The following is a 115,343-nucleotide window of genomic DNA, read 5'->3' on the forward strand; positions in this document are numbered from 1 at the left end:
TGTCCCGCCGCCGCATCACCGAGCGCCACCAACTTGCCGTAGCTGTCGGTAACCATGCGCACATCCGAGAAATCGCGTGCCACATTCAGGTTGCCCAGTTCAATGTCGCGCGCGCCGCTGCGGAAATGCGACACAATCTTAGGCAGCAGGAAATTCTCGTGCTGCCCCAGCCCCGTATAGTTGAATGGCCGCACCAGCATGACAGGCAGGCGGTCCATCCACAGGCGGGCCATGTATTCCATCGCCAGCTTGCTTACCGCGTAATCATTGGCTGGCGCCGGCATGACATCCTCGGTAATCGGCTCGACGTCCGTATTGCCATAAATATTCGCGCTGGAAGCGAGCAATACGGCAGACGGCTTTTTGGCAAGGCTGGCCAGCGCAGTGAGCAGATTGCGCGTACCGACAATATTCACGCGATAAATCGCCTCGACGTCCGCATGGGCGACAAAGGCGATAGCAGCCAGGTGCACGACCACATCGGGCTGCACCGCCTCGACCATGCGCGCCACCGCGTCGAGGTCGGCCAGGTCAACAGCGACAAGGTCGCCGCCGCTGTCCTTGGCCGACAGTACCGTGCCGAAAACACGGTAGCCCGCATCGGCAAGTACCTGCGCCATATAGCGTCCGGTAAAGCCATGTATGCCCGTAATCAACGCGCGTTTTTCTGCCCCATCGGCGGGCAGCGCGGTAGTCTTCCCGCTCATGGCATTCACCTTAGAAAGAAAAACCAGCTGTATTACGGCGCAGGTCGGCATCGACCATCATCTGGCACAGCTCTTCGAGCGTGGTCTTGGGTGCCCAGCCAAGTTCGCGGGTTGCCTTGGCCGGATCGCCAATGAGCAGTTCCACCTCGGCAGGACGATAGAATTTCGGACTCACGCGCACCAGCGTCTTGCCGCTGCTGCTGCAACGTCCGGTTTCATTCTCGGCCGTACCCTGCCATTCGATCTGTACACCGACCGCCTTGAAAGCCATCGTGACAAAATCACGTACGGTCTCTGTCCGGTTGGTAGCCAAGACGAAAGTATCAGGCTGGTCCGCCTGCAGGATGCGCCACATGCCTTCCACATACTCCTTGGCATAACCCCAGTCGCGCTTGGCATCCATATTGCCCAGTTCCAGCACATCAAGCTGGCCCAGCTTGATCTTCGCCACGGAATCGGTGATCTTGCGCGTGACAAATTCACGTCCGCGCAGAGGCGACTCATGATTGAAGAGAATGCCGCTGGCGCCGAAAATACCATACGATTCACGGTAATTGACCGTCATCCAGTGCGCGTACAGCTTGGCAACGCCGTATGGGCTACGCGGATAAAACGGCGTGTCTTCCACTTGCGGTATCGCTTGCACCTTGCCAAACATCTCCGATGTCGACGCCTGGTAGAAACGGATCTTCGGATTCACGATGCGGATCGCTTCGAGCAGGAAAACGGGACCGATGCCCGTGATACCTGCCGTTGTCACTGGCTGGTCGAACGACACGCCGACAAAGCTCTGCGCCGCCAGATTATAGATTTCGTCGAAATCGCCGGCTTGCAACAGGCGGATGCTCGAACCGAGGTCAGTCAAGTCATATTCGACCAGCGACAGCTTCGGATGATTTTGAATGCCCAGTTCCTCGATGCGCCAAAAATTGACCGAACTGGTACGACGATACGTACCGGTTACCGCATACCCCTTCTCCAGCAGAAGTTGCGCAAGATAGGCGCCATCCTGGCCGGTGATACCTGTAATTAAGGCCTTCTTACTATTGTTTAGCGCAGTCATATCTTCCTCACAAATACCATTAAATAATACTAAAAAATGAAAATAGCTTCAATTTCAAAATTTCACAGCTCAACCATGAAATTAATCAGCCTGATGAAACATATAATTCAAAACGAAAGAATTCAATCTGCAAATATTTTTTTCTCTATCTTTTTTACAAAATATTCAGAACTGCTTTTCGTCAGATGACCGGAGTCTACAGCCGTTAAATCACTGGATTTCGGCCCGACACGAGTCAGACACCCATCTTCGCGGCACATGGCATCCAGCGCAGATATATAAGTCACACCGATTTTCGGCATCTCGACCTTAAATTTACTATCCCATTTTTCTGTCTCAGGCCTTAATCCATATTTCATGTACGTCGGAGCAGGAGGATGCATCGGTGTATTTTTCCAATACCCTATCATACTGTGCACCAAGGTTTTATCCCACTCAGGAACTGGCCCGACAACAACAATACGGGAATTGGCAGAAACACTGCGTATTTTCTTTACTGTTTCCGCCAATCCATGCATTGATTTCTCAGGCGTATCATATGCATTCATCCCACCATTCATCCAGCTGATAATAATTATCTCTGGCTGAAGAATCTTTGCCGCCTCCAAGGACTCTGAATTGATCAGATTTAAATTCTTGTTATTGGCAGCAATTTTATCCTGCTCAAAAAAAGGAGGGGCATTTCCCACGGTAAATTGAGCAATCCCGAAATTACGTTCCTTTGAAATTTTCTCAAGACCTGAGTAGAGCACCGCAGCATAAGAATCGCCCCAAAGAAATACCATGGAATTACGTCGTTGGGCGCAAGTATCAATACGCGATTCCAAAGAGACACTTACATTCGTGCTGTGGCACTTACCATCCCGGATATTCTCACCAAGCTTAAAATATTCGTAGACATTGCCTATCTTTATTAATTCTGATATTTGCGCTGGATACCTTGCAATGAAGCCATTATTTTTAAAAGTAACAAAACCAACTCCACCAAGAATCGCCATGAAAAACAACAGCCCATAGAATTTCAACAACTCTTTTTTGTACAACCTCAAATTCTTTTCCACAAAATTATAGCTCAGCCAAGCCATAAAAATACTGACAAAAAGAATTGCAAACCTGATGCCGCAGTCGACACTGGCAGATACTGTGGGCTGAGAAATATTATAGTAGGCAATAATGGGCCAATGCCACAAATACAGCGGATAGCTAATCAATCCCAAAAATACAAATAAACGACTAGATAGAATCTTCCTATTGATGAATGTATTTTCCCCGGCAACGATAATCAAGGACGCACCAAGCGTCGGCAACAATGCCCAATATCCAGGGAATTTCTTCTCTGGCGTCAATAAAATTATCGCCAACAAAATAAAAATCAATCCGACAACTGAGCAGCATTCCAACACAACCGCCTTGTGTGTATTCAACGTTCTATATAAACCCACCTTATCCGCATCTGGGACATTATTTTTTTCCCTGATGGAAAGCAATGCAATCAGGCTCCCTAGGCACAATTCCCAAAAACGAGGAAATGGCAAGAAAAATGAGGACGTAGGGTTATGCGTTGTCAAATACAGATTCGATAAAAAAGACAGTGATATCAAAATTGCGATCAAAACCAAAACGACGTTCTTTTTCCGCCAAAAAATCCAGAGCAATAATGGCCAAACGAGATAGAATTGCTCCTCGATCCCCAATGACCAGAGGTGCAACAAGGGTTTGAGTTCAGATGCGGTACTGAAATAACCTGCTTCCGACCACAAAACCAGATTCGATGAAAACAATGCGCCGGCGGCGATATGCTTACCAAGTTCAGCAAACTCAACCGGCAATAAGGTAAACCAACCGACTACATAGGTGAATATTAATACAATGATCAATACTGGAAAAATTCGGCGAACGCGCCTTGAGTAAAAATCAAAAAAACTGAAATTATTACTTTCCAATCTTTCCAAAATTATCTTGCCGATTAAAAATCCCGAAATGATGAAAAAAACATCAACACCGACAAAACCACCCGGCAAAACCTTTGGAAAAATATGGGAGATAAGCACGGATATTACTGCTATCGCACGCAGGCCATCTATGGACGGCCGATAAATCAAATGCGCAGTTTCTAAAGCTAAATTATTCTTCATCTTCTAAAAAATTTAAAATACTCTCATGATAATTTTAAAAATCGGAAATTTAAGCAGCCACACAAGAAATATCAAAATTTTTAAAACAATGGAAACCTGAAAAAATTATTTATTCACCAGGTCATTCATTTCTTCCCACGTGAAAAATTTCCTCTTTTCATAATACAAATCGCCAGCATGCGGCCGTTCTTTAATACGTTCGACATTTACTGACTGCAGTTCCTGACAACCTCTAGTCAAATAATGAAGAAAAACAAAAGGCAACAGACCGAGCCAAGTGATTCGCTGAGACGGATATGCGAAACAATGATAAAAAAACTTAATTCGATTGCGAAGGGTTATGCGAGACGCTATGACAGAACCATTCTCCGATAATGGCTTGAGTACTGAAAAAAATGGACCCGGGCAATTGAATGCATTATATAAAGAATACTGCAATACCTTGTCACTACATCCCATATCATGAGCACACTTCACCGCTACGGCATGCAGTGCATCATGATCATGATGCCCCCCTTCCCATGCAGGAACGTATATTTTTTCAACCGAATTTTTATCTAAAAAATTGCGCAGCCAAGAATCCACCTTGTTGATATTTTTAGGCAAATAGGCATCACCAATACCCAAATGCTCCCCAACAAACATGACGTTTTCCTGATCAACACCGAGTGATTTCAGAACACCAAGCGATTCGGTATTACGCTGTGAAGCGGTCACATTGCCAGTGACACCATCAGTCAAGTAAGCACACAGCACTAGTCGTTGCGCGGCGCCTTCCACCAATAGCTGCTGAAAAACGCCGAATTCATCATCTTGGTGGGCAAATAGAAATAAAGCTACTGGTTGAGAAACCAAATTAGTATGCATCAAAATCCAGGAAAGAAAAACCGACGCTGCCAGCTTCGAGCTTGTCCATCCGGCCGCTCAGAGAGCGGTAAATGAAATTCAGCGGTGACGGTTTGAAACGATCAGGAATGGCGACATAGGTAGCGCTGCGGGAGATGGCCGCCGGAACCAGGCCGACAAACAGGCGCAATGGCGACATCATCGGCGGCGGACTCAGTATCAACTCGCTGCCATCGACAGGCGGCAGTTCCGCATAAGCGGGCAGCCAGGGCTTGACCGACGGGGCAAAGAACTCCAGCATGCCATGCGAGCGGCGCGCGTGGACGCGGTTCTGCGGATTGGCGCAACGCCAGTTCAGGCTGGCCGCCGAGTGCACGCGCTCGAACTGGCCCAGGGCCTGGCCTGCCACCGCACGCCGCACGGCGCCGATGCCGACCTGTGCCTGCAAGGGTTCCACCAGCTGGAAGCCCAGCTTGCGAATGAAGCCCGGGGTACTGTTGGCATTGGCAACGCCATAGATGGCATCGATGCCCTGGCTTTGCGCCGCTTCGTAGGTCATCTCCGCGAGCTTGGTAAACAGGCCCTTGCCTTGGTAGGTAGGATGCGTCGCGGTATTCAGCGACAGCGCTACCCGCACAAGCTGGCCACCAACGCTGGCCATCGCGGGGATGGTGACATAATGGGCAGCAAGCACATCGCCATCCCAGGCATCGAAGCCAATGACGGAACCATCCGGATTATCGTGATAGAGCCAAGTAAGATAGGCATTGCTGAATTTGTCCACACCAGGAAAACAGGCATTGAACAGCGATACATATTTTTCGATGGCGGCAGTATCGTGCTGAACGGGGGCGAAGGTGATCATTTAAAGACCCAATATTTACTAAGAAGAAAACCGTTCGCAGCAACGAACGGTAGCGAACAAATCTTGCCGAGAATAACGCCCAACCCCATGACATTATCCGACAGATAGACAAACCCCAGCGTAATCACATAATTAATGCCGACGACGACGAGAAAACGGCAGGCTTTCTGCACCGATGCCCTGGATTTGAACGTCAGATTCTGATGAAACAGATAATTCACAATCAAGCCGGCCAGGAAGCCACCAGCAACGGCCAGCGGCGGCGTGAGACCCGCCACCAGCAAGGCTTTCAGGATACCGATATCCACCACGGCGGACAGCACCCCGCCGCCGACGAAAATAGAAAAATGACGCAGCCGCGCTAGCGAAATACTCATTTTTCCTCGCCGATTACTGCTGCGGCACGGCGGCCGCGGCGATGCCATGGCGTTTTGGGTACGGAGTTGATATCAAAGGCAAGGAAGGCCAGAATCAGCTGCAGTCCCATCAGTATCGGCAGGGCCGACAGCATGACGGTACCGGCGGGCGTTGCGGTGCCTTCGCGGGCGGCGGACAGCCAATGGCTCAGGCCATACACCGTGCCAAATCCCGTCAGCAACAAGCCTAGTGGCAATTCGACCGAGGCAATCGAAAGGTCGCGCAAATAATAATTGTAAAAAATTCGCTTCGTGAAATTACGACAATGCTTGATGATAAACTCGCCGACAATCTTCGAGATCTTCAGGTTGCTCACCTCGTCGCCATAGCTGGCGTCCATGGGCACGTCCTGCACGACCGCGCGCAGGGTGTTCAATCGGAACAAGATATCGGTTTCAAAAAAGTAGCGCTTGCTGATTTTATCGAAGGGCAAACGTTTCGCCACGTCGACATGGATAGCCGTATAGCCATTGGTGGGATCGAACAGATCCCAGTAGCCGGAAGAAATTTTCGTCATGAAGGACAGCACGGCGTTGCCGAACAGGCGGATCGCTGGCATCGAGCGGATTTCTTCAAGATCATAGAACCTGTTTCCCTTGGTATAGTCGGCTTCGCCGCGCAAAACAGGGCCGGCAAAATCCGGCACCAGGGCCGGGTCCATCTGGCCATCGCCGTCGATCTTGACGATGACGCCAGCGCCATCGGCAATCGCCGCGCGATAACCGGCCATCACCGCGCCACCGACACCTTGGTTCACTTCATTGCGTAGCACCACTACGCGTGGATCCACATTATGCTTTTCGATGAAGTCGCCGGAACCATCGGGACATTTGTCATCGATGGCGTAAATGCGCCACACTTCTGGCCCGATCGCCGCGATGACTCCCAGTACGTGATTGGTGACGCGGTAGCAGGGAATGACCACGGCAATATGACGGGAATCGCTAAACATATATTTCATAAAATTATCCGAAAAAACTTACACTACAGGCAGGCGATACCGAAGGTTGCAAATCACTTCGGCAAACGCTCGACGCTGATCCTGGAAATCGCAACACCGAGAATGCGGGCGGAATCGGCAGGCTTGAAAACGCCAGACTCGAAGACCAATCGGTCTGTCGGTTTGGATACATTCACCACCAGTTCAATTTCCTTGCCGGCATTGGAAAACGACAATACCTGGACCTGATCGCCAATTTTCAGCCGCAGCGGCGCCTTCAGGTTTTCATCCAGGCTCCAGCCAAACAGCTTGATGCGCAAGTGGCCTTGCAGCAAGCGCGGCAACAGGACTTCGGCGACAGTTTCGCTGCTCCAGGCACCCCACTCTTCCGGCGCATTAAAGCCCGTCAGCAGCAGGCCATTGCCCGGCGCCTGCGCCAAGGCCCATGGTGAAACTTCACCGACACTCAACACGGTTTTAGGCCCGGCCTGGCGCTGGACGGCCGGTACAGCTGCCGCCACTGGCGCACTGGCAACGCGATTTGCAATGGCGATGGCAGCACTTCCGGACTGCAGCGGAATCAGGCGCATCTTGCCCACTGTCAGCGATGCGGCATAGTCAAAGTCCAGTTGATACTCACCATCGAGCACCACCCAGTCGGCACCAGCGATATCCTGTGCCGAGATACGCGCTCCAGCCGCCTGCGTGATCACCTTGGGCGCGTTGCCCAGGCCAAAGAGCAGATACGATGCGCGGCCATAACGCTCTTCCGAGACGACAACGCCCCTGCCTATCTGCTTATCGCCCAACAGCAGGCCCAGCGCACGTCCACTGCGGCTGATCTCGGCAGTGCCATGCAAATGGGAAGCGAGCCATGCGTAGCTCTGTAAACATCCGACGCCCAGGATCAGAAACAGCTGCACAGCCAATATCCGTGGCAGCCATTGACGCCGATAGATGGAGGCGCCCAGGCCGCCGATCAGCACGACAAACAGCAGCATGCCGATGTAGGGAAGCGCCCCCCCAAACGACCATTGGAACCAGTTTTGAGGATTGAAGAACGCGAAAAACAGCGGATTATCCCAAGGGAAGATCTTAAATTTTGGAATAACGACAAACATGCCCAACAAGAGCGCGGCCCCCAGCAGCAGCAAGGTGGCCTTCTTCGCCCGCTCGGACAGCTCGGCAAGGGCAAAAAAATACAAGGCCGGCAACCAGATCAAGGCAGCGCTCAAGTAGCGGCCGTGCAGACGCATGGCCTCGCCCTCGCTCAGTGCCGCTGCGCCGGCCGTAAACCACGCCGTCATGGCCAGGTGCGAAGCGACCATGGTGATGACAAAAATGGCCAGCGCGGTCTTCTCGGGCGTGCTGCTGCTGCGTCGCCGTAAACAGATGACCAGATGACTGGCGCTCCAGACCAGCACCGGGGAAAAAATCAGGGCAATGACAGTCGCATTTCCCAACAGATAATACAAGGCACTGAAAAGCCGACTGAACACAGAGACCTGGGCGACCGGGTTATCCAGATACCGGCCATAAAACTTCAAACCGAGCGCAACGGTAGGATCGAAAGACCAGTTCCCGGTGCTCGCGAAGGCCAGTGAGATCAACACGACATAAGCGGTAAACAGCATCAGTACGCCATTACGCAGCACCTTGGCCAGGCGGCGCGGACCGGCACCCGCTGCCCACAGCAATGGCAAGGTGGCCAGGGCCGCCAGGAGCATGGCCACCGCATGCGGTTTGATTAATATCGCGGTGCCCAATGCCCCGCCAGCCAACACGCTGCCACGCAGGCAGTGCTGCGGATAAACCCGCGCCAATGCAAAGCCGAGAATGGCAGCCAGCAGCATCAGGTCGACTTCCGGCATCACGGCGTACAGATAGATATGCGCCGGAAACAACAGGCAGGCAATAATGCCCGGCAACATGCGCTGTGCGCCAGCCACGGGCAGCACCGTGCGCGCGATCAGCCAGACGGCGGCCAGGTACTCGATGGCATGCAACACGCGATAGGCAGCAAGAAAATGCTCGCCAAACAGGCGTGTGCTGATATGCACCAAGGAAAAATACACAAAATTGGAAACCCGTTGCAAGCCTGGGTCAAGGCTGTACAGCGCGGCTAATTGATTGTTGAACTTACCGCTGATGTAAAAGGCGTATTCATCGGAGGCAAAAATCGGCCCCCCCACGCTGACGGAAAAAATCACGTAGCAGGCAAAAGCGAAGAGCAAGACGGCGGGTATCGATAGTCTCAATCGATTGTTACTGATCATTCTGATTTCATTTTCTGGTCCGCCGCGGTCGACCAGGGCAGGATGTTATTCTTTTCAGCAGTCTGGCGACCGCTGGTAACTGGACGTGCTTAGCTGCCGACAGCCACCATCGGCCGTCGGCACAGCTGTTTAGCCAGCAATAACGAGGATGCTATTCGGATTGCAGGTGGTGGCGGCAGTACCATTGACTTCCAGGACATTGACTTTATATTCGCCTGGTACGGCAGCAGACATATCGATATTCGCTTCCCAACCAGCATCTTGCAGCACAGGATTGTTATGTGCACCGGCAACATCTGGACGTTTCAGGCCACGCTGGGCAGCGGCGTACAGTTTCACTGGACCATCCAGTTCAATAAACACCGGACCCGGGGCTACCGTGGCCTTGACGTCGGCCGCCCAGCCGTTCAAGGAAACTTTGGTCTTGTCTGCGATTTTATTCGACAGGCCGTGTTCGTTACCATTCAGGCGATCAAACGAACATGTTGTCACCGCAGCCAATTCAGCTGGCAGCGATGCGGGACGGGTTACGTCAGCCTTGGTAAAGACTGGCGCGACAGCGGCAGGTGCCGCAGGAGCACCCGCAGCCGGCGCGGCCGGCTCTGTTTTTTCAGAGCAAGCAGACAAGGCCAGAACAACTGCAGTAGTTAAAAGCAAAGATTTCATGAGATTCTCAAATAAAGTTAGGGCCTGAATCCAGGCGGGAGTTTTCTTGTATCGGTCAACAGACAGAAAGGGAGACAGCCTCCCTTTCATTACATCAGCTATTACCTCAAGGCACTACGAATAGTATCCAAACGGTCAATGTAATTCAATCCTATTGGTCGGTAAGCGAATCGGTTTTGCATATGTAGACGCGCCAGGTTACCCATGGCACGGCCTTTTGCGGGCGAATCAACCAATTCAGTCATCAACGCCACCGCCTGGTCGTAGTTCGGGTCGGCCCAAACTTGGTCCTCGTGGTGTGGATACTCATCTTTTTGTACGGGAATGAGCTTGTAATCCACGCTGAACGATACTTCCGGCAACATGAAGTCCATATTGCCCGAATACGCCGTGGCGATGACGGGACGACCCAGCACCATCGCTTCGGCAATGCCGAAACCATAGCCTTCCGATCGATGCAACGACAGGAAACAGTCGCAGCAACGCACGAGATTCTTCACCTCGTTGCTCGACATCACTTGCTGGATCAAGGTGACATTGGCATGCAGGTCAAGGACGTTTTGCTGCAGCGCCGTGAAGGCGGCAGGATTGGTTTCCACGCCGTTGACCTTGATGACCAGATGCGCCTTCGAATATGGACGCTTGGCGAGCAAGGCGCGGAAGGCACGCAACACTCCCTCAGGGTTCTTGCGCGACGAGTAGGAGCGCAGATCATAAAAGAAGAGGAACGTATAGTCGGTCTCCGGAATGGAGAAATAGCGGCGTCCAAGATAAGCGCTCAGGGACACTTCACACGACAGCGGCATGTGGTAAATCGGCTTGCGGCAGACCTTTTTCAGGCCCTCCAGGATAAATTCCGATGGTGCCCATATTTCGTCAAAGCGGTCCAGTTGCGCTGCCCACTCCTTGGGATAGCGCGGCAGTTCCCACAAGGGATAAATGATGTTATAGCCGGACCATGGCTCGTGATAGTTCAGCTGCTTCCACACCTGCTCGACCTCGTTGCCATTGATATGGAACACATTGATCTTCGCGGCGCCATCGCGGAACGACGGCGCCAATTCGGCCTGATCGTCCGCATTGGGCTGTTCCAGCTTGTAGATATCGAGTAATTGCGGCGCCTGTCCAACCTTGCGCAACGAACGGAATGTCGCGCGCACGTGTTCGCCCATGCCAATCGGGGCGTAGGGGTGGCCTACCAGGCAGACGTCGTTGTCGTTTTTCTTATGCATGCTCATTACTTATTTACCATCGTTGTTTTTGCCCAGCAGACGCCCCGCCTCGCGGGCATTGCGCACAGCTTCCAGATACGTATGTCCGAAGCGGCGGTCCGGCTCCAGATAAGCACCCTCGGCCCATTCGTTCCATGCATTGACGAAGACCAGGCGTTCATCACCAAAGTGCTGCTTGCGCGTCTCGTCGATCGTTTCCTCCAGCCAGCCCTGGAACGCGCCCGGTGTCGCATGTTCAAAGCAGAAACTGTTGCCTTGACGGCGAGCCGTATTGTCCCAGCCCGGCATCACCCCTTTGAAACGGGTATAGGCAGGCGCTTCACGGGTGGCATAACGAACGGCCAGGTCGCGATAATCGGCCACGCTGCCGGCAAAGTTCGGATTGAGAATCTCTCCGCTCGGCGCCTTTTGCTCCGCCAGCCCTTGCGGTGGGAACTCGACCGCTGCATCGCAGCCAAAGGTCGATGGATGCGTATTCGAATGCACCAAGTCGAAGGACTCTACCATCGCGATATAAATCTCGCCGATGCCCTGCTCGCGGCAAATGGTACGCCAGCGCGCCGCCGTTTCAGCAAAGTTAGGGAACAGCGTTACGCGATAGATCAGCAATAAAGGCCGGCCATCGATCTTGATATAGCGCGCATCCTTGAAGAAACGGATCAGGTCATTAATTACCGCCTTGTCATCGTCGACCGTGTGCGACTGCGCCATCAACACTTCATGTTCCTGGCCATCCCAGCGACGTGTCCAGTTCTCGTTCGCCCAGCACAGGCAGAAAGGCAGCTTCGGCTCATCGGATAAAAGCAACTGCTCGACCGGACGCTCGAGCAGGCGATGACCATCGAACCAGTAATAGTAGTAGCAGAAGCCGTGCACGCCATAACGCTGAGCAAGCTCGGCCTGTTGCTGCATGACCTCGATCAGGCGCAAATCGTAATAGCCCAGATCGGCGGGAACGCGCGGCTGGTAATGGCCGACGAAATTGGGCTGCGCCTTGCTGACATTGGTCCACTCCGTGAAGCCCTTGCCCCACCATTGATCATTTTCCACAATCGGGTGATATTGCGGCAAGAAGAAGGCGATCAGACGAGGAATCATGGCGCTATCGAGTGGCGCGGACCATTTCTGCTTCAGCGTCGACAGATTTTTGTTGATGCAGCGCATCTTGAAGGCATTATCGCCATCGGCCGTCGTTTTCGACAGATGATGAATAATGGTGGCAGCCGGATTGTAGTAAATATCATAGCCGGCATCGCGCACGCTCAGGCACATGTCCGCGTCTTCACAATAGCAGGGCAGGAACTCCTCGGAGAAACCGCCGATCTTGCGCGCCAACTCGGTCGGCAGCAGCAGGCAGGCGCCGGACACGTAGTCGACACGACGCAGGTAAGAGTAGCGCGGCAGTTGCGGATCGTCATTCAGCCCGATCATCGTCGCTGCACCATCGGGCGTAAATGCCACGCCAGCCTCTTGCAAATGGCCACTTGGATAGACGAAACGTGGGCCTACTGCCCCCACGTTCGGTTTGTTCTTGAAAGTTGCCAGCAAGGTAGCGAGCCAGCCAGCCGTCACTTGCACGTCATTATTCAGATACAGTACGTAACGTCCTTTGACATCGCCCAACACGCGATTGCAATTACGCAAGAAACCCAGATTGCTGTCGCTGCGGCTGTAGCGGATATTCGCCACCAAAGACATCAGCTCCTCAGTCTCGTCCGTCGACGCATCATCGGCCAGAAGCACTTCGAATGTCACATCGTTTTCCACATGCTGCGCAATCGACGCCAGACATTCCAGGGTCAGTTTGACATTATTAAAAACTGGAATAATGATCGAGACATCCGGCATCGATACCACGGCAGGCAATGCGAGGGACTTGGCGGTGCGGCGCAAATCGGCATGCTTGATGTCGATCATGTCGAATGGTGTCGGAGCAACATTTCCAAGACGGTTAGCCTTGACTTGCGCAATATTGGCCTTCACGGCAGCATAGTCCTGCCATTCCCATACGCCGTCGGCAACCGGCAGCGCAGGGTTGCTTACGGCGCTTTTCTGATCGCCGTGCTGCACTGGCGCCGCTGGCTGTGCAGGTACGGCCGGCGCGGCCCAGTTGCGCTGGATCTGCTGGAACTCCAGCCAGCGCTGATAGGCCTCCGAACGCTTCAAGGCAAAGCCGAAGTGACGGAAAACGCCGTTCTTCAAGCGCTGCTTGTTCATTGGCGTCAAAGGCAATGCACGATACGATGCAACGGCCATGCCGAACAATGCCCGGCGCGCTTTGCGCGGAGCTGCCGAGACCTTGCGCAGGGGCGCAGTGATACGCCAGCTACGCGAAGCATGGGTTTGCTCAATTTGTTGCTGCAGCGACAAATTAACGTTGCGTAAGTGATCGTAGTCAGACTTCAGGGAATGATGGTGCGACGCGATCGCATCATGCTCTCCAGACAGGGTAGCGACGCGGTGATCGGCGCTGCCGACGGCCAGTTCCAGCTCCTGGATATGGCACTGATGACAGAATACCTGATGCTTCAACGCATCGACGGCCTGCTCGAGCTCCAGCATGCGGTGCTGCTGTGCCAGTTGCTCCTGCGTGGTCACGGTATGGTGATGCGCCGCGGCCTCTGCCAGCTCGGCCTCGACCATGGACGCGCGTTCGCGCTGTATGGCAGCTAATTCGGCCTCGTGATGCCGCAATTCCTCGCGCAGCGTCGCCAGGATATTTTCGCGTTCATGTAAAGTTTCACTCAAAGTCGTTGCATCCATTTGCAATTGCGCATTCTTCTTTTCAAATTCTTCGACCAACATTTGCCGCTCGACCAGTATCCCGTCACGTTCCTGCAATTCGTGGCCAAGCTCCATTACCCGCTGGATGTGCACGTCCAACTGGTGCTCCCTGCTTCGAAGCTGATTATCATGCTCGCTCATGAGCTGCTGCAATTCCGCCAGATGACGATCGCGCTGTTCCACTTTCTGATGCAAGGCACCGATCTCGCCCTCGCGGTCTTTCGCCAGGAACGCGGCGGCATGCTCACGCTGGGACAGGCGGTCAGCCAGGCGCAGGGCAACCAGCATACGATCAAACTCCTGACCCCAGCGAACAATCTCCGCCTCCACCTCTGGCTCGCCGAACGCTCGCTTGCCCATGGCCAAGTCCCTGAGCATGGAATAAATTTCATACACCAATGGCGGGCAACGACCATCAAGCAACAGGTCTTCCGGCGCATAAACGGTATGGCGCAGCTCCTGATCGAGGAACTCATTGCGGTAGTCTTCAAGCGCCCCGGCATCCATCTGCAAATTGAAGGAACTTGCCAGGCGCATCAGCTCCGTATCAGGAGACTGCATGACCTGGTCATAGTCGATCACGACCCTCGGTTTGCCTGCGCTGTATGTCAAGCTTGGAATGACATGACCCAGCCATAGCAGATAGCTCTGTTCGAGTTCCATGGCGTCGCGCTTGGCGAGTGACTGCGCGACACTCAGGGGGTGTCGCAACGCAATAATATAGGAGACATCGATACCGCAATAGGCAAAAACCTCGCGCCAGAATGGCAGCAATTTGGCAATGCGCGGGTCTTTAAAACCAAATAATGGCGCATCGGCCAGCTTGCTGCGCAAGAGTTCAACGGCACGCAAAAAATAACCCTGCTTTTTCAAGGTATCGACATCGGCGGCATTAATGGCTGCCAGGCTACTCCAGGCCCCGCCCAATTCCGCGAGCACTTCATTGTCAAAGGTATTGAGGTCGATATCTTCCCAAAATCCCTTGGCGTTATTCCCTTCGATCGCGGGAATTAATCGTGTTCCTAGATCGATACCCATAACGCGCAAGCCACGAGTGATCGTGCTCGTACCGCTACGATGCATACCCAGGACAATAAACAGCCTGTTTTTTTTAACTTCTACCATTTCTGCTTTCTTTATACTGTTTATTTATTGCAGTTCTATTTCTGGATAGCAACCAAAATCCACAATTCCCGTAGCCAGATCAGCAGCATTTGATTGCACCCGGAACATGGCAATATCAATCAAGCGATGCAAATAGGTATCGTCCCCACCCAGCTCTCCCGTGACACCGGCATTGAGGAAATAGACGCCAGGATTCAGGGAGCAAGTAAATCGGAATTCCACTTTATACACGGCGCCTGCTGCCACCTTCGCCAGCGCGCCATCGAAAGAGCGGGCGGATGCGGCACCACCGAGTTCGATCCCGTTCAAGGTTTTGATCAGCATGCCAAAACGCATGTTGCGAATCGCTTCCTCGACGCGGACAAAATAGACATAACGATATGTCCTGCCGCGGATCAGGTTATTCACCTGCTTGTCGCCAAGCGTCCTGATCTCCACCTTTTCGATATAAGCGCCGCGCGATTCATATTCGATAGTGCTGGTCGGCTTCAGTCCACTATCGAAGCTTTCCTGTTCTTCCACCTGCTGCTCCAGCGCCATGGCATGTTCGTTAGGCGCAGCATCCGTAGCCGAATTGGAACGGACTTCCTCGGCCCGCCGGATTTGTTCGCGGATGAGGTCTTGCTTGTCGGCCGGCGCATATAATAACTTCTGGTAACGCCCGACGATCTGCTTCGGTGCCCCCTCCAGTAATTTATCACCCGCATCCATCAGGATGGCGGTATCGCACAGGTCAACAATCGTGCTCCCCGAATGGGACACAAAGAGAATCGTCGCCCCCTTTGCGCGGATCGCTTCGATACGCGCAAAACATTTACGCTGAAACAGCTCGTCGCCAACGGACAGCGCTTCGTCGACGATCAGGATCTCAGGATCCACGTTGATGGCCACGGCAAAGGCCAGGCGCACCATCATGCCGCTGGAATAAGTCTTGACTGGCTGTGAAATGAAGTCGCCAATATCGGCAAACGCCACGATTTCATCAAATCTGGCATCAATCTCGGCCTCCGTCAATCCAAGCACGGTAGCGTTCAGGTAAACGTTTTCCTTACCGGTGAACTCGGGATTAAAACCGGATCCCAGTTCCAGCAATGCCGCGATGCGGCCTCGCGTGGTCACGCTGCCGCCCGTCGGATTGAGAGTACCGCATATGATCTGCAGCAAGGTCGACTTGCCACTGCCGTTGCGGCCCACAATACCCACGGTCTCGCCGCGCCGAATATCAAACGAGACGTCTTTCAAGGCCCAGAATTCGCGATAATACTTCTTGCGGCTGCGCATGAACATTTGCATCAGGCGGTCGCGCGGCTTGTCGTAAATCTGGAAACACTTGCTCAGATTCTTGACTGAAATTGCAATATCATCACAAGACATCGGCAAATCCTTTCCGTGTCTTTTGAAACCATGCAAAACCCAGCATGGCGATTATCGCGGAAGCGACCAGGTACATCATCAAGAATCCCATGTCCGGCAAACGCCCCCAGAACAGCACTTCGCGTACCTGCTCTATCACCGGTGTCATCGGATTCAGTTGCAACAAGGGACGGTATTGCTCGGGCAAGCTGCTGGTGCTGTAAAAGATAGGCGAAAGGAACATCAGCACGGTCGTGACAATGCCGATTACCTGAGAAACATCACGCAAATACACACCCAACGATGCAAGCGCCCAGCTCAACCCCAGCACAAACAAAATCAGCGGCAGTATCACCAACGGCAATAACAATACCGTGGCATACGGCATGCCGAAAAGGACCAGATAGGCCACCATCCATACTATCAGGCTGATAATGGTATGAAACAGTGCCGAGCCCAACGCGACTAAAGGCAGCACTTCCAAAGGAAACACCACCTTCTTGACATAGTTGACATTATTCAAAATCAAACCCGGGGCACGGTTGATGCATTCCGCGAAAAGATTAAAAACGATCAGTCCGGAAAAAAGCACTAGGGCAAATTCGGTTTTTGAATCGCTGCCCCCGGCCCAGCGCGACTTGAACACGACGCTGAAGACAAACGTATATACGGCCAGCATCAGAATCGGATTAAAGAAAGACCACAGGATGCCCATCATGGAACCACGGTAGCGTCCGACCACTTCTCTGCGCACCAGTGCCGAAATCAACGCACGGTTTTTCCATGCGCTTCCCACCAGATGGATGGGCGACGTCGAGAAATTCTGCATCAGGCAAAAACCTGCGCCTGGGCGAACAAGCTGCCTTGCGCATCCTTGGCAGACAGCGATGGCACGGCATCGCCGATTGTCCAGTCGATCTGCAGCGTCGGATCATTCCACGCGATACAACGCTCATGCGCGGGCGCCCAGTAATCGGTTGTCTTGTACAGAAATTCTGCCGTATCGCTCAACACTACAAAACCATGGCCGAAGCCTTCTGGCACCCACAACTGCCTTTTATTTTCGGCACTCAACACTTCCCCCACCCATTTACCAAAGGTAGGCGAGCTTTGACGCAGATCGACAGCGACGTCGAATACGGAGCCACTGACCACCCGTACCAGCTTGCCTTGCGGCTGCTGGATCTGGTAATGGAGGCCACGCAAGACATGCTTGACCGAACGGCTGTGGTTATCCTGCACAAACGTGACAGGACGCCCTACCGCAGCATCAAACTGGGCTTGATTGAAGCTTTCAAAAAAAAATCCCCTGTCGTCGCCAAAGACCTTGGGTTCGAACAGGACAACCTCGGGGATTGCTAAGTGCGTGGCGTTCATTAGTAAACCGTTTCTTTCAATATGCGCTGCAGGTACTTGCCATAATTATTTTTTGCCAGCGGCTGGGCCAATTTCTCCAACTGCTCACCATCAATCCATTGGCGCCGGAATGCAATTTCTTCCGGGCAGGCAACCTTCAGGCCCTGACGGTGCTCGATGGTTTGAATGAAGTTGCTCGCTTCGATCAGGCTCTCATGCGTGCCCGTGTCAAGCCAGGCATAGCCACGGCCCATGATCTCGACATCGAGTTCACCACGCTCCAGATAGATGCGATTGACGTCGGTAATTTCCAACTCGCCGCGCGGTGATGGCTTCAGGCTGGTGGCGATGTCAATGACTTGCGCATCATAGAAATACAGGCCCGTCACCGCATAATTGCTTTTTGGCACAAGCGGTTTTTCTTCCAGACTGGTTGCCCGCCCTGCAGCATCAAAATCAACGACGCCGTAGCGCTCGGGATCCTGGACATGGTAGGCAAACACCGTCGCGCCGGAAGTGCGCGCAGAAGCATGTTCGAGCTGGCCCTGCAAATCATGTCCATAAAAAATGTTATCACCCAAGACCAACGCGCTGGGCGATCCACCAAGGAACTCCTTGCCGATGATGAAAGCCTGTGCCAGGCCATCAGGGCTGGCCTGCACGGCATAACTGAGGTTGAGACCCCAGCTACTGCCATCACCCAGCAATTGCTGAAAACGCGGCGTATCCTGCGGCGTCGAGATGATCAGAATTTCCCTTATTCCGGCGAGCATCAAGGTGCTCAAGGGATAGTAAATCATCGGCTTGTCATAGATAGGCAGAAGTTGCTTTGAAACAACCTGCGTAACTGGATAAAGGCGGGTGCCTGATCCGCCTGCCAGAATAATACCCTTACGTTGACTCATGATTATTTCTCGAAAAGTTCAGTTAGCATACGAGTAACGCCATCTTCCCACTGCGGCATCGTCAAGCCAAATGCGGCTTGCAGCTTGTCTATCGCGAGGCGCGAATTCTTGGGGCGCGGCGCTGGCGTGGGAAATGCGTCGCTGGCGACAGCCGAGATGGCATCCTGTGCTACCTTGATGGCAACCCCGTTGCGCCGGGCGAACGAGATGACAAAATCGGCATAGCCGTGCCAGGAGGTGCTGCCGGATGCCACCAAGTGATACAAGCCACCCAGCGCGGGCTGCGTTTGCGCGGCACGAATCGCATGGCTGGTGACATCGGCAATCAAATCGGCGCCGGTCGGCGCACCAAGCTGATCGTTGACCACAGCCAGCGCATCGCGCTCGGCAGCGAGACGCAGCATGGTCTTGGCAAAATTGCCGCCGCGGGCAGCATACACCCAGCTGGTTCGAAAAATCAGGTGCCGGCAGCCGGACGCCTGAATCTCGCGCTCACCGGCCAGCTTCGTCTTGCCATAAACACTCAGTGGATGTACCGCATCCGACTCGCACCAGGGCTGGATACCACTGCCGTCAAAGACATAATCAGTAGAATAATGAACCAATAAGGCATTGGTACGTGCGGCTTCACGGGCCAGCACACCTGGCGCTGCCGCATTGATTGCATGACAAGCACCCTGATCGCTCTCGGCCTTGTCGACAGCCGTATACGCTGCGGCATTGACGATCACATCGGCTTGCACCGCGCGCACCGTGGCGGCAAGGCCCTCCAGATCCAGGAAGTTACCGCACATATTGGTACTTCCAGTGCCCAGAGCAACAACTTCACCGAGCGGTGCGAGACTGCGCTGCAACTCCCAACCTACCTGGCCGCCTTTGCCAAACAACAGAATTTTCATGCTTGACGCCCGGAGTAGTTCTTGTCGAGCCAATCGCGATAGTTTCCGGACTGCACGTTAGCAACCCATGCCTGATTTTCCAGATACCACTGGACAGTCTTGCGGATGCCCGTATCAAACGTCTCGGCCGGCTTCCAGTTCAATTCACGTTCGAGCTTGCCAGCATCGATGGCATAGCGGCGGTCGTGGCCCGGACGGTCCGTGACATAACTGATCTGTTCGCGATAGCTGCTGCCGTCGGCACGCGGACGCAACTCGTCGAGCAAAGCGCATACGGTGTGCACAATCTCCAGGTTCGGCTTTTCATTCCAGCCGCCGACGTTATAGACTTCGCCGCTCACGCCTGCCGCAAGTACGCGGCGAATGGCGCTGCAATGGTCCTTGACGTACAGCCAATCGCGTATCTGCTGGCCATCACCATAGATAGGCAACGGCTTTCCGGCCAGCGCATTGACGATCATTAACGGGATCAGTTTCTCGGGGAAGTGATACGGACCATAGTTATTCGAACAATTCGTCGTCAGGACCGGCAGGCCATACGTATGATGGTAGGCGCGCACCAAGTGATCACTGGCCGCCTTGCTGGCAGAGTATGGGCTGTTTGGTTCGTAACGATGCGTTTCCGTGAATGCTGGCGCGTCGTTGGACAAGGAACCGTAGACTTCATCGGTCGACACATGCAAGAAACGGAAAGCCGCCTGCAATTCGGCAGACAAACCTTTCCAATAGGAACGAGTTGCCTCAAGCAAATTAAATGTGCCGACAATATTGGTCTGTACAAATTCACCAGGACCAAGAATCGAACGATCCACATGGCTTTCCGCCGCAAAATTCAAGATCGCGCGGGGCTGGTGTTCGTTTAGCAAACGCGTCAGGAGTTCACCATCCGCAATATCACCTTGCACAAATACATGGTTTTTGTTATCTAGCACAGAGGCAAGATTCTCCATGTTACCGGCATAACTCAGTTTATCAAGATTAATAACCATCTCATCGGATTGAGCCAGCCAATCCAATACAAAGTTACTACCAATAAAACCTGCTCCGCCTGTTACGAGTATGCTCATTTTTAAATCTTTTTAAATAGTGCCGCAACGATTAAACCCATATTGCCCAGCATAGTTTGACGATAAATACCTGCACGCTTGAGTCCAATCAGGCGCGGCAAAAACCATCGATCACGTGATTGAGCCAAACGGTCCAAAATAATACGATTCTCGGGAGTCAACATATGGCGCATTTTTTGCAATGCTTCGATATGCTGATCATTCCATTCACGAAAGTTCCCCTGGAGCAGCATTCTTATCCGTGAAAAACGAGCCAGCCAGTTCGAATTCATGCCGACGATATTGCCTTCGTGCTGGCGATAGCGCAACGACGGGTACGCATCATAAAATACGCGCCCCCCACATCCGCTGATCACCATATAGATCCACCAGTCATGCGTCAGCACGGACACCTCACTACAAGCCTGACGCAATAAAGTGCGCGCTGCGGAGTTGAATACCATGGTATTTCCCCCGCCGATATTCTGCATCAGCGCATTCGAAAATCCTGGTTTTTTTTGAAACAGCGGCGACAGACCAATATCTTGGTTCTCGGAATTAACCAGCCGAGTACGGCTACAATATAAAGCCGGTATGTCCGCTGGCACGGAATTCAACCAGTCCACAGCCCGCTGAAGTTTATCCTCTTCCCAAATATCGTCCTGATCAGAATAGGAAAAATAATCGGCCTCGATATCAGCTTTACAAGTCAAGGACAAAAAGTTGGCAGAAAAACCCTCTGCCGGCCCGAAATGCACCGACAGACGCTCTTCACCCCACTTCTGTTGATAACTGGCGAGAATATCGTGGGTGGCATCGCGCGAGCCGTCGTCAGATGCCCATACTTCCCAGTTGGAATGACTCTGCGCCTCGAACGAATCGAGCTGCTCCGCGAGAAAATTCTGCCCATGATAAGTACACAGCAAAATAGCAATTTTTGGCGCAGCGCTCACCGTTATAGGCGCACCCTTGAACACGTCGCTCTTCACTACCATATTCGGTGCGGTCACGCCGTGCTGCTCATGATGGTCAACGATGTAATGCCTGTCGTTTGAGATCATTCTATTGACTTGATTCACTTACCGCCTCCACCAGTGACCTTCCAGATATCCTATGCGGGCCACGCTTGGCGCACCCGTCCAACGGAAGTATCGCAGATGTCGGAATTTTTTTAAAAGGCTGTAACATCATGTAACAATGCAAACACCTTCAGAATTCTAACAGCATCAATAAATAGTGGCAAATTAATTTGCTATAATTGCAACAAAATTGAAATGGAGAACAAACAAATTTATTAAATACAACACAAGTTGCCAGCCAATACATATGGAAGGCATGGGTATAAATTAATAAAAATTTCGAATGGGGAATTCCCATTAGAAAAATGGCAAATGGCTTTTAAATAATACACGAGTGCGCAGGCGAGTGGCGCAGGGGAGAAAAGCATGCGCGCCGTCACGGCGCGCATGAATTTTTTATTACTTCGTCAAGCCTCCGAGCAGAGCAGCAAGCTTCTGCTTCGCTTTTGGCGCAGGATGGTTGTCACTCACCGCCTGCGCAAGCGCTTTGGTAGGTTCATACGGTTTGAGGAACCACGGATCGACCTTATCGCGCCGCGCACCGGGACCAAACGAAGGACGGCTGGCGCGGTCGCCCGGACGGCTCACCGAACGCGTGTCGGCATCACCCGCGTAGCGACTCTCAGGTGAACGTGCAGGACGCGCATCGCCACCTTCGCTGCGGCGCGGTGGACGGCGCTCGCTGTCGCTGCTGCGGGACGGAGCAGGATTGAAGCCCGCCAATTCGCCGCGCTTGATGCTTTGCTTGATGAGTTTTTCGATATCGGCCAGCAAGCGCTCGTCTTTATCGGAATAGATCGAAATGGCGTCGCCCGAGGCGCCGGCGCGTCCAGTGCGGCCGATTCGGTGCACATAGTCTTCCGCGTTGTACGGCAAGTCGAAGTTGATGACGCAAGGCAGGTCGGAAATATCCAGGCCGCGCGCCGCCACGTCGGTGGCCACCAGCACGTCGATCTCGCCCTTCTTGAACGCTTCCAGCGCCGCCATGCGTTCCTGCTGGCTCTTGTCGCCATGAATCGCCGTGGCGCTCATGCCCTCCTGTTCCAGCACGCGGGCCAGGCGCGAGGCGCCGATCTTGGTGTTCGAGAAGACGATGACCTGCTTCAGGTCGCGCTGGCGCAACAAATGGGCTACCAGGGCATGCTTCTGGTCTTCCGTGACCTTGTAGACCACTTGCGTGACCTTGTCGGCCGTCTGGTTGCTGCGCGCCACTTCGATCGTCAGCGGATCGTTGAGGAAGGTGGCGGCCAGCTTCTTGATTTCTGGCGAGAAGGTAGCCGAGAACATCAGATTCTGGCGCTGCTTCGGCAGCAAGTTGATGATGCGTTGCAAGTCCGGCAGGAAGCCCATGTCCAGCATGCGGTCCGCTTCATCCATGACCAGCATCTGCACCTGGCTCAGGCTGATGTTCTTTTGCTCGATATGGTCGAGCAAGCGGCCAGGCGTGGCGATGACGATTTCCACGCCGCCGCGCAGGATGACGGTTTGCGGCTTCATGTCCATGCCGCCGAAGACGACGGTCGAGCGCAGCGGCGTGTGCTTGGCATAAGCCTTGACGTTTTCGGCCACCTGCACCGCCAGTTCACGCGTCGGCGTGAGGATCAGCGCGCGCACCGGGTGGCGTGCCGGCGACATGCTGCTGCTGGCATGTGCCATCAGCAACTGGATGATCGGCAAGGAAAAACCAGCCGTCTTGCCGGTGCCCGTTTGCGCGGCACCCATCACATCGCGGCCTTGCAGCACGACGGGGATCGCTTGTTCCTGGATCGGTGTCGGATGGGTGTAGCCTTGGTCGGTCAGTGCGCGCTGGATTTCAGGCGCGAGGCCGAAGTCGGCAAAAGTCAGACTGGGAGCAGCGGATGCGGCAGGTGCTGGTACAGGCGCAGCGGCGGCGGGCGCCGCTTCAGGGGCAATCGCCGGGCTGGGCGTAGGAGTCGATTCGGTTTCAGACATAAATTTTCTGGTGTGCCTCCGCACTGCGGAAGCCATGCTTTCTCAATAAACAACATTTCGGGGCACAGGCAGCTCCGTCTTGCAAGCCATGGATCATTGTTCTTGCGGCACCTCCGTGCTCCGGGACATGCTGGAAGGCGTATGCGGGAGCGTCGAAGAGATGTGCGGCGATGGCGGCGGAGATCGCGCCGGCGGAACATCGCGCGCAGAAGATACAATATCAGTGCTGTAAACGATACCCTAATTCACCGCAACTGTACACGGAAACCGTGATTTTTGAGCAAAAAGCGTTCCAGCAATGGCACGCCAGGATGCCGTATGATGCCTGATTCTATTCCTGCTCCGATGCCTGCTGCTCCACTCCCTGCCCTCACCATGCCCACCCCGCCCTTAGCCCACGATCCGCAACCGCAACCACCCAGCAAACCGGGCAATGACGAGTGCTGCCACAGCGGTTGCACCTTTTGCGTGCTGGAAATGTACCAGGAAGACCTGGCCGCCTACGAAGAGGCCCTGAAGGCATGGCAGCAGCGCCAGCAAGCCGCTGCCGCGCCCGCCACCCGGGGCGTCAGAAAACCGCGCAAGCGCGCCTGACTTCATTACATCAAAAGCTTTCCCACTCATCCACTGGCGCCGCGCGACGCGCCGTGCTGGCCAATTGACGCGGCGCCGCTGCCGGCGTCACGGCTGCCGACGCCTTGACGGTGACGGGTGCGCGCGGCCGGCTCGCGGCGGCGCTGGCCACGTCGAGCTTGAAGACGCTGACCACGGCGCTCAGGCTGGCGGCTTGTTCCTGCATCGATTCGGCCGCTGCGGCCGCCTCCTCCACCAGGGCCGCATTTTGCTGCGTCACCTGGTCCATCTGGGCGATGGCCTGGTTGACTTGCTCGATACCGGCGCTCTGCTCGCTGCTGGCGGCCGTGATCTCGCTCATGATGTCCGTCACGCGGGTGATGCTGGCAACGATGTCATCCATCGTGCGGCCCGCCTGGTCCACCAGTTTCGATCCCGCCTCGACTTTCTCGACCGAATCGCCGATCAGGACCTTGATATCCTTGGCCGCCGCGGCCGAGCGTTGCGCCAGGTTGCGCACTTCCGTGGCCACGACGGCAAAGCCGCGACCCTGTTCGCCCGCACGCGCGGCCTCGACGGCGGCATTCAGGGCCAGGATATTGGTCTGGAAAGCGATGCCATCGATGACGGCGATGATGTCGACGATCTTGCGTGACGATTCATTGATCGACGCCATCGTGCCCACCACTTCGCTGACGACCTTGCCGCCTTCGATGGCGATGCTCGACGACGTCTGCGCCATGGTATTGGCCTGGCGCGCATTGTCCGCATTCTGTTTCACGGTCGACGTCAGCTCTTCCATCGACGAGGCCGTTTCTTCCAGCGAACTGGCCTGCTCTTCCGTGCGTGACGACAAATCCTGGTTGCCGGCGGCAATCTGGCTCGACGCCGTGGCGATGGTATCGGTGCCGCTGCGCACCTGACCCACCAGATTCTGCAGACTGGCGTTCATGTCTTTCAGGGCCTGCATCAATTGCCCCGTTTCGTCTTGCGATTGCACAACGATATGCGCAGTCAGATCGCCGGCCGCCACCTGGCGCGCCACACCGACGGCCTCGGTCAGCGGACGCGCCACGCTGCGCGCCACCCACAATGCCAGCAGCATGCCGATGACGACAATGCCCACCAGCAAGCCGATCAGGCTGGCGCGCGTGGCCGCATAGGTTGCATCGGCGCTGGCGCTCGAGCGCACGCCGCCATCCGTATTAATCGACACCAGTTTATCCAGGGCCGCCATCATGTCCGTCATGACCTTGGCGGACGGTCCCACGGCCAGCGCGCGCGCCTCTTCCTTTTTCATGTCGCGCGACAGGCTCAACATGCTTGCATGCAGGCGCATGAATTCATCGTTGAGCGCCAGGAAGCGTTCGAACACTTCCTTCTCGCCTGCTGAGGAAATCAAGCCGCGGTATTTATCGCTATCGGCCTTCAGCTTGGCCTGCGTTTCCGTCATGCGCGTTTCGTTCTGCGCCATGTCGGCATCCTGCGCGGCCAGCATGTGCGCCAGTTCCCAACGGCGGAAATCGCTGACATCGCTGCGCATATTCATGGCCGTCAGCACGCTGGGCATCCAGTTGTCGGACAGGTCGGTCGACGCCTCATTAATACGCGCCATGGAAAAGATCGCCGACACGCCCAAGGCCGCCGTCAACAGCAGCACGGCGCCAAACGACAAGATCAGCTTGGTGGCAATTTTCAAATCAAAAAACCATTTCATGCGTTGCTTTCCTCATTAAACAAACGGGACAAAAGTGAGCAGTGATGGAGAGCAAGCTCATCCCGACAAACACGTTAAATTTCCGAAATGCAACATTTTATCACCGTCGTACTACAACGCAGAGTAGTTTGACTGCTGCAGACGGCCAAAGTTCGCGCGTCGCGCGCAAGGTGGCATTTTTCAAAATACCGTTATTTCCGCAGGGAAAATACAGCAACAGGCGTAGGAGTCGGATGACAAGAGGCAATGTTCCTAGCCTACATAAGCACGTCGGCTCATCCGATGCCCACCGGCGCCCCCTAGTTCTATAGTGGATACAAGATTCAGCACAACGCTAGCAAGCCAGAAAAGCAGCGCCATCCAACAAAATCAGAAGACGAGGCCCTAACATGTACAAAGCTTATAGCAACCTGACCCCAGCAACGAATAGCCACGCAGTCGCCCAGCACAACTGGCAAGCCGCTCCCGCCACACCGATGATCAGCATCACGGGCGCCCAACAGAACGAATTGCTGCGCGCCTTGTCGCGCACCGATCTGGAGCGTTTGTTTTGCCAGTTGGAACTGGTCGCTCTGCCTGCCGGCAAGCACCTGTTCGATTGCGGCGGCAAGATTGAATACACGTACTTCCCCACCAACGCCATCGTTTCCCTGCTGTACGTGATGGAAGACGGCGCCACCACCGAGATCGCCGTCGTCGGCCGCGAAGGCGTCGCCGGCGTGGTGCTGTACGAAGCCGAACGCGCCACCTGCACGGCCATCGTGCAAACGGCCGGCTACGGCTACCGCCTGAAAACGGCCTTCCTGCGCGAAGTGTTCAACGAAGGCGGCGCGCTGGCACAATTGCTGATGCGCTACACCAGCGCCATGTTTGCGCAAATGGCACAGAACGTGGTGGGCGGCCGCCATTGCAGCATCGAACAGAAACTGTGCCGCTGGCTGCTGGACCGCCTCGACCGTTCGCTGTCGAACGAGCTGAAGGTCACGCAAGACACCATGGCCAACATGCTGGGCGTGCGCCGCGAAAGCATCACCGTGACGGCCCGCAAGTTGCAGGATGAAGGCTTGATCCAGTACCGCCGCGGCACCGTCGAAGTGCTGGACCGCGAAGGCCTGGAAGCGGCCGCCGGCAATTGCTACAAGGCCGCCCGCGCCGGTTTCGAACAATTCCGCAGCGGCATCAGCGCACACAATTAAGCCACATCGCAAGGTGGTGCGACAGGAAAGCAACACCTTGCACCACCATTCGCCACTTCATCTTGCCTTGTAAGAATCCAGCCTCTATTATTCTTGCTGAAATTACCCAATGGAAACTTTAGTTTCCATTGGGTATATTTATCGCGTGATTAGACCAACAACTGGAGTCAACAAGCATGAAACAGCATCACCTGATCGCCGCCCTGCTGACAGGCATGTTCTGCGCAAGCCAAGCCCAGGCAGAAATGGCGATCGCCGCCGACCTGGGCACGACCGGCATCGGCGCGCACCTGAGCGTGCCGCTGCAATCGAATCTGAATGCCCGTTTTGGCGTCGGCTTCCTGAATTACTCCTACGACTCCAGCACCGACGATGTGGACTACAAGCTGAAACTCAAACTGCGCACCTTCGACGCTCTGCTCGACTACTTCCCCATGGATGGCGCCTTCCGCGTGAGCGCCGGCGTCGTGTACAACGGCAATAAAATCGATGCCAAAGGCAAGCCGAACAAAAGCGGAAGCTACACGCTGAACGGCCACACCTATACGGCAGCCAGCGCTGGCCAGCTGGACGGCACCATCGATTTCCGCAAGGTCGCCCCCTACATCGGCATCGGCTGGGGCAACTCGGTGAAAGAAGCCGGCTGGGGTATTTCCAGCGACATCGGCGTATTGCTCCAAGGTTCGCCTAAAACCTCGCTGCGCAATACCGGCTGCGACCCGCTGGTGTGCGCCGCCCTGAAAACGGACGTTGCCGCTGAAAACGACAAATTGGCCGACAAGGTCAAGGATTTCAAGGCGTATCCGGTGCTGCGCATCAGCGCCAGCTACCGCTTCTAAGCTGGCGCCAACCCCGCCTGGCACGATATCGAGGCACGCTACAGCGTGCCTTTTGCATCTCCCGGGCTCCTGAAACGCCGCAGGCCTGGCATTGCGGCGGGGCGCCTGGTCCGCGCCTGGAACCACACAGCACCACATAACCAGCCACCAGCCGGCATCAACTGTTCATTGCGTCTCCCCGTCCGCACTGTTGAATACCCTGCCAGCAGACGCCTTGCCGGTACAATATTGCCATCCCCAACCTGGCGCGACCCGCAGCACATCACATGGCGCCGGCACCATGAAAGAATCAATGGAAGACATCAATTGCGAAGGCTTGCCACACATCCGCGTACTGGCGGGCGAAAACTCCAGCGGTCCCGTGTATGAAACCCTGCCCGCGCGCCAGATCGACGAGCACGTCTACGAACTGCTGGCCTCGCCCGGCCTGACCCTGAACCTGGCACGCGGCGACATCATCAGCATCGCCGACCCGCTCGCTCCCGCCGAAGTGCTTAAGCGCGGCGGTAACTTCTGCATCCAGATCTATGCCGACGACGTGTCGCAAGAGGCAGTGGACCAGCTCGAACGCGATGTGCAAGAGCAGCTGGGCGGCACCATGGACGGCCAGTACAAGGGCAACCTCACCTTCAGCGTGCCGGGGCACCACGGCATCTACAGCGTCAACGGTCCCTTCGACGCCTTCCGCGAAGCGACAGGCGTGGAGTGGTACTTCGCCAACATCTACGTCAACCTCGATGACGACGATGATGAAACCTTGCTCAACTGGTGGGTGGATATGTAAGGTTGCCCGTGCGCCAGGCAGGGCCATGACACGCGTCAATGCTCCGTATTGCCCTGGCGCACATCAAGGTGCCTGTCCGCATCTTGCGTACGCTCTCTCTACCTTTAGCCACAGAGAGAAACGCCATGCCCTACATTGCGCGTGCCGACTATGCAAAGCAAAAAGAAATCGTGGGAAATGGCGAGTGCGTCACCTTGGTCAGAAACCTCACAGGCGCCCGTGCCTCATCGCTTTGGCGTGAAGGCGACAAAGTGACTGATCTGCTGGAAAAAGGTAGCATCGCAAAAGGGACGCTGATTGCCACCTTCGTCAATGGTCGCTATCAGAATCTGCGGCATGGCAACCATGCGGCGCTCTTCATTCGCCAGGTGCCTGGCGGTATTGAAATTTTCGACCAGTGGCGCAACCACAAACCCAGCGCCCGCGTGATCCACTTTGGCCGTTCTGCTGCGGGAGCATCGAATCGCCCCGAGCGCTATTCGGTGGTCGAATGAAACCGCTCGCACTGCTGGCATTTTCCATCGCGGGCATGGCGATGCAGTACGCTGCCGCAGCCCCCGTTGTCTCCGTTTCTTGCCCGCAAGCGGCGCCCTCTACCTGGAACCGGCCCACCGCCAGGCTCGACAGCGTGCGCGTGCTGTCCTATCCGGCGAATCAGCCGCCGGTGGACGGCGGAGCCTTGCCCATCCTGGCCCCGATCAGGGAGTGGACAAGTGCTGGCACCTTATATCAACGCTGGGATATCAATTTCGATGCCCCACGCTATCTGTTTCAAGTGGACTGCCTGTATGCCGGTACCGAACGGTACCTGCGCTTGGATTTGCCCGGAATCAAACAGTGCATTGCAGCCATTCAACAGCGAACGAAAATGGTCAGATTTCAGTGTAAATAGTGCGCTGGACCGAATTTCTCATGCATGCTCATGGGAAAAACGGAGTGCGTGTGACAAGTCTGGCAGCGGTTGCAGCGGATCGCCCGCACAGGGCACGGCCAACCGAACTCATCGCTACGTGCTACGATGCAAGACAAGTTCCTTTCAATGACACGCCATGAAATACAAGCTATTCCTGTTCGACCTCGACGATACCCTGCTCGACTTCCGGGCGTCCGAAAAACGTTCATTCCTGCACACCATGCACGAACTGGGCTTGCGCGATGGCATCGACGCGCTGTTTTCCCAGTACCAGGCGATCAACGTCGACCTGTGGAGACGTTTCGAAACGGGTGACGTGACCAAGGATTTCCTGAAAGTGGAACGCTTCCGCAAGACGTTTGCGCTGAACGGCATCGCCATCGATCCGGAACTGGCCAGCCGTCTGTATCTGGACTCCCTGCCGGACACGGTCGTGCTCATCGATGGCGCCAAGGAAGTGTGCGAGACGCTGTCGCGTATCGGCGAAGTGGGCATCATCACCAACGGCGTCGAGTCTATCCAGAACCGCCGCATCGCCGCATCCGGCCTGAGCGACTTCATCTCCTTTGTCGCGACCTCGGAAGCGTGCGGCCACGCCAAGCCGGACGTGCGCTTCTTCGAATACGCCGCCAACATGGCGCGCGCATTCAGCAAGGATACGACCATCATCGTCGGCGACCGCCTGGACGCCGACATCCTCGGCGCCAACCGCTACGGCATAGCCAGTTGCTGGTTCAACCCGGACAGCATGGCCAATACCTCGGCCGCCATCCCCACCTATGAAGTGGCCAGCCTGCACGACATCGTGCCGGCGCTGGACGCGCTAACGGTCAACTTGAAACAGGCTTGATATCAACAAGCGCACCACCTGAAATACGCAGGGAGAATACGGAAACGATTAAACTGATGCCGCTGTCTGGCATCAATCGCGCGTCAGCACTTCCAGCAATTCAATCTCGAAGATCAAATTGGAATGCGGCGGAATCAACCCCACCTGCCGCTCGCCATACGCCAGCGCCGCCGGCACCCACAGCTTGCGCTTGCCGCCCACCTGCATGCCGTGCAAACCCAAAATCCAGCCCTGAATGACCTTGTTATTGCTCAACACAGTGCGGAAAGGCTCACCCCGCTTGTGCGACGAGTCAAACTCCGTCCCATCTTCCAGCCAGCCCCGGTAGTGGGCCGTGATCAGCGCGCCACGCACCGCCGTCTTGCCATCACCCACCACGATATCTTCAATCTTCACTTCAGCCGTCATCTCGTTTCATCCTTCATCAATCGCTATGCCGCGATTGTACGACAGCACGAAAAAAGCCCCGGCAGTCACCTGTCGGGGCTCGTTCTATTCTTGCTAAATTCTGGTGGGCCTCCCGTGAGTCGAACACGGCACCAACGGATTATGAGTCGCTAACACAGACCTGCTATAGATACGCATTGTCCGTACAATCAATGACTTACCGAATCACCCTCCTGCTTTGGCTCTGCATAACACCACTATGCCGTTGACACTTTGTTGACGACATTCTTACGGACTGCCTGACGCCCTAGAGGGGCGTCATGAGGCATCAAGTGATCCCCTGAACGGGGATCAGGCCGCTAAAGCGAAAGACCGGCCCGCTACCGCGCTTTCTTCGTATAAGCAACTTTTCACTGCGGTCTTGCAACATTAAACCCTAGAATGTAGATTTGCAGCGAAATCCGACCCACTTTGCCGCATAATTTGCAAACGAATCTGACCCACGTTTAAGACACAATCCTGCTCATGACAATGAGTGGGGAATTGGAGTGATCGACGTGGCATTACTAGGCATTATTCGACGCTGGCACATTCGCGAGCAGATCCCATTGAGAGAGATAGCCAGACGTTTGGGCATCTCCAGAAACACCGTCCGACGCTACCTGCGCTCGGAAACCATCGAGCCAGCCTACGCTGAGCGGCGCTCCACCCGCGCCATCGACAAATACGCGTTCCAACTTTCGGCGCTCCTCAAGTCCGAGGCAGCCAAGTCACGTAAGCAGCGGCGCACGCTGAAACAGATCCACGAGGACTTGAAGGAATTGGGGTTCGAGGGGTCTTACGACAGAGTCGCGGCGTTCGCGAGGGTATGGAGGGCGGGTCAATCTGACCGGGTCAATCCTGCCAGCAAACGAACACCTTCAAAGCTTCCTGACGGATGAAGCCCAAAATATGTACGCATAAACACTCAGAAGTCGAGTGCGCGTCGTGATTGAGCCGAGTTGCCATCCTCAATTAGTTGAGCCTTTACCCCGTCCAACCATCCAATGATAATCCCTGAATCGCAACAACATACGGCGATGAAACGTTCGCTCATCAGTCTGGTCGCAGCTGTTGCAAATAGCAATACAATTTACCCTAGTCCTCTAGTACCTTTGCAGATACCACGAGCACTAGATCGGTCTGAGGACACGCAAGTCTTACAATGACAATGCGCTATGCGCACCTGGCCCCAGAGCATTTGCAAGAGGCAAAACACCTCAACCCATTGGCCAGCCTTAAAGCAGCTTGAGTCTCAACCTGACCTCCCAAGAGCACCGAAATGAAGTCCAAATATGGCATTGCTACACCATTAGGCACAAGGGCAAAAATTACACCTAAACTAATGGACTTGAAGAGTCCTGATGGACAACAGAAATTTCGTCAAGCATTGGAAAGGGTACTTCGAATTCATGAGGACGTGCTCAAAGCTCTAGCTAAACGATAAAACTCGGTTGACACTTTGTTGACAGTAGAAATGCAAAAGGACTTAGGTTTTCACCTAAGTCCTTGATTTAATTGGTGGGCCTCCCGTGAGTCGAACACGGCACCAACGGATTATGAGACACATGCTCTACGTTGCTCACTCAACAACAAAACGACACTCCGTAGAAATTTACAAACTTCATTGATACTCAACCAAACTTGCGCTACCTTGCCCCATACCAAATGAACCAAACTTTCCTAAATACTCATCGCTATCTAGCTTTCTAAGAGCCTCGTGTATCGTCTCCAGAAACCCACCAACCTCTAGCTGTACTTGCCCAATGTAGGCAGCATTGCAGTACTGGTGCGTATTCGGACGGAGCCTATCTGATAGGTAATCGGTCATTTCAGCCCTGAGAGGCACCAACTCCTGCTTGACTACCTTTTCTTGCTTTCCATGTGCCATGGTATTTCGAAACTGCACAAGCTCCTCAAGAAGTTTCCAAGAAGTACTACTCTCAATAATCAGAATTCCCAAATTATCACAGATAAGACGATATTTTCGAAGAATCGAGTATCCTTCATACGGTTTTTTTTCCCTCAACCATTCGACAGGAAACAAGCGCGGTCCGACAAAATTTGTGTATGCCTCAGCTGCAAATGCAAACATACACAACGATGCCATAAATACAAAAGTTGAACCCTCTTTATTCCGAGCCGCTTTTCCCTTCAAAATTTTTGCACCATGCCACAGGTCGGCATAAGTATTCACCACTAGTTCTTGACGAACATCTACCATTTTTATCTTCTCGTCGGCCATTGTTGCCTCCTATTTTTCGTCAAGTGAATGTCGGCAACCTATCGGCATAAGCCGCTAGATGAGATGCTGAAAAGTGTGCATACCTACGTACCATTTGTGCGCTCTCCCAACCACCAAGCTCCTGCAATACATTCAATGGTGTTCCGCTCTGGACATGCCAACTTGCCCAGGTGTGACGCAAGTCGTGCCACCGGAAATCCTCGATGCCACATCGCTTTAAAGCCTTATACCATGCAGCGGTTGTAACTTGAGAAACAGGCTCCCCGTTATAGCTAAACACTCGAAGAGGATGTCTACCTCGTTGGAGAACAATAATTCGCACCGCATCGGTGTTCAACGGAACAGCAATAGCTTTCCGCGTCTTGGACTGATCGGGGTGTATCCATGCGAGACGTCGGGACAGATCAACCTGCGTCCAACAAAGTCCTGTCACATTGCTCTTGCGGAGACCTGTTGCAAGAGAAAAAGCGGTCATTTCCGCTAAGTGTGAAGGTAGCTGCACCAACAACGATTCAGCTTGAGCCTTTGTAAGATAACGAACACGGCGGACGGGCTCCCGCAGTAATCGCACTTTCGGTACAACTGGCAACCACTCCCAGTCCACAGATGCACGAATCAAGATTGAACGCAGCAAGGCGAGCATCCTATTAACTGTCCCGTTTGCAACCCCACTAGCAATTTTTTTGTGTGCCAATGAGTCAACTACAGGACGCGTAATATCGGAAATAGCTAGGCCACTCAAGTAGCGATCTAGCCACCGAATAATGCACTGATCAGATTTCAAGGAAGCCTTGTCAGCCTTCTCGATCAACCACCTAGCTACGGCATCATCCCAAGTTTTTTGCATGACACCATCCACCGGAAACACCAGCTGCGACGACTCCGAAAATCCCATATACAGATAACCCAAAATGTTGCAGTAAATAAACTATACAACACTCAAAACGGACATTCATGCACGATATCGGGTAGACCCGGTGCAGTCGCAAGATAGACAACTCCCAATCCGTTGTTACACCACGTCTGCAACCCATCCATACTATGCCCTTCAATCGCACGGAAAGCAGCTTGTACGGCGCCGAGCATGGACGTGCAGCCCAATAGGCGCCAAGAGTGGACTTCGGGCACCACGATGCCCTTGGACCGGAAATAACGCTTTTGATCAAGCGCCCTGCATTGCATTTCCTTGCCACAGTATTTGGCAATGTAGCTGGCGATCTTGTGCGCGCCAGTGACGCCAAAACCGAAGCGATGCGGATCGCGAACGTTGACTTGCCCCATTTGCTCACCGTTCGGCCCACGACCCAGGACGCTTTGCCAGATCGAGCGCAAGAGCGCGTACATTTGCCGACCGGCCACCGCCACATGAAAGTGCAGCGCGCCGCGCTCCTGTTCCTCGATAACGGCGACATAGTGAAATTGCTTGTGCTTGCCGAGCTTGCGGCAAAATGCTTTCCAGTGCTTGAGTGCTGTCTCACGATCCACCATATTTTCTCGATACGTCAGCGTGACCATGCGATCAGCGCCGATCTGTTTGCAGCAGTGTTTGACGTTCTTTTTCGCACGGCGACCAGCATCATCATCGTTTGCTTCGCGGTTCTCGGACTCGCCGCGCTTGGCCTTCGTTTTGAGCAGCCTAGCCGGACCTACAAAGTGCCGTTCCTTGGTTACTGTCACTTCGCACTGCCCATCCGGAAAAACGCGCTTACGGGCCGTATAGTTGTCGTTCCATGTGTTCTTGATGCCTTCATCGTCCCACCACTCCGGGCGATGTTGCGCAGATGGTTCTGCGGGCGAGAAATCAATTGACGCTAAAGCGTTTTCATAATCTAATTCGGTCATTCGGTAGTCCTGTAACGGCAGGTTTATCGAAGGCCCCGGGCATTTAGTAGATGCCTGGGGCTTTTTTTTGTCCATCAAAAAACTGGTTTGAAATCCTGTACTGCACGTGCCCGTAACTGCGATTTCTACTGCTGTGTTCTTAAGTGTCCCTAATACAAGTTTAGCGGCGCTTCGCGCCGCCACCCGCGCTGCGCGCAGATAGCGGCACCAAGCTTTCCGCTACCGTTTGCGCAGCAATTGCTGACGCAATAATTTCTCTATCACCTGATCCGGCGTAATGTCCTTGAAGCGGATGTACGCTTTCAATCCTTCCAGCACTGTGGCATCTACATGCACGGTTAAAAAAGCCTTGCCGTCATCACGCAAGCGCCCTCTACGCTCTTTCTGACGTTGCGCACTGGACTTAGCAGCACCGGTGGCAGGACGCCCCCTACCTCGTCTAATCGGACCAAACAGGTCATGCTCTTGCTTAAGCTTTGGATGCTTCATATGAATTCAACTCTGCGATAGTTCTATTTATTTCCACCAGCTGTAGCGCCTGCTGCACACGTTTCTCTAACCACGGCGAGAGCTTTTCATCACCACTAGGAATGCGCTCCAGCATTTCATCGGCAACATGCATGGCGTCGAACAGGCTTTTGCGCTGATACTCCAACGCAAACTTACATACTGCGATGCAATGAAATGAAAGTTCTGGCATTTGAGCCTCCGAAAAATTCTAAGTTTCCCCAGGATGCAACCGGCAACATCAAAACAAGCGAACTCTAGTATTGAGCAACATCAAAGAAAATTCAAAAACAGTCTTTTCAGGTGGGCGGCAACAGCCAACGTGTGACGGTAAGGTACTAAACGAGACAGCGGACTGCCCGCTAAAACTTTGAAAACGTGTCGCTCCTCGCTCCGATGCGCACGGGCCGTCTGATACCGTCACTTCAAAATCCACCGCCGACTTCGATATGCCCTCAAAGATTTTGCCCTCCGGGCCGCTTGTGCCGTCACCCCGGAATTAACGTGACAAGTCACCGTTTTTCTGAGGTATGCGGAACTTGCGCGCTCAAGATCAGCACCAGATCGGTATGCAGCTTCGTCCCCGATCGAGCAGCCCACGATGACGGCAGAAACGAGAAGCCAGAGGAGCTATCGACGGTTTGTGCATCGTTCAGACCGCCAATCAACAGCACCTCACCATCGTTGACCGTCACCGCCGTTTTCACCTGGCGCTTAATCAGCGTGGGCGAACCCGTCACGCCACTAGCAGTCGGTTTGAAACTGGATATCTGCCCATCGATGGCCAGATTGATTTTGCCGTTACCGAGCACCTTCGGCAGTACGTCGACAATGACGCCGGAAGGCCGATAGACGATGTTTTGAACACTGTTGCCGGAATTGTCTTTGCCTGTGCTGGCAATCGTCGGCGTTTCATCGCCCACAGTCAGCACCATTTTTTGATAGTCGTCGCCCACAATGCGGCTGTTCGATACTTGCTTGAAACGTCCGTCGGTATTGAGCGCATCAATCACCAACTGGAAATTAGTGTTGCGCAAGCTGATCGCAGAAGCCGAATTGACACTGCCAAGCGAGGCGCCAAACTTCGCGCCCAATACATTGGCCATGATGGAAATGCCGCGGCCCGTGCTGGCGTTATCCGTGACCTCGACCCAGGACGCAGACACATCGACCATGCGCGGCAACTGATCGAGCGCACCGAGCAAGATACGCATCTTGTTTAACTCCGATGGGCTACCGGTCAACACAATTTGATTGCCAGCCGCAACCGCACTACGTGGACCAAACGCAGCCGCCACGACCTGCACCAAGAAATCAGCCGAACGGCCAGCCGGCGCATATACCTCAGACTCATGGTCACGGCGCCGGCCAGCAACAACCGCACCTGGATCGAAAGCCCCATCCTCGATATCCGCACGCATAGGACGCGGAGCCGACTTATCAAAAACCGGCAAAGCGGAACCGCTCCCCGGCACGTCAACAGCCGCTGGACGGATAGCTGATGGAGCAGCAGCCGAAGACTGTGCAGCACGCAGATAGTAGACGCCATCACGCAATTCTGAAGCTATCCCCTGATCGCGCAAAATGCCCTCGACAAACGTCGGCAACCGATCAGCATCGAGGGAACTCACCGACACTGTGAGCTTGCGATCCAACGCCAGCGCGTCAGGCGCGATTACAAAATCACGTGCAAGCATGTTCTTGAAAGTGGCCTGCGCGAAAGCGACAAGCGACACGGAAGAAAGCTGTATCGAAACTGGCTGGACTGCGCCAAACGCAACACACGGCAACCAGATAAACAGTATAAATAGTTTTCTCATGACACACCCTTAACCCAGGTATCAGCATCGACCAGCGCAAGCCAGCCGCCATCAATGAAACGAAAGCGCAACGCCGTAACACTGCGGCCATCCGACAAAGTGACAACGTACACACTCCCCCGCGCGATATAACCAATGCCAGTAAGATTTTTTGATGGAACTATTTCAGGCTGTTTTTGAACAATTGCAGGCGCGAGAACTGGCCTGCCAAAGTGATAGCCGAACACGCCCAGGGCGCCGCCAAGGCACAGCGCAGCAAAGAGAAATTTAGTCATATGTTTGTGAGGTGGCTTAGGAGGAAGAGCGCGATAGCTCAACATCGACAGAGCGGCAGGCGTCGCCTGCAATGGCCCGATGAAATCGGGAGGAACACCAGCAACGGCGGACAAGTGCCAAGACGAAAGCAGCGAGTGAGTACCATGCGGATAGGTATCCGAAAAAACTTGCGTCGTGTTGTATGCCTTGTTCAGATCATCGCCACGGAAATACCAACGGTCCGCCACCAACGCATCAGGGGACGCCCCCAATCGCACCACACCGATATGCAAGCGCGGCATACTACCATTAGAGGCCCCGGCAGTCATCAACGCAATGGCGGGGCTCAAAACAGGCACACGCATACGGTCCAAACGGTTCAGCCTGACCACATATTCAAGCAGGGAATCACGCAACTGTTTATCAACCTGGCTGATGTTTTGCATGATGAAAAAAACGTCCCAGCCATACTTGCGCGCATGGATAGCCCATTCCAGCATTTCAGCACGGCCCTTATCTTGAAAATTGCGAGTATTCAACCAAGAACCGCACTCATCGAGCAGAAGCGCACCATTGTGCGATTCATCAAACCCCGGCAACAACTTAGGCGATGGCGCAGACGCCGTGATACCCGAACGCCCATGTTGCAAAATCGGCTCAAAATCGATAAAACGATTGCCACTACCAATCATGTACAAATCGACAGCAGATGGCTTATCAGGAACCCGTATGACGACACTGCGATCCCGAGCTGGCATCAAGTGTTCTAAGAACACATCGCAATTAGTAGCGACGCGCTTGCCATCGCGCAGATAACGCCTAATTTGATCAATAGCAGCCTTACCCTTGCCACTACCCAATTTACCTGTAATTGCATAAACAGCCATATCACCCGCCTATTTCACAACAAGATTGATGCCTTTTTTCTGAAAAACGTACAACTGGCAACCAAGCCAAACGGTGACGTAACAGGTAGCAGCGGAAAGAGTGGTGGAATTAAATACAATTCCAAGCCCAACAGCAAAATTAGGATGCGACGAGGACATACCCGCGATACCCTGGGCACAAACACCTTTAGCGCACGAAGACATAAGGGCAATCATGGTTACAGTGAGCGACAAAAGCAGAGTCAAAGCAGCAAGACGGAATGCTTTCTCCAATACCATATATTTAGCAAATATATTAATCAGAAAAGCCAACATATTGACTAGTAAAGTACCAAGTAAAGGCATGATTATGCTTTCATTGCAGATTGAACCTGTTGGACCGCACCAATAAGCGCGAAAAAGCAAATCACGCCACTTATAAACCTTGCAAAGACATTTACGTAATAACAAATGTCCACTTGAACGCTAGCACCTGTAACAGGATTATTCACAGATGGATTAGTACAAGCAGCAGTAGGAACGGACGGGAACCAATCACCCAATCCAAGCCGTTCTTTTGTCAAATCCTCAATAGCACCCATGTTGTCTTTATTAGCCGCTTTTATAGCATCCTCACCTACGCGCCCAATATCCTCATCAATCTGCGGCATACCTTTTTCATCAATCCGGCAAGCAGGCTGACCGGGCGCACCGCATCGATTACCGTCATCCTTACCACCAGGATCACCACCAGGGGTCCCACCAGGGGTGCCGCCAGGGGTGCCGCCAGGAGTACCACCAGGGGTTCCGCCAGGGGTTCCGCCAGGAGTGCCACCAGGGGTGCCACCAGGAGTACCGCCAGGAGTACCGCCAGGGGTTCCGCCAGGGGTTCCGCCAGGGGTTCCGCCAGGAGTGCCACCAGGAGTGCCGGGATCAGTAGGATTTGTTGGATCAGTAGGATTTGTTGGATCAGTGGGATTAGTTGGATCAGTTGGATCAGTTGGAAGATTTGTATCACTTCCGTTATATGGAGGAATATCAGAATCCGGAGATTTAGGTACGCTACAAGTTTGAGCGCTTTCAGTTAACTTTACGTCCCAAACATAAAGGAAAATCCCTGGCTTTGGCGAAGACTTTTGATATAGCTTCCCCACATCAGACTCCCTAGCAACTACAGCCTTGCAGGAACTAATACAAAATATCTGCTGAAACTGACTACCATCAGCGGCAATTTTTTGAACATAATCGATACTGGTTCCAGACTTACTAGGGCGACCATAGCCACTTGCATATTCAAATTGGCCGAGACTATCACCTAGATTACATTTCCCTCTTTTCTCGACCTGAACTGTACCCTTACCACCATTCCACGCCGTATACTTACAATACCAAATATCAGGGACAGTTGGATGAGCCTCACAAGTACCATCTTTATTTGGCAATTGCTCAGAGGTAGCGAATAAGCGCCATGCATCAGTTAAACTATCTCTTGGCGTTGATCCATTCGGCACATACTTAATAGCAGCGACGGAACTATTAGCAACGAAAAACAGCAACAACAAAATAACGTTTCTCATATTTACACCCGAAAAAAAAGGCGACCGGAGCCGCCCTGGTGATGCTGAAGAACTTTAGCCAGCCTTCGAGAAAGCTTTTTTCATCATCTTGATACCCCAGAAGCCACCGGCTACCAGGACGGCGACAGCGAAGGCCGCAGTGATGTAGGTAGTGGCCTGACCGGACAACGCCGTGATCGCGGCAACACCCGGATCGTCAGCCGCCGCAGCAACGCCCGAAACAGCAACCGCGCCCACCAGAGCCAAACCACGCATGATATTTTTGTTCATTTGCACATCCTTAAAAAATGACGGTCTACATACGATTGACGACGACCCTGCGCCAAAAGACTACTAATCCAGAATTTCAATCGAACGCCGGATAACTCGCTGTATCGCACCAGCGGCATACCCAATGCCAAACGCACTCAAGGCGTAACCGACAGCGGCCGCAATAGTCATTATTTGTGCTCCAGAAACCGGGAAATAATGTACTTCGCCAGATGCACAGCACAGAAGAACAGGCCAGCTAAAAACAAGATGGGCCAAAGACTTTTTAGCAAACTCATCGTTGCGCCCCTGCGATCCAGCCCAACGCGAACAGCACCACCACCGCCGCCACAAAAAAAATATCAACAGCCTTCTCCTGCGCCACCACAGCAGCCACGTACTCAGGGCCTGACTCAACCACATAGGCACATGCAGCCAACTCAGTAGGAGCACTAGACACCGTGTACAGCACGGCACCGGACGGAGCATCCGGCCCGGTCATTCGTGTGGAATCGACGCAGGAAGGCATGGGAAATTACGACGCGGTTTGTTGACCTGGGTTCACCTTGACGGCAGGAGCCGCTGCAGTGGGTTTTGCTTGAGAAGCAGCGGAAATTGGAGTGATAGAAAAGACCTGTGCGCCGACACGCTTGTCTTGCGAGATCGATACTTCGAATTCAACCTCATACATGCCCGGTTGAGTGTCTTTGAAGCGCTCCGGCAACACCAGTTCACCGATTAACGGCTCGATGACGCCGGTATCGCGGTTTGGCTTGTGGACGATGCATTGCGCCATGCGCATATCGTAGTCATTGCCGGTTTTTTTCGAACGGCCAGCCACTTGGGTGACGTGCAGAATTTGAATGGTATTTTTCATGATCTTTTCCTTAAAGTGAGTCGCCCGCTAGAGCGATTAAGTACGACTGTGATATGTTTATTGCCATCTAGAACTAATGGCAATTTTATGAACACATTTATGTTGTTACTTTCAGTGGCAATTACTGCACTAATATTTTCGAAGCTTTTTAATCCGGGGATGTTTAGGCTTGTTTCAGCCAAATCACCGGAGTCACTACAGATAAAACGGAGACCAATACTTACAAACCGTGAGCAACAAATGTTCGCGCTCCTAACAACTGCATTGCCTGAATGCATCGTGCTGACACAAGTAGCGTTTTCCGCACTCATCACCGCAGATGGCTGGCAGTCCCGAAATCGATTCAATCGCAAGGTGATCGACTTCGTTTTATGCAGCAACCACATGAACGTCATCGCAGTGATCGAGCTAGACGACCGCAGCCACATAGGCCGCGAACAGAACGACCATGAGCGTGACGCCATGCTCAAACAAGCCGGATACCACACGATTCGTTACCCGAGCATTCCAACAGCAGAAAAAGTAAGAACCGATATCGAATCCCTACTAATGAACATGCACACTTTTTGATACGACTACCGTCAAACACTTTTCGCTTTGCACAGATCGGCAACCGAAAAAAACCTCCCAAGGCGTACCAGTGGGCAAACAGGCGGCCCGTGGGCCGGAGACTGAGCGGTTTACATTCAACCTAGATGTGCTATCGTTTACTTACCCAAACGGACAAGCATTTGCGCGTTTGGACAAACACATATTATTGTCCAAACGTGTAAATTGCAAACAGGAAATAACTATGAACTATGCAGAATTGATAGAAAATGCAATGAAGGGACGCCCAACGCTGGCGATGTCCAAGCTGTGGGGACTGCCAAACTCAACGCTGGTGAAGTATGTGAAGGGGGAGCGTATGCCAGACTTCAATACGGCCCTGAAGATCGTAAAAGAAGCTGGCGTAGACCCTGCCGTGGCCTTTGAGGCGCTGGCAGAAGAAGAACGCAACCACAAATCGAAAAATTTCAAATTGCAGTTGCAAGATAATGGTGGGCCTCCCGTGAGTCGAACACGGCACCAACGGATTATGAGTCCGCTGCTCTAACCAAGCATGAGCTAGAGGCCCGGGGACTGCGGCGTGGCGGCGCTGTTGATGCCCGCCTCGCGCGGCCGTTTTGGAAACGGACACGCGAGGATAGGGGTATCAGGGGCGTACGTCAAGCCCTATTGGCTTCTAGTTGCCCTCCAAGAAGCTTTTCAGCTTGTCGGAGCGCGATGGGTGGCGCAGCTTGCGCAGCGCCTTGGCTTCGATCTGGCGGATGCGCTCGCGCGTCACGTCAAATTGCTTGCCCACTTCTTCCAGGGTATGGTCGGTGGACATCTCGATGCCGAAACGCATGCGCAGCACTTTCGCTTCGCGTGGCGTCAGGGAATCGAGCACGTCCTTGACCACGCCTCGCATGGACGCGTGCAGGGCCGCGTCGGCCGGCGCCAGGGTGTTGTTGTCCTCGATGAAGTCGCCCAGGTGGGAATCGTCGTCGTCGCCGATCGGCGTTTCCATCGAGATCGGTTCCTTGGCGATTTTCATGATCTTGCGGATCTTGTCCTCGGGCATCTCCATCTTGATCGCCAGGGTGGCCGGATCGGGTTCCGCGCCCGTTTCCTGCAGGATCTGGCGGGAAATCCGGTTCATCTTGTTGATCGTCTCGATCATGTGTACGGGAATGCGGATCGTGCGCGCCTGGTCGGCGATCGAGCGCGTGATGGCCTGGCGGATCCACCAGGTCGCATAGGTCGAGAACTTGTAGCCGCGGCGGTACTCGAACTTGTCGACCGCCTTCATCAGGCCGATATTGCCTTCCTGGATCAGGTCGAGGAATTGCAGGCCGCGGTTCGTGTATTTCTTGGCGATCGAAATGACCAGACGCAAGTTGGCCTCCGTCATTTCGCGCTTGGCCTTGCGCGCCTTCATTTCACCGGCCGCCATCTGGCGGTTGATGTTACGCAAGTCCGGCAACGGCAAGACGACGCGCGCTTGCAGGTCGATCAGGCGCTGCTGCAGTTCCTTGACGGTCGGAATGTTGCGGCCCAGGATGGCGCTGTACGCGTGTCCTGCGTTGACTTCGCCATCGACCCAGTCGAGGTTGGTTTCATTGCCAGGGAAGACCTTGATGAAGTGGGCGCGCGGCATGCCGCAGCGGTTCACGGCCACGTCGAGGATCTGTTTCTCGATATGGCGCACTTCGTCGACCTGGCCGCGCAGGGTGTCGCACAGCTTTTCCACGACCTTGGCCGTGAAGCGGATGCCCAGCAACTCTTGCGAAATGGCTTCCTGCGCCTTGGCGTAGGGCTTGGAGTTGTAGCCTTCTTTTTCGAAGGCGCGGCGCATCTTGTCGAACTGCTGCGAAATGACGGCGAATTTTTCCAGCGCCGTGCGTTTCAGGGTTTCCAGCTGTTCGGCGGAGAAGCCGGCGGCGCCCGAAGCGCTCGCTTCTTCTTCCTCTTCTTCTTCCTCTTCTTCCGCTTCGCCTTCTTCCTCGTCTTCTTCGACGGGGGCGGCTACGACAGGGGCGGCGGCAACCGGCTCGTTTTCATCGACGAGGCCGTCAACGATTTCGTCGATCTTGATCTCTTCGTTGGCGATGCGGTCGGCGGCGGCGATGATCTCGGCGATCGTCACGGGGCAGGCGGAAATGGCCTGGATCATGTCTTTCAAGCCATCTTCGATGCGCTTGGCAATCTCGATCTCGCCTTCGCGCGTCAGCAGCTCGACCGAGCCCATCTCGCGCATGTACATGCGCACGGGGTCGGTGGTGCGGCCGAAGTCGGAGTCGACGGTGGACAATGCGGCCTCGGCCGCCGCTTCCGCCTCGTCGTCGCTGGTGACGACGGCAACGTTATCGGACAGCAACAACGTTTCCGCATCGGGCGCGTGCTCGTAGACGGCGATACCCATGTCATTGAAGGTACCGATGATGCCTTCGATGGCTTCCGGATCGACGATGTTTTCGGGCAAGTGATCGTTGATTTCCGCATAGGTCAGGAAACCGCGCTCCTTGCCGAACTTGATCAGGGTCTTGAGTTTCTGGCGCCGGCGCTCGAGTTCTTCCTCGCTCGCTTCCGTGTCGGACGAGAACGCGTCTTTGAGCAGTGCGCGCTCCTTCGCCTTGCGGTCCTTGGCCTTGGCCTTGTCGACGGCCTTCAGTTCGGCCCGTTCGACGGCGTTCAGCGCGGCGACTTCATCATTTTCTGGCTGGAATTCTTTTGGCTTGCGGCCGCGGCGGCCTGGCACTTTTACCGACGGCAAGACATAACCGGACGTATCGATCGCGGCCAGGGTGGCGGCGTCGGTGGTCTGGCTGACCACAGGTGGCGCGCTGGCGACGCGCGCTTCTGGCCGGTCGAGCGCCTTTTCGGCTTTCGTGGTAACTTTAGTGGGCTTTGCAGCCGCTTTGGATTCGGGTTTCTTGATTGGCACAGGCGCTTTCGATTACACAACGACTTGCTTTACGGTGGATTAGGATAAAGTTTGCTGCCAGTTCCCTGTCTACCTGCGGGAACCACCATCTTCGAACCTGCCGACTGCGCAAATTCGACACTGTTACGTTACTTACACCTCATCGGCCACGATCCGCGGGAAGCGCAGCAATTCCTGTCCACCGGCTGTTGCCAGCCGCCTCGGCAAAAATTCCTGCATCGACCGCGTTGGGAGCGAGAGCCTGGCGCGGCTTGCCAGCGTCTGCGAGCTTTGCCCGCAACGCCGAAAGCGCCTGTTGGCCCTGGCTGCCGACACGATCCACCGCGCCGATCAAGAGCCTAACTTACTGAAAACAAATACTATTTACGAAACAGAACTAGCTTGCCAAAGCACACAATACTTAGCATTTAATTATAGCACGCGAAAAATGTTTTTCCAGTGCGCGCCATACCCTCAGGACAAGGTTATCGATTCACCAACTCGGCATCGCGCTCGCGTTCCAGCGCCCCCTGCTCCTGCATGATTTCGCGGTAGCGTACACCAATTTTCTCGGATGGCAAACCCGAGGCAAACAATTGCTGCAATTCCGCCTTCAAGGCATTCAATTTGATCTCGCGGATGGTGCTTACCAGCCACGACAATTCGCTGTCGTAATCGGATTCCGTGCCGGCCGCGATCTCGCCGATGATCTCGTCGTATTCGCTGCCCAGCTCCTTCAACTGCTGCGCCAGCGCGGCAAAACTGCCGTGCTCGCCCAACGCCTGCCCCACGGCCACCAGTTGCCCCAGGCTGTGCGCCGCGTCCGGCCCCAAGTGCTGGAAGGCGGCCAGGGCGGCCTCGTCGATGCGCATCGTCAGCGGCGGATGCGCCACCAGCATGCGCATGATCTTCAATTCCAGCCCGACAGGCACGGGGCGGCCCGATTTCGGCGGCGCACGGTGCGCCACGGCAACGGGCTTGGCCAGCTCGAACAGGGCTTCGATCTCGGCCGGCGTGGACTGCGTCAGCTGGGCCAGGCCGCGCACGATCTGCAGGCGCAGGGACGACGGCGCCATCAGCTGCAGCAGCGGCTTGGCGTCGAACTGCACGCGGGCGCGCCCTTCCGGTTCCGACAAATCATGCTCGCCCGACACTTCTTTCAGCAGAAATTGCGACAGCGGCATGGCTTCATGCACTTGCTGCTCAAACCCCTCGGCGCCAAATTCGCGGATATAGCTGTCCGGATCATGCTCCGAGGGCAAGAACAGGAATTTGATGGTCTTGTTGTCCGACACGTGGGCCAGGCTCGCTTCGAGCGCGCGGCGGGCGGCGCGGCGGCCGGCCTTGTCGCCATCGAAGCTGAAAATCACGTTATCGGTCTGGCGCAGCAGTTTTTGCACATGGGTCGGCGTGCACGCCGTGCCCAGGGTCGCCACCGCCTGCGGGAAACCCATTTGCGCCAAGGCAACCACATCCATATAGCCTTCCGTCACCAGCACGTAGCCGGCGTCGCGGATGGCCTGGCGCGCCTCGAACAAGCCATATAGTTCGAAACCCTTGGAAAACAAGGGGGTTTCCGGCGAATTCAGGTATTTTGGTTCGCCATGGTCGAGCACGCGGCCGCCAAAGGCGATCACTTGCCCTTTCGTATTGCGGATCGGGAACATGATGCGCTCGCGAAAACGGTCGTAGCGCTTGCGGTTGTTGCCCTCTTCATCGACCTTGTCGATCACGAGACCGGCCTCGGCCAGCGCCACCACGTCGTAGTCGGGGAAGACGGAGCGCAGATTGTCCCAGCCGCCGGGCGCAAAACCCATGCCGAAGCGAGCGGCCACTTCGCCCGTCAGGCCTCGATTCTTCAGGTAGGCGATGGCTTCCGGCGCGTGGCGCAATTGCCCGCGGTAATAATCGCAGGCCTGCGTCATGGCGTCGGACAGGGCCAGGCTTTGCGCCTGGATCTGCGCGCGCTGGGCCGGCAGAATCTTGTCATCCGCTTCCGGCACGACCATGCCCACGTTCTGCGCCAGGTCCTTGACGGCGTCGACAAAGCCCATGCCCGAATACTCGATCAGGAAGCCGATCGAGGTGCCATGCGCGCCACAGCCGAAGCAGTGATAGAACTGCTTGGTGGGGCTGACGGTAAAGCTGGGTGACTTTTCACTGTGGAACGGGCACAAGCCCATGAAATTGGCGCCACCTTTTTTCAGTTGCACATAGCGCCCCACGACATCGACGATATCGACGCGGTTGAGCAAATCGGAAATGAAGGATTGAGGTATCACTGGCTAGGGCGGGTCTTGTTATAGGTCAGACTATACTACCGCACGTGGCCTGAGGTTGAGCCAGGTCAACGTGTGGGCTGTTAACAGGCTGCCAGCGCGACGGCTGACAGCCTTTGTTCCTGCTTTATATGCGGCTTAGGCAGCCGGAGTCAATGCCTTCTTGACCAGAGCCGACACCACCGTCATGTCGGCGCGGCCAGCCAGCTTCGGCTTGACGATGGCCATGACCTTGCCCATGTCTTGCGGACCGGCGGCGCCCGAGGCGGCCACGGCGGCAGCCACTTCGGCCGCCACTTCCTCGTCCGACAAGCCGGCAGGCATGTAGCCGATCAGGTGCACGAGCTCGGCTTTTTCGATGTCGGCCAGATCGGCGCGGCCACCGGCTTCGAACTGGGTGATCGAATCCTTGCGCTGCTTGATCATCTTTTCCACGATGGCCGTCACGTGGGCATCCGTCAGTTCGATGCGCTCGTCGACTTCCTTGCGCTTGATTTCCGCCAGCAACAGGCGAATCGTGCCCAGCTTGCCCGCTTCCTTGGCGCGCATGGCGTTTTTCATGTCTTCGGTAATTTGTTCTTTCAAGCTCATGGCAATCCTCGTGTTGGTAAGTAGGGTTCGATGCTCATGCAGGCACTCCAAGCAGGCGGCCACAAAAGCGAAAACCCGCTGCGGCGAACCGGAGCGGGTATGCGACTCATCTGAAGTATCACTCCAGGCGAATCAAAACAAAACCCGTGGCGAACAAGGCGCCGTACTACCCGGGTTGGTTCTGACTGAACAGTCTTAGAATAATTTTTTCGGCAGTTGTTGGCTGCGGATGCGTTTGTAATGACGCTTGACAGCAGCTGCCAGCTTGCGCTTGCGCTCAGCTGTTGGCTTTTCGTAGAATTCGCGAGCGCGCAATTCGGTCAGCAGACCCGTTTTTTCGATGGTGCGTTTGAAGCGACGCATTGCGACTTCGAACGGCTCGTTTTCTTTAAGGCGAATAGTGGTCATGTAAAATTCAAACCGTTGAGGTGGTGTATAGGAAGAGATAGATAGTAGCAGCTTTTATTCGGAAAGGGAAGCCCCTCCCCCACTTGCGTGCGGCATGCAGCCTGAGATTGCCGCCCGGCTGTGGCGTAAACCACGCACCGGGGTGGGCGCACGGGGCGCCAGAACCCCATCCTACAGTCTTGCTTACTGCAAGGCAATACCTGCCGCCACGCCGGAAGCCCAGGCCCACTGGAAGTTGTAGCCGCCCAGCCAGCCCGTCACGTCGACCGATTCGCCGATGAAATACAGACCCGGCACTTTATTGGCCATCATGGTCTGCTGCGACAACTCGCGCGTATCGATGCCGCCGCGCGTCACTTCGGCCTTGCGATAGCCTTCGGAACCGTTGGGCACGATGGACCAGGCATTGATGGCCTGGCCCAGCTTGCGCAGCTGCGCGTCGGGCATGTCGGCGATGCGCGCGTCCGGCGCCAGGCCGTTGACGGCCAGCAGGCAGTCGGCCAGGCGCTGCGGCAGCCATTGCGCGACGATATTGCCCAGCTGCTTTTTCAAGGTACCCTTGCCTTCGATCAAGGTCTGCGCCACGTCCACTTCCGGCAACAGATTGATGACGATGGGCTCGCCCGGCAGCCAGTAGCTGGAAATCTGCAGAATCGCCGGGCCCGACAGGCCGCGGTGCGTGAACAGCAAGTCTTCGCGGAAACGCGCACCCGTTGCCTTGCGGCCTTTCAGGCTGCCCGTTTCCACGTCCACTTCGAGGGCGATGCCGGACAATTCCGCGAACGGCGCCCAGCTGGCCGCATCGAACGTCAGCGGCACCAGGGCCGGACGCGGTTCGACCATCGTCAAGTCGAATTGCCTGGCGATGCGGTAGGCAAAATCCGTGGCGCCGATCTTCGGGATCGACAGGCCGCCCGTGGCGATAACGATGCTGGCCGTCTCGATGTCGCCGCTGTCCGTCTGCAGCACGAAGCCGCCGTCCGCTTGCTGGGCAACATTGTCGATCTTGCACGGCATGCGCCAGTGCACGCCGCCAGCGGCGCACTCATCCTTGAGCATGTCGATGATCTGCTCGGCCGATTCATTGCAAAACAGCTGGCCCTTGTGCTTCTCGTGGTAGCCGATCCGGTATTTTTTCACGAGCGCGAGGAAATCCTGCGGCGTGTAGCGCGACAGCGCGCTCTTGCAGAAATGCGGGTTTTCCGAAAGGAAATTTTGCGGGGTGGCGTTGATATTGGTGAAATTACACCGTCCACCACCGGAGATGCGGATCTTTTCGGCCAGCTTGGCCGCGTGATCGATCAACACCACGCGCTTGCCTTGCTGGGCGGCCACAGCCGCACACATCATGCCGGCCGCGCCCGCGCCGATCACTGCCACATCAAATTGTTTTGCCATAAGAATTCCGGTCACCGCTGATTACAAAGACGCCATTGTAAACTGCGGCGACGCGGCTAGCGCGGCCGTGCCGCAATCTGCCGCGATGCCGTCAGGCATTGCGCCACCTGCACGGCGATCGACGGCGGCACGGGCACCTCGCCGCGCAGCACGGCCGCGATCCAGTCCGCCGTGGTGGCCGCATCGCGCTCGGCCGGCAAATGCGGCAACTCTTCCACCAGCAACTGCTTTTCCACCAGTACCGTGCGTTCGCTCCCGTGAAACCAGTCGATCTGCTGCGCCTTGTTGGCATTGGCCACCGTCTCGCCTTCCGTGCCGCGCATGAGGAAAGCGTCGCCGCGCGCGGGATCAGATGCAGTGAGGAAATATTCACCGAGCATTTCCAGGTATTCAGGGTGCGTGTACGACACCAGGCGCAGGGCCGGGCCGGCGAACGGCTGCATGATTTTCACCAGGGTATGCGTGGAATTGCGCACGCCCAGCACGCGCCTCAGCGACAACATCCAGGCCAGGCGCGGCGCCAGCGCCTCGATGGGCAGGAAGGCGGCCTCCCCGCGCGCCATGGCGGCCTCGGCTTGCGCATGGTCCGTGGAAGCGGGCACGCCCAACGCGGCCAGCACTTCGGCCGTCGTGATGCGGCCCGGGTCGCTGCTCACGCCATGCACGAGCACGGGCGCCCCCGCGCGCGCCAGCAGCAGCGCCAGCAAGGCCGTCAGGTTGGCCATCTTGCGCGCGCCGTTGTAGCTGGGAATGATGATCGGGGCAAATTCGCCGGCCGGCGCGGCCAGCGGGGCAAATGAGGCTTCGGCAGCGTCGAGGAAGCCGGCGATCTCGTCCACGGATTCGCCCTTGATGCGCATGGACAACAAAATGCCGCCCAGCTCCAGGTCCGACACGCGGCCCTCGAGCATGGCGCGGTACAGGGCGCGGGCATCGTCCCGCGTCATGCTGCGCGCGCCGTTCTTGCCGCGTCCTATTTCCTTGATGAAACGTGCTGCGGGGAATGGCTCGCCGGCCACATCGGTATGGGGTATGGAAACTGTCGTCATGGCGCCAGCTTACACGGATTTTTCCCCTTGCAGACGGGCTGGAAGACGCCATGGACGACTATGCAACAGTCTTTCCAGCTATTTTTTTACGAATTTGCTTCGCGCCTGCATCCAGACGCGCCACCGCTGCGTATAAGACTGCACAGGGGGACTCATCATGGAACACGCGATCAAACGGGAAACGGCCTTCGTCGGCATCGAAACAAGCAAGCTGCTGCTGAAAGCCGTGTTGCTGTCGGGCAACGAAGTGCTGTGCAAGGTGCTGGAAAACGACGTGGCCGGCTACCGCTGGCTGCGCAGCTGGCTGCAAAGGAACGACGTGCCCGTCATCGGCTTGCGCGTCTGCATGCGCCTCGATATGCCGTACAGCGAGACGCCCGCCCGCATGCTGGCCGACATGGGCATGGTGGTATGCGATGCCCAGCCCGCCCAGCTGGACGACTATCTGCGCGGCCAGGGCTTGCCCGATGACGCGGCGCACAGCGCCGTGGTGCTGGCCAACTACTGCGCGCACAGGCGCCCCGCGCGCTGGACGCCGCCCTCGCCCGCCTACGTGGAACTGCGCCTGTGGCTGCGCCGCCTGCACGCCATCGAAGGCGTGCGCCAGCAGGAATCGGCGCGCCTGAATGCGCATCTGCAAGCCGGCCAGCATGCACTGCACGCCCTGCTGCGCCAGCAGATCGCCTGCCTGGACGCGCAGATACGCCAGCACGAAAGCGCCATCCTCGCGCATGTGCGGCGCCACCCAGGCCTGCCCCGGCCGCCCGAGCTGGCCGGCAACTACCAGCGCATCGCCCGCTACAGCGTTGGCGCCAGCCTGGCCGGCGGCCACTGAGCGCATGGGGGCCGGCAGCGTGCCGGCCCTGCCATAAAAACAACTGAACCATTGCCGTTTTGGCCCCATCCCCGCCGCCAGGCCGCATTTCCGCTACACTATTGCCTCTTAAAGAACGCAATCGCGAAAGCCGAGCCAGAATCATGAATACGCCAGACATCGAAAATATCAACGTCACCTCTTTCGCGCCCATGCCGACACCGGCCGAACTGCACGCCAAGCTGCCCCTGTCGGAGAGCGCCTTCGACACCGTCAGCCGCGGCCGCGAAGCGCTGCGCAACATCATCGACCGCAAGGACCAGCGCCTGTTCGTCGTCGTCGGCCCGTGCTCGATCCACGATCCCGTCGCCGGCCTCGATTACGCGCGCCGCCTGAAAGCGCTGCAAGAGGAAGTCAAGGACACGATGCTGCTGGTGATGCGCGTGTATTTCGAAAAACCGCGTACCACCACGGGCTGGAAAGGCTATATCAACGACCCGTACATGGACGATTCGTTCAAGGTCAACGAAGGCATGGAAAAGGCGCGCCAGTTCCTGCTCGACGTGTGCGAACTGGGCCTGCCCACCGCCACCGAAGCGCTGGACCCGATCTCGCCGCAATACCTGGGCGACCTGATCGCCTGGACCGCCATCGGCGCGCGCACGACGGAATCGCAGACGCACCGCGAAATGTCGTCGGGCCTGTCGACCCCGGTCGGCTTCAAGAACGGCACCGATGGCGACATCAGCATCGCCATCAACGCGATTTTATCGTCGGCGCACCCGCACTCCTTCCTGGGCATCAATGGCGAAGGCAACGTCGCCATCGTGCGCACGCGCGGCAACGCGTACGGCCACGTCGTGCTGCGCGGCGGCGACGGCCGTCCGAACTACGATTCGGTCTCGATCGCCATCGCCGAACAGGCGCTGGCCAAGGCCAAGCTGCCGGCCAATCTGGTGGTCGACTGCTCGCACGCGAACAGCTACAAAAAGCCGGAACTGCAACCGCTGGTGATGGGCGACGTGGTCAACCAGATCCGCCAGGGCAACCGCTCGCTGGTGGGCGTGATGATCGAATCGAACATCGTCGGCGGCAACCAGAAGATCCCGCAAGACCTGTCGCAACTGACCTACGGCTGTTCCGTCACCGACGGCTGCATCGACTGGGACACGACGGCGACCATGCTGCGCGATGCGCATGCGCATCTGGTCAATCGCCCAAAATAATGCCGGCGATGTTGTCGGATTACGGCGCTTTGCGCCTAATCCGACCTACGAATTGAGCCGCGCAGGTCGGCTTGGCGCACAGCGCGCAAGCCGACACCAGCACGAGGCATATCATGCCATCTGCACATGCGGCAGCAGCGCAAACGAGCCCGCCAGCGCCTGCTCGGCCTTGCTGGCCGGGACATTGAGCTCCTTCAAGTCCAGGTAGATGCGCCCGTCCAGGATGCGCACGGCGTACGTACGCGCCATGCCCTGCACGGGCGCCACCAGGCGGCCCGAATCGAGCTCGATGATCCAGCTGTTCTTCGGCCCCATCAGGTTTTTCTCCATCAGCACCCCCTGCGCGAGCGGGCCGCCCAGGCAGGGCACCGTGTCGAGCAGCGCATACACCGTATCGTCAGCCGCGCGAAACAGCGCCACGCCCGGTAAATCCTGCCACGCCAGTCCCCGCTGCACCATGCGCGCGCCCGCCAGCGGCATGTCCTTCAGGCGGCAAATCATTTTCCATTGTTCCGACATCGCTAGCTCCCTCGAGAAAGGTACACGCTAGTCTAAGCAAGAGCGGTGCCAGTGCCGGCACAAGCGAAGAATGGCCAAAATCCGCAGCAAAACGGCGCCGCGCCGCACTGCGCAAGTGCACACTGCCGCCGAAATGGTGCGCCGGCCGCACGGTGGAGTGCCCGGCTTTCCTTTACAATGGCGGATTACTCCTCCCTATTTAGCACCTTCATGATTGTTCTTGGCGTCGAATCCTCCTGTGACGAAACCGGCCTGGCCTTGTACGACACGCAACGCGGCCTGCTGTCGCACGCCCTCTATTCGCAAGTCGCCATGCACGAGCAATATGGCGGCGTGGTGCCGGAACTGGCGTCGCGCGACCATATCCGCCGCGCCATCCCGCTGCTCGAAGAAACCCTGGCCAAGGCCGGCATCACCCTGCCAGAGATCGACGCCATCGCCTACACGCAAGGTCCTGGCCTGGCTGGCGCGCTGCTGGTCGGCTCCTCCGTTGCCTGCAGCCTGGGCCTGGCCATCAACAAGCCGGTGCTGGGCATCCACCATCTGGAAGGCCATCTGCTGTCGCCCTTGCTGGCGTCCGAGCCGCCGGAATTCCCGTTCATCGCCCTGCTGGTGTCGGGCGGCCATACGCAGCTGATGCGCGTCGACGGCGTGGGACAATACACGATGCTGGGCGAAACGCTCGATGATGCGGCCGGCGAGGCGTTCGACAAGTCGGCCAAGCTGCTGGGCCTCGGCTATCCGGGCGGCCCCGCCATTTCGCGCCTGGCCGAATTCGGCGATCCGCTCGCATATAAACTGCCGCGCCCCATGCTGCATTCGAAGGATTTCAATTTCAGTTTCTCGGGCCTGAAGACGGCCGTGCTGACCGTGGTGAAAAACCATGACGAAAAAGTCATCGCGAATATCTGCGAGCAGGACAAGGCGAATATCGCGCGCGGCTTCGTCGACGCCATCGTCGACGTGCTGACGGCCAAATGCGTGTCGGCCCTCAAGCACACGGGCTTGAAACGCCTGGTGATCGCCGGCGGCGTGGGCGCCAACGCGCAATTGCGCGCCTCGCTCAACGCGGCGGCCGCCAAGAAGCGCTTCAAGGTGTATTACCCGGAGCTGGAATTCTGTACCGACAACGGCGCCATGATCGCCTTTGCCGGCGCCATGCGCCTGCAAATCAATCCCGACGCCGCCAAGCACGATTACTCGTTCAACGTGCGCCCGCGCTGGCCGCTGGACGAGATCCGGGAAATTTAATCTAGAACCCCTAAAGCGAAGGGCTGGGGTCAGTCCTTCAGGATCGGAATGTACCCCATTGGGGCAAATTCCCCCTGAGGGTCTGACCCCGGTCGTTGCTATGGGGTTTTACTCCGCCAGCAAAAAATTCCGTCTCAATACCACGCTACCCTCCGCCACTGTTTCATCCTTCAATCCCACACCCGACAACTGCCGGCTGAACGCCTGCGACAGCAAATAATGCAGCCGGTACGCCGCCTGCGCATATGCCAGCCCCTCCGGACGCACGTTCGAAATGCAATTGCGGCGCTCGTCCAGTAAACCCACTGTCGGCGCCCACGTCAGGTACAGGCCCAGGCTGTCCGGGGAACTCAAGCCCGGGCGCTCGCCGATCAGCACCAGCACGGCGCGTGCCCGCAATAACTCACCCACCTCGTCGCCAATGGCCACCCGTCCCTGCGCCACGATGTGCAGCGGCGACAGGGTCCACGCCTCCAGCGCCAGCCGTTCGCGCAGGGCCGCCAGGAAGGGCGCCGCGTGGCGCTGCACGGCCAGCGCCGACAGGCCGTCGGCCGCCACCAGCGCCAGGTCGACTCCCTTGCCACCTCCGGCCAGCCGCGCGCGTGAAACCTCGTCGAGCCGGCGTCCCAGGTCGGGCCGTCGCAGATAGTCGGCGCGCGTGGCGGCCGCGCTATGCAGCGGCACGCAGTCTTGTCCCTGCGCGGCTAGGACGCGTGCCAGGGCGTCGCCATCGAGCGCCAGGTGCACGGCGTCGCGCGCCTGCGCGTGGGCCAGCTGGAACGCCAGCTGCGCCGTCCCAACGCGATGCGGGCCGCCGTATGCGCGCGCAGCGCTTGCCAAGGATGGTTTCCGTCCATGGATACTCCCTAGGTGTCCAAGCGCAGCAGGGCTGCCTGGAAGGCCGGCGCCAGCGCTTCGCTCAAGCGGCCCTGCGTATCCGTGATCCGCATGCGCGCCAGCCAGGCCGCAAATTCCGGCGCAGGGCGCAGGCCCAGCACCCGGCGCGCATACAGGGCGTCGTGGAACGAGGTGCTCTGGTAGCCGAGCATGATGTCGTCCGCGCCCGGCACGCCCATGATGAAATTACAGCCGGCCACGCCCAGCATGGTCAGCAAGGCGTCCATATCGTCCTGGTCCGCTTCCGCGTGGTTGGTGTAGCACACGTCGCAACCCATGGGCAGCCCGAGCAGCTTGGCGCAGAAATGGTCTTCCAGCCCCGCACGCATGATCTGCTTGCCGTCGTACAGATATTCGGGGCCGATGAAGCCGACGACCGAATTGACCAGCAGCGGCTGATACGCGCGCGCCACCGCATAGGCGCGCGCTTCGCACGTCTGCTGGTCCATGCCATGGTGGGCGCCGGCCGACAGCGCGCTGCCCTGCCCCGTCTCGAAATACATGACGTTGTTGCCCACCGTGCCGCGTCCCAGCGACAGGGCCGCCGACCGCCCCTCGGCCAGCAGAGACAAATCGATGCCGAAGCTGCGGTTAGCCGCCTGCGTGCCCGCCACCGACTGGAACACCAGGTCGACGGGAGCGCCGCGGCGTATCGCCTCGATGGTATTGGTAATGTGCGTGAGCACGCAGGACTGCGTGGGAATTTCATACTGCTCGATGACGGCGTTGAGCAGGTGCAGCAGCGACACCACCTGCGCCACATTGTCGGTGGCGGGATTGATGCCGATGACGGCGTCGCCGCTGCCCAGCAACAGGCCATCGAGCATCGACGCGGCAATGCCTGTGGCGTCGTCCGTCGGGTGGTTCGGCTGCAAGCGCGTGGACAAGCGGCTTTCCAGCCCCAGGGTATTGCGAAAGGCCGTCACGACCCGGCACTTGCGGGCCACCAGCACCAGGTCCTGCAGGCGCATGATTTTCGAGACGGCGGCCGCCATTTCCGGCGTGATGCCGGCGGCGACCTGGGACAGCGTTTGCGTGTCCGTCGCATCATCGAGCAGCCAGTCGCGAAAGTCGCCCACGCACAGGTGGGAAATCGGTGCAAAGGCGGCGCGCGCATGCGAGTCGATGATCAGGCGCGTGACCTCGTCCTCTTCGTACGGCACCAGCGCCTCCTTGAGGAACAATGACAGCGGCACGTCGGCCAGCGCCAGCTGCGCCGCCACCCGCTCGCGCGCGCTGGCTGCCGCCACGCCGGCCAGTACGTCGCCCGAACGCAGCGGCGTGGCCTTGGCCAGCAGCTCCTTCAGGCTGGCGAACGCATAGGTATGGCTGTCTATCGTATGGCTGAAGCGGGGCATGGTTCGGTTCCTCCCATGCCCCATTCTACGCCAGGCTACAGGCTGCGCAGTGCCCCTTCCAGCTGCGGATGACGGAAGGCAAAGCCGTCGGCCAGCAAGCGGCGCGGCGCGACCCTTTGGCCTTCCACCAGCAAGTCGGCCTGCTCGCCCAGCAAGGCTTGCATGACGAAGGCCGGCGTGGGCATGAAGCTGGGGCGGTGCAGCACGGCGCCCGCCACCTGGGCGAAGCGGCGCTGCGCTATGGCTTCCGGCGCGCAGAAGTTGTATGCGCCGCTCACGGCCTGTTCTTCGCTGCGGCGCGCCAGATGGGCGATGCCGCGGATCACGTCGCGCACGTGCACCCACGTGACCCACTGTTTGCCGCTGCCCAGCGGGCCGCCCACGCCGAAACGGACCGGCAAGAGCATCTGCGGCAGCGAACCCTGATGGCCGAAGACGAGGCCAAAGCGCATGCAGCCCACCTGCACGCCATAGCGTTCCGCTTGGCGCGCGGCCGCTTCCCATTCCTGGCACAGCTGCGACATGAAGATGGCTTGCGGTGCGCTCTCCTCCGTCAATTCCGTGTCGTCGCCATGCGGCTGGACGCCGTAGTAGCCGATGGCCGATGCCGACAGCAGCACCCGTGGCTTGTGCTGCGCGCGGGCGATCCACGCCACCAGGTCCTGCGTCAGCGCCACTCTGCTGCGGCGCAGGGCCGCCTTGCGCGCGTCCGTCCAGCGATGCCCGACGATGCGCGCACCGGCCAGGTTGACCACCATGTCGATGCGCTGCGCATCCGACAATGCGTCGAACGACTGGATGCAGCGCACCTGGCCATCAAAGGTCCACGCGGCATGCTTGGGCTGGCGCGTCAGCACCGTCACGGCATGGCCATCGGCCAGCAAGGCGGTCACCAACTGCTGGCCGATGAAACCCGTGGCGCCCGTCACCAGCACGGATTGCGGCGTGCTGGCAAAGCGCAGGTGTTCCTCTTGCTCTGCCGTCTCCTGCACCTTGCGCCGTCCCAGCTGCCACACGGCATACGCGTCGCGCAGGCCGGACAAGCCCACGCCCACGCCGCACAGGGCGAGGAAGACGCTGAGCCAGCCATACGGCTGCCACACGAGGGCCGTCGGCAAGGTCGCCCATTCGCTGCTGTTCAGGGCCAGCAAGGCGATGAAGGCGCCCGCGTTAATCGCCAGCACCGTGTGCGTGACCCGCTCCGTGGCGGGCAGGAGGCGCGTCTGGTCTTCGACGACGAAGTCCCACAGGGTCAATACGATTTCCACGCCAAACACGATGACCAGCACCCAGGCCCAGGCGCCATGCCATTCCCACGCCGCCAGTCCGACGAACAGCAGGCTGTAGATCAGGGCGCGCGTCGCATGGATCGTCAATTCGAGCCGCGCGGACGCCTTTTGCGGCAGCGCTTCCGTGATTTCATGGTGGTAGATGGTGTCGAAGGCGCCCAGGCAGCCTTGCGCCGCCATCAGTTGCAGGGCCAGCAGATGCGTATTCATGGTGTCTCCTTGTGATTTTGCGGTGCGGCCGATTCGCGGAACACGCCCGCCTGGGTGAACGTGGTGCCGAACAGGGCGTGGCGGATCTCGATGCGGATGTTGAACTGCTGCGGCGTCTCGTTGCGGTGGCACAGATAGGTCTTGCCGGGCGTGAGCACGCCCGGCAGCGGCAGGCGCCAGCCGAAAAGATCGAGAAAATAGCCGTCGCTGGTGAAGTGCAGATTGCCGTCCTCGACGTGCAGCACCAGCTTCATGCCCAGGCCCATGCCCACGTATTCGAGCACTTCGCCTTTCGCGCTTTCCGCCATGTAGGACGTGAAGCGGATCGGCGCGCGCCCATGCAGGCGGTAGGTGCGCTGCTTGAAGATGAACGGGCAGCCGGGGCGCGAATAGACTTCGATATCGACGGGGAAGTCGTGATCGTCATGCGGGATCAGAGCGCCATCGATGAAGGGGCGCGTGAGCCAGCCGAGGAATTTCCCCAGGCGCGAGCTGGTCAGTTCACTGAGCTCACCCCGGTAATACAAGGGCAGGCCCGGCGCGGGATTTTTCTCGAAGCGGCGGCGGATATCCGGGTGCAGCGTGCGCCACTGCGCGCCCATCACCTTCTTGAACAGTTCTCCTTCCGAGGGGCCGTTCATGATTTTGCGCGCTTGCCAGCTTTGTCTTCCGGGCTGAGGAACTTGGCCACCTTGCCCCCCATCGACAGCATGCGCTGCAGGGTCGCCGGCGGCAAATTCTTGTAGTCGCTATAGGTGCTGCTGAGCATTTCCAGGAAGGCCAGCACCTCGCCCATGCGTTCCAGGGTGGCCGGTGGAATGGCCGCATCGTGCTCGCCCTCGATCGCGCATTCACGCAGCACCGTCAGCGTGGGATCGATCTCGCGCCGCTTGCGCTCCTCCATGATGACGCGGAAGATTTCCCACACATCCTGCAGGGCGACGAAATGGTCGCGCCGGTCCCCCATCACGTGCGTGACGCGCGCCAGGCCCCAGCTTTGCAATTCCTTCAGGCTGTTGCTGACGTTGGAGCGGGCCACGTTCAGGCTGGCCGCGATGTCTTCCGCCGTCAACGGTTCATTGGCCAGGAACAGCAGCGCGTGGATTTGCGCCACCGTACGGTTGACGCCCCAGCGGGTGCCCATTTCGCCCCAGTGGAGGATGTACTTTTGAGTAGTCGGGCTCAGTTCCATGGCTTTCTCTTATTTCTGTCGTTACAGAAATGTAAGACGAAACAGAAACCGAGTCAAGCCCGATTCGTCAAGACTTTGCGGGTGGCAGGCCCATGGCGCGCAGGAACTGCTGCTGCGAGGCGTGCAGCTGGCCGTAACCGAGTTCGCGGTAGACGAGGCCGTGGCGCGGCGCCAGTTCGGCCAGGATGCGCGCCAACGCCGGGTAGTGGCGGTGATTCCAGGTGGGGAACAGATGGTGCGTCAGGTGCAGGTTCAAGCCGCCGAGCCAATAACCGAGCCAGCGCAGCGCGCGCGGTTTCGGCGTCCAGTCGCAGGCCGTATAAAACGTGTGCTGGTACCAGTCGTGCGGCAGGGTACCGTCCTGGCCCGGCTGGAAGAATTCCACTTCGGCCCAGTGCGTGCCGAGGATCAGCGCCACCAGCGCGCACGAGGCGATCATCTGGCCCAGGAAATACGCGCCCAGCACCACGTTCCAGGCGAGGCCGTGCTGCTGCAGCACCCACATGGGCAGCGCCAGCACCAGCGCCACGTGACCCAGCTTCCAGCCGAGGAACGACAGCCAGCCGCGCCAGCCCTGCAGGCGGCTGTGCGCGGCCACGGGCGTCTTGCCGAAGCGGTCCAGCCAGTCGCCATACCAGTTCAGGTACGGCAGCGACAGGGCCGCCACCACGGGCCAGTACAGGTACTGGTAGCGGTACTGGGGCGACCAGCTTTGGAACGGCGTCTGGCGCAGGAAGGGGTTCGGTTCCGTGTCGAGGTCATAGCCTTCCACGTTCGCATACGTGTGATGAAAGTGCACGTGGCGGATGGTCCAGAAATCCGTGTCCACGCCCACGGGCAAGCCCACCAGGCGTATCAGCACGCGGTTCAGGAAACCGCGGCGGAAGATGGCGCTGTGGGCCGCATCGTGCAGGGTATTCATGGCCAGCGCCATGGCCGCGACCAGGCAAGCGACGTAGCTGGCGACAAACGGCCAGGTGTCGTCGGCATTCAAGGCCAGCGCATACAGGCCCACCGTCAGCGCGGCCAGGAACATGGTTTTCGCATGCAGGCGCGCGTCGCCGAAGCGGTGCCTTCCTTCGTCCGCCAGGTAGGCGTCGGCGCGGGCGCGCAATTCGCGGCGGAAGGCGGAATCGCGGGCGGGCTGGAAGCGCAGCGGCGGCAACGAAGGTACAGGCTGCGTCACGCGCGCGTCCCCGCTGCGGCAGGCAACCACAAGCGGCGCGCGCCATCGAGGCCATGCGCCAGCAGCGCGGCCAGAAACACCATGCCCCATATGTCGCGCGCGCCATACCAGCCCAGGTACAGGGCCGGCATGGCCAGCGCGATGGCCACCCAGGCGATGGCGCCCCAGCGGCGCGCATCGGACAGGCCGCCCAGCGCCAGGGTGCCGCCGAAGATCAGCGCGAACAGGATCGCCTGCTGTGCGCCGGCCAGCACCGCCTCATGGTTGACGTAATAGATCACGAGGCCGAACAGGATCACGCCGCCGATGCCGATGAACAGCTCGGGCACGTGGAAAGTGCAGCGCGACTGCCAGTGGGGAAAGCGCGCGCGCAGCCATGTAAATAGTTTGCCGTTGCTGGCCAGCAGCGGGTTGTGCGTGGGTGTCATGCCCTTCACGCCATAGCGCATTTCCACACCCTCGAGTTCGGGCTGGAAGCTGCCAAACAGCCTGTCCCACAGCAGCAGGGTGCCGCCGAAATTGCGGTTGATGTAGCGTTTATCCGTGCCGTGGTGCACGCGGTGGTGCGAGGGCGTGACCATGAATTTATCGAGGATGCCCGACTTGTTTACCAGCGCATTGTGGTTGTAGAACTGCACCGTGTAATGCAGGGACGAGACGACAAGGAAGATTTCCAGCGGCACGCCCAGCACGGCCAGGATGGCGATGAAGGGGAAATTCGTCAGCGACGAATACCAGGAATTGCGCACGCCCAGCGACAGGTTGAAATGCTCGCCCTGGTGATGCACCACGTGCACGGCCCACAGCAGCGGGATTTTATGGTGCAGCCGGTGCATCCAGTAAAAGCACAGGTCCCAGGCAAAAAACGCGAATATCCACTGCGCCACCACGGGCCACTGGTCGACGACGTGCAGGTTCACATGGCGCAGCAGCAGGGCGAAGGCCGCCACTTCCACGCCGCGAAATACCCACATCAGGATATGGCCGGAATTGAGATTGAAGATCACGTCCTTCCACGGCACGGGTGTCTTGCGTACCCATTTGAGTATCAGCAGTTCGGCCAGCACGAAGGCCAGCATGATCAGGAACGACAGGGCAAATGGATTCATCATGGTGCGGTTTTGATGGAAACGGCGCGGCGGGCAGCCAAGGATACCTGCATTTTCGCCAGCATGCCGCCGGCGATGCCAACAGCCAGGCCGGCGGCCAGGTCGATGCTCACGTGCCGGCGCAGCGCGATGATGGCGTAGCAGATGGCCACGCCCAGCACCAGGGCCAGCGCGGAACGCAGCGGCTGGCGTTTGTCGCACAGGGCCCACACGCACAGCAAGGTCAGGGCACCGTGCAGCGACGGCAGGCAGTTTTGCGTGGAATCCGCCGCCTGCAGCATGCGCAGCGCCTGCGTGCTCCAGGCGCCGCCCTCGCCCACGGGCGGGTAGGCGAGCGTGGTCGGATACAGCAGGAACACCACGCCGCACAGGACGGCGGAAAGCGCCATGGCGCGCGCCAGCCAGCGCACGCGGGCCGCATCGGCCGCCAGGTAGGCGTACGGGATCAGGATGAAGAAAGACAGGTACAGCCAGATGGCAGAGTCGCTGTAGGGAATGGCGCGGTCGATGGCCGTCTCGGGCAGCAGTACCCCCTGTCCTTGCAGCACATCGCTGGAAAAATACACGAGGCCGACGCTGCCCCAGCCGGCCAGCAAGTGCAGCAGGCGGGAATACGGCGTCATGGTGTCTACAGATTTCATGCGGTGGCAAGACGCCGAATGCGGCGCCGTTTCATGGTGGGGTCAAAGGGAGGCAGTTCGCCGCTCGCCGTCCAGGCCAGGCCGCCGGTGGCCACGCCCAGGCCTTGCAGCACCGTTTCAAGATGCGCGCGCAGGGCGGCCAGGCCCGCATCGTCCAGCGCCGCGTGCAGCTGCAGGGCAGCGTCGCCCGTTTGCGCCAGGCGATAATCGGCGTCCAACGGCAAGGCTTGCGCAAACGCGCGCGTCAGCACATCGGCAAACACGGCAACCGGTTCACCGCCGTTCGCCGACGGCAAGGATGGCAAGAGCAGCATATCGTCGCAGCGCCCTTCGATGCCGTCGATGGCGCGCGTGGCGCGGCCGCACGGGCATGGCGTGGCGCGCGCGATCAGGATATCGTCCAGGCGATAGCGCACGATGGGTTGCGTGATGCGCGTAAAGTCCGTAATCACGGGCACGAAGCGCCGCTGTTCTGGATCGAGCCACTGCGGCTCGATGTGCACGTATTCCTCATTCAGATGCAGCACGCCGTGCTCGCAGCTGCTGGCGAGGAAACCTTCCGTGGCCTGGTAGATTTCATGCACGGCGCCGAACGCCTGCACGATCAGCGCGCGGTCCTGCGCTTCCAGCACTTCGGCCACGGAGATGACTTTTTTCGGCGCCAGCGCCAGGCTGCCGTCGATGACGCGGAGCGCCAGTTGGCGCAGCACCTGGGCCGGCGCGACGATGACGGAGGGCCGGTATTGCGCCAGCCGCGCGCACAGCGCGTCGAACGGTTCGAACAGATCGTAAAACGCAAAGGTCAGCCACGGCGAGCGCACGGCCGTGTACAGATTGCTGTTCGCGCGCAGGAACAGCGCCACGCGCTCGCCGGAAAACAGGCCGTCGGGCAGCGCCTTGGCCAGCATCACGCCCGCCCATTGCGCCTTTTCGCGCGGGCTGACGGTAAACACGGCGCGCTTCGACGAGGTACCCGAGGACAGGCCCACCGTGATGTCGCCGACGGCCGACGTGAAGTCGCGGCTATGCTCGGCCGCCATGGCCGCATCCATCGCCTGCGCCAACGTGATTCCTTCGGTATTCATGGCGTCGAAATGCTCGAGCATCAGCGCCTTGTTCATCGTCGGCCACTGCGCCAGCGGCAGGTGGCGGTACGGGGTGAAGTAGCTACTGCGCGCGCACAGCGTGTCGATGAAACGGGCCAGTTGCCGCTGCTGGTAGACGGCCAGCTGCGCGCGGTCCGCAAAGCGCAAGCGGCGCGTACGCCAGTACGACAGCAACAGCCAGACGATACGCTTCACGGGCGGCCCGCCACGGCAATGTAGTCGAGCGTATCTTCATGCGTGATGCGGATCTGCGCATTGCCCGAGCGGTGCAGCTGGTGCAGCCGGTTCAGGGTGGCGTAATACGGCGCGCGCTTGTGCTGGATGATGAACGACAGTTCCGACGGTCCGCGCAGCTGCTGGAAACTTTCCGGCACCCAGGCCGCGTCCGACGCCAGCAGGGTCCAGCCGCCATCCTGCAGCACGAAGGCGCCCAGATGACCGATGGCGTGGCCGGGCAAGTCGACGATGTAGATTTCTCCCGTGCCGCTGACGTCGCGCCCGTACGTGAAGGGCAGCAGGGCCGCCGGCAAGGCCGTCTCTGGCACGCTTTCCACGAAATCCAGGCGGTCGGCAATGTCGGACGGCAGCAGCTCGGGCACGAAGGCCTGGCGCACGGCGGCCACGCCGGACAGGCCGCGCACGGCATCCCAGCCCGTCTTGGACGCCATCAGGCACGCGCCGGGAAAGTCGCGCAGGCCGGCGATATGGTCGGCGTGAAAGTGCGACAGCAGCAGGGTGTGGATATCGCCGGGCGAGACGCCATGGGCGCGCAACTGACCCTGTAGCGACTCGTTCTCGTCGAAGAAAATCGGCGTCACCCACGCATACATGCGGTACACGCCTTTCGACGTGGCGGCGCGGAAGTGTTCGGCGTAACCGGTGTCCCACAGGTACAGGCCCGCGCGCGTCTCGATCAGGTAGGCGCGCGAGGGGAAGCAGCGGCTGGCCAGCCCGCTGCCTTTCAAGACCATGCACGAAGGATGAGTACAGTGGCCGACGCGAAACGCGGTAATCCTAGCCATTGCGCTCCTTGCCCACCTTGTGCGCCGCCGCTTCCTGGCGCATCCACTGCGCCGTGCGGGCGATGCCGTCCTGCAGGCTGACGACGGGACGGTAGCCGAGCACCTTGCGCGCCTTGGCGTTATCGAGCGTCATGTCGAAACTGAGCGCGCCGATGCTGTAGGGCGTCAGCGACGGCTCGCGGCGCGTGAAACGCGAGGCGAACTGCATCAGGCGCGCGACCATCGCCAGCACGCGGTATGGCACGCTGACGATCTCGAACGGCTGCTGCAGATGATCGCAGAACAGGGTGCGCAAGATGTCGCACAGGCGCGCCGGCTCGCCATTCGTGATGTTGAAGGCGGCGCCCGAAGCGATGGTCTTGTGCACGGTGGCCAGCCACATCGCATGCACGACGTTGTCCACATAGGTGACGTCGATGGTAGCCGCGCCGCCATTGGGCAGCGGCAGCTTGCCGCCGCGCTCCTGCAGCACCCTCGCCAGGCGCGGAATCAGGACCTGGTCGTGCGGCCCGAAGATGGCGCGCGGGCGCAGGATCACGCACGTCATGCCGCGCTGGCGGTCGACGCACTCCTGCACCAGCTTTTCCGCCATCGCCTTGCTGCGCGCATAGGCGTTGACGAAGGCGTCGGGACGGAAGGTTTCCGGCACCTCGTAGCGGTTGCGGTAGTCGAAATAGATGGCCGGGGTGGAAATGTGCACGAAGCGCGCCACGTGCAGGCTGGCGGCCGCGCGCAGCAACTGGGCCGTGGCCGTGACGTTGGCGGCGATGAAGTCGCGCTCCGCGCCCCAGGGCGAGGACAGCGCGGCGCAGTGCCAGACGGTGTCCATGCCGCGCACCAGTTCGTCGACCTGGCGCGGCGTCGCCTGCGCCAGGTCGAGCGCGACGAATTGCGCGCCCATGCGTTCGAGTTCGCGGCCCACGGCGGCGTTGCGGCCCGTGGCGCGCACTTCCACGCCCTGCGCCAGCAGGGTGCGCACGGCATTACGCCCCAGCCCGCCCGTCGCTCCCGTGACCAGTATCCGCCTCATCACACCACCTTCACAGGTCAAGTATCATGCCGCCGATGGTCAGGCCAGCGGCCGTGCCCATCATCAGCAAACGCTGGCCTGCCACGGCCCGCCCCGTCATCACCGCCTCGTGCAGGGCGGTGGGCAAGGACGCGGCCACCTGGTTGCCATGCGTTTCAAAGATCTTGATGATTTTAGCATCGGGAACGTCGAGGATGCGCGCCGCATGCGCAAGACCCAATGGGCTGGCCTGGTGCGGCACGACCACGTCGACCTTGTCCAGTCCCGCGCCCGATTCGGCCATCAGTTCCGTCAGGAAATCCGGCATCACCTTGACGGCCAGGCGGAACACGGCCTTGCCATCCATGCGGAACAGGTAGTCGCCCGGTTCGCAGCCGTTGCGCGGATTGCGCTCGGTGCCGCCGCCGCGAATTTCGCAGTAGCGCCGCCCTTCCGGATACGTGCCCATCTTGTAGGCCCGGATGCCGGCGCTGCCGTCGCCCCGCTCGACGATGACGGCGGCGGCGCCGTCGCCAAAGATCATCGACGCTTCCGGCTCGCTCCAGTCGACGCCGCGCGAGGCGAGGTCGGACGAAACGATGGCGATGCGGCGGTAGGCCCCGCCTGCCAGCATGGACGCGGCCACGCGGAAAGCGGCCATGAAGCTGAGGCAGCTGGCGTTGACGTCGAAGCTTTGCGTACCGGGCGGCAAGCCCGCGTGTTCGGCCACGAAGCAGGCCGTGTTCGGCAAGGCCTGCTCGGGCACGCCGCAGGCGCAGATCAGCAAGTCGATGTCGGCCGGACGCAGGCTGGCATTCTTCAGCGCGTCGAGCAGGGCGACGGCGCCCAGCTGGCTTTGCGATTCATCGGGCGCGGCGACAAAGCGCGACAGCACGCCGCTCTTGCGCAAGGTATAGCCGGCCGGGTGGCCCAGTTTCAGGTCCAGGCTGTCGGAAGTGACGCTGTGGACGGGCACGGCTTTGCCCGTCGCGATCAGGCGAACTGGAATCATGTTGGCCTTAAAAAAGTAAAGTAAATACGATTGATGTAGGGTTTATGCGCTAATCGCGTGCCAATGGCGGCAATGCAACGCCGCAGTTCTTGCAGAAATTGGCATCGTCATCGAGCCCTTCTTTCAGGCACGTGGGGCAGGTACGCGTGGTGACCAGCATGGAGCTGCGCTGTACCGTCATTTCCGCGCTGATAATGCCGGTAGGCACTGCCAGGATGCCCCAGCCCAGCAACATCATCAGCGAGGCGATGGTGCGCCCGATGTCGGTCTTCGGCGTGATATCGCCGAAGCCCACGGTGGTCATGGTGCTGATGGCCCAGTATATCGACGTGGGAATACTGCTGTAACCATTCTCCGGCCCTTCCACGACATACATCACAGTACCCAGCAGAAAGACCACCATCATGACAAAAGACAGAAAAATGAGGATCTTGCGCCGGCTGGCCAGCAAGGCCCGCCCCAGCACCGTGTATTCATGCACATACGAGGTGAGCTTGAGGATACGGAACATGCGCAGCAGGCGCAAAATGCGCACGTCGATCAGCACGTGCGCGCCCGGCAGCAGCAAGCCGATGTAGGTCGGCACGATGGCCAGCAAGTCGATGATGCCGAAAAAACTCTTGGCGTAGCGCACCGGATGCTGCAGGCACGCCAGGCGGGCGAAATATTCGATGGTAAATAAAATGGTGAAAAACCATTCGAGCGCCGTCAGCCAGGTGCCGTAGCGCTCGGCCACGGAGGCGACACTGCTGAGCACGACCACCGTCACGCTGATCAGGATGGCGGCGATCAGCAGCAAGTCAAAAGCGCGACCCGTGCGCGTTTCCGCCTCGAAGATGACGGTGTACACCCGCTCGCGCCAGCCCCGCTCGGGCTTGCCAAATTTTTGCTGCGTTTCCTGCGCCGCCAGCTGCTGCGGCGTCAGGGGCGCCGCTCCGCTCTTCGTCGCGGCTTTCATGTGGTTGATATGCTCATATACTATTATTGTATAGATAATTGACAAAGCACGGCGACACGCACTGTTGCGCTACGGCAGCACTACGACAGCTTCTTCGCCAGCAGCACGGCATTGCGCCGGTCGCGCTCGGCCTGCACGATGTCCGTCGTGCGCGCTTCCGACAGGCCCACCGTGTGCAGCACGGTGGCCGTCAGCTGCAGCGCCGACTCCAGCGCCTCGGGCACGACCAGGGTGGCGCCCGCCTGTATCAGGGCCACGGCATGCGCCTCGTCGCGGGCCCGCGCATACACGGGCAGCAGCGGATATTCGCGGCGGATCGATTTCACGGCATGCAGCACGGACGCCGCATGGTCCATCGTCAGCACGACGGCGGCAGCCCGGTCCGCATTGACCTTTTGCAACAATTCCGCGCGCGACGCATCGCCGAAATACACGGGGAAACCGCGCGGATGCAGGGTCGTCACCAGGCGCGCATCGTTTTCAATCGCCACATACGCGATATCCTGCTCCGTCAGCACCTTGGCCAGCAACTGCCCTACCCTGCCGAAACCGGCGATGATGACGGTGCTGCCCTGCGGCGGCAGCGCGCCGTGCGCCAGGTCGGCCAGCTGATGGTGGTGACGCTGTTCCCACCAGTTGCCGAACGCGCGCGCCGCCTTGGCCAGCGCCGGCGTGGCAAACAGGCTCAGGCCCACCACCAGCATGACGAACTGCGCCACTTCCGGAGCGATCAGCTTGGTGCCGAGCGCATACGCGACGACGATGAAGGCGAATTCGCCGCCCTGCCCCAGCAGCACGCCCGTTTCCACGGCGCGCCCCCAGTGAAAGCCGCCGATGCGGAAAATCACGCTGATGACGAGGGTTTTCAAGGCAAACAGGCTCAGCACGGCCAAGGGAATCAGCACGGGCGACTTGAGGATTTCGCGCACGTCGATCTGCATGCCCACGGACATGAAGAACAGGCCCATCAGCAATCCCTTGAAGGGCTCGATCGTCACTTCCACTTCGTGGCGAAATTCCGTTTCCGCCAGCAGCAGGCCGGCCAGCAAAGCGCCCAGCGCCATCGACAGGCCCGCCAGATACGTCAGGCCCGCGATGCCCAGGGTGCTGAGCAGGGTCAATGCCATGAACACGTCGGGCTGGTGCTTCTTGACGAAGAACTGGAACAGCGGGCGGATCACACGGCGTCCCAGCAGATAGATCAGCAGGATGGCGCCGGCCGATTTCACGGCCGCAAAGCTGAGCAGATAGGCCAGGTCGTCGCTGCGCCCGCTGGCGAACACGTCGATCAGGATGAACAGCGGCACCACCATCAAATCCTGGAACATCAAGATGGAAAAGCCCGCCTGGCCGGCCGGCGTCTGCAGCGAACGCTGGTCGGTCAGCAACTGCATCACGACAGCCGTCGACGACAGCGACAGCACCAGGCCCAGCACGATGGACGCTTCCAGCGACAGGCCAAAGTAATACGCCACGCCGCCGATCAGGCAGGCGCTGACGGCCACCTGTCCCACGCCCGCGCCGAATACCCAGCGCCGCAGCGCCCACAGCCGCTCCGTCGACAGTTCCAGGCCAATCATGAACATCAGGAACATCACGCCCAGCTCGGCCAGGCCACTGACCTGCTCGGCACGCACGAACGAGAAATACGTGAGCCACGTGAACTCGCCGGCCCACAGGCCGAAGCCGAAGGGGCCAAACAGGGCGCCGACGGCCAGGAAGCCAAGCACCTGGTTGACTTTCAGGCGTTGCAATAGCGGAATAAAAATCCCGGCCAGGGCGAGAAACAGCAGGGTTTCTCGCAAATACGGTAAGGCGTGTTGCTCTTCCAAGATAGTCCTAACTAAATATCATTCTTGCTGAATTGGCAGTGTCGCATGTGCAGCCACGGCGAAGTAAGCACACACATGACATTTTCCTTTAAGGCAACATAGCCGTTCTCTATTTCGGCGGCGCCAGCATGTCGGCGCGGGGACGGTCCCAGCCCGGCACATAGGCAGGACATGGCCGGCTGCGGAACTGCTGCAATTCGACGGTCGTGAAATTGGGCTGCATGCCGGGATTGAAACGCACGTCCGTCAACTTGTCCGCATTCAACCTGGGCATGCGGGCAAAGCGGAACCAGGCGTCCACATAGCAATTGTCTTCCTGCAAGGCGCGCAAGGCGGCCAGACTGCCCGCCGCCTGGGCCGACACGGCGATGCCGGGCGCCAGTTGCTGCTGCTTCTTGCCCGTCTCGGCCAGCCCGGCCGGGCAGGCAGCGGGCGCCAGCGATGCGGGCAGCAGGCTCAGGGTGCCGCGCCGCAGGGTATACACGTCGGTCTTGCTGTCGAGCGAGACATAGATCCAGCACAGCGGGTTGCTGGGGAATGCCGTCATCGCCACGTCCCACACGCGCGTGCCAGGATCGAGCCGCTGCACGGCTGCCTCGATGCGCGTACGGCCGAGAGCGGAAGCCACGCCCTGCGTGCCGATGAAGGTGGCGGCCAGCGCGAAAGCCAGCAGCAGCGGCCCGCGTTCCCGTTCGCCGGCCCGTCCCTGCAGCACGGCCAGGATCACGCCCAGTCCCAGCAGCACGGCCAGCGAGGCGGGCGCCAGGTAGGTTTTATAGGTGAAGAAACACAGGGCCGCCGCCAGCCCCGCCAGCAGCACGCTTTTGACGATGCCGTAGCGCAAGGACATGATCACGGGCACGCCCAGCAGCACCCAGAACATGGGTTCGACAATGAAGACCATGTCGCCATACAGCCAGCGGCTGTCAAACGGATAAAACGGGTGCAAGCCGTAGGAATTGAGGAAATCCATGCCCATGTGCAAGCAGAATCCCAGCAGCAGACAAGCGGCCAGGCCGATGCGGGCGGGCACGCTTTCCTTGAGCAGCCGGCGCGCGCCCGGCCATAGCAGCCACAGCAAGGCCAGCAAGATCAGCGCCTGCGGCAGGGCCAGCAACAAGGTGTGCGTGTGGCCACGGTGGTGCAGCATGTAGCCGAAGGGGCGCGGCAGCAGCCGGGTCAGCACCAGGTCCAGGTCGGGCGCGTTGCTGGCAAACCAGGCCGTAAACAAAAATAGCGCGCGCCGGGTGCGCTGTGCGGGGGCTTGCGGCTCGGGCGGCAGGCTGCGGTGTACCAGTTCGCCGACCCCGAGGCCGATGACCGAATGCGTAATATTATCCATCGAGCAATTTTACAGGATGCGGCCACCCCAAGAGCAAAGGCTGGGGTCGTACCCTCAGGGTACGCCCCCGGATTCTGCCATTGGGTTTGTTCAATCAAGCGGCTACAGCGCCTGTAAATCTTCCCCGCGCATACCCACCAGCAAGGCGCGGCCGTCGGGCAGCACGCGGAATTCTCCATAGCGGGCTTTTTCCCAGCGCGCCGCTTCGCCTTCCTTGAAGAACCAGGCATCGCTGACCAGTACCCAGTTGCCATCCTTCGGCGTCAGTTCGAGCAGGAATTCGCCGGGTGCCAGCGCTTCCTTGGTGTAGGGACGCAGCAGTTCCGCCACCCCGCGCGCATCGCGCCTGGCCACGACAAAGGGCCGGCCGGGCGCACGCTCCACGCTGGCCAGGGTGCTCAGCACGCCGAGGCCCTGGAAATTGAGACGCATGTAGTCGCCCTGCATCAGCGAACGGGGATCGACGGGCGCCAGTTCCACGAAGATAGGCTCACCCTTGGCAATGAGCTGTTCTTTTTGCCAGATGCCGCCATTGGCGACCAGCAACACCAGCAGCAAGCCGCCCAGCACGCCCAGGCGCAAGAAGCGGCGTTCGACCGCCACGCCCGCCGGCTTGCTTTCCACCAGATGCAGCACGGCGCCGCGCGTGGCCAGCCACGACAGCGCGCACAGCACGGCGCCCGCTGTCGCCAGCAGCGCTGCCTTGCTGGCCAGTGGCCAGGCCAGCTGGTAATAAAAGCTGCCGATGATCCACGCCGCCGCCAGCGCGGCCGCCACGGCCACGCGCGAACGCCCGCTCGTCACGCAATACGCAAGGATCAGCAGCACGGGCCCCAGCGCCGGCATGAACCAGGCCAGCACGACCAGCACCAGCGCCACGCCGATGGCGGGCAACTGGCGCAATGCGGGCCAGCGCCATCCCGTCCAGGCGGCGGCGGCCGTGGCCAGCACGAGCGACACGCCATTCAAGGCCTGCGCATACCATGCATGACCCTGGTGCCGCGTCACTTCGCGCGCCACTTCGCCGGCAAAGCCACCGCCCATCGCGCCGCCGAGCATGAAGGTCATGCCCGACCAGAAGACCAGCCCCAGCAGGATTGCTAGGACCCACCCCGTCGACAGCGATTCCAGGAAGGCGGCGACGGATGCGCCGCGGCCGTCGTTGAAGGCTTGCTTCTGCAGCCAGTGCACGCCCAGCCACAGTGCCAGGGCCAGCATCCAGGCGAAATACAGTTCCGTGGGATCGTTCTCGAAAATCCAGTCGCGCGTGCTGTCGATGATGCCCAGCCCCAGCAAGCCGCAGGCGACCAGTCCCAGCAACACGCGCAGCCAGTCGCGCGGCAAGGCGGCTGCCACCACCAAACACGCCAGGCACAGCATCAATGACGCCGTCTGCGTGGAATAGTCGCGGTACAGGGCATAGCCAAGCAAGCCGCCGCCCACGAGCAGGCAGGGCACGGCCAGTTGCTCGACGAACAGCGCCACGCCGCGCGTACGGATCAGCAGCACGGCCACCACCAGCACGATGGCGGCCACGACATACGCGCCGGGCCCCTGGCGCACGATGCTTTCCAGGCCCACGCCCAGCGCAATCATCAGGGGAATGGCGGCCAGCCAGGCGCCGAAAGCCGTCATCAGCACCAGCGGCCACGGCCGAACATCCTGCACGGGGCGGCTGGCGCCGGGCGGCAACAGGCCGGCGCGCGTGGCGTCGTCGATCAGGGTGGCGAGCGCATCGGTTCGTTGAATATTGTTATTGCTCATGCCGCCTCCCGGCGCGTGCGCCACAGTATGCCTTGCACGGTCAGCGCCAGCAGCACGGCAGCGAGCAAGCCCAGCACGGTCAGCGCGCCGACGCCATCGCCATGGCCGTTGAACAGCACGTGCGTCAGGCCGCCCACCAGCAAGGTGTTGATACCGAGCGCGACGGCGCTCAGGCCGAACACGTCAAAAAACTTGCGCGTGGCCAGCAGGACGCCGGCGACGGCCAGCAAGCCGAGACCGGCCCAGTACGGCGATTCGATCTCATTGCCGAACAGGGCGCTGACGGCCGTGCCCGTGATGAGGATGGTGGCCAGCACCAGGCCCAGGCGCAAGGCCCAGTTGCCGGCCCCCGTCCAGCGCGCCAGCAGGGGCGAGACAAAGGCACAGGCCAGCAGCACGGCCAGCCAGCCGCTGACGAAAATGCCCAGGTCGGCCGAATCGATGCGCCAGCTGTGGCGCGCCTGCGCCTGCATCCACAGGGTGGCGGCCGTCGACAGTACCAGCATCCACGGCGTCCACAGCACGTCGCTGCGCGCGACCAGGCACAGGGGCAAGGCCAGCACGGCCCACAGGGCGAACAGTTGCCACGGATCGGCGCCCGTCTGGTAGGTCTGGCCGAAATACGCGAACAGGCCGCCGATGGCCAGCAAGGCCAGCAGCAGCAAGGGGACTCTCGCCTTGGGCACGGCAAGCGCGCCCAGGCAGGCGGCGGCAAACACGCCTTGCAGCAGGGCAAAGCGGCCCATGCGGCCGAAGTCTTCCCAGTTGGCGGCCACCCAGCAGATCAATCCCATGCCCAGCAAGGCGGCGCCCAGCACGGCCACGCCGCGCGGCAGCCAGTGCGCCAGGCGCGCCGGTTCGCGCTGGAAACCGGCCACTTCCTCCAACTGCCGGGTTTGTTGGGCATCGAGCGCATGGGTCGAGGCGAGTTGGTACACGGCGAGGCGTAAATCCATCGTCTGCTTTCTTTGTCGGGAAATAGGGGGAGGCAGGTCAGCGCTCGACGCTGACGCCGCGCCAGAAGGCGACGTGGCCGGCAATTTGCTTGGCGGCATCCTTGGGCTGGGGGTAATACCAGGCCGCGTTGGCATTGACCTGGCCGTCGACGACGAGGTCGTAATAGCTGGCCGTGCCCTTCCACGGACAGACGCTCGTGTGGCTGCTGGGACGCAGGTAGTCCTGCGTCACCTTTGATAAAGGAAAATATATATTGTTTTCAACGACTTGCACCTGCGCATCGGTCGCTTGCGCGATGACGGCGCCATTCCAGCGGGCTGTTGGCATTTGACTATCCTCCTTCTGCGCCGAGTGTAGCGCAAAAAGTCTGCCATGGCGCGCGCCATTGGTACCTGGTTCAGGCGCCGGCGATGATCTGGCGCAAGGCTTGCTCGAACACTTCGGGCGGCTGGCCGCCGGAAATCAGGTGGCGCTCGTTGATGATGATGGCCGGCACCGAGTTGATGCCATTCTGCTGGTAGAACTGTTCCTGCGCGCGCACCTCGTCCGCATAGGCGTTCGATGCCAGCACTTCGGCCGCTTTGGCGGTATCGAGTCCGACCTTGCCGGCCACGGCCAGCAGCACTTCATGCGAGGACGGATCCTGGCCTTGCGTGAAATAGGCGTCGAACAGCGCCATCTTGAGTTCCTTCTGGCGCCCTTCCAGGGCGGCCCAGTGCAGCAACCGGTGGGCGTCAAACGTGTTGTAGATGCGGCCGCGCTTGTCCATGGCGAAGGTAAAGCCCAGTTGCTCGCCGCGCGCGCGGATCGCTTCGCGCGACTGCGCCATCTGTTCGGGCGTGGAACCGTATTTGCGGGCGATGTGTTCGCCGATATCCTCGCCTTCGGGCGGCATATTGGCGTTCAGCTCGAAGGGCTGGAAGTGGATGTCGGCCTGGACGGTGTCTTGCAGCTTGTCCAGCGCCTGCTCCAGCGATTTCAGGCCGACCACGCACCAGGGGCAGGAAACGTCGGAAACGAAATCGATACGGACGGGAGTGGGAGTGGCGGAGGAGGTAGAAACAGTCATGGTGGGCAGCCTTTGCGCGAGTCGGTGGCGGCCGCACCGCGCGGCGCCGCAAGCACAGCATATGCGTGCGGGCTGCGGGAAATCAAGCGCTTACTTTTTCTTGGCGGGCGCCTTGGCCGCATCCTTCTTGCCGCCGATCTTGCTTTCTTTGCCAGCGAGCAAGTTGGCGATATTCTGGCTGTGGCGGTAAGCCAGCAGCACGCTCATGACGATGACGGCCAGCAAGATGGGATCGACGCCGAACAGCAAGCCATAGTAAAACGGCGCGAACAGGGCCGCCACCAGGGCTGCCAGCGAGGAATAGCGGAACGCGTAGGCAATGATCAGCCAGGTAGCCAGGGTCGCCAGGCCCAGCCATGGATTGATGCCCAGCAGCACGCCAAGGGCCGTGGCCACGCCCTTGCCGCCGACAAAGCGGAAGAACACGGGCCACAGATGGCCGAGGAAGACGGCGATGGCCACCAGGGCCACGGCCGTATCGCCCACGCCCAGCGCACCGGCAAAGTGGTCGGCCAGGAACACGGCCAGCCAGCCCTTGGCGCCATCGCCCAGCAGGGTCATGATGGCCGCGCCCTTGTTGCCGCTGCGCAGCACGTTGGTGGCGCCCGGATTTTTCGAGCCATAGGTGCGCGGATCGGCAATGCCGTAGACCTTGCTCATCACCACGGCAAACGATATCGAGCCGAGCAAGTAAGCGGCCACTGTCATTGCCACGGTTGTGATTACTGGATTCATTTCTTCCCTTTATTGTGTTTATTACACCAGCATCGAGGCTGGCGCAGCAGAATATACACCAGCGCCCAATCCAAGGACAGGGCGGGGACTGGTTTTCTTAATCCTGCAAGGCGCACTGCACCGGCTTGGCTTGCAGCAAATCAACAAGCACCTGCGGCGCCAGCGAGACGAGAAAACCGCGCCGCCCGCCATTGATATAGATGCGCGGCAAGTCCAGGATCGATTGCTCCACGTACACGGGCATGGCCTTCTTCGTGCCGAACGGCGACGTGCCGCCTATCATGTAGCCGGAATGGCGCTGCGCCACCTCGGGCTTGCACGGCTCGACGGACTTGCAGCCGATGCCGCGCGCCAGGTTCTTGGTCGACACCTTGCAATCGCCATGCATGAGCACGATCAGCGGCTTGGCCGCCTCGTCCTGCATCACCAGGGTCTTGATCACGTCGTGCTCGGGCACGCCCAGCTCGCGCGCCGACACGCTGGTGCCGCCGTGCTCTTCGTACGGATACGGGTGTTCTTCAAAGGAAACTTGATGCTTGCGCAGCAACTGCGTCGCCTGGGTTTCGGAAATATGCTCTTTTTTAGCCATGCGTGATACGCTGATCGTTCAGTGAGGAGTGCTAATTATGCAGGAAGAAATCCGCTTTGCCACATTCAATGTCTGCAACCTGGCCCCCGCCGGGGCGAAATTGTATGACAACCTGGAACCGTTGAGCCCGGCGCAATACGAAGCCAAGGCGGAATGGACGGCGCGGCAGATCGACCTGCTCGACGCCGACGTGATCGGCTTCCAGGAAATTTTCTCGCAAGCGGCCCTGCGCGACGTGCTGTCGCGCACGCGCCATTACCGCGAAGCCGCCTTGGCCGGCTACGATGCGATCGATATTGCCGGACGCATGCTGCCCACGGTGGCGCTCGTGTCGCGCCTGCCGCTGGTGGGCGCCGGTGTTGCCTGGGCGGATTTTCCGGCCGGCGTGAGCGTCTCCGCCGAGGACAAGGCCTGCCGCTTCGCTCGCGCGCCCCTGCATGTGCAGGTCCTCTTGCCTGGCGGCCAACTCACGGACGTGGTCGTCGTGCACTTGAAATCGCGCCGGCCCGACTACCGCCATGGCGACGGCAACGATGCGGCCACCTACGCGCTGGCCAACCTGCGTTCGCTGCAGCGGCGCGGCGCGGAAGCCGTGGCCCTGCGCGTGCTGGCAAGCGAACTGGGCCACAGCGGCCGGCCCCGCATCGTGCTGGGCGACTTCAACGACATCGCCAATGCCGTCACCACGGCCATCGTCATGGGCGCGGGCGCGCCGTGCGAACCGGGTACCGAGATGCGCGCGCGCCTGTACGACGCCAACGCCATCCAGCAGCGCCAGGACGCCCTGCGCCACGTGGGCTACACGAATATCCACGACAGCGCCTACATGACGATCGACCACATTCTCGTCTCCGAACATTTTCATCCCGCCTCGCCGCGCGCCATCGGCATGCTGCAGGAAGTGACATATCTCAACGATCATTTGCTCCTGGGCTTGCCTCACGCATCCGACCATGGCCAAGTGCTGGCGCGTATCAAGCTGCTGGGAAACATTCATTAGTTCAATAGTCTCGCCAGCGCGCTGCCCTCGACTTGCGCGCTGGCAAAGCGCCCCTGGTATTGCTGGCAGCCCTGTGCCCGCAGATACGCCAGTTGCTGCGCCGTTTCCACGCCTTCGGCGATCACCGTCAATTGCAGCTCGCGCGCCATGGCGATGATGGTGGCGGCCACCGCCGTATCGGACTCGCCGGCCGCGCCGTCTGCCACGGCGGGCAGGAACGAGGGGTCGATCTTGAGTTTATCCACCGGGTAATGGCGCAGATTGGCCAGCCGCGAATAGCCGGTGCCGAAGTCGTCGATGGCCAGCCTGGCGCCCAGCGCGCGCAGCTGCGCCAGCACGCCGGCCAGGCGCGCGCCGCCTTTCATCAGCAAGGATTCCGTCACTTCCAGTTCCAGGCTGGCGGCGGGCAAACCCGACACGTCCAGCGCCTCTTGCACGCTGAGCAATAAATTATTGTGCAGGCATTGCGCCGGCGACAGATTCACGCCCACTCTCCAGGCATGGCCCGCATCGTGCCAGGCGCGCGCGCGCAGGCAGGCGTGGCGCAGCACCCAGTTACCGATCGACACCATCAAGCCGCATTCCTCGGCCACGGCGATGAAGCGCTCGGGCGGCAGTTCGCCCAGCTGCGGGTGGCGCCAGCGCAACAGCGCTTCCGCGCCGAGGATTTGCCCACTGGCAACGTCGAGCGCGGGCTGGAATTCAAGCACGAATTCGTCGCGGCCCAAGGCTTCGCGCAAGCCCTGCTCCAGGCTGGCCCGCTCGACGATTTGCGCATTCATCTCGGCATTGAAAAACTGGAAATTGTTGCGCCCGTTTTCCTTCGCGTGGTACATGGCGATGTCGGCGTTGTGCACGAGGGTATCGATGCCGTCGCCATCGCTGGGAAAGATGGCCACGCCGATCGACGTCGACACATGCAGTTCGTATTCGCCCAGCTGGTACACCTGCGTCACGGCATGCAGCAGGCTGGCCGCCACGTGGGCCACCTGGTCGATGCCGCCCACCTCGGCCAGGATGATGACGAACTCGTCGCCGCCATGCCGGCTGACCGTATCGACGCCGCGCACGCAGCGCACGAGGCGCCGCGCCACTTCCTTGAGCAGCAAGTCGCCCACGTGATGGCCCATGCTGTCGTTGATGTGCTTGAAGTGGTCAAGATCGAGGTACAAAATGGCCAGCATGCTCAGCTTGCGCCGCGCGGCCGCCAGCGCCAGCGACAGCCGGTCCAGCAGCAGCACGCGGTTCGGCAGGTCGGTGAGGAAATCGTGCTCGGCCAGGTGGCGCGTGTGTTCCTCGTTTTTCTTGCGCTCGCTGATGTCGCTGAGGATGAGCAGGTAATTGCTCAGCTGCCCCTGCGGGTCGCGGATGGCCGTCAGCGACAGCCAGGCCGGATACCGCCCGCCCGCCTTGCGCTGGCCCAGGATGTCGCCTTGCCAATAGCCGTTCGCCTCGACCTCGTCCCACACGTGGTCGAAAAACGCGGGCGCGTCCGGCTCCACGCCGTGCAACACAAAAGGCTTGCCCAGCATGTCGTCCAGGCTGTAGCCGCTGATCTCGCTGTACGCGGGATTCATGCTGACGACTGCCTGCTGCGGGTCCAGCACGACGATGGCTTCGCGCGCATGCTCGACCACCTGCGCCGACAGATACAGGGCCCGTTCGGCCAGTTTGCGCGAGGAAATATCGCGGATCACGGCGTAAAACAGATAGCTGTGGTCGAGCGTGACGGACGTGAGCAGCACTTCGCCCCAGAACAGCTCGCCCGTGCACGTCTGATAGCGCCAGTCGTAGCGGCAGTTGCCGTCGGCATGGGCCTGCGCCGCCAGCTGCGTGCCGCGCAACGAGGACAATACGCCATCGGGCTGGCGCAAGGGCGAAAAGTCGCTGAGGCGGCGCCCCAGCAGGCGCTGCCGGTCTTCGCATCGGAACAGGGCAATGGCGGCCGGGTTCGCCTCGGCGATATGCTCGTCGCGCAGCAGCAGGATGGCGTCGGCCGATTTCTCGTACAGCTGGCGGAAATTGTCGCCCATCAGCAGCAAGGCGCCCTGCGCGGCTCCATCCTGGCTGCTGGCCGTGACGTCGACATCGATGCAGACCACTTGCCGCACACGCCCGGACTGGATGACAGGAAATGCGGTGGAACAGATGCAGCGCGGCGCGGCGCCGTCGGCGCCCAGCTTCCACAAACGCGTGCCGCGCGCCTTGCCGCTCTCCCACACGGCCGCCAGTTCGCCGGCAACTTCCTCGCCTGCGGTGGCGGCGCCCGGCAGCGCGGCGGCCACCCTGGCCCACGGCTGGCCCAGCGCCAGCTCGGCGGCCACGCCATACAGGCGCGCCGCACCAAAGCTCCAGTAGCGCACGATGCCGTCGCGGTCGATGCCGCGCACGGCCAGGCCCGGTGCCTGCTCGACGGCGGCAACGATGGTGGACAGCAAATCGAGCGCCTTGCCGGCCGCCCCCGCCTGCGGTTCGGCCGCGGCCAGCAAACGGCCCGGCGACGGGGCGGCTCCGGCAATCCGATCAGACATCAGGCCCCCTCGTGGCGCGGCCGCGCGGCAACCGGCGGGCGTATGGCCTGTCCGGTGGCGCAACCATCCTGACCATTCTTGCGCGCCGGCGAATCGGCTTCTTGAGGATGCGCAAGCATCGTGACGCGCACGGCGGGCATGCTGGCATTGGTCTCCGGTCGCCGTTTTTTGCATTCCAGCCCCGATTTTGTGCAATCTGTCGCATGGCGATGGCGGCGGGACTTGAATCTTCCTAAAGTGGCAACATGCGCATCGCCGTGGACGGCCGCAGCGGCAGGCGTGCTGCCTGCGGCCGCCACGGCGATGCGCTACCCGAATTCCCCCGGCCTGCCGCAGGCCGGCCGTACCGAGACCTGGCGCCGAAGCCCTGCACCGCTCCTGACTAAAAAACTATGAAAAACGAGACCCTGCCCCCCGCCTCTCCCCTTGCCGCCACGCGCCGCCGGCGCTGGCGCACGCCCGTCCTGATCCTCGTCGTGCTGGGCCTGGCCGGCGGCGGCTGGACGGTGATGCAGTCGAAGCAGCAAGCCGCCAAGGCGGCCGAGCAGCAGGCGAGCAAGAAGAAGGAGCAGGAAAAGACGCCCGTGCATGAACTGGCGCAGGGCGACGTGGCCGCCATCGATGCGCGCGCCCTCAGTATCAGCCTGCCCCTGTCCGGCTCCCTGGCACCCGTGACCCAGGCCACCATCAAGGCCAAGGTTTCCGGCGTCATCGAGGCAACGACCTTGCAGGAAGGCCAGCAGGTAGCCAATGGGCAAATCCTCGTGCGCCTGGAAGCGGCCGACCTGCGCGCCCGCCTGACGCAGCAGCAAGCCATGCTCGACGAAGCGCAGGCACGCCTGTCAATGGCGAGCAAGAACGAGGCGAACAGCCAGGCGCTGCTCAAGCAAAAATACATTTCGCAAACGGCCTACGACACGACGCAAAACTCCGTCGACCTGGCGCGCGCCAACGTCAAGTCCGCCGCCGCCATGGTCGACATCGCCCGCATCGCGCTGGCCGACACGATAATCCGCGCCCCGATGGCCGGCATCGTCAGCAAGCGCCATTTGCAGGCCGGCGAAAAAGTCTCGCCCGACATGCCCGTCTACACCATCGTCAACCTGGCGCAGCTGACCCTGGAAGCGCCCGTGCCCAGCGCGGACATCCCCCGCATCAAGCTGGGCCAGGACGTGCATTTCAAGGTCGATGGCTTCGGCGCGCGCGACTTCGCCGGCAAGGTCACGCGCATCAACCCGACCACCGAGAGCGGCTCGCGCGCCATGCTCGTCTACATCGCCGTCGACAACGCCGATGGCGCGCTGCGCGGCGGCATGTTCGCCAAGGGCAGCATCGTCACCGAGCGCTCGCCCGTGGCGCCGCTGGTGCCGTTGACGGCCGTGCGCAATGAAAAACAGGGCCCCGTCGTGTATGCGCTGGTCAACAACAAGGTGGTCGCCCAGCCCGTCACACTGGGCTTGCGCAACGAGGATGAAGGCTATGCGCAAGTCACATCGGGCCTGGTGCCGGGCGCGAAAGTCATCATCGCCAAGCTCGATGGCGTGAAACCCGGCCACGGCGTGACCTTTGCCGCGCCCGCCGCCCCCGCCGCGCCGTCCGCCGTGCTGGCACGGAAGGACTGAGCCATGTGGATGACCAAAGTCAGTATTCAAAACCCCGTCTTCGCCACCATGGTCATGGTGGCGCTGGTGGTGCTGGGCATCTTCTCCTACCGGGGCCTGGGCGTGGAGAGCATGCCCAGCGTGCAGTTCCCGTTCGCCGCCATTGAAGTGAACTACCCGGGCGCCTCGCCCGAGGCCGTGGAAAACGACATTACGCGCCCCATCGAGGACGCCGTCAACACCGTCAGCGGCATCAAGACCATCCGCGCCAACTCGTGGGAAGGACGCGCCGGCGTCTACCTGGAATTCGAGCTGTCGACGAACATGGACAAGGCCATGCAGGACTTGCGCGACAAGGTGGCCCTCGTGCGCCCGCGCTTTCCGAAGGAAGCGAAGGACCCGTTCATCGCCCGCGCCGAAGGCGACAACGAGCGCCCCATCGCCACCATCGTGCTCACGTCCACCGGGCACGACCTGCGCTCGCTGTCGACCATGACGGAGCAGATCATCAGCAAGCGCTTCCAGGGCGTGGCCGGCGTGGGGCAAGTCAAGCTGCGCGGCTTGCGCGCGCGCCAGATCCTCATCAGCATGAAGCCGATCGAGCTCAATGCCCAGGGCATCGGCGTCGATGAAGTGATACGCGCCATCCAGGCCACGAATACCAATCTGCCGGCCGGCTCCATCAGCCATGGCGCGGCCGAACAACTGGTGCGCGTGGAAGGCAAGATCAAGGATGCGCGCGAATTCGGCAAGATCATCGTCGCGCGCCGCGCCGTCGGTCCCGTCTACCTGGACCAGGTAGCCACCGTCGTCGACGGCGAGCAGGAAGAACTGTCGATCTCGCGCATGAACGGCAAGCAGGCCGTGACCATGGAAATCACCAAGGTGCAGGACGCCAACGTGGTGGAAGTGGGCACCGGCATCCTGAAGGTGGCGGCGGACCTGCAAAAAACCTTGCCGCCCGATATCACCCTGCGCGTGCTGGATGACGAATCGGAGCGCGTGCAAAGCCAGCTCAATAACGTCAAGCGCACCATCATCGAAGGCGCCGTGCTGACCATGGTGATCGTCTTCCTGTTCCTGCACTCGTGGCGCTCGACCATCATCACGGGATTGACCTTGCCGATTTCCGTGCTGGCCAGCTTCATCGCCATGAAAGCCTTCGGTTTCACGCTGAACTTTTTGACCCTGATGGCGCTGTCCCTGTGCATTGGCCTGTTGATCGATGACGCCATCGTCGTGCGTGAAAACATCGTGCGCCACCTGGGCATGGGCAAGAACCACTACAAGGCGGCCAACGACGGCACCAATGAAATCGGCCTCGCCGTGATGGCCACCACGTTCGCCATCGTCGCCGTGTTCGTGCCCGTCGCCTTCATGGACGGCATCATCGGCCGCTTCTTCCTGCAGTTCGGCATCACCGTGGCCGTCGCCGTGCTCGTGTCGCTGTTCGTCAGCTTCACGCTCGACCCCATGCTGTCGTCCGTCTGGCGCGACCCCGTCAAGGACCGCTTCAAGTACGCGCCGTGGCTGGGCCGTTTCATGGCCTGGATCGAGACGGGCATCGACCGCCTGCACGTCTGGTACGGCAAGGTGCTGAAAGTGGCGCTGCGCTGGCGCAAGACGACCCTGGCCACGGCCATGGCGCTGTTCGCGGGCAGCCTGATGCTCGTGCCCATGATCGGCGGCGAGATGTTCCCCGAGACGGACCAGGGCTGGGTCAACCTGCGCTTCAAGACGCCCGTCGGCTCCAGCCTCGAATACACGGATAGCAAAGTGCGCCAGATCGAAACGGCCCTGAAGGAATTCCCCGAGATCGACAGCCTGGTGGCCAATATCGGCACGCCCGATGGCCGCAACGCGGCCGAGGTGAACCTGAAGCTGACCGACATCAAGACGCACAAGCGCCGCTCGCAGCAGGAACTGGAAAAGCTGATCCGCGAACGCCTGGCGCCGATTGCCGGCATCACCCTGTCCGTCGGCCAGCGTCCCATCTTCATCGCCATCCTCGGCACGGACGAAGGCAAGCTCGATGCCGTGGCGCACACCTTGATGGACAAGATGCGCAACATCAAGGGCCTGGCCGACATGGAGTACAGCCAGGAAGGCGCCAATCCGTCGACCACCGTGAAGATCAATAACGAACTGGCCAGCGACCTGGGATTGTCGGTGCAGCAGATCGGCAATGCCCTGCGTCCTTTTGTTGCGGGCGACACGGTCAGCCACTGGCTGGCGTCCGACGGGCAGAACTACGACGTCAACGTGCAGCTGCCCAAGTCGGGCCGGCAAAAGGTGGCCGACCTGGCCGACCTGTCGCTGGCGTCCAGCAAGCTTGATGCGAATGGCAAGCCCGTCATGATTCCGCTGCGCCAGGTGGTCGACTTCGTGCCCTCATCGAGCCCGCAAGTGCTGAAGCGACAGGCCTTGCAGCGCAGGGTCGCCATCTATGCGGGCGTGCAGGGCCGTCCCGCCGGCGACGTCGACGCCGACGTGCAGAAGGCCATCAAGTCCATCGACCTGCCGCCGGGCGTGCGCTTCGACGTGGCCGGCAATGCGCAGCAGATGGCCGAAACCATGGGTGGCGCCATGATGGCGCTGGGGATCGCCGTGATCTTCATCTACCTGGTGCTGGCCTCGCAGTTCGGCAGCTTTTTGCAGCCGATCGCCATCATGGTGTCCTTGCCGCTCTCCTTGATCGGCGTGCTGGCCGCGCTGCTGATCACGGGCAGCACCCTGAACATCTTCTCCGTGATCGGCTTCATCATGCTCATGGGCCTCGTCACCAAGAACGCGATTTTGCTGGTCGACTTCACCAACCAGCGCCAGCGCGAAGGACTGGGGCAGTTCGAGGCGCTGATGGAAGCGGGGCAAGTGCGGCTGCGTCCTATCCTGATGACGACCCTGGCGATGGTCTTCGGCATGCTGCCGATGGCCATCGGCATGGGCGACGGCGGCGAATCGCAGGCGCCGATGGGCCGCGCCGTCATCGGCGGCGTGATCACCTCGACCCTCTTGACACTGGTGGTGGTGCCCGTCGCCTACACCTACCTCGACAGCCTGGGCAAGCGCGCCGCGCGCTTCTTTGGCGGCGGCGAGCATGCGCACACCGATGCACATGCCGACGCCGCACATTAAATCAGAACCGATCGCCTTCACCGTCCCCGCATTGGCGGGGACGACGCGGCGGCTTACTGAAGAGAGCTTCAGTTGACCAAAGCGGCTACGCTGGCTAGACTGTCCCCGTTATCAATTGTATGGAGTGACTCGTGGGTGCTTGTTCCAGTGACAGTAGTCGATTGACCATCGGCGATCGGCCTTAGGCAAGACGCGCGCATTCCGCCCGCCCTGCCCTCGGCAAGGTGCGGTTTTACCAGCGGCGATGTCCATTCGCCGCCACTTCCCCTCATCGTTCCACCGTTGTCGTCTGCTGCCCCCTTGCGGGCGGATAGTTTTCGCCCTTGCACTCGCCTGTTCCTCCCCAGACGGGAGAAATGATGGTGGTATTTGACTTTGCGCTGCGCGTTGCCGCGGCATTGACCCTGGGCGCCATGATCGGCGCCGAACGCCAGCTGCGCCAGCGCATGGCGGGCCTGCGCACGAATGCGCTGGTGTCCGTCGGCGCCTCGCTGTTCGTGATGGTTTCCGTACTTGAAGGCGATGCCTCGGGCCACATGCGCATCGCCGCGCAGGTCGTGTCGGGCATTGGATTCCTTGGCGCCGGCGTCATCATGCGCGAAGGCATGACGGTGCGCGGTCTGAACACGGCCGCCACCCTGTGGTGCTCGGCCGCCATCGGCATCCTGTGCGGCCTGGGGTTTGCACTGGAAGCGGCCATCGGCACGGGCTTCGTGCTGGTGGCCAACCTCGTGCTGCGCCACCTGGCGCAGCGCATCAACACCCACGGCAGCGAAGCGGGCATCGAGACGGAAAGCATCTACCGCGTGACGGCCGTGTGCGAGGCGGAGCAGGAAGTCCAGGTGCGCAAGCTGATGCTGCGCCTGATCAGCGGCATGCCGGCACTGATGCTGCAATCCTTGCACAGCGAGGACGCGGCGCACGCGGGACGCATCGAAGTGCGGGCCGACCTGCTCACGCCCTTGTCCAGCCTGGGATTGCTGGAGCAGATCGTCAGCCAGGTGAGCCTGGAAGGCAGCGTCTCGGCCGTGCGCTGGGCGCTGGTCAACAACGCGGAATTTGTCGCCGAGCGAGGTGTGTGATGAAAAGATTCTTCCATTGGTTTGCCCGGCGCGGTCCCGTCGTGGCCACCTATCGCCTGACCGTCACCTGCCCTGCGGCGCAGGCGGACCACGTCGCGCGCCTGCTGCTGGCCGAACTCCAGGGCGCGGGCCTGGCGCCATCGCAAATGCTGCGCAGCTGGGACGAGGGAAAGCAGGTGGTGCGCCTGATCGCCACGGTACTGTGCCAGGCCGTGCAGCGCGCCGTGCTGGTGCGCTTCGTCAACCGCGCGGGTGCCTGGCCGCAAGTGCGGCAAGTGCGTTGGGAAGGCGTCGCGCCCTCAATCTGAGGCCGGCAGGCGCATGAGGAACAGCGCGCCGCCATGCGGACGGTTCTGCGCCTCGATGCTGCCGCCATACGCATGCACGATGGCTTGCGACAGGGCCAGGCCCAGGCCGAAGCCGGGCGCCTCGCCCGCGCGCGCCTTGGCGCCCCGGTAAAAACGCTCGAACAGATGCGGCAAGTCTTCCACGCCGATGCCCGGTCCCGCGTCGGCCACGCCGACGAGCGCATCCCCGCCCTCGCGCGACACCCGCACCGTGATCACGCTGTCGGGCGGCGAAAACTTCACGGCGTTATCGAGCAGGTTGGCCAGCACCAGGTCCACAGGGCCGGCCGCCACGCGCGCGTGCACGGCCACGCTGTCATCGAAGACGATGCGGATGCCGCGCTGCGCGGCCGCCTTTTCCAGGCGCTGCGCGGCCGCCTGCACGAGGGGATTGAGGGCGATGGTTTCCACGGCATTGCGCTCCTGGCCCACGTCAAGGCGCGTGAGCATCAGGAGTTCTTCCACCAGGGTCGTCAGCCGCTGCACTTCATCGAGGCAGGACGCCAGCGCGTCGACATACTCGGGCGCTTCGCGCGGGCGGCGCAGGGTGATTTCGATTTCCGTGCGCAGGCGCGACAGGGGCGAGCGCAATTCGTGCGAAGCGTCGGCCGTGAAGCGGCGTTGCGCATCGTAGCCATGTTCGAGGCGGTCCAGCATGGCGTTCAGGGTATCGACCAGGCGGCCGATCTCGTCCTGCGTGCCGGGATGGGGCAGGCGCTGGTGCAGGCTGGCCTCGCCGATCGAATGGGCCTGGTCCACCACGTCGTCGATGGCGCCCAGCACGCGGCGCGTGAGCATTTCGCCGGCCAGTCCCACGGCCGCCAGCAAGGCCAGCGCCATGGCGCCAAACAGCACGGTGGCCGCGGCCAGCACGTGGTCGGCGTCGTCGAGCGAACCGGCCACCTGCACGGCAAGACCCGCGCCGGACGAAGGCACGGGGATCGACACCATGCGCAGCGGCTCTTCGCCGAACTTGGGCAGGGTCTCGAAGACGGTCTCGCCGGCCGCCAGGCGCGCCAGCAGGGCGGACGGCGCCGGCAGCTGCGCCGCTTCCAGGTTGCGGCTGCGCGCCAGCACGCGGCCTTCGCCATCGATGATCTGCACGAGGCGGTCGAGTCGCGTCAGCGACGGCGGCGCCACGCCCGGCGCCACCTCGTGCACTTGCACGGGCTGGCGCGGCGCGGCCGGCAGCATGGCCATTTCCGTTTCGGCCAGCGCCAGCAGGGCCGCATCGAGCTGGCCGTGCACGGCGCGCGACAAGCCCCAGTAGCCGGCCAGCGCCGTACAGGCGACGATGGCGAGGATGACGGCCAGGTGCACCAGCAGCAAGCGCTTGCGAAAGCTAGCCACCGTTGTTTTCCGCCAGGCGGAAACCGCGTCCGCGCACCGTATGGATCAAGGGCGGCAAGCCCGGCGCATCCACTTTTCCGCGCAGGTTGCGCACGTGGACGTCAATCAGGTTATCGATGCCGATCAGGTCCGCCTGCCAGATCTGCTCGGCCAGGCGCGCGCGGCTGACCACCTCGCCCGCCTGGCGCAGCAGGATCAACAGAATCGCATATTCCTTCGGCGTCAGCACCAGCGGCATGCCGGCCCGCGTGGCCTGGTGGCTGACGGGATCGAGCGTCAGATCGGCCAGCGCCAGCACCAGCGGGCGGCTGATGTCGGAGCGGCGCAGCAAGGCCCGGATGCGCGCCAGCAGCTCCTCGAATTCGAACGGCTTGGTCAGGTAATCGTCGGCGCCCGTGTTCAGGCCCGCCACGCGGTCGGCCGTGGCGTCGCGCGCCGTGAGCATCAGCACGGGCGTCTGGATGCCGCGCGCGCGCAAGTCGCGGCAAAAATCGATGCCCTGCTTGCCCGGCAACATCCAGTCCAGCACGATCGCGTCGTAGTCGACGGCGTAGCTTTCATCCTCGCCCTCTTCCGCGCTGTGCGCCACGTCGACGACAAAGCCTTCTTCCTGCAAGCCGCGGGCCAGCAGGCGCGCCGCCTTGCGGTCGTCTTCCACCAGGAGGATTCTCATGCCTGCCTTTCGCGTCGCGCCTTGTTTTCCATGCTGGCATTTTACCGCGCCGCAGCGTGCGCACAGCTAACCTGAAGAATGATTCAGGCATTCTTGGGCGCTTCTTCAGGAGCACATTGCTATGCTTTCCCGGCGCTGTAGTGACTCAGCTCTTGTTGCGCTGCCCGCCCCTTCTCACCGCCCGCCTGGGCACGGCATCCACGCATGCCCCATCACCATCAATAACAAGGAAACACGGGATGAACACGACCACCCGCAACGCCCTGGGCGCCAGCTGCGCCCTCGCTCTCGCCTGCTCGGCCCTGGCCGGCTGCGCCAAGCCTGTGCCGGCGGCCACGCCGCCCGTCCAGGCCATGCACCTGGACGACGGCAGCATCGCCGTCGACAAGATGTCGCCGCTGCGCCAGCGCCTGCAGATCGCCGCCGTGCAGGAACAGGAGATCGCTACGCAGACGCAGGCGACCGGCAGCATCGAGGCCATGCCGGAAAAACTGGTGAAAATCACGCCGCCGCTGGCCGGGCGCATCACGCGCTTGCAGCGTTCACTGGGCGACAGCGTGAAGGCGGGCGATCCGCTGTTCACGCTCGATTCGGCGGAACTGAGCGCCGCCTACGCGGACGACAGCAAGGCGCGCTCCGCCCTGCTGCAGGCGCGCCAGGAACTCGAGCGTCAGAAAACCCTGTTCGAAGCGGAAATCGCCGCGCGCAAGGAGTACGAAGCGGCCCAGGCGGCCTACGACCAGGCCGGCAGCGACGCCCGGGCCAGCGCCGACAAGCTGGCCCAGTACGGCGCCGACGCGCGCGGCACACGCCGCGCCCGACGCGATTACGTGCTGCGCTCGCCCATTGCCGGCACCGTGATCGCCATGGAAGGCGCCCAGGGCGGCTATTGGAACGATATCAACGCGCCCGTCATGACGGTGGCAGATCTCTCCACCGTGTGGCTGTCGGCGAATGTCGCCGAAAAAGACCTGGCGCAGGTGGCCGTGGGCCAGACGACCCGCATCACGGTCGACGCCTGGCCCGGCAAGGCTTTCGAGGGCAAGGTCGCCTACGTGGGCGCCGTGCTCGATCCCGAGACGCGCACGGTAAAGGTGCGCGTCGCCATCGACAACCGCGCCGGCGCCTTCAAGCCGGGCATGTTCGCCCACGCGGGATTCGCCGGCGCCAGCCGCCGCGCCCTGCTCGTGCCGGCCGCCGCCGTGCTGCAAAGCGGGCCATCGACGCGCGTGATGGTCGAGCGCAGCCCGCTGGTGTTCACGCCGCGCACGGTGGAAGTGGGCGCCAGCCACGACGGGCAAGTGGAAATCGTCTCCGGCCTGAAGGCTGGCGAACGCATCGTCGTCAAGGAAGGAGTGCTGCTCAATGATTGACCGTGTCATCGCCACCTGCTGCCAGCGGCGCGGCATCGTCTGGCTCGTGCTGCTGTTCGTCGCCGCCTATGGCGTGTATTGCTGGAAGCAGCTGCCCATCGAGGCCTATCCCGATATCGCCGACGTCACCTCGCAGATCGTCACGCAGGTGCCGGGCCTGGGCGCCGAGGAAATCGAGCAGCAGATCACCATTCCCCTCGAGCGCGCCCTGCTCGGCACACCGGGCATGCACGTGCTGCGCACGCGCAGCCTGTTCGCGCTGTCGCTGATCACGGTGGTGTTCGAGGATGGCAGCGACGGCTACTTCACGCGCGAACGGCTGCAGGAGCGCCTGGCCAGCGTGAACCTGCCCTACGACGCCAAGCCGGGACTCGATCCCTATACGTCGCCCACGGGCGAGATCTACCGCTATACGCTGGAATCGACAACGCGCTCCCTGCGCGAACTGTCCGAGCTGCAGTTCTGGACCGTGATCCCGCGCCTGCAGCAGGTGCGCGGCGTGGCCGACGTGAGCAATTTCGGCGGCCTGACGACGCAATTCATGCTGGAACTCGACCCCGCAAAACTGGACAGCTACGGCTTCTCGCTGGCGCAGGTCAAGGACGCCATCAACGCCAACAACATCAGCGGCGGCGGCAGCGTCATCGACCGCGGTCAGCAATCGTACGTGGTGCGCGGCGTGGGTTTGCTCCATTCGCTAGCCGACATGGGCAACGTCGTCGTCAGCAGCAAGGATGGCGTGCCCGTGCTGGTAAAAGACCTGGGCAAGCTCGCTTACGGCAACGTGGAGCGGCGCGGCATCCTCGGCAAGGATGACAACCCCGACACCATCGAAGGCATCACCCTGCTGCTCAAGGATTTCAATCCGTCCGAGGCGCTGGCCGGCATCCATGCGGCCGTGGACGACTTGAACGCCCACGTGCTGCCGAAGGACGTCAAGGTCGTGCCCTACCTGGACCGCAGCTCGCTGATCGACGCCACCCTGCACACGGTCGGGTTCACCATGGGCGAGGGCATGCTGCTGGTCGCCCTCGTGCTGCTGCTGTACTTGGGCAGCCCGCGCGCGGCCGCCATCGTCGCGCTGACGATTCCACTGGCCCTGCTGATCGCGTTCATCTTCATGCACCATTTTAAGATTCCCGCCAATTTGCTGTCCTTGGGGGCGATCGACTTCGGCATCCTCGTCGACGGTTCCGTCGTGGTGCTGGAAAACATGCTGCGCCGCCGCGAACGGGAGCAGGAACGTCCCCTCACCCTGCAGGACGCCATCGACGCGACCCTGCAAGTGGCGCGTCCCATCATGTTCGGCATGGCCGTCATCATCGCCGCCTACCTGCCCCTGTTCGCCTTCCAGCGCATCGAATACAAGCTGTTCTCGCCCATGGCGTATGCGGTCGGCGCGGCGCTCGTGGGCGCGCTCGTGGTGGCGCTCGTGCTGATCCCCAGCCTGGCGTGGCTGGCCTTGCGCAAGCCGCGCCGCATGCCGCACAACCGCGCGCTGGACACGCTGGCGGGCGCGTATGGCCGCTTCCTCGAGCGCATGGTGGGCAGGAAGCGCTGGGTGGCGATGGTGTGCGCAGGATCGCTCGCGGCGCTTGCCATCCTGTGCGCCAGCATCGGGCGCGACTTTTTACCCTACCTCGATGAAGGTTCCTTGTGGCTGCAGGTGCAGATGCCGCCCGGGATCACCCTGGACAAGGCGTCCGAGATGGCCAGCGAACTGCGCCGCGCCGCGCTGGAATTTCCCGAAGTGTCGACCATCGTCACGCAGACGGGGCGCAACGACGACGGCACCGATTACTGGACGCCATCGCACATCGAAGCGAGCGTGGGACTGCATCCGTACAAAAGCTGGAAGTCGGGCATGAGCAAGCAGCAGCTGATCGCCAAGATGCACGAACGCTTCGCCCGCATGCCTGGCATCAGCGTGGCCTTCATGCAGCCGATGATCGACGGCGTGCAGGATAAATTGTCGGGCGCGCACAGCGACCTGACAGTGAAAATCTTCGGCAGCGACCTCGATGAAGTGCGCGCCATCGCCGGCAAGGTGGCACGCGTCTTGAAAGGCGTCCCCGGTGCTTCCGACGTGGCCGTGGACGTGGAGCCGCCCCTGCCCAACCTGAAGGTGGAACTGGACCGCGCAAAGGCGGCCCGCTACGGCATCAACGCGGCCGACGTGGCCGACCTGATTTCCACCGGCATCGGCGGCGCGCCCGTCGGCCAGGTCTACGTGGGCGAGAAAAGCTACGACATCGCCGTGCGCTTCCCGCCGGCCCTGCGTTCCAGCCCCGACGCCATCGCCAGTTTGATGCTCAACGCCGCCAACGGCGCGAGGATCCCGCTGGCGCAGGTGGCCACCATCAGCACCACCTCGGGCGAAAGCGTGATCGTGCGCGAAATGGGACGGCGCCACATCATCGTGCGCCTCAACGCCCGCGGACGCGACCTGGCCGGCTTCCTGGCCGAGGCGCGTCCGCTGGTGGCGCAAGCCGTGGCCAGCGAGCACCAGCGCATCAGCGTCGAATGGGGCGGCCAGTTCGAGAACCTGCAGCGCGCGCAAAGCCGTTTGGCGCTGATACTGCCGATGACACTGGGTGCCATGTTTTTGCTGCTGTTTGGCCAGTTCCGCAACCTGCGCCAGCCCGCGCTGGTATTGCTGGCCGTGCCGCTGGCCATGCTGGGCGGCCTGGCCGCGCTGCACCTGCGCGGCATGACCTTGAACGTGTCGAGCGCCGTCGGCTTCATCGCCCTGTTCGGCGTGGCCGTCCTGAATGCCGTGCTGATGCTGGCGCAGATCAACCGCTTGCGCAGCGAGGAAGGCAAGAACCTGCGCGACGCCGTGCTCGAAGGCGCGCGCGACCGCATGCGCCCCGTGCTGATGACGGCCACCGTGGCCGCCCTGGGCTTGACGCCGGCCATGCTGGCGACGGGCCTGGGCAGCGACGTGCAGCGCCCGCTGGCGACCGTCGTGGTGGGTGGCCTGGTGACGGCGACGGCACTGACCCTGCTGCTGTTGCCGGCCCTGTACTACCTGATCGAGGCGCACCTGCAAAAACGCCAGACGCATACCGAAGGAGAGACCCATGACACGTTTTAATCTGCTGCTGGCGGCCTGGCTGATCGCGCCAGGCGCCGTGGCCGCGCCCTTGAGCTTTGACACCTACCTGTCCGCCGTGGAAAGCCACAGCCTGGAATTGCAGGCGCAGCAGGAAGACATCACCTCGGCCAAGGCCGGCATCGGCATCGCCGGCCTGCGTCCCGACCCCGAGTTCACTGTGGGCGCGACGCGCGAAACCGTGCGCAGCGCCGAGCACCGCCCCGTCACGTGGAATCCGGCCATCAGCATGGCCATCGAGACGGGCGGCAAGCGCGCCGCGCGGTTAAAAGCGGCGCACAGCAGTGTCGCGCTGGCCGAGGAAACGGTGGCCGGCTTCAGGAGCGAGCTGTATGGCACGGCCGCCGCCGCGTTCACGCAAGCGTGCCGCACGCGCGATGTCCTCGCGCGCAAGGAGCAGACCATGGCGGCCCTGTCAAAAGTGGTCGAGGCGAACGCCGTGCGGCGCAAGGCGGGCGACGTGGGCGGCATCGAACTGCTGCAGTCGCGCGTGGAACGCGACCAGTTCCAGGCCGAGCTGGCGCAGGCGCGCAGCGAGGCGGACAGCGCCATGTTGAATTTGTCGCCGCCGCTGGGGCGCCAGTTCGACGCGCTGTTTCCGGACGCGCAGCTGGCCTGCGACTTCGCCGCATATGAAAACAGCGATGCCAGCGCGCTGGTGCCGCAGGCGCTCGAGGCCCGCAGCGACGTACGCATCGCCCGCGCCACCGTCGACCATCTGCGCGACGGCGCGGCGCTCGTGCGCGCCAACCGCTCGGTCGACCCGACCGTCACCGTGGGCCTGGCCGCCGCGCGCGGCTACCATGAGGGCTTTGACGCCAGCGGCAGCCCCGTCGACGGCTTGCCCCGCTCGCGCGCGCTGTCCATCTCGCTGGCCATTCCCATTCCCCTGTCGCGGCGCGACAAGGGCGATATCGTGCAGGCGGAAGCGGGCGTCACGCAGGCGATGCTGGCCCTGCGCCAGGCGGAGCTGGCGGCGGCAACGCAGGTGCGCACGGCGCAGCGGCAGCTGCGTGCGGCCCAGGACAGGCTGGCGCGCTACCGTGACGGCGTGCTGGTCGATGCGCAAAAGGTAGTCGACGGCATGCGCCTGTCCTACTTCAGTGGCAATGCGTCGCTGCTGGAATGGCTGGCGGCGCAACGTTCGGCCGATGATGCCTACCAGGGCTATGTGCAGGCACGCGCCGATGCGGCCATCGCCAGCACGCAGCTGCAACTGGCGATCGGCCAGCGGCCGAGCTTGTAGCGGGGAGAAAGTAGAACGAGGAGTTACCGGCGCGGCGAGGATGCCGCACCGGTCGTCAAGAACGGGGAATTACTGGGGCTGGGCAGGCGCGTCGCCGGCGTCGTCGGCATCGTCCGCTTCCGGCTCATCACTTTCCGCACCCTCGGCACCCTCTTCGCCTTCGGCCGGCTTCGGATTGTTTTTCGCTTCCAGCTTGCGCCTGGCTTTTTCCTCGGCTTTCTTCTTCTTTTCCAGCTCTTTTTGCCGTTTTTCGTATTGGAAATTTGTCTTGGCCATTTACTACCTCTTTAGTTTTTAGATGTTACAGATAAGCACATAAGACACATTATGACGCAGTTGGAGCAAACACCAAATGTTTAGCCGCGTGGATGATGCTGCGCGTGCAGCAGTTTCAGCCGTTCGCGGGCCACATGCGTGTAAATCTGGGTGGTGGAAATATCGGAGTGCCCCAGCAGCAATTGCACGACACGCAAGTCGGCGCCATGGTTGAGCAAGTGGGTGGCGAACGCATGGCGCAGGGTGTGCGGCGACAGCGGCGCCGTGATGCCGGCGCTCAGCGCGTGCTTCTTGATGATGACCCAGAACATTTGCCGCGTCATGGCGCCGCCGCGCCGCGTGACGAACAGCGCGTCGTCCATCTGCCCGTCGAGGATGATGCCGCGCGCTTCCTTCAGGTAACGCTCGATCCACAGCCGCGCCTGCTCGCCGAACGGCACCAGCCGCGTCTTGCTGCCCTTGCCCGTGATGCGCAGCACGCCATCGTTGAGGCTCAATTCCACGGATTGCAAGTCCACCAGCTCCGACACGCGCAAGCCGCTTGCATACATGAGTTCGAGCATGGTGCGCTCGCGCAGCCCCAGCGGCGTGCTCACGTCGGGCGCCGCCAGCAGCGCTTCCACCTGCGCTTCGCTCAAGGTATGCACGAAGCGCGCGGGCTGCTTGGCCGACACCATCTTCAGGCACGGGTCGGCCGCGATATGCTTGTGCCGCAAGGCCAGCTGGTAAAAACGCTTGAGCACGGACAGGCGCCGGTTCGACGACGTCGCCTTGCTCTCGTCGTGGCGGGCGGCGAAATACGCCTCGATGTCGGCCGTCGATACCTCGTACAGGCCTTCGCGCCCGGGCCGCGCCACTTCCAGCCAGCGCGCAAACAGCCGCATGTCGCGCCGGTAGGCATCGAGCGAGTTTTTCGACAGGCCGTCTTCCAGCCACAGGCTGTCGCAGAATTCATCGATCAGGGTGGCGTTGTCGGGCACCAGCAGGCTGTTCATCATAGGTAAGCCGCCACGCCCTCATGCGCCAGCAGCCAGCGCTTGACGCCCAAATGAAATCCCGTCGCGTCGTCGTGATGGGCAAAGCCGCCCAGGCCGCCGGCGGCCGTCACGCGGTGGCAGGGGATTACCACGGGAAACCAGTTGGCGCCGCACGCCTGGCCCACGGCGCGCGGGGCAGAGCCGATCAGGCGCGCCACGTCGCCATAGGTGCGCACCTGGCCGCGCGCAATGCCGCTGATCGCCGTCCAGACCCGTTGCTGGTAGGCGCTGCCCAGCGTGGCCAGCGGCAGGTCGAAGACATGATCGGGATCGCGGAAATAACGCGCCAGTTGTTGGCAGGCCCGCTCGGAGACGGCATCGAGCGCGTCTTTTTCGGCAAAATGCGGCGGCAGGTAGACCAGTTCGCATATCTGGCCATCGTGCGCACGCACGCCCATGGCGCCAAACGGCGCGGCCACGATGGCCGTGAACAGCTCGCTGCCCTGTTGTTTTTTCATCTGCTGATCATTGTTCAAGTGTGGCAAATATACAACCTGCCGGCGCCGGAAACGGCGCCACGGGAATTATGCACCGACTTTGGGCGTGCCGGCGGACGTTTCCTGCGCACGAAAAAAAAGCGCACCAGCCGGTGCGCTTCAAATATTGCTTCACGTTCCCGGTCGTTTGGGTCCGCCGGTGCCGGCTTGTGGCCGCAGACAGCTATGACTCAACAACTTCTGTGAAACGTGTGTCTCCTCAATATATCCCCGGTATCAATACCGTTCTTATAGACCACTCCCCCACTAACCTTGTTGCCAATTCTGTATTTCAGCCTTGCTACCGGGGCGCATATGCATATACGTGTTTCCCCTTAAGGCTGCCCATCATAGCGCATTTATTCGGCCGTATCGACTTTTTTTGCACCATGACGGGGACAACTGTTTTAGTTGTAAATTAAATTTGGCAGCCACAGCGAGATTTGTGGTACGTAGGTGATCAGGGCCAGGAAGCCCAGCATCGTCAGCAGCCATGGCATCACGGCCACGGTCAGCTCCGAGATGCCCATCTTGGTGATGCCGGACGCCACGTACAGGTTCAGGCCCACGGGTGGATGGCACATGCCGACCTCCATATTGACCACGATCAGGATGCCGAAGTGCACGGGATCGATACCCAGCTTCATGGCGACGGGGAACAAGATGGGCGCCATGATGAGCACGATGGACGACGGCTCCATGACGTTACCTGCCACCAACAGCAGCACGTTGACCACCAGCAGGAAGCTGATCACGCCCAGACCCTTGCCCGTGATCCATTCGGCCATCGCTTGCGGGATGTTTTCACTGGTCATCAGGAACGAGAACAGCACGGCGTTGGTGATGATGTACAGCAGCATCGCCGACATGGCGGCCGAATCGAGCAAGACCTTGCCCACCTGCTTGATCTTCAAATCCTTGTAGACGAAGACGGCGATGTAAAAGGCGTACACGGCGGCCATGGCGGCCGCTTCCGTCGGCGTGAACGCGCCCGAATAAATGCCGCCCATGACGATGACGATCAGCAGCAAGCCCCAGGCGCTTTTCTTGAACGTGACGAAGCGTTCCTTCCAGCTGGCCTTCTGCATGCGCGGATAGTTGTTCTTGCGCGCCAAAAACCACGTGGTCAGGCCCAGCAGCATGGCCAGCATCAGGCCGGGAATCACGCCCGCCATGAACAGTTTTCCCACCGAGGTGTTCGTGCTGACGGAATACATCACCATCACGATCGACGGCGGTATCAAAATGCCCAGCGCGCCCGAAGTGGTGATGACGCCGGCGCCGAAACCGCGCGGATAGCCCTGCTTGACCATGGCCGGCAGGATGATGGAGCCGATGGCCACCACGGTGGCGGGGCTGGAACCGGAGACGGCCGCAAACAGCGCGCACGCCATCACGCCGGCCAGCGCCAGGCCGCCATGCCAGTGACCGACCATCGAGCTGGCGAAGTTGATCATGCGCCGCGCCACCCCGCCATGCGTGAGGAAGTTACCGGCCAAAATGAAGAAGGGGATGGCCATGATTTCGAATTTCTCGATGCCCGTGAAAATCTTCAGGGCCACCGATTCGATGGGCACGCTGGTCATGGTAAACAGGAACGTCAGTACCGTCAGGCCCAGCGAAATGGAGATCGGCATGCCGGTCAGCATCAGCGCCAGCAGCAATACAAAAATAATCAGCGCGTTCATGCCTTGGCTCCTTTTTCTTCCGCCGTCAATTCCTCTTCCAGGCCCTCGACGTGCGAGTGGTCATGCTTGGGCAAGGCGCCCGTCTTGATGAAATGCACCATCACTTGCAGGAAGCGGAAGCACATCAGGTAGGAGCCGAGCGGCACGGCCAGGTAGACGAGCCACATGGGAATTTCCATGTCGGCCGAGGTCTGGTCCGTGTGGCCGATCGACCACACGAAGCTGGCGCCCAGGGTCCCCACGATGCCCGTAAACAGGGCGCCGGCGGCCAGGCCGAAGACGATGAAGCGGTCGCGCCAGCGCGGGTTCATGCGGTTGATCAGCACGTCGACGCCCACGTGGATGCCCGTGCGCACGCCATACGCGGCGCCGAACTTGGCCATCCAGACGAACATGTAGATGCACAGTTCCTGGGCCCAGCTGGTATTGATTTGAATCAGGAAGTCTTGCAGGCCCGGTATCGGCAGGCCCGCCAGGTAGCGGTGCACGACCGCGACAAAAATGATGAAGGTGGCCGCGCCCATCAGGGACGCGATCAGCCACTCTTCCAGGTGATCCAGAAATTTCATGGTGGACTTTCAAAGAATGCGGGTACACGGACTCCGGCGCAGGACGCGCAGGAGTCATTCAAGCCAGTGGCAGGGAGGCCCTGCCTGGCGCGCCAGGCGGCGCGCTACAGCAGCTGCTTACTTCGCGCTTTCCTTGTTGATGGCCGAGATCAGGTCCTTGCCGATGCGCCCTTCCATGGCCTTCTGCACGGGCGCCAGCGCCTTGCGCCACTCGGCCTGTTCCTGCACCGTCAGGGTATAGATCTGCGTCTTGCCCGCTTTCTTGATGGCGTCGAGGGCCTGGTCGTTGTCGCGCTGGGCGATGGCTTTTTCAAACGTGGTCGCCTCGCGCATGGCTTTTTCCAGCTGCGTGCGGATATCGGGCGGCAAGCCATCCCAGAATTTCTTGTTGACGATGACGGCATAGCCCAGGTAACCGTGGTTCGACACGGTCACGTGCTTTTGCACTTCATGCATCTTTTGCGTGTACATATTCGATGGCGGATTTTCCGTGCCGTCGACCACGCCCGTCTGCAGCGCCTGATACACTTCCGAGAAGGCCAGCACCTGCGGATTGGCGCCCAAGGCGCGCATCTGCGCGTCGAGTACCTTCGACGACTGGATGCGCATTTTCAGGCCCTTGAAGTCGGCCGGATTGTGCAGCGGCTTGTTGGCCGACATCACCTTGAAGCCGTTGTCCCAGTAGGCCAGGCCCGTGATACCCTTGGGTTCCAGTTTCTTCAGCAGGCTTTTGCCGATTTCGCCTTCGGTGACGTTGTACAGCGCCGTCTTGGTGGGGAAGATGTAGGGCAGGTCGAAGGCTTCGAATTCCTTCACGCCCAGCGGGCCGAACTTGGCCAGCGAGGGCGCCAGCATCTGCACGGCGCCCAGCTGCAGCGCCTCGAGTTCTTCCTTGTCCTTGTACAGCTGGCTGTTCGGGTACAGTTCGACCTTGACCTTGCCGTTCGTGGCTTTTTCGGCCAGCTGCTTGAAGCGCTCGGCGGCCTGGCCTTTCGGCGTGTCGGTCGCCACGACGTGGCTGAACTTGATGACGATGGGCGCTTGCGCGTAAGCGTGGACGCCGGCGGTGGCGCCGATGGCGGCGCACAGCGCGACGAACAGGGTTTTCATTGGTGGCAGTTGCATTTTTGTCTCCTGAATGGTTTTTAAAAAAACTTTATTATTTGTCTATTTGGATATTGTGCCAAAGAAACTGCCGCGGCTATTGTGGTTAACCACAATAGCCGGTTCCCGATAAGCCGCTACCCTGCCAGCCATGCCGACTCCCCCCACCCTTGCGCGCCGCTTCAAGCTATCGAGCCCGATGCGCTGGCTGCTGCCCGTCATCCTGCTGCTGCTGTTCCTCTCCATCCTGTTCTGGCTGCCGTGGCAGGCGCGCCAGATGGAAAGCAACGAGCGCCAGGAGCAGCTGATCGCCGATACCCTGTGGGTGGAACAGACCATCCGCTTCCAGCTGGCGCGCAACGAGGAAAGCCTGTTCAACCTGGGCGTGGACATCGCCAGCGGCTCCCTGTCGGCGGAAAAAGTGCACGAACGGCTGCAGCAGATGTTGCGCAATGGCCGCGAACTGCAGCGCGTGCTGTGGCTCGACACCAGCGGCAAGGTGCTGGCCACCAGCGACAACAGTCTGCCGCATGCGCTGTCGTTTGCGCCCGCCTCGCTGACGGCGGCCGACAATGCGCGCCGCTTGCACCGGGGCCAGTACGCCCAGCCTTCGCAGCAGACGGGCTTTCCCGATGCGCCGCCGGGCGCCATGCTGATGGATTACCACCAGCCCCTGTTCGATGGCCAGCGCTATGTCGGCAGCCTGGTGGCCACCTACCAGATCAGCAGCCTGCTCGATGAAATGGTGCCGTGGTGGTTCGCCCAGGATAACCAGATTTCGCTGATCGACCGCGACGACAAGGTGCTGGCGCGGCGCGCCGCCGCCGGCCCCGGTCACGGCGTGTACACGCACAAGCGCGCGCTCGACGTGCCCGGCGCCAGCATCACCCTGTTTACCGACAGCGTGAAAAGCCAGCCGAAATTGCTGCCCAATCTGCTGGTCGGCTCCGTCATCGCCCTGTCGCTGGGCTTGCTGTGGAGCTTGCTGGCCTTGTGGCGGCATATTTCGCGCCGCCTGGTGGCCGAAGGCGCGCTGCGCCAGCAGATGCTGTTTCGCACGGCGATGGAAAACTCGCTGGTGACGGGCATGCGCGCGCGCGACCTGGAAGGCAGGGTCACGTATGTGAATCCCGCGTTTTGCCAGATCGTCGGCTATCCGCCCGAGGAAATCCTGGGACGCCTGCCGCCCATGCCCTACTGGGTGCCGGAGGCGCTGGAGGAATACCAGCAGCGCTTCGTCAAGGCCCTGGCCGGCAATCCCACGCCGCAGTTCGAAACCTATTTCCAGCGCCCGGACGGCACGCGCGTGCCCGTGCTGATCTTCGAAGCGCCCTTGGTGGACAAGAACGGCCAACAGACGGGCTGGATGGGATCCGTGCTCGACATCTCGGACCGCAAACGGGTCGAGGAGCTCAATCGCCAGCAGCAGGAAAAGCTGCAAACGAGCTCGCGCCTGGCCACCATGGGCGAACTGGCGTCGATGCTCGCGCACGAATTGAACCAGCCGCTGGCGGCCATTTCCAGCTACACGACGGGCGCCCTGAATTTGATCCGCCGCGCCATCGACCACGACGCCCCCGTCGACCCGGGCACCTTGAAGCCGGCGCTGGAACAGGCCAGCGCGCAGGCGCAGCGGGCCGGCCAGATCATCCGCAGCGTGCACGATTTCGTGCGCAAGAGCGAGCCGCAGCGCCAGGATATCGCCATCCGCACGCTGATCGACGGCATCCGCGCGCTGATCGACCTGCAGGCGCGCAAATACTATGTCACCATCCAGGAAGAGCTGCCGCCGGACCTGCCGCTGCTGCGCGCCGATCCCGTGATGATCGAGCAAGTGCTGCTGAACCTGACGCGCAACGCCATCGAGGCCATGCAGGACGCGGCGCCGGGACGGCGTATCATGCGCCTGCGGGCTAGCCATGACGCGCAGCAGGGCATGGTGACGGTGGACGTGATCGATCATGGCCATGGCATCCCGCAGGACGTGGCCGAGCGGCTGTTTTCGCCGTTTTTCTCGACCAAGTCCGAAGGCATGGGCATGGGCCTGAACATCTGCCGCACCGCCATCGAATTTCACGGCGGCGCGCTGACCTTCGGCGCCAACCCCGCCGGCGGTACCATCTTTACATTCAGCGTGCCGGCCGCGCCAGGCGCGCCGCACTAACTAATAACGCATAACGACAAGCCGGAGACTTCATGCTACACATCATCGACGACGAAGAGGTCGTACGCGACTCCCTGTCCTGGCTGGCCGCCTCGCGCAGCATCGAATCGCGCAACTACGCGAGCGCCCAGCAATTTCTCGATAGCCTCGACGGCGGTTTCGACGCCGCCGGCGACTGCGTGCTGCTCGACGTGCGCATGCCCGACATGAACGGCATCGCCCTGTTCGACCAGCTGGTCAAGCGCGACCTGACGGCGCGCCTGCCCGTGATTTTTCTCACCGGCCACGGCGACGTGCCGATGGCCGTCGACAGCCTGAAACGGGGCGCCTTCGACTTCTTTGAAAAGCCGTTCAACGACAACGACCTGATGGACCGGGTGCAGCAGGGCTTGGCCAACTCGCGCCAGGCAGGCGAACTGGCCGCCGTGCACGCGCGCCTGGCCACCCTGTCGACGCGCGAACGCGAAGTGCTGGACCTGATTTTGGCGGGCAAGATGAACAAGGTGGTGGCCGACAAGCTGGGCATCAGCATGCGCACCGTGGAAGTCCACCGCGCGCATATCTTCGACAAGATGCAGGTCAAGACGGCGGTGGAGCTGGCGGGATTGTTGAAGTAATGACGCTGATTGTTGGATTACGCAGCGCTGGCGCGCCGCTAATCCAACCTACACTCCACTGCAGGTCGGCGTAGGTCGGTTTAGCGCAAAGCGCGTAAGCCGACGCCACCCCCTATCACTCATCATGGTGCTCATGATGCTCTTCCACCCCATGCTTCCAGTAGCTTGCCACATGCAGATGCTGCTTCGGCACCCCGGCCTCAATGAAATGCCCGCGCAAGCCCTGCACCTGCGCATGTTCGCACGCTACCCACACATAGCCGTCGCCGTCTGACGGCAGCGTGACCTGACGCAGCGCTTCCAGCAGCAGCGGCCCCTTGCGGCCATTGCGCGCCACCCAGCGCACGTCCAGCTGCGCCGCGCAATCGAGCGCGATCTGCTCGCCGTCTTCGACGATCTCGATCACGGCAATGGCCCGCGCCGTGGCCGGCAACTGCTCCAGGCGGCGGGCGATGGCCGGCAAGGCCGTCTGGTCGCCCACCAGCACATACCAGTCGAAATCAAGCGGCACCAGCATGGAGCCGCGCGGTCCGCCCACGCCCAGGGTCTGGCCGGGCGCGGCTTGCGCCGCCCAGCTGGCCGCGGGGCCGTCGCCATGCAGCACGAAGTCGACTTCCAGCTCGCGCCGCGCGGCGTCGTAGCGGCGCGGCGTGTAGTTGCGGGCGATGGGGCGCGCGCCCTCGGCATACTCGATGGGATTGGCGCCATTGCCCAGCACGGGAAATACGGGGGCGGCCTGCCCCGGCGCGGGGAAGAACAGTTTCACGTGGTCGTCGTGCGCCGGCGAGACAAAGCCGTCCAGGTCGTCGCCGGCCAGGGTGATGCGGCGCATGTGCGGCGTGATCTGCTCGGTGCGCACGACGGTGAGCACGCGCAGTTTCAAGTCATGCCGCACGCGCTCGATGGCGTGCGGGCGTGGCGCTGTTGTTGATACAGTAGTCATTGGGTGTCCTTGTAAAGTGGGCTCAGTGACCATCGACAATGGCGTTGGCCGCCTGTTCCAGCACGGCGGAGACGCGCTCGGCTTCCGCGTCGCTCCAGTTGGTCTTGTTCAGCAGCAGCGCATGCTTGAGGGTGTGCATGGCCTGGTGCACGCGCTCTGGCAAGGCCTTGCGCGCCTGGACGCGGGCAAACATGTCGAGGCGGGCCAGGATGCCGTCGACCTGGGCGCGGTTCTCGTCCAGATACGCGCGGCCCAGGTCCGTGATCGTGTAGAGCTTCTTGCCGCTGGCGCTTTCGGAAGACGTGACGTGATCCTGCTCTTCCAGCAAGGTCAAGGTCGGATACACGGCGCCCGGGCTGGGGGCGTAGGCGCCGCCGCAACGCTCTTCGATGGCCTTGATGATTTCATAGCCGTGGCGGGGGCTGATTTCGATCAGCGCCAGCACGATCAGCGGCAGGTCGCCCCGGCCGAAGACGCGCTCGGCCCGTTCGCCGCGCCCACCGCGCCCGCCAGGACCACCGCCCATGCCGCCCATGCCATCACCGCGCTCGTCGAAGCCGCGCGGACCGCGGCCGTGCATGGCGTATTCGTGGCGGTGTTCGCCATGGTGGTGGTGATGCTGGCCGCAATGGCCGTGATGATGATGGCCGCCGTGGCCGTGTTCTGCGTGGTGTGAGTTTCTCATGTTTTCTCTTTAAAGATATATCGTTAGTAGGTATCGCCATTTTATAACGATATATCGATAAGTCAAGGAGAAATTTGTTATGCTCGTCTTTTCCCTATTCACACGCCGATGCCATGCCTGAAAAAACCGTTGCTGAAAAAATGTATGTGAAAAATGCCAAGGCCCTGGCCGTGCTCAATGACGGCGGCGAACACGGGGAATTGCTGGCGCAGCTGCCGGCCGAGCGGCGAGTGAGTGAAGCAGAGCGCGCGGACTGGATACTGCTGTTCGCGCGCAGCCGCGCGGAACTGGAGCAGTTCCTGCCGGTGGCACAGGCGCGCCTGGCGCCCGGCGGCGCCGTCTGGGTGGCGTACCGCAAGGGGGGAATCAAGGCGGGCAGCGACATCCATCGCGACGATATCCGCGACTTTGCACAAACAATAGGACTCGACAGCGTGGCGATGGTTGCCATCGACGCGGATTGGTCTGCCCTGCGCCTCAAGCAGGTGTAGGCGAAGTCTAGGCGACGCCGTGCAAGGCCAGCGCCCATTCGACGTGTTCGCGCACGATGGCCGATGGATGCTCGCGGCGCGACAGCAGGGCCGCGACGATGTCGGCCTGGCCCTTCGCCTTCGTGGCCGCGTTGCCCATGCCGACGGCCAGGTTGCGCAGCCAGCGCTCGTGGCCGATGCGGCGGATCGCGCTGCCTTCCATGCGGCGGTTGAATTCCTCTTCCGTCCAGGCGAACAGCTCCACCATGCCGGCGCTGCCCAGGCTGTGGCGCTCGTCGAAGTCCGGCACGACGGCGCGCTGGGCGAACTTGTTCCACGGGCAGACGGTCTGGCAATCGTCGCAGCCGTACACCTTGTTGCCGATCAGGGGGCGCATCTCGACGGGAATGGCGCCCTTCAATTCGATCGTCAGATAAGAAATGCAGCGGCGCGCGTCGAGCTGGTACGGCCCCAGGATGGCTTGCGTCGGGCACACGGTGATGCACGCCGAGCACTGGCCGCAGCGCGGCGTTTCCGGCGGATCGACGGGCAACGGCACGTCGATGAGGATCTCGCCAAGGAAAAAGAAGGAGCCGCCCTGGCGGTTGATCAGCAAGGTGTGCTTGCCGCGCCAGCCCAAGCCCCCTTTTTGCGCCAGCTCCACTTCCATCACGGGCGCCGAATCGCTGAAGACGCGGTAGCCGAAGTCGCCGATCTCGCCCTTGATGCGGTCGGCCAGCTGCTGCAGGCGCGAACGCATCACCTTGTGATAATCGCGGCCCCGCGCGTACACGGAGATCACGGCCGCTTCAGGATCGGCGTCGCGCGCCGCCTCGCGTTCGCGCCAGTCCGGCCCCAGCGCGGGCGGCAGATAATTCATGCGCGCGCTGATGGCGCGCACCGTGCCAGGCACCAGTTCGGCCGGGCGCGCGCGCTTCATGCCGTGGCTGGCCATGTAATCCATTTCGCCGTGATACCCTGCAGCTAGCCAGGCTTGCAGGGGCGCCTCCATGTGCGACAGGTCGACGTCGGCGATGCGCACCTCGGCAAAACCCAGCTCGCGCCCCCATTCCTTGATGGTGCGCGCCAGGACGGCGAGATCGGTGACGGTGGCGGACATAGGGGACTTTACGGAAAACGGGAGGCGCGCGGGCGGTTACAATGAGAGCAGCCTCCATTTTATGCGATACCGAAGATAATGACCGAACACTTCAAAGCCCATCTCCACGACGAAGCCGGCACCGCCGCGCTGGGCGCCGCACTGGCGCGCGCGCTGGCGCCGGGCCTGGCGATCTACCTGCACGGCGACCTGGGCGCCGGCAAGACGGCCCTCACGCGCGCCCTGCTGCACGCGGCCGGCCATGCGGGCCACGTGAAAAGCCCCACCTACACCCTGTCCGAACCGTACACTGTGCGGCTCGACGGCCAGAGCGTCAACGTCATCCATTTCGACCTGTACCGCATGGGCAGCGCCGAGGAATTCCTCGACGCGGGCTTTCGCGAAGACTTCGACGGCCGCAATATCTGCATCGTCGAATGGCCGGAGAAAGCCGAACCGGTGCTGCCGCCGGCCGACCTGAATATTTATTTGAACGTTGCGGGTACAGGACGTGATGTAGAATTGCAAGCGTCTTCTGAATTGGGTCTGTCATGCCTTCACCGTCTCAAATTCGCCCCGAACCTTTGATCTCCTCGCCCATCACCCGGCGCACGGTCCTCAAGGCCGGCGGCACCCTGCTGTTGTCCGTGTTCGCGCCCATGTCGGCGATGGCGGCGCAAATTCTCGCCGTGCGCGTCTGGCCGGCCGAAGACTATACGCGCGTCACCCTGGAAAACGACAGCATCCTCAAGGCGACCCACTTCATCGTCAAGGACCCGGAACGCCTGGTGGTCGACATCGAAGGCCTGGAACTCAATCCCACCTTGAAGGGCCTGGTGGCGAAGATCCAGTCGAACGACCCGTACATCAAGCAGGTGCGCGTGGGCCAGAACCGGCCCAACGTCGTGCGCCTGGTGTTCGACCTGAAAGAGGAAGTCACGCCGCAGCTGTTCACCCTGCCGCCGGCCGGCTCCTACAACCACCGGTTGATCTTCGACCTGTATCCCGTGCGCGAACCGGACCTGATCGCGCAGATGATCGAAAAGGGCGACTGGTCGAGCGACCCGGCCAAGCCGCCCATGGCCGACACGCATACGCCGCCGCCCGCGCTGCCCCTGCCCGAGAGCGGCAAGCCGCCCGTGGCCGTCGCGCCGATAACGCCGGTCGTGCCGCCCGTGCCCGACGTTCGCCCGGAACAGCGCCCCGAAGCGCGTCCCCTGCCGGGCCAGAAAGTGGTGCGCATGATTACCATCGCCCTCGATCCCGGCCACGGCGGCGAAGACCCGGGCGCCATGGGCAGCCGGGGCAGCCGCGAAAAAGACGTGGTGCTGGCCATCGCCAAGCGCCTCAAGACCAAGCTGGAACTGCAGCCGAACATGCGCGTCATGCTCACGCGCGATGCCGATTTCTTCGTCCCGCTGGGCATGCGCGTGGAAAAGGCGCGCAAGGTGCAGGCCGACCTGTTCGTCTCCATCCACGCCGACGCCTTCATCCAGCCGACGGCGCGCGGCTCGTCCGTCTTCGTGCTGTCCGAAAAGGGCGCCACCTCGACGGCCGCGCGCTGGCTGGCCAACAAGGAAAACCAGGCCGACCTGATCGGCGGCGTGAACGTGAAGAACCACGACAAGCAGCTGGCCAGCGTGCTGCTCGATTTGTCGACGACGGCGCAGATCAATGACAGCATGAAGCTGGGCAAGGCCGTGCTGCGCGAAATCGGCGGCATCAACCGCCTGCACAAGGGTTCCGTCGAACAGGCCGGCTTCGCCGTGCTCAAAGCGCCCGACATCCCTTCCATCCTGATCGAGACGGCCTTCATTTCGAACCCGGAAGAAGAAGCCAAGCTGACCGACAACGGCTACCAGGACCAGATGGCCGACGCCATCGTCACGGGCATCAAGAATTACTTTGCCAAGAATCCGCCGCTGGCGAAAAGCCGCCTGACCTGACATGAAAGCCTAGCATGAGCGAGAGTATCTTTGGCGAGCTGCCAGCCGTGACCATCCGCGCCGCCGATGGCGCGCAGGCGACCGTGACCCTGTACGGCGGCCACCTGGTGTCGTGGCAAACCAGCGATGGCCAGGAGCGCCTGTTCTGCAGCAGCGCATCGAGTCTCGACGGCAGCCGCGCCATCCGCGGCGGCGTGCCCGTGATCTTCCCCCAGTTCGGCGCGCGCGGCACGGGCATGCGCCACGGCTTTGCGCGCGTGGCGACGTGGCAGCTGGACTCGACGGGCGAGGCCGATGGCGCCGCATGGGCGCAATTTGTCCTGACCCAGGCCGATTTGCCGGAAGCGATCGCCGCCAGCTGGCCGTGGGCCTTCACCCTGCGCCTGCGCGTGGCCGTCAAGGCGCAGGCGCTGGAGCTGGACCTGTCCGTTCACAACACGGGCGAGCAGGCGTTTCCGTTCTCGGCGGCCCTGCATACGTATTTTGCGATCGATGATTTGAGCGAAGCGCGCATCAAGGGCTTGCAGCGCGTACGCTATTCGGACGAGACGCCGCAAGATGCCTTGCAGGCGGAAGAAGTACTGCAATTTTCGGACAAGCTTGACCGCATCTACTACCAGCTGCCGGGCGCCTTGAGCCTGCAGTCTGGCGGCCATACCTTGCGCCTGGAGCAGCAGGGCTTTACGGACGCCGTCGTGTGGAACCCGGGCGCGCAAGACGCGGCTGCCCTGCCCGACCTGGCCGACGGCGAGCAGCCGCGCTTCATCTGCATCGAGCCGGCCCTGATCCAGCCCGACCTGCTGGCCGCCGGTGCCGAATGGAGCGGGCGCCAGCAGCTGTCATTTATTTAATTTGATTCCTTGATGATGCGTCCATTGCCCGGCTGGATCGGGCGCGCATTCAGGGGATACAAACGGCTGAACAGCGCCATCTGCGCCGGCGACGCCTGCACCGGCTGCTTCATCACCATCCACAGCACGCCTTCGCTGCAAGGCGGCTCCGTCATCGATCCCATGTAGGTGTAGTAATCGCGCCGCGCCGGCAGCATCTCGGCCGGGTCGAGCAGAATGGTCGGCTGCATGGTCTCGAATTTTTCCAGCGGCAGGTTGTTCCACACGGTCTGGATGGTCGCTTGCGGCGCACCGCGTTCCAGCAGCAGCGCCAGCACGGCTTGCCGCCCTTCCGCGTCGCGGTGCACGAGGTGCACCACCATCTCGAACGCCTTGCCATTGATGCGCTCTTCGGACGGACGGTGGAAATGGAATTGCTGCAGCTCGAACATGCGGTTCTGCACCGTGATGTAATTGCCGCCGCTCACACCCACCTGCACCGTGTGGCCATTGTCGACCACGTTGAATGACGACGGATGGTAGTCAAAGCTGATCTGCTCGAGTTCCACCTTCATGCCATCGCGAATATCGATCGGCGACTGGCGGTTGCCATTGCCGCACTTGCCCCAATCGACATTGATCTTGCTCCAGTTGGCCGGACCGCTGTCGCCCTCGTACGACCAGTGCGTGCCGCGCGGCACGGGCGGCGGTGGCGGCGGCGCGGCCTTCACCACGGCGGCGCGCTTGGCACGGGCGGCGGCGCGGGCCGCCTGGGTGGCGCGCATTTCCGCCAGGCGCGCGGCGATGCGTTCGGACAAGTCGACTTCGGCCGCTTCTTCCTTCTCGCGCGCCGTGGGCGCGACGACGACAGGCGTCTTGGCCTCCTTGCCCTTCACCGATTCGGTCAAGGTTTTCATGGCGGCCGCGCGCGCCGACGCCGACATGGGCGCGGATGCGGTGGCGCTCGCCGGGGCGGGGGCATCTTTGGCGCTTGCCATGGCCGCCATCGCGGCAAGGCTGCAAGCTAACAGGGCGCTCAAATGTCGCATGGAAATCCAGAAAGTGAGAATACCCTCTGGTTTACGGCTGGAAAGCAACAAAACTTGAATCAGGGCAGGAGCAAAACAGAAGTAGCGAAGAGAAAACGGGATCCAGGGCCAGCTGCGGACGGCGCCGCAGCATGCTTGCCCTGGATCTTTGCAGCAATTACGCCGACTTGCCGACCATGCGCTTGTAGAGTTTCCACAAGCCGCCCAGCACCACCGGCACGACGGCGGCGCCGACACCGATCAGCACGATCAAGGTCAGGTGGTCGCGGATCCACGGGATATTGCCGAAGAAGTAGCCGGCCGTCACCAGACCGACCACCCACAACAGGGCGCCCGTCACGTTGTACATCTGGAAGCGCGTATGCGTCATGTCGGAAATGCCGGCCACGAACGGGGCGAAGGTGCGCACCACCGGCACGAAGCGGGCCAGGATGATGGTCTTGCCGCCGTGCTTTTCAAAGAATTCATGCGTGCGGCGCATGGCGTCCTTGTTGATCCAGCGGTAATCGTGGGTAAACACCCTTTGCCCGATGGCCTCGCCTATCCAGTAATTGAGCGTGTTCCCCGTGACGGCGGCCGTCACCAGCAAGGCGATCAGCAAGCCCAGGTGCATCTGTCCCGTCGCGCAAAACGCGCCGGCGATAAACAGCAAGGTATCCCCAGGGAAGAAAAACAGCACCACGAGGCCTGTCTCGCAAAAAATAATGGCAAACAGCACCGCATACACGAGGGTACCGTACTGCTCGATCAAGAGACCCAGCGTCTTGTCGACATGCACGATCATGTCGAGGAATTGCACAAAATCCATATATTTTTCCCTAAAGGTAGCGGCGGAATCATACACCACCCGGCCAGCGCAACGGCAGTCCCCGGGCCGATATTTCTGCATTAATTATGCGGCGCCCTTGCGCGTGTGGCAATTTAAGTAAAGGTTAAGGAAACGCCATATCGGCAGGCAAGTGTCAGGATTGCCATCGGCAATGTTTTTCCAACGAAATATTGCCATTCCGGTATACACTTTCCGCACGACGCAACCCGCGCCGACCAGGAGAAAACATGTATCGACACCCACTGAGCGGCCTGACCATGGCCACCGTACTGGGCCTTGCACAACTGGCTGCCCACGCGGCGCCCGTCCAGATCAAGGCACCCGCCGAATTGCCCGCCAAGGCGACCTTGGCCGACGTAATCAAGGCCTCGAAGCCGTCCGACTGGCGCCCGCTGGACCCGGACAACACACTGTACCTGGACATTCCCGCCGGCCGCGTGGTGATCGAACTGGCGCCGGACTTCGCGCCCAAGCACGTGGCCAACATCAAGGCCCTGGTGGCGGAACAGTATTACGACGGCCTGGCCATCACGCGCGCGCAGGACAACTGGGTGGCACAGTGGGGCGATCCGAACGAGAAAAATCCCAAGCCGATCCAGCATGCGCAGCGCACCCTGCCCGGCGAATTCACGGTACCGCTGAAAAACGTCAAGAGCTTCACGCGCCTGCCGGACGCCGACGGCTATGCGCCGCAAGTGGGCCATTCGAACGGTTTCCCATCCGCGCGCGATCCGAAAACGGGCACGGCCTGGCTCACGCATTGCTATGCCACCGTGGGCGTGGGCCGCGACAGCGCCAGCGATAGCGGCGGCGGCACGGAGCTGTACGCCGTCATCGGCCAGTCGCCGCGCCACCTGGACCGCGACATCACCGTCGTCGGCAGGGTCGTCTCCGGCATGCCATTGCTGTCCACCCTGCCACGCGGAACGGGCCCCATGGGCTTTTATGACAGCCCCGAGAAAAACGTGCCGATCAAGGCCATCCGCCTGGCCGCCAGCGTGCCTCCCGAACAGCGTGCGAACCTGGAAGTGATGCGCACCGACAGCGCAGCCTACCAGGCCGTGCTGGAAGCCCAGCGCCACCGCGGCGGCCCGTGGAGCAAGGTCACGGCCGGCCACGTCGACGTGTGCAATGCGCCGATACCGGTGCGGGAGGTGGGGAAATAAAGCGACCCGAAAGGCAAGTTCTGGGGTCGTACCCTCAGGGTACGACCCCAGCCTTCGTTTTGGGTTTCGGGCATCAGCACAGCAGCGCCTCCACTTGCGAACCCGTTATAATCAGCGCATGAACGCTCCCATCACGCCCCACCGCCCTATCCAGGCCTTGCCTGACCAGCTGATTTCGCAAATCGCCGCCGGCGAGGTGGTCGAGCGGCCGTCCGCCGTCGTCAAGGAACTGCTGGAAAACGCGCTCGACTCGGGCGCCACGCAGATCACGGTGCGGCTGGAAGAAGGGGGCGTGAAACGCATCGCGATTACCGACAACGGCCGCGGCATCGACAAGGATCAGCTGCCGCTGGCCCTGGCGCGTCACGCCACGTCGAAGATCGCCTCGCTGCACGACCTGGAAAACGTGGGCACCCTGGGCTTTCGCGGCGAGGCGCTGGCGTCCATCGCCTCGGTGGCCGCCGTCACCGTGACGTCGCGCACGATGGATGCGGCCCATGCGTGGGAAATCGTCGGCTCGCACAATGGCAGCGTCTCGCCGTCGTCGGGCGCGCACGGCACCACGGTCGACGTGCAAGACCTGTATTTCAACACGCCCGCGCGGCGCAAATTCCTCAAATCGGAGCAGACGGAATACGGCCACTGCGCCGAAGTCGTGCGCCGCATCGCGCTGGCGCGCCCGGACGTGTCGTTCTCGCTGTCGCACAATGGCCGCACCATCGACCAGTGGAATATCAGCGAGCTGGCCAAGCGCAGCGCCCACATCCTCGGCAACGACTTCGCCGAAGCGCGCCTGGCGCTGGACGAGTCGGCCGGCAGCCTGCGCATCCACGGCTTTGCCGGCTTGCCGACGGCATCGAAGGCGCGCGCCGATGGCCAGTTCTTTTATGTCAACGGACGCTTCGTGCGCGACAAGCTGCTCGTGCACGCCGTGCGCATGGCCTACCAGGACGTGCTGCATGGCGACCGTTTTCCATCGTACGTGCTGGCGCTCGACCTCGACCCGGCCCTGGTCGACGTCAACGTGCACCCGTCGAAGATCGAAGTACGCTTCCGCGACAGCCGTTCCGTACACCAGTTCGTCTTCCACGCCGTGCAGCGCGCGCTGGCGCAGACGTCGGCCACGGCCTTCGGCAGCGTGCCTGCCCCCCTGCCGGCCGCTTCCAGCCTCGGCGGCGATACGGCGGGCGCGGGCTTGGGTGGCCCCGGCATCTGGCGCCGCGAGCAGACGCAGACCTCGTTCGGCGCGCAATTCACGAACACCTTTGCGCCCGCCTCGCCCGGCGCGGCCCGTCCCTTCTTTGCCGACGCGCCGGGCGTAGCCCAGGACACGGCGGCCTATGGCGCCCTGTTCGGCGGCGGCGCAGGCGCCGCCAACTCGCCGATCACGCAGGTGGAACCGTATATCGCCTCGCCCGAAGCGATGGCGCGCGAAGAGTATCCGCTGGGTTTTGCCCTGGCCCAGCTGCACGGCATCTACATCCTGGCCCAGAACACCAAGGGCCTGGTGCTGGTCGACATGCACGCGGCGCACGAGCGCATCCTGTACGAGCAGCTGAAAAACGCGCTGCAGGCGCAAGTGTCGGGCCAGGACATGCAGGTGCAATCGTTGCTGATCCCCGTCACCTTCTATGCGGATGCCATCGAAGTGTCGACGGCGAATGAAAACCAGGAAACCTTGAAAGCGCTGGGCTTCGACATCGCCGCCCTCTCGCCCACCACCCTGGCCGTGCGCAGCGTGCCGACCCTGCTGAAAAACGCGGACGCGCAAACCCTGGCGCGCGACGTGCTGCGCGACGTGCGCGAATACGGCGGCTCGCGCGTGCTGATCGAGCGCCAGAACGAATTGCTGGGCACCCTGGCCTGCCACACGGCCGTGCGCGCCAACCGGATCTTGTCGGTACAGGAAATGAACGCCCTGCTGCGCCAGATGGAGAGCACGGAACGGGCCGACCAGTGCAACCATGGCCGGCCCACGTGGGTGCAGGTCGAGATCAACGCGCTCGATAAATTATTCCTGCGCGGCCAATAATTCCAACCCCAACGGCAAGGGCTGGGGTCGGACCCTCAGGGTCCGACCCCGGTATTTTTGACGTTGGGGTGTGCATCACACAAAACATAGAACACCATGACAAACACTCCACACCTCCCCCTGGCCGTCGCCATCATGGGCCCCACGGCCAGCGGCAAGACGGCCAGTGCGCTGGCCATCGCGCAAGCGATCCCGTCGGAGATCATTTCCGTCGATTCCGCCCTCGTCTACCGGGGCATGGATATCGGCACGGCCAAGCCGTCGAAGGAAGAACTGGCCGCCGTACCGCATCATCTGATCGACATCATCGACCCGCTCGACGCCTATTCCGTGGCGCAGTTCCGCAACGACACCCTGCGCCTGGTGAGCGAAATCTCCGCGCGCGGCAAGCTGCCGCTGCTCGTCGGCGGCACCATGCTGTACTTCAAGGGCCTGGCCGATGGCCTCGACGACTTGCCCGGCGCTGATCCTGCCTTGCGCGCCCAACTGGAAGAAGACGCGGCCGCCATCGGCTGGCCCGCCATGCATGCGCGCCTGGCGCAGCAAGACCCCGTCACGGCCGCGCGCCTGGCGCCGCAGGACGCGCAGCGCATCGGCCGCGCGCTGGAAATCATTGCCCTGTCCGGCCAGCCCATGTCGGCCCTGCTGGCCCGGCGCGAAAAGACCGTGCTGCCGTTCCGGTTGCAATCGTTCGCGCTGGAACCGTCGGACCGCGCCGTGCTGCATGCGCGCATCGCCACGCGCTTCGACCTGATGCTGAAAGACGACGCCCTGCTCGATGAAGTGGATGGGTTGCGCCGGCGCGGCGACCTGCACCCGGGTTTGCCGTCGATGCGCTGCGTGGGCTACCGCCAGGCCTGGGACTACCTCGATGGCCGCATCGACCGCGCCGCCTTGCGCGAGACGGGCATCATCGCCACGCGCCAGCTGGCCAAGCGCCAGCTGACCTGGTTACGGGCTATGCCGGAACGCATCGTCATCGATTGCCTGGGCGCTGATCCGGCCTCGTCCATGCTGGCGCAGATCCAGCCGTTGCTAACGCCGTTACAAAAATAATCATGCCTGCGCCAGCGCGTGAAAAAACCGCACATTTTTTTTGCGTCGGCATTGACAAGGAAATGGGAAGACTGGATAATGCTCGGCTGTTGGGTGATATAGCTCAGTTGGTTAGAGCACAGCATTCATAATGCTGGGGTCGGTGGTTCAAGTCCACCTATCACCACCAAAGAACATCGATCAGGTTTCTCCTGGTCAAAACGAGCATCCGGTCTGACCGGTCTGTTTGGTGATATAGCTCAGTTGGTTAGAGCACAGCATTCATAATGCTGGGGTCGGTGGTTCAAGTCCACCTATCACCACCAAGAATTTGCAGTATGAAGAACCCGCCCCTGCCCCGTGCAGCGGCGGGTTTTTTCATTTCCGCCATCAGCGCGCATGCGGCCTGCGCGCAACACTGTCCCCTCCTCATGCAATCGGGGATTGTGGCAAGCCGTCTCTGCCGCTTACAATGAGAATAATTCTCATTTATACTACTCATCCCCCATGTCCGCCATCCAGCCCAGCCTGCAACAGCAAGTGCACACGCTTTACAGCGAGCATCACGGCTGGCTGGTCGGCTGGCTGCGCAAGAAACTCAGCTGCCCGCATGGCGCGGCCGACGTGGCGCAAGACACCTTTTTACGCATCATCGCCTCGCGCGACGCCCTGTTCGGCATGCGCGAGCCGCGCGCCTACCTGTCGACGACGGCCAAGCGCTTGCTGCTCGACCGCGCGCGCCGGCAAGTACTCGAACGCAGCTACCTGGCGGAACTGGCCCTGCTGGCCGACAGCCTGCCCGGCGCACCCTCGCCGGACGATATCCTGATGGCCGTGCAGGCGCTCGGGCAGATCGCCACGGCGCTGGACGGCCTGTCCGCCAAGGCGCGCGACGCCTTTTTGCTGCATTACCTGGAAGAGCAGCCTCAGGCCGCCGTCGCCGCGCAGCTGAACGTCTCCACACGCATGGTGCAAAAATATCTGGTGCAAGCCCTGCTGGCCTGCCGCCACGCCTGCCCGGCCATGGCGGCATGAGCGGCCCGCGCGCCGATATCGCCGCCGAGCAGGCCGCCCGCTGGATCGTGCAGCTGAGCGCCGACGACCCGGCCGAACGCGACATGGCGCGGGCCGGCTTCGCCGCGTGGAAGGCGGCCGATCCGCTGCACGCGACCGTGGCCGCCGGCATGGAAAACCTGCTGCGCCAATTGCATGCCGTGCGCGAGCCGGCCGGCGGCGACCATCGCCCCGCGCGCGCCGCCCTGGCCGCCATCGCGCCCAAGCGCCAGCGTCTGCGCCAGCTGGCCGCCGCCAGCGCCGTGGCCGTGCTGGTGCTGACCGGCGCGCTGGCCCTCGGCGAGCGCCCCGCCTACCTGCTGGCCGACCTGCGCAGCCCCACGGGACAATGGCAGACGCACACCCTGGCCGATGGCAGCCGCCTGACCCTGGCCGGCGGCAGCGCCGTCAACGTACGCTTCAATGCGGGCGAACGGCATGTGGAGCTGGTGCGTGGCGACATCCTCGTCGAGGTGGCCAAGGATGCGCAGCGCCCCTTCATCGTCGACAGCGGCCAGGCGGCGATCCGCGCGCTGGGCACGCGTTTCACGGTTCGCAAGGAAGACGGCGCCACCATCCTGAGCATGCTCGAATCGACAGTATCGGCGCAGGTGCCGCAGCATCGGGCCGTCGTGGTGCAGGCGGGCCAGCGCGCGCGCATCACGGACGATGGCGTCGGGCCACTGACAAGCATCGATGCGGCCAGCGTGCAGCAAGCGTGGCGCGCGCACCAGCTGGTGGTCGACGACTTGCCGCTGGCCGACGTGCTCGACGAACTGGCTCGCCACCGCCCCGGCCAGCTGCATTACGACCGGGCGCAGATCGACGGCATCCGCGTGGCGGCCGTGCTGCCGCTGGACGACACGGACAAGGCGCTGCAACTACTCATCGACAATTTCCCCCGGCTGCGCATCCGCATGCTGACGCGCTACCTGGTGATGGTCGACGCTCCCGTAAAAAAATAACGATATTTTTTGCGTTCGCGGTTCCACTTTGCGCATCTCGTGCGTCAAGGCAGCTGAGATCAATCCAAAAAGGCTGTCACCATGTCCGCTCCTGCCGTTCCCGTTTCGCCCCTGAATCCCTTGCGCACGCGTTTGCGTCCACTGGCCCTGGCGGCCATGCTGCTGACCGGCGCCGGCCTGCACGCCCAGGCCGTGCCGGCTGTCGCCAGCTACACCATTCCCGCCGGCCCACTGGCCGGCGCCCTGAACCGCTATGCGCAGCAGGCGGGCGTGTCCATCGTCATCGACGCGGCCAAGGTGCAGGGTTTGACTAGCGCCGACCTGCAAGGCAGCTACGCCATCGACGACGGCTTTGCCGCACTGCTGCGCGGCAGCGGCTACGCCATCGGCAAGACCGCCACCGGCTATGTGCTG

General features: G+C 60.7%; 105 protein-coding genes, 3 tRNA genes and 2 pseudogenes (2 of these 110 running past the window's edge). 34 read left to right on the top strand and 76 right to left on the bottom strand.

Going from position 1 to position 115,343, the window contains the following annotated elements; genetic code table 11:
• From BLU39_RS14250 to BLU39_RS14340, 19 genes are all read right to left on the bottom strand, one after another.
• On the bottom strand, positions 1 to 707 hold the 5' portion of the coding sequence (locus tag BLU39_RS14250; RefSeq protein ID WP_092714207.1) for a GDP-mannose 4,6-dehydratase. Its footprint begins 223 nt before the window's first position; only the first 707 of its 930 coding nucleotides appear in the window; it begins with the start codon at positions 705 to 707; its stop codon lies off the left edge, out of view.
• 10 nt (positions 708 to 717) lie between these two features.
• Positions 718 to 1,770: a GDP-mannose 4,6-dehydratase gene (gene gmd / locus BLU39_RS14255; RefSeq protein WP_092713992.1), complete on the bottom strand. Its 1,053-nt coding sequence runs from the start codon at positions 1,768 to 1,770 to the stop codon at positions 718 to 720.
• A 122-nt stretch (positions 1,771 to 1,892) separates the two neighbouring features.
• Positions 1,893 to 3,905: an acyltransferase family protein gene (locus BLU39_RS14260; protein ID WP_092713994.1), complete on the bottom strand. Its 2,013-nt coding sequence runs from the start codon at positions 3,903 to 3,905 to the stop codon at positions 1,893 to 1,895.
• Positions 3,906 to 4,010: 105 nt separating this feature from the next.
• Positions 4,011 to 4,772 carry a PIG-L deacetylase family protein gene (locus BLU39_RS14265; RefSeq protein WP_092713996.1) on the bottom strand — a complete coding sequence of 254 codons (762 nt, stop codon included), beginning with the start codon at positions 4,770 to 4,772 and terminating at the stop codon, positions 4,011 to 4,013.
• Positions 4,762 to 5,616: a GNAT family N-acetyltransferase gene (locus BLU39_RS14270; RefSeq protein ID WP_092713998.1), complete on the bottom strand. Its 855-nt coding sequence runs from the start codon at positions 5,614 to 5,616 to the stop codon at positions 4,762 to 4,764. Before BLU39_RS14270 ends, BLU39_RS14265 begins: the two co-directional genes overlap by 11 nt.
• Positions 5,613 to 5,993: a GtrA family protein gene (locus BLU39_RS14275; RefSeq protein ID WP_092714000.1), complete on the bottom strand. Its 381-nt coding sequence runs from the start codon at positions 5,991 to 5,993 to the stop codon at positions 5,613 to 5,615. Before BLU39_RS14275 ends, BLU39_RS14270 begins: the two co-directional genes overlap by 4 nt.
• Complete coding sequence (locus tag BLU39_RS14280) at positions 5,990 to 6,994, bottom strand: glycosyltransferase family 2 protein (RefSeq protein WP_092714002.1); 1,005 nt, start codon at positions 6,992 to 6,994, stop codon at positions 5,990 to 5,992. The genes BLU39_RS14275 and BLU39_RS14280 overlap by 4 nt, the downstream gene beginning before the upstream one ends.
• Positions 6,995 to 7,047: 53 nt before the next feature.
• On the bottom strand, positions 7,048 to 9,249 hold the full coding sequence (locus BLU39_RS14285; RefSeq protein WP_139178281.1) for a DUF7024 domain-containing protein: 2,202 nt from the start codon (positions 9,247 to 9,249) through the stop codon (positions 7,048 to 7,050).
• Positions 9,250 to 9,378: 129 nt separating this feature from the next.
• Entirely contained in the window at positions 9,379 to 9,915 is a 537-nt protein-coding gene (locus BLU39_RS14290; protein ID WP_139178283.1) for a hypothetical protein, read from the bottom strand.
• Between the two features lie 101 nt (positions 9,916 to 10,016).
• The gene (locus BLU39_RS14295; protein ID WP_198511211.1) at positions 10,017 to 11,147 is read right to left on the bottom strand and encodes a glycosyltransferase family 4 protein; all 1,131 of its coding nucleotides are present in this window, start codon (positions 11,145 to 11,147) and stop codon (positions 10,017 to 10,019) included.
• A gap of 9 nt (positions 11,148 to 11,156) precedes the next feature.
• On the bottom strand, positions 11,157 to 15,056 hold the full coding sequence (locus BLU39_RS14300) for a glycoside hydrolase family 99-like domain-containing protein (RefSeq protein ID WP_217635074.1): 3,900 nt from the start codon (positions 15,054 to 15,056) through the stop codon (positions 11,157 to 11,159).
• Between the two features lie 24 nt (positions 15,057 to 15,080).
• A complete protein-coding gene (locus tag BLU39_RS14305) occupies positions 15,081 to 16,430 on the bottom strand; it encodes an ABC transporter ATP-binding protein (RefSeq protein WP_175539304.1) in 1,350 nt (449 codons plus the stop codon).
• Positions 16,420 to 17,238: an ABC transporter permease gene (locus BLU39_RS14310; protein ID WP_092714008.1), complete on the bottom strand. Its 819-nt coding sequence runs from the start codon at positions 17,236 to 17,238 to the stop codon at positions 16,420 to 16,422. The genes BLU39_RS14305 and BLU39_RS14310 overlap by 11 nt, the downstream gene beginning before the upstream one ends.
• A complete protein-coding gene (rfbC, locus tag BLU39_RS14315) occupies positions 17,238 to 17,786 on the bottom strand; it encodes a dTDP-4-dehydrorhamnose 3,5-epimerase (protein WP_092714010.1) in 549 nt (182 codons plus the stop codon). The genes BLU39_RS14310 and rfbC overlap by 1 nt, the downstream gene beginning before the upstream one ends.
• The gene (gene rfbA, locus BLU39_RS14320) at positions 17,786 to 18,670 is read right to left on the bottom strand and encodes a glucose-1-phosphate thymidylyltransferase RfbA (protein WP_092714012.1); all 885 of its coding nucleotides are present in this window, start codon (positions 18,668 to 18,670) and stop codon (positions 17,786 to 17,788) included. The genes rfbC and rfbA overlap by 1 nt, the downstream gene beginning before the upstream one ends.
• Before the next feature lie 2 nt (positions 18,671 to 18,672).
• On the bottom strand, positions 18,673 to 19,569 hold the full coding sequence (gene rfbD, locus BLU39_RS14325) for a dTDP-4-dehydrorhamnose reductase (RefSeq protein ID WP_092714014.1): 897 nt from the start codon (positions 19,567 to 19,569) through the stop codon (positions 18,673 to 18,675).
• Entirely contained in the window at positions 19,566 to 20,636 is a 1,071-nt protein-coding gene (gene rfbB, locus BLU39_RS14330) for a dTDP-glucose 4,6-dehydratase (protein ID WP_092714016.1), read from the bottom strand. The genes rfbD and rfbB overlap by 4 nt, the downstream gene beginning before the upstream one ends.
• Before the next feature lie 2 nt (positions 20,637 to 20,638).
• Positions 20,639 to 21,694: a glycosyltransferase family 2 protein gene (locus BLU39_RS14335; protein WP_254788970.1), complete on the bottom strand. Its 1,056-nt coding sequence runs from the start codon at positions 21,692 to 21,694 to the stop codon at positions 20,639 to 20,641.
• Between the two features lie 399 nt (positions 21,695 to 22,093).
• On the bottom strand, positions 22,094 to 23,647 hold the full coding sequence (locus tag BLU39_RS14340; protein WP_092714019.1) for a DEAD/DEAH box helicase: 1,554 nt from the start codon (positions 23,645 to 23,647) through the stop codon (positions 22,094 to 22,096).
• Between the two features lie 375 nt (positions 23,648 to 24,022).
• Here BLU39_RS14340 and BLU39_RS14345 point away from each other — a divergent pair, with 375 nt between their 5' ends.
• The gene (locus BLU39_RS14345) at positions 24,023 to 24,241 is read left to right on the top strand and encodes an oxidoreductase-like domain-containing protein (RefSeq protein ID WP_092714021.1); all 219 of its coding nucleotides are present in this window, start codon (positions 24,023 to 24,025) and stop codon (positions 24,239 to 24,241) included.
• Between the two features lie 10 nt (positions 24,242 to 24,251).
• Here BLU39_RS14345 and BLU39_RS14350 read toward each other — a convergent pair whose 3' ends face one another.
• Complete coding sequence (locus tag BLU39_RS14350; RefSeq protein ID WP_092714023.1) at positions 24,252 to 25,937, bottom strand: methyl-accepting chemotaxis protein; 1,686 nt, start codon at positions 25,935 to 25,937, stop codon at positions 24,252 to 24,254.
• A 476-nt stretch (positions 25,938 to 26,413) separates the two neighbouring features.
• Between BLU39_RS14350 and BLU39_RS14355 the strand changes: the two genes are divergently transcribed.
• From BLU39_RS14355 to BLU39_RS14380, 6 genes are all read left to right on the top strand, one after another.
• Positions 26,414 to 27,133 (top strand): Crp/Fnr family transcriptional regulator, encoded by a 720-nt coding sequence (locus BLU39_RS14355; protein WP_092714025.1) that lies wholly within the window; start codon positions 26,414 to 26,416, stop codon positions 27,131 to 27,133.
• Between the two features lie 176 nt (positions 27,134 to 27,309).
• Positions 27,310 to 27,972, top strand: coding sequence for a hypothetical protein (locus tag BLU39_RS14360; protein WP_175539305.1), 663 nt, complete (start codon positions 27,310 to 27,312; stop codon positions 27,970 to 27,972).
• Positions 27,973 to 28,252: 280 nt separating this feature from the next.
• On the top strand, positions 28,253 to 28,756 hold the full coding sequence (locus tag BLU39_RS14365; protein ID WP_254788971.1) for a DUF4265 domain-containing protein: 504 nt from the start codon (positions 28,253 to 28,255) through the stop codon (positions 28,754 to 28,756).
• A 38-nt stretch (positions 28,757 to 28,794) separates the two neighbouring features.
• Entirely contained in the window at positions 28,795 to 29,250 is a 456-nt protein-coding gene (locus BLU39_RS14370; protein ID WP_254788972.1) for a BPSL0067 family protein, read from the top strand.
• Entirely contained in the window at positions 29,247 to 29,648 is a 402-nt protein-coding gene (locus BLU39_RS14375; protein WP_139178285.1) for a hypothetical protein, read from the top strand. Before BLU39_RS14370 ends, BLU39_RS14375 begins: the two co-directional genes overlap by 4 nt.
• 157 nt (positions 29,649 to 29,805) lie before the next feature.
• Positions 29,806 to 30,519, top strand: a complete 714-nt coding sequence (locus BLU39_RS14380; protein WP_092714033.1) for a YjjG family noncanonical pyrimidine nucleotidase — start codon at positions 29,806 to 29,808, stop codon at positions 30,517 to 30,519.
• Between the two features lie 72 nt (positions 30,520 to 30,591).
• On the opposite strand, the gene BLU39_RS14385 is transcribed toward BLU39_RS14380, so the two are convergent.
• Entirely contained in the window at positions 30,592 to 30,927 is a 336-nt protein-coding gene (locus BLU39_RS14385) for an FKBP-type peptidyl-prolyl cis-trans isomerase (RefSeq protein WP_092714035.1), read from the bottom strand.
• A gap of 527 nt (positions 30,928 to 31,454) precedes the next feature.
• Between BLU39_RS14385 and BLU39_RS14390 the strand changes: the two are divergent.
• Positions 31,455 to 31,781 (top strand): annotated as a pseudogene (locus BLU39_RS14390) (helix-turn-helix domain-containing protein); the annotation flags it as partial.
• A 788-nt stretch (positions 31,782 to 32,569) separates the two neighbouring features.
• Here the strand turns inward: BLU39_RS14390 and BLU39_RS28205 are convergent.
• The 12 genes from BLU39_RS28205 to BLU39_RS14440 all read right to left on the bottom strand — a co-directional run bounded on the left by BLU39_RS28205 (position 32,570) and on the right by BLU39_RS14440 (position 41,183).
• Positions 32,570 to 33,190, bottom strand: a complete 621-nt coding sequence (locus tag BLU39_RS28205) for a hypothetical protein (protein ID WP_139178287.1) — start codon at positions 33,188 to 33,190, stop codon at positions 32,570 to 32,572.
• A 19-nt stretch (positions 33,191 to 33,209) separates the two neighbouring features.
• Entirely contained in the window at positions 33,210 to 34,037 is an 828-nt protein-coding gene (locus BLU39_RS14400) for a tyrosine-type recombinase/integrase (protein WP_092714219.1), read from the bottom strand.
• Positions 34,038 to 34,129: 92 nt separating this feature from the next.
• Entirely contained in the window at positions 34,130 to 35,032 is a 903-nt protein-coding gene (locus tag BLU39_RS14405) for a rolling circle replication-associated protein (RefSeq protein ID WP_092714039.1), read from the bottom strand.
• Positions 35,033 to 35,251: 219 nt separating this feature from the next.
• The gene (locus tag BLU39_RS14410) at positions 35,252 to 35,521 is read right to left on the bottom strand and encodes a hypothetical protein (RefSeq protein WP_092714041.1); all 270 of its coding nucleotides are present in this window, start codon (positions 35,519 to 35,521) and stop codon (positions 35,252 to 35,254) included.
• Positions 35,502 to 35,732, bottom strand: a complete 231-nt coding sequence (locus BLU39_RS28210) for a hypothetical protein (RefSeq protein ID WP_139178289.1) — start codon at positions 35,730 to 35,732, stop codon at positions 35,502 to 35,504. Before BLU39_RS28210 ends, BLU39_RS14410 begins: the two co-directional genes overlap by 20 nt.
• A gap of 319 nt (positions 35,733 to 36,051) precedes the next feature.
• Entirely contained in the window at positions 36,052 to 37,359 is a 1,308-nt protein-coding gene (locus BLU39_RS14415; protein ID WP_092714043.1) for a type II secretion system protein GspD, read from the bottom strand.
• Positions 37,356 to 38,501 (bottom strand): zonular occludens toxin domain-containing protein, encoded by a 1,146-nt coding sequence (locus BLU39_RS14420; protein WP_092714045.1) that lies wholly within the window; start codon positions 38,499 to 38,501, stop codon positions 37,356 to 37,358. Before BLU39_RS14420 ends, BLU39_RS14415 begins: the two co-directional genes overlap by 4 nt.
• A 9-nt stretch (positions 38,502 to 38,510) precedes the next feature.
• The gene (locus BLU39_RS28215) at positions 38,511 to 38,846 is read right to left on the bottom strand and encodes a DUF5455 family protein (RefSeq protein WP_139178291.1); all 336 of its coding nucleotides are present in this window, start codon (positions 38,844 to 38,846) and stop codon (positions 38,511 to 38,513) included.
• Between the two features lie 2 nt (positions 38,847 to 38,848).
• Positions 38,849 to 40,057 carry a hypothetical protein gene (locus BLU39_RS28625; protein ID WP_175539306.1) on the bottom strand — a complete coding sequence of 403 codons (1,209 nt, stop codon included), beginning with the start codon at positions 40,055 to 40,057 and terminating at the stop codon, positions 38,849 to 38,851.
• Positions 40,058 to 40,111: 54 nt separating this feature from the next.
• On the bottom strand, positions 40,112 to 40,327 hold the full coding sequence (locus BLU39_RS14430; protein WP_092714047.1) for a major coat protein: 216 nt from the start codon (positions 40,325 to 40,327) through the stop codon (positions 40,112 to 40,114).
• Between the two features lie 274 nt (positions 40,328 to 40,601).
• Positions 40,602 to 40,835, bottom strand: coding sequence for a hypothetical protein (locus BLU39_RS14435; RefSeq protein WP_139178293.1), 234 nt, complete (start codon positions 40,833 to 40,835; stop codon positions 40,602 to 40,604).
• 6 nt (positions 40,836 to 40,841) lie between these two features.
• Complete coding sequence (locus BLU39_RS14440; protein WP_254788973.1) at positions 40,842 to 41,183, bottom strand: hypothetical protein; 342 nt, start codon at positions 41,181 to 41,183, stop codon at positions 40,842 to 40,844.
• Between the two features lie 87 nt (positions 41,184 to 41,270).
• Here BLU39_RS14440 and BLU39_RS14445 point away from each other — a divergent pair, with 87 nt between their 5' ends.
• Entirely contained in the window at positions 41,271 to 41,753 is a 483-nt protein-coding gene (locus BLU39_RS14445) for a DUF2726 domain-containing protein (RefSeq protein WP_092714052.1), read from the top strand.
• A 468-nt stretch (positions 41,754 to 42,221) separates the two neighbouring features.
• Here BLU39_RS14445 and BLU39_RS14450 read toward each other — a convergent pair.
• The 7 genes from BLU39_RS14450 to ybiB form a co-directional block, all read right to left on the bottom strand.
• A tRNA-Ile gene (locus BLU39_RS14450) sits at positions 42,222 to 42,300 on the bottom strand.
• A 108-nt stretch (positions 42,301 to 42,408) separates the two neighbouring features.
• A complete protein-coding gene (rpoD, locus tag BLU39_RS14455; RefSeq protein WP_092714054.1) occupies positions 42,409 to 44,652 on the bottom strand; it encodes an RNA polymerase sigma factor RpoD in 2,244 nt (747 codons plus the stop codon).
• Between the two features lie 464 nt (positions 44,653 to 45,116).
• Positions 45,117 to 46,913 (bottom strand): DNA primase, encoded by a 1,797-nt coding sequence (gene dnaG / locus BLU39_RS14460; RefSeq protein WP_092714056.1) that lies wholly within the window; start codon positions 46,911 to 46,913, stop codon positions 45,117 to 45,119.
• 135 nt (positions 46,914 to 47,048) lie between these two features.
• Positions 47,049 to 47,501, bottom strand: a complete 453-nt coding sequence (locus tag BLU39_RS14465; protein WP_070287781.1) for a GatB/YqeY domain-containing protein — start codon at positions 47,499 to 47,501, stop codon at positions 47,049 to 47,051.
• 195 nt (positions 47,502 to 47,696) lie between these two features.
• Entirely contained in the window at positions 47,697 to 47,909 is a 213-nt protein-coding gene (rpsU, locus tag BLU39_RS14470; protein WP_008451879.1) for a 30S ribosomal protein S21, read from the bottom strand.
• A gap of 183 nt (positions 47,910 to 48,092) precedes the next feature.
• The gene (locus BLU39_RS14475; RefSeq protein ID WP_092714059.1) at positions 48,093 to 49,307 is read right to left on the bottom strand and encodes a BaiN/RdsA family NAD(P)/FAD-dependent oxidoreductase; all 1,215 of its coding nucleotides are present in this window, start codon (positions 49,305 to 49,307) and stop codon (positions 48,093 to 48,095) included.
• 56 nt (positions 49,308 to 49,363) lie between these two features.
• Positions 49,364 to 50,356: a DNA-binding protein YbiB gene (ybiB, locus tag BLU39_RS14480; RefSeq protein WP_092714061.1), complete on the bottom strand. Its 993-nt coding sequence runs from the start codon at positions 50,354 to 50,356 to the stop codon at positions 49,364 to 49,366.
• 157 nt (positions 50,357 to 50,513) lie between these two features.
• Between ybiB and BLU39_RS14485 the strand changes: the two genes are divergently transcribed.
• Complete coding sequence (locus BLU39_RS14485; protein WP_092714063.1) at positions 50,514 to 51,191, top strand: hypothetical protein; 678 nt, start codon at positions 50,514 to 50,516, stop codon at positions 51,189 to 51,191.
• Positions 51,192 to 51,334: 143 nt separating this feature from the next.
• Complete coding sequence (locus BLU39_RS14490) at positions 51,335 to 52,396, top strand: 3-deoxy-7-phosphoheptulonate synthase (protein WP_092714065.1); 1,062 nt, start codon at positions 51,335 to 51,337, stop codon at positions 52,394 to 52,396.
• A gap of 111 nt (positions 52,397 to 52,507) precedes the next feature.
• Here BLU39_RS14490 and BLU39_RS14495 read toward each other — a convergent pair whose 3' ends face one another.
• Positions 52,508 to 52,915, bottom strand: a complete 408-nt coding sequence (locus tag BLU39_RS14495; protein ID WP_092714067.1) for a nitrite reductase (NAD(P)H) small subunit — start codon at positions 52,913 to 52,915, stop codon at positions 52,508 to 52,510.
• A gap of 210 nt (positions 52,916 to 53,125) precedes the next feature.
• Here BLU39_RS14495 and tsaD point away from each other — a divergent pair, with 210 nt between their 5' ends.
• The gene (gene tsaD, locus BLU39_RS14500; RefSeq protein WP_092714069.1) at positions 53,126 to 54,166 is read left to right on the top strand and encodes a tRNA (adenosine(37)-N6)-threonylcarbamoyltransferase complex transferase subunit TsaD; all 1,041 of its coding nucleotides are present in this window, start codon (positions 53,126 to 53,128) and stop codon (positions 54,164 to 54,166) included.
• Positions 54,167 to 54,274: 108 nt separating this feature from the next.
• Here tsaD and eutC read toward each other — a convergent pair.
• From eutC to ybaK, 21 genes and pseudogenes are all read right to left on the bottom strand, one after another.
• A pseudogene (eutC, locus tag BLU39_RS14505) lies at positions 54,275 to 55,023 on the bottom strand (ethanolamine ammonia-lyase subunit EutC).
• A 9-nt stretch (positions 55,024 to 55,032) separates the two neighbouring features.
• Complete coding sequence (locus BLU39_RS14510; protein WP_092714071.1) at positions 55,033 to 56,421, bottom strand: ethanolamine ammonia-lyase subunit EutB; 1,389 nt, start codon at positions 56,419 to 56,421, stop codon at positions 55,033 to 55,035.
• 35 nt (positions 56,422 to 56,456) lie between these two features.
• Positions 56,457 to 57,920, bottom strand: coding sequence for a TIGR01777 family oxidoreductase (locus tag BLU39_RS14515; protein WP_092714073.1), 1,464 nt, complete (start codon positions 57,918 to 57,920; stop codon positions 56,457 to 56,459).
• Positions 57,917 to 58,561: a DUF4166 domain-containing protein gene (locus BLU39_RS14520; RefSeq protein WP_175539307.1), complete on the bottom strand. Its 645-nt coding sequence runs from the start codon at positions 58,559 to 58,561 to the stop codon at positions 57,917 to 57,919. Before BLU39_RS14520 ends, BLU39_RS14515 begins: the two co-directional genes overlap by 4 nt.
• A complete protein-coding gene (locus BLU39_RS14525; RefSeq protein ID WP_092714075.1) occupies positions 58,558 to 59,112 on the bottom strand; it encodes a GbsR/MarR family transcriptional regulator in 555 nt (184 codons plus the stop codon). The genes BLU39_RS14520 and BLU39_RS14525 overlap by 4 nt, the downstream gene beginning before the upstream one ends.
• Positions 59,113 to 59,179: 67 nt before the next feature.
• Positions 59,180 to 60,298 carry a fatty acid desaturase family protein gene (locus BLU39_RS14530; protein ID WP_232731197.1) on the bottom strand — a complete coding sequence of 373 codons (1,119 nt, stop codon included), beginning with the start codon at positions 60,296 to 60,298 and terminating at the stop codon, positions 59,180 to 59,182.
• Positions 60,295 to 61,410: a sterol desaturase family protein gene (locus tag BLU39_RS14535; protein WP_092714079.1), complete on the bottom strand. Its 1,116-nt coding sequence runs from the start codon at positions 61,408 to 61,410 to the stop codon at positions 60,295 to 60,297. The genes BLU39_RS14530 and BLU39_RS14535 overlap by 4 nt, the downstream gene beginning before the upstream one ends.
• On the bottom strand, positions 61,407 to 62,048 hold the full coding sequence (locus tag BLU39_RS14540) for a phosphatase PAP2 family protein (protein ID WP_254788974.1): 642 nt from the start codon (positions 62,046 to 62,048) through the stop codon (positions 61,407 to 61,409). The genes BLU39_RS14535 and BLU39_RS14540 overlap by 4 nt, the downstream gene beginning before the upstream one ends.
• Positions 62,045 to 63,349 (bottom strand): F390 synthetase-related protein, encoded by a 1,305-nt coding sequence (locus tag BLU39_RS14545; RefSeq protein WP_092714084.1) that lies wholly within the window; start codon positions 63,347 to 63,349, stop codon positions 62,045 to 62,047. The genes BLU39_RS14540 and BLU39_RS14545 overlap by 4 nt, the downstream gene beginning before the upstream one ends.
• Positions 63,346 to 64,176 (bottom strand): MBL fold metallo-hydrolase, encoded by an 831-nt coding sequence (locus tag BLU39_RS14550; protein ID WP_175539309.1) that lies wholly within the window; start codon positions 64,174 to 64,176, stop codon positions 63,346 to 63,348. Before BLU39_RS14550 ends, BLU39_RS14545 begins: the two co-directional genes overlap by 4 nt.
• Entirely contained in the window at positions 64,169 to 65,206 is a 1,038-nt protein-coding gene (locus tag BLU39_RS14555; RefSeq protein ID WP_092714088.1) for an NAD-dependent epimerase/dehydratase family protein, read from the bottom strand. Before BLU39_RS14555 ends, BLU39_RS14550 begins: the two co-directional genes overlap by 8 nt.
• Positions 65,207 to 65,216: 10 nt before the next feature.
• On the bottom strand, positions 65,217 to 66,197 hold the full coding sequence (locus BLU39_RS14560; protein ID WP_092714090.1) for a 3-oxoacyl-[acyl-carrier-protein] synthase III C-terminal domain-containing protein: 981 nt from the start codon (positions 66,195 to 66,197) through the stop codon (positions 65,217 to 65,219).
• A 49-nt stretch (positions 66,198 to 66,246) separates the two neighbouring features.
• Complete coding sequence (locus BLU39_RS14565) at positions 66,247 to 67,155, bottom strand: ion transporter (RefSeq protein ID WP_092714092.1); 909 nt, start codon at positions 67,153 to 67,155, stop codon at positions 66,247 to 66,249.
• Between the two features lie 80 nt (positions 67,156 to 67,235).
• The gene (locus BLU39_RS14570; protein WP_092714094.1) at positions 67,236 to 68,987 is read right to left on the bottom strand and encodes a cation:proton antiporter domain-containing protein; all 1,752 of its coding nucleotides are present in this window, start codon (positions 68,985 to 68,987) and stop codon (positions 67,236 to 67,238) included.
• A gap of 109 nt (positions 68,988 to 69,096) precedes the next feature.
• Positions 69,097 to 70,329 (bottom strand): metal-dependent hydrolase, encoded by a 1,233-nt coding sequence (locus tag BLU39_RS14575; RefSeq protein ID WP_092714096.1) that lies wholly within the window; start codon positions 70,327 to 70,329, stop codon positions 69,097 to 69,099.
• Positions 70,330 to 70,431: 102 nt separating this feature from the next.
• Positions 70,432 to 72,093: a GDYXXLXY domain-containing protein gene (locus tag BLU39_RS14580; RefSeq protein WP_139178295.1), complete on the bottom strand. Its 1,662-nt coding sequence runs from the start codon at positions 72,091 to 72,093 to the stop codon at positions 70,432 to 70,434.
• The gene (locus BLU39_RS14585) at positions 72,090 to 73,049 is read right to left on the bottom strand and encodes a DUF2157 domain-containing protein (RefSeq protein ID WP_092714100.1); all 960 of its coding nucleotides are present in this window, start codon (positions 73,047 to 73,049) and stop codon (positions 72,090 to 72,092) included. The genes BLU39_RS14580 and BLU39_RS14585 overlap by 4 nt, the downstream gene beginning before the upstream one ends.
• A gap of 37 nt (positions 73,050 to 73,086) precedes the next feature.
• Positions 73,087 to 73,377, bottom strand: a complete 291-nt coding sequence (locus tag BLU39_RS14590) for a DUF427 domain-containing protein (protein ID WP_092714102.1) — start codon at positions 73,375 to 73,377, stop codon at positions 73,087 to 73,089.
• A 70-nt stretch (positions 73,378 to 73,447) separates the two neighbouring features.
• Complete coding sequence (locus tag BLU39_RS14595; RefSeq protein ID WP_092714104.1) at positions 73,448 to 74,119, bottom strand: DsbA family oxidoreductase; 672 nt, start codon at positions 74,117 to 74,119, stop codon at positions 73,448 to 73,450.
• 90 nt (positions 74,120 to 74,209) lie between these two features.
• The gene (gene plsY / locus BLU39_RS14600; protein WP_254788975.1) at positions 74,210 to 74,854 is read right to left on the bottom strand and encodes a glycerol-3-phosphate 1-O-acyltransferase PlsY; all 645 of its coding nucleotides are present in this window, start codon (positions 74,852 to 74,854) and stop codon (positions 74,210 to 74,212) included.
• 97 nt (positions 74,855 to 74,951) lie between these two features.
• Positions 74,952 to 75,443 carry a Cys-tRNA(Pro) deacylase gene (gene ybaK / locus BLU39_RS14605; RefSeq protein WP_092714108.1) on the bottom strand — a complete coding sequence of 164 codons (492 nt, stop codon included), beginning with the start codon at positions 75,441 to 75,443 and terminating at the stop codon, positions 74,952 to 74,954.
• Between the two features lie 37 nt (positions 75,444 to 75,480).
• On the opposite strand from ybaK, the gene BLU39_RS14610 reads away from it, so the two are divergent.
• The gene (locus BLU39_RS14610) at positions 75,481 to 76,443 is read left to right on the top strand and encodes an endonuclease/exonuclease/phosphatase family protein (RefSeq protein WP_092714110.1); all 963 of its coding nucleotides are present in this window, start codon (positions 75,481 to 75,483) and stop codon (positions 76,441 to 76,443) included.
• Here the strand turns inward: BLU39_RS14610 and BLU39_RS14615 are convergent.
• Positions 76,440 to 78,974, bottom strand: a complete 2,535-nt coding sequence (locus tag BLU39_RS14615) for a sensor domain-containing protein (protein WP_092714112.1) — start codon at positions 78,972 to 78,974, stop codon at positions 76,440 to 76,442. The genes BLU39_RS14610 and BLU39_RS14615 overlap by 4 nt on opposite strands.
• A 392-nt stretch (positions 78,975 to 79,366) precedes the next feature.
• Between BLU39_RS14615 and BLU39_RS14620 the strand changes: the two genes are divergently transcribed.
• The 4 genes from BLU39_RS14620 to BLU39_RS14635 all read left to right on the top strand — a co-directional run bounded on the left by BLU39_RS14620 (position 79,367) and on the right by BLU39_RS14635 (position 85,100).
• Entirely contained in the window at positions 79,367 to 80,596 is a 1,230-nt protein-coding gene (locus BLU39_RS14620) for an efflux RND transporter periplasmic adaptor subunit (RefSeq protein ID WP_092714114.1), read from the top strand.
• Positions 80,597 to 80,599: 3 nt separating this feature from the next.
• A complete protein-coding gene (locus BLU39_RS14625; RefSeq protein WP_092714116.1) occupies positions 80,600 to 83,710 on the top strand; it encodes an efflux RND transporter permease subunit in 3,111 nt (1,036 codons plus the stop codon).
• A 359-nt stretch (positions 83,711 to 84,069) separates the two neighbouring features.
• Positions 84,070 to 84,792, top strand: coding sequence for an MgtC/SapB family protein (locus tag BLU39_RS14630; RefSeq protein WP_092714224.1), 723 nt, complete (start codon positions 84,070 to 84,072; stop codon positions 84,790 to 84,792).
• Positions 84,792 to 85,100 (top strand): hypothetical protein, encoded by a 309-nt coding sequence (locus BLU39_RS14635; RefSeq protein ID WP_092714118.1) that lies wholly within the window; start codon positions 84,792 to 84,794, stop codon positions 85,098 to 85,100. The genes BLU39_RS14630 and BLU39_RS14635 overlap by 1 nt, the downstream gene beginning before the upstream one ends.
• Here BLU39_RS14635 and BLU39_RS14640 read toward each other — a convergent pair.
• A complete protein-coding gene (locus BLU39_RS14640; protein ID WP_092714120.1) occupies positions 85,092 to 86,489 on the bottom strand; it encodes a sensor histidine kinase in 1,398 nt (465 codons plus the stop codon). The two genes, BLU39_RS14635 and BLU39_RS14640, sit on opposite strands and share 9 nt — an antisense overlap.
• Entirely contained in the window at positions 86,482 to 87,162 is a 681-nt protein-coding gene (locus BLU39_RS14645; protein WP_092714122.1) for a response regulator transcription factor, read from the bottom strand. Before BLU39_RS14645 ends, BLU39_RS14640 begins: the two co-directional genes overlap by 8 nt.
• A gap of 239 nt (positions 87,163 to 87,401) precedes the next feature.
• Between BLU39_RS14645 and BLU39_RS14650 the strand changes: the two genes are divergently transcribed.
• From BLU39_RS14650 to BLU39_RS14660, 3 genes are read left to right on the top strand one after another with little or no spacing between them, the layout of a single operon-like run.
• Positions 87,402 to 88,535: an efflux RND transporter periplasmic adaptor subunit gene (locus tag BLU39_RS14650; protein WP_092714124.1), complete on the top strand. Its 1,134-nt coding sequence runs from the start codon at positions 87,402 to 87,404 to the stop codon at positions 88,533 to 88,535.
• Positions 88,528 to 91,632 (top strand): efflux RND transporter permease subunit, encoded by a 3,105-nt coding sequence (locus BLU39_RS14655; RefSeq protein ID WP_092714126.1) that lies wholly within the window; start codon positions 88,528 to 88,530, stop codon positions 91,630 to 91,632. The genes BLU39_RS14650 and BLU39_RS14655 overlap by 8 nt, the downstream gene beginning before the upstream one ends.
• Positions 91,619 to 92,896 carry a TolC family protein gene (locus BLU39_RS14660; protein WP_092714128.1) on the top strand — a complete coding sequence of 426 codons (1,278 nt, stop codon included), beginning with the start codon at positions 91,619 to 91,621 and terminating at the stop codon, positions 92,894 to 92,896. The genes BLU39_RS14655 and BLU39_RS14660 overlap by 14 nt, the downstream gene beginning before the upstream one ends.
• A 69-nt stretch (positions 92,897 to 92,965) precedes the next feature.
• On the opposite strand, the gene BLU39_RS14665 is transcribed toward BLU39_RS14660, so the two are convergent.
• The 6 genes from BLU39_RS14665 to BLU39_RS14690 all read right to left on the bottom strand — a co-directional run bounded on the left by BLU39_RS14665 (position 92,966) and on the right by BLU39_RS14690 (position 98,052).
• Positions 92,966 to 93,172: a hypothetical protein gene (locus BLU39_RS14665; protein ID WP_092714130.1), complete on the bottom strand. Its 207-nt coding sequence runs from the start codon at positions 93,170 to 93,172 to the stop codon at positions 92,966 to 92,968.
• Positions 93,173 to 93,252: 80 nt separating this feature from the next.
• Positions 93,253 to 94,167, bottom strand: a complete 915-nt coding sequence (xerD, locus tag BLU39_RS14670; protein ID WP_175539317.1) for a site-specific tyrosine recombinase XerD — start codon at positions 94,165 to 94,167, stop codon at positions 93,253 to 93,255.
• Positions 94,167 to 94,667 (bottom strand): methylated-DNA--[protein]-cysteine S-methyltransferase, encoded by a 501-nt coding sequence (locus tag BLU39_RS14675; RefSeq protein WP_092714228.1) that lies wholly within the window; start codon positions 94,665 to 94,667, stop codon positions 94,167 to 94,169. The genes xerD and BLU39_RS14675 overlap by 1 nt, the downstream gene beginning before the upstream one ends.
• Positions 94,668 to 95,092: 425 nt before the next feature.
• On the bottom strand, positions 95,093 to 96,373 hold the full coding sequence (locus BLU39_RS14680) for a TRAP transporter large permease (RefSeq protein WP_092714132.1): 1,281 nt from the start codon (positions 96,371 to 96,373) through the stop codon (positions 95,093 to 95,095).
• A complete protein-coding gene (locus BLU39_RS14685) occupies positions 96,370 to 96,942 on the bottom strand; it encodes a TRAP transporter small permease (RefSeq protein WP_092714134.1) in 573 nt (190 codons plus the stop codon). The genes BLU39_RS14680 and BLU39_RS14685 overlap by 4 nt, the downstream gene beginning before the upstream one ends.
• A 117-nt stretch (positions 96,943 to 97,059) precedes the next feature.
• Positions 97,060 to 98,052, bottom strand: coding sequence for a TRAP transporter substrate-binding protein (locus tag BLU39_RS14690; protein WP_092714136.1), 993 nt, complete (start codon positions 98,050 to 98,052; stop codon positions 97,060 to 97,062).
• A 145-nt stretch (positions 98,053 to 98,197) separates the two neighbouring features.
• Between BLU39_RS14690 and BLU39_RS14695 the strand changes: the two genes are divergently transcribed.
• On the top strand, positions 98,198 to 100,210 hold the full coding sequence (locus tag BLU39_RS14695) for a sensor histidine kinase (protein ID WP_254788976.1): 2,013 nt from the start codon (positions 98,198 to 98,200) through the stop codon (positions 100,208 to 100,210).
• 32 nt (positions 100,211 to 100,242) lie between these two features.
• Positions 100,243 to 100,827, top strand: a complete 585-nt coding sequence (locus BLU39_RS14700) for a response regulator transcription factor (RefSeq protein WP_092714140.1) — start codon at positions 100,243 to 100,245, stop codon at positions 100,825 to 100,827.
• Between the two features lie 115 nt (positions 100,828 to 100,942).
• Here BLU39_RS14700 and BLU39_RS14705 read toward each other — a convergent pair whose 3' ends face one another.
• Positions 100,943 to 101,770: a siderophore-interacting protein gene (locus BLU39_RS14705; RefSeq protein ID WP_092714142.1), complete on the bottom strand. Its 828-nt coding sequence runs from the start codon at positions 101,768 to 101,770 to the stop codon at positions 100,943 to 100,945.
• Positions 101,771 to 101,792: 22 nt separating this feature from the next.
• Positions 101,793 to 102,455 (bottom strand): PadR family transcriptional regulator, encoded by a 663-nt coding sequence (locus BLU39_RS14710; protein ID WP_092714144.1) that lies wholly within the window; start codon positions 102,453 to 102,455, stop codon positions 101,793 to 101,795.
• A gap of 113 nt (positions 102,456 to 102,568) precedes the next feature.
• Between BLU39_RS14710 and BLU39_RS14715 the strand changes: the two genes are divergently transcribed.
• Complete coding sequence (locus BLU39_RS14715) at positions 102,569 to 102,946, top strand: DUF3052 family protein (protein WP_092714146.1); 378 nt, start codon at positions 102,569 to 102,571, stop codon at positions 102,944 to 102,946.
• Between the two features lie 7 nt (positions 102,947 to 102,953).
• Here BLU39_RS14715 and queG read toward each other — a convergent pair whose 3' ends face one another.
• A complete protein-coding gene (gene queG / locus BLU39_RS14720) occupies positions 102,954 to 104,045 on the bottom strand; it encodes a tRNA epoxyqueuosine(34) reductase QueG (protein ID WP_092714148.1) in 1,092 nt (363 codons plus the stop codon).
• A gap of 78 nt (positions 104,046 to 104,123) precedes the next feature.
• Between queG and tsaE the strand changes: the two genes are divergently transcribed.
• From tsaE to BLU39_RS14735, 3 genes are read left to right on the top strand one after another with little or no spacing between them, the layout of a single operon-like run.
• Positions 104,124 to 104,612, top strand: coding sequence for a tRNA (adenosine(37)-N6)-threonylcarbamoyltransferase complex ATPase subunit type 1 TsaE (gene tsaE, locus BLU39_RS14725; protein WP_092714150.1), 489 nt, complete (start codon positions 104,124 to 104,126; stop codon positions 104,610 to 104,612).
• Complete coding sequence (locus BLU39_RS14730) at positions 104,576 to 105,970, top strand: N-acetylmuramoyl-L-alanine amidase (RefSeq protein WP_092714152.1); 1,395 nt, start codon at positions 104,576 to 104,578, stop codon at positions 105,968 to 105,970. Before tsaE ends, BLU39_RS14730 begins: the two co-directional genes overlap by 37 nt.
• A gap of 14 nt (positions 105,971 to 105,984) precedes the next feature.
• Positions 105,985 to 106,821, top strand: a complete 837-nt coding sequence (locus tag BLU39_RS14735; protein WP_092714154.1) for a D-hexose-6-phosphate mutarotase — start codon at positions 105,985 to 105,987, stop codon at positions 106,819 to 106,821.
• Here BLU39_RS14735 and BLU39_RS14740 read toward each other — a convergent pair.
• Both BLU39_RS14740 and BLU39_RS14745 read right to left on the bottom strand, forming a co-directional pair.
• On the bottom strand, positions 106,818 to 107,798 hold the full coding sequence (locus BLU39_RS14740) for a carbonic anhydrase (protein ID WP_232731201.1): 981 nt from the start codon (positions 107,796 to 107,798) through the stop codon (positions 106,818 to 106,820). The genes BLU39_RS14735 and BLU39_RS14740 overlap by 4 nt on opposite strands.
• 208 nt (positions 107,799 to 108,006) lie before the next feature.
• Positions 108,007 to 108,657, bottom strand: a complete 651-nt coding sequence (locus tag BLU39_RS14745; RefSeq protein WP_086136992.1) for a VTT domain-containing protein — start codon at positions 108,655 to 108,657, stop codon at positions 108,007 to 108,009.
• A 248-nt stretch (positions 108,658 to 108,905) separates the two neighbouring features.
• Here BLU39_RS14745 and BLU39_RS14750 point away from each other — a divergent pair, with 248 nt between their 5' ends.
• The 8 genes from BLU39_RS14750 to BLU39_RS14785 all read left to right on the top strand — a co-directional run.
• On the top strand, positions 108,906 to 109,844 hold the full coding sequence (locus BLU39_RS14750; protein ID WP_092714156.1) for a peptidylprolyl isomerase: 939 nt from the start codon (positions 108,906 to 108,908) through the stop codon (positions 109,842 to 109,844).
• A 118-nt stretch (positions 109,845 to 109,962) separates the two neighbouring features.
• Positions 109,963 to 111,876: a DNA mismatch repair endonuclease MutL gene (mutL, locus tag BLU39_RS14755; protein ID WP_092714158.1), complete on the top strand. Its 1,914-nt coding sequence runs from the start codon at positions 109,963 to 109,965 to the stop codon at positions 111,874 to 111,876.
• A gap of 96 nt (positions 111,877 to 111,972) precedes the next feature.
• Entirely contained in the window at positions 111,973 to 112,932 is a 960-nt protein-coding gene (miaA, locus tag BLU39_RS14760; RefSeq protein WP_092714160.1) for a tRNA (adenosine(37)-N6)-dimethylallyltransferase MiaA, read from the top strand.
• 92 nt (positions 112,933 to 113,024) lie between these two features.
• Positions 113,025 to 113,101: transfer RNA gene (locus BLU39_RS14765), tRNA-Met, on the top strand.
• 59 nt (positions 113,102 to 113,160) lie between these two features.
• Positions 113,161 to 113,237: transfer RNA gene (locus tag BLU39_RS14770), tRNA-Met, on the top strand.
• 181 nt (positions 113,238 to 113,418) lie between these two features.
• Entirely contained in the window at positions 113,419 to 113,946 is a 528-nt protein-coding gene (locus tag BLU39_RS14775) for a sigma-70 family RNA polymerase sigma factor (RefSeq protein WP_092714162.1), read from the top strand.
• A complete protein-coding gene (locus BLU39_RS14780; protein WP_092714164.1) occupies positions 113,943 to 114,929 on the top strand; it encodes a FecR family protein in 987 nt (328 codons plus the stop codon). The genes BLU39_RS14775 and BLU39_RS14780 overlap by 4 nt, the downstream gene beginning before the upstream one ends.
• Positions 114,930 to 115,010: 81 nt before the next feature.
• On the top strand, positions 115,011 to 115,343 hold the beginning of the coding sequence (locus BLU39_RS14785) for a TonB-dependent siderophore receptor (protein ID WP_092714166.1). 2,130 nt of this gene lie beyond the right edge of the window; 333 of the gene's 2,463 nt are visible here — the first part of the coding sequence; its start codon is at positions 115,011 to 115,013; the stop codon falls past the right edge of the window.

This window comes from Janthinobacterium sp. OK676 (genome assembly GCF_900103595.1).
In the GTDB taxonomy this organism is placed as follows: domain Bacteria; phylum Pseudomonadota; class Gammaproteobacteria; order Burkholderiales; family Burkholderiaceae_D; genus Janthinobacterium.

Coding starts and splice junctions, on each gene's coding strand:
- gmd (WP_092713992.1), bottom strand. CDS start 1,770: ATGACTGCGCTAAACAATAGTAAGAAGGCCTTAATTACAGGTATCACC.
- BLU39_RS14260 (WP_092713994.1), bottom strand. CDS start 3,905: ATGAAGAATAATTTAGCTTTAGAAACTGCGCATTTGATTTATCGGCCG.
- BLU39_RS14265 (WP_092713996.1), bottom strand. CDS start 4,772: ATGCATACTAATTTGGTTTCTCAACCAGTAGCTTTATTTCTATTTGCC.
- BLU39_RS14270 (WP_092713998.1), bottom strand. CDS start 5,616: ATGATCACCTTCGCCCCCGTTCAGCACGATACTGCCGCCATCGAAAAA.
- BLU39_RS14275 (WP_092714000.1), bottom strand. CDS start 5,993: ATGAGTATTTCGCTAGCGCGGCTGCGTCATTTTTCTATTTTCGTCGGC.
- BLU39_RS14280 (WP_092714002.1), bottom strand. CDS start 6,994: ATGAAATATATGTTTAGCGATTCCCGTCATATTGCCGTGGTCATTCCC.
- BLU39_RS14285 (WP_139178281.1), bottom strand. CDS start 9,249: ATGATCAGTAACAATCGATTGAGACTATCGATACCCGCCGTCTTGCTC.
- BLU39_RS14290 (WP_139178283.1), bottom strand. CDS start 9,915: ATGAAATCTTTGCTTTTAACTACTGCAGTTGTTCTGGCCTTGTCTGCT.
- BLU39_RS14295 (WP_198511211.1), bottom strand. CDS start 11,147: ATGCATAAGAAAAACGACAACGACGTCTGCCTGGTAGGCCACCCCTAC.
- BLU39_RS14300 (WP_217635074.1), bottom strand. CDS start 15,056: ATGGTAGAAGTTAAAAAAAACAGGCTGTTTATTGTCCTGGGTATGCAT.
- BLU39_RS14305 (WP_175539304.1), bottom strand. CDS start 16,430: ATGTCTTGTGATGATATTGCAATTTCAGTCAAGAATCTGAGCAAGTGT.
- BLU39_RS14310 (WP_092714008.1), bottom strand. CDS start 17,238: ATGCAGAATTTCTCGACGTCGCCCATCCATCTGGTGGGAAGCGCATGG.
- rfbC (WP_092714010.1), bottom strand. CDS start 17,786: ATGAACGCCACGCACTTAGCAATCCCCGAGGTTGTCCTGTTCGAACCC.
- rfbA (WP_092714012.1), bottom strand. CDS start 18,670: ATGAGTCAACGTAAGGGTATTATTCTGGCAGGCGGATCAGGCACCCGC.
- rfbD (WP_092714014.1), bottom strand. CDS start 19,569: ATGAAAATTCTGTTGTTTGGCAAAGGCGGCCAGGTAGGTTGGGAGTTG.
- rfbB (WP_092714016.1), bottom strand. CDS start 20,636: ATGAGCATACTCGTAACAGGCGGAGCAGGTTTTATTGGTAGTAACTTT.
- BLU39_RS14340 (WP_092714019.1), bottom strand. CDS start 23,647: ATGTCTGAAACCGAATCGACTCCTACGCCCAGCCCGGCGATTGCCCCT.
- BLU39_RS14345 (WP_092714021.1), top strand. CDS start 24,023: ATGCCCACCCCGCCCTTAGCCCACGATCCGCAACCGCAACCACCCAGC.
- BLU39_RS14350 (WP_092714023.1), bottom strand. CDS start 25,937: ATGAAATGGTTTTTTGATTTGAAAATTGCCACCAAGCTGATCTTGTCG.
- BLU39_RS14355 (WP_092714025.1), top strand. CDS start 26,414: ATGATCAGCATCACGGGCGCCCAACAGAACGAATTGCTGCGCGCCTTG.
- BLU39_RS14360 (WP_175539305.1), top strand. CDS start 27,310: ATGAAACAGCATCACCTGATCGCCGCCCTGCTGACAGGCATGTTCTGC.
- BLU39_RS14365 (WP_254788971.1), top strand. CDS start 28,253: ATGAAAGAATCAATGGAAGACATCAATTGCGAAGGCTTGCCACACATC.
- BLU39_RS14370 (WP_254788972.1), top strand. CDS start 28,795: ATGCTCCGTATTGCCCTGGCGCACATCAAGGTGCCTGTCCGCATCTTG.
- BLU39_RS14375 (WP_139178285.1), top strand. CDS start 29,247: ATGAAACCGCTCGCACTGCTGGCATTTTCCATCGCGGGCATGGCGATG.
- BLU39_RS14380 (WP_092714033.1), top strand. CDS start 29,806: ATGAAATACAAGCTATTCCTGTTCGACCTCGACGATACCCTGCTCGAC.
- BLU39_RS14385 (WP_092714035.1), bottom strand. CDS start 30,927: ATGACGGCTGAAGTGAAGATTGAAGATATCGTGGTGGGTGATGGCAAG.
- BLU39_RS28205 (WP_139178287.1), bottom strand. CDS start 33,190: ATGGCCGACGAGAAGATAAAAATGGTAGATGTTCGTCAAGAACTAGTG.
- BLU39_RS14400 (WP_092714219.1), bottom strand. CDS start 34,037: ATGCAAAAAACTTGGGATGATGCCGTAGCTAGGTGGTTGATCGAGAAG.
- BLU39_RS14405 (WP_092714039.1), bottom strand. CDS start 35,032: ATGACCGAATTAGATTATGAAAACGCTTTAGCGTCAATTGATTTCTCG.
- BLU39_RS14410 (WP_092714041.1), bottom strand. CDS start 35,521: ATGAAGCATCCAAAGCTTAAGCAAGAGCATGACCTGTTTGGTCCGATT.
- BLU39_RS28210 (WP_139178289.1), bottom strand. CDS start 35,732: ATGCCAGAACTTTCATTTCATTGCATCGCAGTATGTAAGTTTGCGTTG.
- BLU39_RS14415 (WP_092714043.1), bottom strand. CDS start 37,359: ATGAGAAAACTATTTATACTGTTTATCTGGTTGCCGTGTGTTGCGTTT.
- BLU39_RS14420 (WP_092714045.1), bottom strand. CDS start 38,501: ATGGCTGTTTATGCAATTACAGGTAAATTGGGTAGTGGCAAGGGTAAG.
- BLU39_RS28215 (WP_139178291.1), bottom strand. CDS start 38,846: ATGCCTTTACTTGGTACTTTACTAGTCAATATGTTGGCTTTTCTGATT.
- BLU39_RS28625 (WP_175539306.1), bottom strand. CDS start 40,057: ATGAGAAACGTTATTTTGTTGTTGCTGTTTTTCGTTGCTAATAGTTCC.
- BLU39_RS14430 (WP_092714047.1), bottom strand. CDS start 40,327: ATGAACAAAAATATCATGCGTGGTTTGGCTCTGGTGGGCGCGGTTGCT.
- BLU39_RS14435 (WP_139178293.1), bottom strand. CDS start 40,835: ATGCCTTCCTGCGTCGATTCCACACGAATGACCGGGCCGGATGCTCCG.
- BLU39_RS14440 (WP_254788973.1), bottom strand. CDS start 41,183: ATGAAAAATACCATTCAAATTCTGCACGTCACCCAAGTGGCTGGCCGT.
- BLU39_RS14445 (WP_092714052.1), top strand. CDS start 41,271: ATGAACACATTTATGTTGTTACTTTCAGTGGCAATTACTGCACTAATA.
- BLU39_RS14465 (WP_070287781.1), bottom strand. CDS start 47,501: ATGAGCTTGAAAGAACAAATTACCGAAGACATGAAAAACGCCATGCGC.
- rpsU (WP_008451879.1), bottom strand. CDS start 47,909: ATGACCACTATTCGCCTTAAAGAAAACGAGCCGTTCGAAGTCGCAATG.
- BLU39_RS14475 (WP_092714059.1), bottom strand. CDS start 49,307: ATGGCAAAACAATTTGATGTGGCAGTGATCGGCGCGGGCGCGGCCGGC.
- ybiB (WP_092714061.1), bottom strand. CDS start 50,356: ATGACGACAGTTTCCATACCCCATACCGATGTGGCCGGCGAGCCATTC.
- BLU39_RS14485 (WP_092714063.1), top strand. CDS start 50,514: ATGGAACACGCGATCAAACGGGAAACGGCCTTCGTCGGCATCGAAACA.
- BLU39_RS14490 (WP_092714065.1), top strand. CDS start 51,335: ATGAATACGCCAGACATCGAAAATATCAACGTCACCTCTTTCGCGCCC.
- BLU39_RS14495 (WP_092714067.1), bottom strand. CDS start 52,915: ATGTCGGAACAATGGAAAATGATTTGCCGCCTGAAGGACATGCCGCTG.
- tsaD (WP_092714069.1), top strand. CDS start 53,126: ATGATTGTTCTTGGCGTCGAATCCTCCTGTGACGAAACCGGCCTGGCC.
- BLU39_RS14510 (WP_092714071.1), bottom strand. CDS start 56,421: ATGCCCCGCTTCAGCCATACGATAGACAGCCATACCTATGCGTTCGCC.
- BLU39_RS14515 (WP_092714073.1), bottom strand. CDS start 57,920: ATGAATACGCATCTGCTGGCCCTGCAACTGATGGCGGCGCAAGGCTGC.
- BLU39_RS14520 (WP_175539307.1), bottom strand. CDS start 58,561: ATGAACGGCCCCTCGGAAGGAGAACTGTTCAAGAAGGTGATGGGCGCG.
- BLU39_RS14525 (WP_092714075.1), bottom strand. CDS start 59,112: ATGGAACTGAGCCCGACTACTCAAAAGTACATCCTCCACTGGGGCGAA.
- BLU39_RS14535 (WP_092714079.1), bottom strand. CDS start 61,410: ATGATGAATCCATTTGCCCTGTCGTTCCTGATCATGCTGGCCTTCGTG.
- BLU39_RS14540 (WP_254788974.1), bottom strand. CDS start 62,048: ATGAAATCTGTAGACACCATGACGCCGTATTCCCGCCTGCTGCACTTG.
- BLU39_RS14550 (WP_175539309.1), bottom strand. CDS start 64,176: ATGGCTAGGATTACCGCGTTTCGCGTCGGCCACTGTACTCATCCTTCG.
- BLU39_RS14555 (WP_092714088.1), bottom strand. CDS start 65,206: ATGAGGCGGATACTGGTCACGGGAGCGACGGGCGGGCTGGGGCGTAAT.
- BLU39_RS14560 (WP_092714090.1), bottom strand. CDS start 66,197: ATGATTCCAGTTCGCCTGATCGCGACGGGCAAAGCCGTGCCCGTCCAC.
- BLU39_RS14565 (WP_092714092.1), bottom strand. CDS start 67,155: ATGAAAGCCGCGACGAAGAGCGGAGCGGCGCCCCTGACGCCGCAGCAG.
- BLU39_RS14575 (WP_092714096.1), bottom strand. CDS start 70,329: ATGGATAATATTACGCATTCGGTCATCGGCCTCGGGGTCGGCGAACTG.
- BLU39_RS14580 (WP_139178295.1), bottom strand. CDS start 72,093: ATGAGCAATAACAATATTCAACGAACCGATGCGCTCGCCACCCTGATC.
- BLU39_RS14585 (WP_092714100.1), bottom strand. CDS start 73,049: ATGGATTTACGCCTCGCCGTGTACCAACTCGCCTCGACCCATGCGCTC.
- BLU39_RS14590 (WP_092714102.1), bottom strand. CDS start 73,377: ATGCCAACAGCCCGCTGGAATGGCGCCGTCATCGCGCAAGCGACCGAT.
- BLU39_RS14595 (WP_092714104.1), bottom strand. CDS start 74,119: ATGACTGTTTCTACCTCCTCCGCCACTCCCACTCCCGTCCGTATCGAT.
- plsY (WP_254788975.1), bottom strand. CDS start 74,854: ATGAATCCAGTAATCACAACCGTGGCAATGACAGTGGCCGCTTACTTG.
- ybaK (WP_092714108.1), bottom strand. CDS start 75,443: ATGGCTAAAAAAGAGCATATTTCCGAAACCCAGGCGACGCAGTTGCTG.
- BLU39_RS14610 (WP_092714110.1), top strand. CDS start 75,481: ATGCAGGAAGAAATCCGCTTTGCCACATTCAATGTCTGCAACCTGGCC.
- BLU39_RS14615 (WP_092714112.1), bottom strand. CDS start 78,974: ATGTCTGATCGGATTGCCGGAGCCGCCCCGTCGCCGGGCCGTTTGCTG.
- BLU39_RS14620 (WP_092714114.1), top strand. CDS start 79,367: ATGAAAAACGAGACCCTGCCCCCCGCCTCTCCCCTTGCCGCCACGCGC.
- BLU39_RS14625 (WP_092714116.1), top strand. CDS start 80,600: ATGTGGATGACCAAAGTCAGTATTCAAAACCCCGTCTTCGCCACCATG.
- BLU39_RS14630 (WP_092714224.1), top strand. CDS start 84,070: ATGGTGGTATTTGACTTTGCGCTGCGCGTTGCCGCGGCATTGACCCTG.
- BLU39_RS14635 (WP_092714118.1), top strand. CDS start 84,792: ATGAAAAGATTCTTCCATTGGTTTGCCCGGCGCGGTCCCGTCGTGGCC.
- BLU39_RS14645 (WP_092714122.1), bottom strand. CDS start 87,162: ATGAGAATCCTCCTGGTGGAAGACGACCGCAAGGCGGCGCGCCTGCTG.
- BLU39_RS14650 (WP_092714124.1), top strand. CDS start 87,402: ATGAACACGACCACCCGCAACGCCCTGGGCGCCAGCTGCGCCCTCGCT.
- BLU39_RS14655 (WP_092714126.1), top strand. CDS start 88,528: ATGATTGACCGTGTCATCGCCACCTGCTGCCAGCGGCGCGGCATCGTC.
- BLU39_RS14660 (WP_092714128.1), top strand. CDS start 91,619: ATGACACGTTTTAATCTGCTGCTGGCGGCCTGGCTGATCGCGCCAGGC.
- BLU39_RS14665 (WP_092714130.1), bottom strand. CDS start 93,172: ATGGCCAAGACAAATTTCCAATACGAAAAACGGCAAAAAGAGCTGGAA.
- xerD (WP_175539317.1), bottom strand. CDS start 94,167: ATGAACAGCCTGCTGGTGCCCGACAACGCCACCCTGATCGATGAATTC.
- BLU39_RS14675 (WP_092714228.1), bottom strand. CDS start 94,667: ATGAAAAAACAACAGGGCAGCGAGCTGTTCACGGCCATCGTGGCCGCG.
- BLU39_RS14680 (WP_092714132.1), bottom strand. CDS start 96,373: ATGAACGCGCTGATTATTTTTGTATTGCTGCTGGCGCTGATGCTGACC.
- BLU39_RS14685 (WP_092714134.1), bottom strand. CDS start 96,942: ATGAAATTTCTGGATCACCTGGAAGAGTGGCTGATCGCGTCCCTGATG.
- BLU39_RS14690 (WP_092714136.1), bottom strand. CDS start 98,052: ATGAAAACCCTGTTCGTCGCGCTGTGCGCCGCCATCGGCGCCACCGCC.
- BLU39_RS14695 (WP_254788976.1), top strand. CDS start 98,198: ATGCCGACTCCCCCCACCCTTGCGCGCCGCTTCAAGCTATCGAGCCCG.
- BLU39_RS14700 (WP_092714140.1), top strand. CDS start 100,243: ATGCTACACATCATCGACGACGAAGAGGTCGTACGCGACTCCCTGTCC.
- BLU39_RS14705 (WP_092714142.1), bottom strand. CDS start 101,770: ATGACTACTGTATCAACAACAGCGCCACGCCCGCACGCCATCGAGCGC.
- BLU39_RS14710 (WP_092714144.1), bottom strand. CDS start 102,455: ATGAGAAACTCACACCACGCAGAACACGGCCACGGCGGCCATCATCAT.
- BLU39_RS14715 (WP_092714146.1), top strand. CDS start 102,569: ATGCCTGAAAAAACCGTTGCTGAAAAAATGTATGTGAAAAATGCCAAG.
- queG (WP_092714148.1), bottom strand. CDS start 104,045: ATGTCCGCCACCGTCACCGATCTCGCCGTCCTGGCGCGCACCATCAAG.
- tsaE (WP_092714150.1), top strand. CDS start 104,124: ATGACCGAACACTTCAAAGCCCATCTCCACGACGAAGCCGGCACCGCC.
- BLU39_RS14730 (WP_092714152.1), top strand. CDS start 104,576: ATGCCTTCACCGTCTCAAATTCGCCCCGAACCTTTGATCTCCTCGCCC.
- BLU39_RS14735 (WP_092714154.1), top strand. CDS start 105,985: ATGAGCGAGAGTATCTTTGGCGAGCTGCCAGCCGTGACCATCCGCGCC.
- BLU39_RS14740 (WP_232731201.1), bottom strand. CDS start 107,798: ATGGCAAGCGCCAAAGATGCCCCCGCCCCGGCGAGCGCCACCGCATCC.
- BLU39_RS14745 (WP_086136992.1), bottom strand. CDS start 108,657: ATGGATTTTGTGCAATTCCTCGACATGATCGTGCATGTCGACAAGACG.
- BLU39_RS14750 (WP_092714156.1), top strand. CDS start 108,906: ATGTATCGACACCCACTGAGCGGCCTGACCATGGCCACCGTACTGGGC.
- mutL (WP_092714158.1), top strand. CDS start 109,963: ATGAACGCTCCCATCACGCCCCACCGCCCTATCCAGGCCTTGCCTGAC.
- miaA (WP_092714160.1), top strand. CDS start 111,973: ATGACAAACACTCCACACCTCCCCCTGGCCGTCGCCATCATGGGCCCC.
- BLU39_RS14775 (WP_092714162.1), top strand. CDS start 113,419: ATGTCCGCCATCCAGCCCAGCCTGCAACAGCAAGTGCACACGCTTTAC.
- BLU39_RS14780 (WP_092714164.1), top strand. CDS start 113,943: ATGAGCGGCCCGCGCGCCGATATCGCCGCCGAGCAGGCCGCCCGCTGG.